106 protein-coding genes, 2 tRNA genes, 1 pseudogene and 1 riboswitch (1 of these 110 running past the window's edge) are annotated in these 115,343 nt (G+C 63.0%); of the genes and pseudogenes, 34 read left to right on the top strand and 75 right to left on the bottom strand.

From position 1 onward, the window contains the following. The 6 genes in view from O3656_RS01625 to cmk are tightly spaced (at most 25 nt apart) and all read left to right on the top strand, a layout consistent with a single transcriptional unit that may run on beyond the window. On the top strand, positions 1 to 608 hold the 3' portion of the coding sequence (locus O3656_RS01625; RefSeq protein WP_500062316.1) for a ParA family protein. It extends 256 nt beyond the left edge of the window; 608 of the gene's 864 nt are visible here — the last part of the coding sequence; the start codon falls outside the window, past its left edge; its stop codon occupies positions 606 to 608. Next, positions 592 to 1,470 carry a segregation and condensation protein A gene (locus tag O3656_RS01620; protein ID WP_500062315.1) on the top strand — a complete coding sequence of 293 codons (879 nt, stop codon included), beginning with the start codon at positions 592 to 594 and terminating at the stop codon, positions 1,468 to 1,470. Before O3656_RS01625 ends, O3656_RS01620 begins: the two co-directional genes overlap by 17 nt. Further along, positions 1,463 to 2,023, top strand: a complete 561-nt coding sequence (scpB, locus tag O3656_RS01615) for an SMC-Scp complex subunit ScpB (protein ID WP_500062314.1) — start codon at positions 1,463 to 1,465, stop codon at positions 2,021 to 2,023. Before O3656_RS01620 ends, scpB begins: the two co-directional genes overlap by 8 nt. Continuing rightward, a complete protein-coding gene (locus tag O3656_RS01610) occupies positions 2,020 to 2,769 on the top strand; it encodes a pseudouridine synthase (protein ID WP_500062313.1) in 750 nt (249 codons plus the stop codon). The genes scpB and O3656_RS01610 overlap by 4 nt, the downstream gene beginning before the upstream one ends. Further along, positions 2,766 to 3,968, top strand: coding sequence for a prephenate dehydrogenase (locus O3656_RS01605; protein ID WP_500062312.1), 1,203 nt, complete (start codon positions 2,766 to 2,768; stop codon positions 3,966 to 3,968). The genes O3656_RS01610 and O3656_RS01605 overlap by 4 nt, the downstream gene beginning before the upstream one ends. A gap of 25 nt (positions 3,969 to 3,993) precedes the next feature. Continuing rightward, positions 3,994 to 4,725 carry a (d)CMP kinase gene (gene cmk, locus O3656_RS01600; protein WP_500062311.1) on the top strand — a complete coding sequence of 244 codons (732 nt, stop codon included), beginning with the start codon at positions 3,994 to 3,996 and terminating at the stop codon, positions 4,723 to 4,725. 60 nt (positions 4,726 to 4,785) lie between these two features. On the opposite strand, the gene O3656_RS01595 is transcribed toward cmk, so the two are convergent. Next, complete coding sequence (locus tag O3656_RS01595) at positions 4,786 to 5,403, bottom strand: hypothetical protein (RefSeq protein WP_500062310.1); 618 nt, start codon at positions 5,401 to 5,403, stop codon at positions 4,786 to 4,788. A 178-nt stretch (positions 5,404 to 5,581) separates the two neighbouring features. Continuing rightward, positions 5,582 to 5,713 carry a hypothetical protein gene (locus tag O3656_RS01590; protein WP_500062309.1) on the bottom strand — a complete coding sequence of 44 codons (132 nt, stop codon included), beginning with the start codon at positions 5,711 to 5,713 and terminating at the stop codon, positions 5,582 to 5,584. A 656-nt stretch (positions 5,714 to 6,369) separates the two neighbouring features. Here O3656_RS01590 and O3656_RS01585 point away from each other — a divergent pair. Further along, positions 6,370 to 6,443, top strand: a tRNA-Pro gene (locus O3656_RS01585). 483 nt (positions 6,444 to 6,926) lie between these two features. Here O3656_RS01585 and O3656_RS01580 read toward each other — a convergent pair. The 5 genes from O3656_RS01580 to O3656_RS01560 all read right to left on the bottom strand — a co-directional run bounded on the left by O3656_RS01580 (position 6,927) and on the right by O3656_RS01560 (position 12,408). Next, a complete protein-coding gene (locus O3656_RS01580; protein WP_500062308.1) occupies positions 6,927 to 7,718 on the bottom strand; it encodes a DUF421 domain-containing protein in 792 nt (263 codons plus the stop codon). 46 nt (positions 7,719 to 7,764) lie between these two features. After that, positions 7,765 to 8,277, bottom strand: coding sequence for a PH domain-containing protein (locus O3656_RS01575; RefSeq protein ID WP_500062307.1), 513 nt, complete (start codon positions 8,275 to 8,277; stop codon positions 7,765 to 7,767). Positions 8,278 to 8,349: 72 nt separating this feature from the next. Then, on the bottom strand, positions 8,350 to 8,982 hold the full coding sequence (locus O3656_RS01570; protein ID WP_500062306.1) for a DNA-3-methyladenine glycosylase I: 633 nt from the start codon (positions 8,980 to 8,982) through the stop codon (positions 8,350 to 8,352). Between the two features lie 212 nt (positions 8,983 to 9,194). After that, positions 9,195 to 10,748: a ribosome biogenesis GTPase Der gene (gene der / locus O3656_RS01565; protein WP_500062305.1), complete on the bottom strand. Its 1,554-nt coding sequence runs from the start codon at positions 10,746 to 10,748 to the stop codon at positions 9,195 to 9,197. 79 nt (positions 10,749 to 10,827) lie between these two features. Beyond that, positions 10,828 to 12,408 carry a UDP-N-acetylmuramoyl-L-alanyl-D-glutamate--2,6-diaminopimelate ligase gene (locus tag O3656_RS01560; RefSeq protein WP_500062304.1) on the bottom strand — a complete coding sequence of 527 codons (1,581 nt, stop codon included), beginning with the start codon at positions 12,406 to 12,408 and terminating at the stop codon, positions 10,828 to 10,830. Positions 12,409 to 12,480: 72 nt separating this feature from the next. Between O3656_RS01560 and pepN the strand changes: the two genes are divergently transcribed. The 7 genes from pepN (at position 12,481) to O3656_RS01525 (ending at position 19,011) form a co-directional block, all read left to right on the top strand. Beyond that, positions 12,481 to 15,060 (top strand): aminopeptidase N, encoded by a 2,580-nt coding sequence (gene pepN / locus O3656_RS01555; RefSeq protein ID WP_500062303.1) that lies wholly within the window; start codon positions 12,481 to 12,483, stop codon positions 15,058 to 15,060. Further along, positions 15,057 to 15,911: a DUF881 domain-containing protein gene (locus tag O3656_RS01550; protein WP_500062302.1), complete on the top strand. Its 855-nt coding sequence runs from the start codon at positions 15,057 to 15,059 to the stop codon at positions 15,909 to 15,911. The genes pepN and O3656_RS01550 overlap by 4 nt, the downstream gene beginning before the upstream one ends. Then, positions 15,908 to 16,240 (top strand): small basic family protein, encoded by a 333-nt coding sequence (locus O3656_RS01545; RefSeq protein WP_007589292.1) that lies wholly within the window; start codon positions 15,908 to 15,910, stop codon positions 16,238 to 16,240. The genes O3656_RS01550 and O3656_RS01545 overlap by 4 nt, the downstream gene beginning before the upstream one ends. Before the next feature lies 1 nt (position 16,241). Beyond that, positions 16,242 to 17,042, top strand: a complete 801-nt coding sequence (locus tag O3656_RS01540; protein ID WP_500062301.1) for a DUF881 domain-containing protein — start codon at positions 16,242 to 16,244, stop codon at positions 17,040 to 17,042. 101 nt (positions 17,043 to 17,143) lie between these two features. Continuing rightward, positions 17,144 to 17,578, top strand: coding sequence for an FHA domain-containing protein (locus O3656_RS01535; RefSeq protein WP_500062300.1), 435 nt, complete (start codon positions 17,144 to 17,146; stop codon positions 17,576 to 17,578). 1 nt (position 17,579) lies between these two features. Next, the gene (gene ftsR, locus O3656_RS01530) at positions 17,580 to 18,347 is read left to right on the top strand and encodes a transcriptional regulator FtsR (protein WP_500062299.1); all 768 of its coding nucleotides are present in this window, start codon (positions 17,580 to 17,582) and stop codon (positions 18,345 to 18,347) included. 112 nt (positions 18,348 to 18,459) lie between these two features. Next, the gene (locus O3656_RS01525; RefSeq protein ID WP_500062298.1) at positions 18,460 to 19,011 is read left to right on the top strand and encodes a MerR family transcriptional regulator; all 552 of its coding nucleotides are present in this window, start codon (positions 18,460 to 18,462) and stop codon (positions 19,009 to 19,011) included. A gap of 82 nt (positions 19,012 to 19,093) precedes the next feature. Here the strand turns inward: O3656_RS01525 and O3656_RS01520 are convergent, their stop codons facing one another. After that, complete coding sequence (locus tag O3656_RS01520) at positions 19,094 to 20,608, bottom strand: Hsp70 family protein (protein ID WP_500062297.1); 1,515 nt, start codon at positions 20,606 to 20,608, stop codon at positions 19,094 to 19,096. A 33-nt stretch (positions 20,609 to 20,641) separates the two neighbouring features. Next, a complete protein-coding gene (locus O3656_RS01515; RefSeq protein ID WP_500062296.1) occupies positions 20,642 to 21,385 on the bottom strand; it encodes a phosphatase PAP2 family protein in 744 nt (247 codons plus the stop codon). Positions 21,386 to 21,548: 163 nt separating this feature from the next. Between O3656_RS01515 and O3656_RS01510 the strand changes: the two genes are divergently transcribed. Further along, positions 21,549 to 21,914 carry an RNA polymerase-binding protein RbpA gene (locus O3656_RS01510; RefSeq protein WP_500062295.1) on the top strand — a complete coding sequence of 122 codons (366 nt, stop codon included), beginning with the start codon at positions 21,549 to 21,551 and terminating at the stop codon, positions 21,912 to 21,914. Here the strand turns inward: O3656_RS01510 and O3656_RS01505 are convergent, their stop codons facing one another. The 23 genes from O3656_RS01505 to pyrR form a co-directional block, all read right to left on the bottom strand. Then, positions 21,915 to 22,697 (bottom strand): polyprenol monophosphomannose synthase, encoded by a 783-nt coding sequence (locus tag O3656_RS01505; RefSeq protein ID WP_500062294.1) that lies wholly within the window; start codon positions 22,695 to 22,697, stop codon positions 21,915 to 21,917. A 19-nt stretch (positions 22,698 to 22,716) separates the two neighbouring features. Beyond that, positions 22,717 to 24,336 carry an apolipoprotein N-acyltransferase gene (gene lnt, locus O3656_RS01500; RefSeq protein ID WP_500062293.1) on the bottom strand — a complete coding sequence of 540 codons (1,620 nt, stop codon included), beginning with the start codon at positions 24,334 to 24,336 and terminating at the stop codon, positions 22,717 to 22,719. A gap of 15 nt (positions 24,337 to 24,351) precedes the next feature. Next, a complete protein-coding gene (locus tag O3656_RS01495; protein WP_500062292.1) occupies positions 24,352 to 27,117 on the bottom strand; it encodes a DEAD/DEAH box helicase in 2,766 nt (921 codons plus the stop codon). Beyond that, a complete protein-coding gene (locus O3656_RS01490; RefSeq protein WP_500062291.1) occupies positions 27,114 to 28,052 on the bottom strand; it encodes a helix-turn-helix transcriptional regulator in 939 nt (312 codons plus the stop codon). The genes O3656_RS01495 and O3656_RS01490 overlap by 4 nt, the downstream gene beginning before the upstream one ends. Continuing rightward, the gene (locus O3656_RS01485; protein ID WP_500062290.1) at positions 28,045 to 28,977 is read right to left on the bottom strand and encodes a helix-turn-helix transcriptional regulator; all 933 of its coding nucleotides are present in this window, start codon (positions 28,975 to 28,977) and stop codon (positions 28,045 to 28,047) included. Before O3656_RS01485 ends, O3656_RS01490 begins: the two co-directional genes overlap by 8 nt. A gap of 48 nt (positions 28,978 to 29,025) precedes the next feature. Next, positions 29,026 to 30,075, bottom strand: coding sequence for an ABC transporter substrate-binding protein (locus tag O3656_RS01480; RefSeq protein ID WP_500062289.1), 1,050 nt, complete (start codon positions 30,073 to 30,075; stop codon positions 29,026 to 29,028). A 12-nt stretch (positions 30,076 to 30,087) separates the two neighbouring features. Further along, positions 30,088 to 30,861: an ABC transporter permease gene (locus tag O3656_RS01475; RefSeq protein WP_500062288.1), complete on the bottom strand. Its 774-nt coding sequence runs from the start codon at positions 30,859 to 30,861 to the stop codon at positions 30,088 to 30,090. A 56-nt stretch (positions 30,862 to 30,917) separates the two neighbouring features. Then, positions 30,918 to 31,047: riboswitch (FMN riboswitch) on the bottom strand. Between the two features lie 110 nt (positions 31,048 to 31,157). After that, complete coding sequence (gene rpe / locus O3656_RS01470; RefSeq protein ID WP_500062287.1) at positions 31,158 to 31,820, bottom strand: ribulose-phosphate 3-epimerase; 663 nt, start codon at positions 31,818 to 31,820, stop codon at positions 31,158 to 31,160. A gap of 10 nt (positions 31,821 to 31,830) precedes the next feature. Continuing rightward, a complete protein-coding gene (locus tag O3656_RS01465) occupies positions 31,831 to 33,303 on the bottom strand; it encodes a transcription antitermination factor NusB (protein WP_500062286.1) in 1,473 nt (490 codons plus the stop codon). Beyond that, on the bottom strand, positions 33,300 to 34,244 hold the full coding sequence (locus O3656_RS01460) for a methionyl-tRNA formyltransferase (RefSeq protein ID WP_500062285.1): 945 nt from the start codon (positions 34,242 to 34,244) through the stop codon (positions 33,300 to 33,302). The genes O3656_RS01465 and O3656_RS01460 overlap by 4 nt, the downstream gene beginning before the upstream one ends. Positions 34,245 to 34,278: 34 nt before the next feature. After that, positions 34,279 to 36,261 carry a primosomal protein N' family DNA-binding protein gene (locus O3656_RS01455; protein ID WP_500062284.1) on the bottom strand — a complete coding sequence of 661 codons (1,983 nt, stop codon included), beginning with the start codon at positions 36,259 to 36,261 and terminating at the stop codon, positions 34,279 to 34,281. 42 nt (positions 36,262 to 36,303) lie between these two features. Beyond that, positions 36,304 to 36,939 carry a vitamin K epoxide reductase family protein gene (locus O3656_RS01450; protein WP_500062283.1) on the bottom strand — a complete coding sequence of 212 codons (636 nt, stop codon included), beginning with the start codon at positions 36,937 to 36,939 and terminating at the stop codon, positions 36,304 to 36,306. After that, the gene (gene metK, locus O3656_RS01445; RefSeq protein WP_500062282.1) at positions 36,936 to 38,123 is read right to left on the bottom strand and encodes a methionine adenosyltransferase; all 1,188 of its coding nucleotides are present in this window, start codon (positions 38,121 to 38,123) and stop codon (positions 36,936 to 36,938) included. The genes O3656_RS01450 and metK overlap by 4 nt, the downstream gene beginning before the upstream one ends. Continuing rightward, on the bottom strand, positions 38,120 to 39,349 hold the full coding sequence (gene coaBC / locus O3656_RS01440; RefSeq protein WP_500062281.1) for a bifunctional phosphopantothenoylcysteine decarboxylase/phosphopantothenate--cysteine ligase CoaBC: 1,230 nt from the start codon (positions 39,347 to 39,349) through the stop codon (positions 38,120 to 38,122). Before coaBC ends, metK begins: the two co-directional genes overlap by 4 nt. Position 39,350: 1 nt before the next feature. Further along, complete coding sequence (rpoZ, locus tag O3656_RS01435) at positions 39,351 to 39,617, bottom strand: DNA-directed RNA polymerase subunit omega (RefSeq protein WP_500062280.1); 267 nt, start codon at positions 39,615 to 39,617, stop codon at positions 39,351 to 39,353. Between the two features lie 36 nt (positions 39,618 to 39,653). Then, positions 39,654 to 40,211 (bottom strand): guanylate kinase, encoded by a 558-nt coding sequence (gene gmk, locus O3656_RS01430; protein ID WP_500062279.1) that lies wholly within the window; start codon positions 40,209 to 40,211, stop codon positions 39,654 to 39,656. Positions 40,212 to 40,238: 27 nt separating this feature from the next. After that, on the bottom strand, positions 40,239 to 40,550 hold the full coding sequence (gene mihF, locus O3656_RS01425) for an integration host factor, actinobacterial type (RefSeq protein ID WP_500062278.1): 312 nt from the start codon (positions 40,548 to 40,550) through the stop codon (positions 40,239 to 40,241). Between the two features lie 101 nt (positions 40,551 to 40,651). Continuing rightward, the gene (gene pyrF, locus O3656_RS01420) at positions 40,652 to 41,518 is read right to left on the bottom strand and encodes an orotidine-5'-phosphate decarboxylase (RefSeq protein WP_500062277.1); all 867 of its coding nucleotides are present in this window, start codon (positions 41,516 to 41,518) and stop codon (positions 40,652 to 40,654) included. Next, a complete protein-coding gene (gene carB / locus O3656_RS01415) occupies positions 41,515 to 44,814 on the bottom strand; it encodes a carbamoyl-phosphate synthase large subunit (protein WP_500062276.1) in 3,300 nt (1,099 codons plus the stop codon). The genes pyrF and carB overlap by 4 nt, the downstream gene beginning before the upstream one ends. Then, positions 44,814 to 46,001 (bottom strand): glutamine-hydrolyzing carbamoyl-phosphate synthase small subunit, encoded by a 1,188-nt coding sequence (gene carA, locus O3656_RS01410; RefSeq protein WP_500062275.1) that lies wholly within the window; start codon positions 45,999 to 46,001, stop codon positions 44,814 to 44,816. Before carA ends, carB begins: the two co-directional genes overlap by 1 nt. Beyond that, the gene (locus O3656_RS01405; RefSeq protein ID WP_500062274.1) at positions 45,998 to 47,317 is read right to left on the bottom strand and encodes a dihydroorotase; all 1,320 of its coding nucleotides are present in this window, start codon (positions 47,315 to 47,317) and stop codon (positions 45,998 to 46,000) included. Before O3656_RS01405 ends, carA begins: the two co-directional genes overlap by 4 nt. After that, positions 47,310 to 48,296 carry an aspartate carbamoyltransferase catalytic subunit gene (locus tag O3656_RS01400; RefSeq protein WP_500062273.1) on the bottom strand — a complete coding sequence of 329 codons (987 nt, stop codon included), beginning with the start codon at positions 48,294 to 48,296 and terminating at the stop codon, positions 47,310 to 47,312. The genes O3656_RS01405 and O3656_RS01400 overlap by 8 nt, the downstream gene beginning before the upstream one ends. A gap of 3 nt (positions 48,297 to 48,299) precedes the next feature. Continuing rightward, complete coding sequence (gene pyrR, locus O3656_RS01395; protein ID WP_500062272.1) at positions 48,300 to 48,863, bottom strand: bifunctional pyr operon transcriptional regulator/uracil phosphoribosyltransferase PyrR; 564 nt, start codon at positions 48,861 to 48,863, stop codon at positions 48,300 to 48,302. A 356-nt stretch (positions 48,864 to 49,219) separates the two neighbouring features. Here pyrR and O3656_RS01390 point away from each other — a divergent pair, with 356 nt between their 5' ends. Continuing rightward, positions 49,220 to 49,516, top strand: coding sequence for a DUF2249 domain-containing protein (locus O3656_RS01390; RefSeq protein ID WP_500062271.1), 297 nt, complete (start codon positions 49,220 to 49,222; stop codon positions 49,514 to 49,516). Between the two features lie 173 nt (positions 49,517 to 49,689). Here the strand turns inward: O3656_RS01390 and nusB are convergent, their stop codons facing one another. The 12 genes from nusB to O3656_RS01330 are packed head-to-tail and all read right to left on the bottom strand — an operon-like array spanning position 49,690 to position 61,005. Continuing rightward, positions 49,690 to 50,310 (bottom strand): transcription antitermination factor NusB, encoded by a 621-nt coding sequence (gene nusB / locus O3656_RS01385; protein WP_500062270.1) that lies wholly within the window; start codon positions 50,308 to 50,310, stop codon positions 49,690 to 49,692. Beyond that, positions 50,310 to 50,873 (bottom strand): elongation factor P, encoded by a 564-nt coding sequence (gene efp, locus O3656_RS01380; protein WP_009055954.1) that lies wholly within the window; start codon positions 50,871 to 50,873, stop codon positions 50,310 to 50,312. Before efp ends, nusB begins: the two co-directional genes overlap by 1 nt. Positions 50,874 to 50,897: 24 nt before the next feature. Next, positions 50,898 to 51,422 carry a shikimate kinase gene (locus tag O3656_RS01375; protein WP_500062269.1) on the bottom strand — a complete coding sequence of 175 codons (525 nt, stop codon included), beginning with the start codon at positions 51,420 to 51,422 and terminating at the stop codon, positions 50,898 to 50,900. Further along, complete coding sequence (aroB, locus tag O3656_RS01370) at positions 51,419 to 52,501, bottom strand: 3-dehydroquinate synthase (protein ID WP_500062268.1); 1,083 nt, start codon at positions 52,499 to 52,501, stop codon at positions 51,419 to 51,421. Before aroB ends, O3656_RS01375 begins: the two co-directional genes overlap by 4 nt. Continuing rightward, complete coding sequence (locus O3656_RS01365; RefSeq protein ID WP_500062267.1) at positions 52,498 to 53,007, bottom strand: shikimate kinase; 510 nt, start codon at positions 53,005 to 53,007, stop codon at positions 52,498 to 52,500. Before O3656_RS01365 ends, aroB begins: the two co-directional genes overlap by 4 nt. Next, entirely contained in the window at positions 53,004 to 54,215 is a 1,212-nt protein-coding gene (gene aroC, locus O3656_RS01360; RefSeq protein ID WP_500062266.1) for a chorismate synthase, read from the bottom strand. Before aroC ends, O3656_RS01365 begins: the two co-directional genes overlap by 4 nt. 60 nt (positions 54,216 to 54,275) lie before the next feature. Beyond that, positions 54,276 to 55,316 carry an FKBP-type peptidyl-prolyl cis-trans isomerase gene (locus tag O3656_RS01355; RefSeq protein ID WP_500062265.1) on the bottom strand — a complete coding sequence of 347 codons (1,041 nt, stop codon included), beginning with the start codon at positions 55,314 to 55,316 and terminating at the stop codon, positions 54,276 to 54,278. Next, entirely contained in the window at positions 55,313 to 56,698 is a 1,386-nt protein-coding gene (pafA, locus tag O3656_RS01350; RefSeq protein WP_500062264.1) for a Pup--protein ligase, read from the bottom strand. The genes O3656_RS01355 and pafA overlap by 4 nt, the downstream gene beginning before the upstream one ends. A gap of 1 nt (position 56,699) precedes the next feature. After that, positions 56,700 to 56,876 carry a ubiquitin-like protein Pup gene (locus O3656_RS01345; RefSeq protein WP_500062263.1) on the bottom strand — a complete coding sequence of 59 codons (177 nt, stop codon included), beginning with the start codon at positions 56,874 to 56,876 and terminating at the stop codon, positions 56,700 to 56,702. Between the two features lie 25 nt (positions 56,877 to 56,901). Continuing rightward, positions 56,902 to 58,422 carry a depupylase/deamidase Dop gene (dop, locus tag O3656_RS01340; protein ID WP_500062262.1) on the bottom strand — a complete coding sequence of 507 codons (1,521 nt, stop codon included), beginning with the start codon at positions 58,420 to 58,422 and terminating at the stop codon, positions 56,902 to 56,904. Then, complete coding sequence (arc, locus tag O3656_RS01335; RefSeq protein WP_500062261.1) at positions 58,419 to 59,963, bottom strand: proteasome ATPase; 1,545 nt, start codon at positions 59,961 to 59,963, stop codon at positions 58,419 to 58,421. The genes dop and arc overlap by 4 nt, the downstream gene beginning before the upstream one ends. After that, a complete protein-coding gene (locus O3656_RS01330; RefSeq protein WP_500062260.1) occupies positions 59,956 to 61,005 on the bottom strand; it encodes a tRNA (adenine-N1)-methyltransferase in 1,050 nt (349 codons plus the stop codon). Before O3656_RS01330 ends, arc begins: the two co-directional genes overlap by 8 nt. Before the next feature lie 79 nt (positions 61,006 to 61,084). Between O3656_RS01330 and O3656_RS01325 the strand changes: the two genes are divergently transcribed. Beyond that, a complete protein-coding gene (locus tag O3656_RS01325; protein WP_500062259.1) occupies positions 61,085 to 61,939 on the top strand; it encodes a RecB family exonuclease in 855 nt (284 codons plus the stop codon). 4 nt (positions 61,940 to 61,943) lie between these two features. Next, on the top strand, positions 61,944 to 62,879 hold the full coding sequence (locus O3656_RS01320; RefSeq protein WP_500062258.1) for an aldo/keto reductase: 936 nt from the start codon (positions 61,944 to 61,946) through the stop codon (positions 62,877 to 62,879). Positions 62,880 to 63,025: 146 nt separating this feature from the next. Here the strand turns inward: O3656_RS01320 and O3656_RS01315 are convergent, their stop codons facing one another. The 6 genes from O3656_RS01315 to O3656_RS01290 all read right to left on the bottom strand — a co-directional run bounded on the left by O3656_RS01315 (position 63,026) and on the right by O3656_RS01290 (position 66,448). After that, complete coding sequence (locus tag O3656_RS01315) at positions 63,026 to 63,337, bottom strand: DNA primase (RefSeq protein WP_500062257.1); 312 nt, start codon at positions 63,335 to 63,337, stop codon at positions 63,026 to 63,028. Between the two features lie 33 nt (positions 63,338 to 63,370). Beyond that, on the bottom strand, positions 63,371 to 64,468 hold the full coding sequence (locus O3656_RS01310) for an NAD(P)/FAD-dependent oxidoreductase (protein WP_500062256.1): 1,098 nt from the start codon (positions 64,466 to 64,468) through the stop codon (positions 63,371 to 63,373). A gap of 95 nt (positions 64,469 to 64,563) precedes the next feature. Beyond that, entirely contained in the window at positions 64,564 to 65,055 is a 492-nt protein-coding gene (locus tag O3656_RS01305; protein WP_500062255.1) for a pyrophosphohydrolase domain-containing protein, read from the bottom strand. Then, entirely contained in the window at positions 65,052 to 65,723 is a 672-nt protein-coding gene (locus O3656_RS01300; RefSeq protein WP_500062386.1) for a DsbA family oxidoreductase, read from the bottom strand. The genes O3656_RS01305 and O3656_RS01300 overlap by 4 nt, the downstream gene beginning before the upstream one ends. 71 nt (positions 65,724 to 65,794) lie before the next feature. Continuing rightward, positions 65,795 to 65,881: transfer RNA gene (locus O3656_RS01295), tRNA-Leu, on the bottom strand. A 78-nt stretch (positions 65,882 to 65,959) separates the two neighbouring features. Further along, positions 65,960 to 66,448 carry a MarR family winged helix-turn-helix transcriptional regulator gene (locus tag O3656_RS01290; RefSeq protein WP_500062254.1) on the bottom strand — a complete coding sequence of 163 codons (489 nt, stop codon included), beginning with the start codon at positions 66,446 to 66,448 and terminating at the stop codon, positions 65,960 to 65,962. A gap of 88 nt (positions 66,449 to 66,536) precedes the next feature. Here O3656_RS01290 and O3656_RS01285 point away from each other — a divergent pair, with 88 nt between their 5' ends. Next, complete coding sequence (locus O3656_RS01285; protein WP_500062253.1) at positions 66,537 to 67,217, top strand: HAD family hydrolase; 681 nt, start codon at positions 66,537 to 66,539, stop codon at positions 67,215 to 67,217. Here the strand turns inward: O3656_RS01285 and O3656_RS01280 are convergent. After that, positions 67,214 to 70,498, bottom strand: coding sequence for an error-prone DNA polymerase (locus tag O3656_RS01280; RefSeq protein ID WP_500062252.1), 3,285 nt, complete (start codon positions 70,496 to 70,498; stop codon positions 67,214 to 67,216). The two genes, O3656_RS01285 and O3656_RS01280, sit on opposite strands and share 4 nt — an antisense overlap. Positions 70,499 to 70,621: 123 nt before the next feature. On the opposite strand from O3656_RS01280, the gene O3656_RS01275 reads away from it, so the two are divergent. Then, complete coding sequence (locus O3656_RS01275; RefSeq protein ID WP_500062385.1) at positions 70,622 to 71,677, top strand: zinc-binding dehydrogenase; 1,056 nt, start codon at positions 70,622 to 70,624, stop codon at positions 71,675 to 71,677. Here O3656_RS01275 and O3656_RS01270 read toward each other — a convergent pair. Both O3656_RS01270 and O3656_RS01265 read right to left on the bottom strand, forming a co-directional pair. Then, positions 71,674 to 74,811 (bottom strand): DEAD/DEAH box helicase, encoded by a 3,138-nt coding sequence (locus O3656_RS01270; RefSeq protein ID WP_500062251.1) that lies wholly within the window; start codon positions 74,809 to 74,811, stop codon positions 71,674 to 71,676. The two genes, O3656_RS01275 and O3656_RS01270, sit on opposite strands and share 4 nt — an antisense overlap. Positions 74,812 to 74,850: 39 nt before the next feature. Then, positions 74,851 to 75,651 carry a hypothetical protein gene (locus O3656_RS01265; protein WP_500062392.1) on the bottom strand — a complete coding sequence of 267 codons (801 nt, stop codon included), beginning with the start codon at positions 75,649 to 75,651 and terminating at the stop codon, positions 74,851 to 74,853. Positions 75,652 to 75,705: 54 nt separating this feature from the next. Between O3656_RS01265 and O3656_RS01260 the strand changes: the two genes are divergently transcribed. Continuing rightward, entirely contained in the window at positions 75,706 to 75,843 is a 138-nt protein-coding gene (locus O3656_RS01260) for a hypothetical protein (RefSeq protein ID WP_500062391.1), read from the top strand. Between the two features lie 204 nt (positions 75,844 to 76,047). On the opposite strand, the pseudogene O3656_RS01255 reads toward O3656_RS01260, so the two are convergent. Together O3656_RS01255 and O3656_RS01250 are read right to left on the bottom strand one after the other, a co-directional pair. Then, positions 76,048 to 76,266: pseudogene (locus tag O3656_RS01255) on the bottom strand (DNA polymerase Y family protein); the annotation flags it as partial. A gap of 147 nt (positions 76,267 to 76,413) precedes the next feature. Next, positions 76,414 to 76,899, bottom strand: a complete 486-nt coding sequence (locus tag O3656_RS01250) for an ImuA'/RecA-like NTPase (protein WP_500062250.1) — start codon at positions 76,897 to 76,899, stop codon at positions 76,414 to 76,416. Positions 76,900 to 77,028: 129 nt separating this feature from the next. Here O3656_RS01250 and O3656_RS01245 point away from each other — a divergent pair, with 129 nt between their 5' ends. Further along, positions 77,029 to 77,556 (top strand): YbhB/YbcL family Raf kinase inhibitor-like protein, encoded by a 528-nt coding sequence (locus tag O3656_RS01245; RefSeq protein WP_500062249.1) that lies wholly within the window; start codon positions 77,029 to 77,031, stop codon positions 77,554 to 77,556. Between the two features lie 5 nt (positions 77,557 to 77,561). After that, a complete protein-coding gene (locus O3656_RS01240) occupies positions 77,562 to 78,023 on the top strand; it encodes a tRNA (cytidine(34)-2'-O)-methyltransferase (protein WP_500062248.1) in 462 nt (153 codons plus the stop codon). A gap of 88 nt (positions 78,024 to 78,111) precedes the next feature. Here O3656_RS01240 and O3656_RS01235 read toward each other — a convergent pair whose 3' ends face one another. After that, positions 78,112 to 78,603, bottom strand: a complete 492-nt coding sequence (locus O3656_RS01235; RefSeq protein WP_500062247.1) for a hypothetical protein — start codon at positions 78,601 to 78,603, stop codon at positions 78,112 to 78,114. Between the two features lie 212 nt (positions 78,604 to 78,815). Here O3656_RS01235 and lpdA point away from each other — a divergent pair, with 212 nt between their 5' ends. Both lpdA and sucB read left to right on the top strand, forming a co-directional pair. After that, on the top strand, positions 78,816 to 80,189 hold the full coding sequence (gene lpdA, locus O3656_RS01230; protein WP_500062246.1) for a dihydrolipoyl dehydrogenase: 1,374 nt from the start codon (positions 78,816 to 78,818) through the stop codon (positions 80,187 to 80,189). A gap of 27 nt (positions 80,190 to 80,216) precedes the next feature. Then, positions 80,217 to 81,935: a 2-oxoglutarate dehydrogenase, E2 component, dihydrolipoamide succinyltransferase gene (gene sucB, locus O3656_RS01225; RefSeq protein ID WP_500062245.1), complete on the top strand. Its 1,719-nt coding sequence runs from the start codon at positions 80,217 to 80,219 to the stop codon at positions 81,933 to 81,935. A 64-nt stretch (positions 81,936 to 81,999) separates the two neighbouring features. Here the strand turns inward: sucB and O3656_RS01220 are convergent, their stop codons facing one another. Further along, positions 82,000 to 83,340, bottom strand: coding sequence for a protein kinase domain-containing protein (locus O3656_RS01220; protein WP_500062244.1), 1,341 nt, complete (start codon positions 83,338 to 83,340; stop codon positions 82,000 to 82,002). 105 nt (positions 83,341 to 83,445) lie between these two features. Between O3656_RS01220 and O3656_RS01215 the strand changes: the two genes are divergently transcribed. From O3656_RS01215 to O3656_RS01195, 5 genes are all read left to right on the top strand, one after another. Continuing rightward, entirely contained in the window at positions 83,446 to 84,138 is a 693-nt protein-coding gene (locus O3656_RS01215) for a DUF4191 domain-containing protein (protein WP_500062243.1), read from the top strand. 143 nt (positions 84,139 to 84,281) lie between these two features. Beyond that, positions 84,282 to 85,217 (top strand): ABC transporter substrate-binding protein, encoded by a 936-nt coding sequence (locus O3656_RS01210; RefSeq protein WP_500062242.1) that lies wholly within the window; start codon positions 84,282 to 84,284, stop codon positions 85,215 to 85,217. A gap of 96 nt (positions 85,218 to 85,313) precedes the next feature. Beyond that, on the top strand, positions 85,314 to 86,258 hold the full coding sequence (locus O3656_RS01205; RefSeq protein ID WP_500062241.1) for an ABC transporter substrate-binding protein: 945 nt from the start codon (positions 85,314 to 85,316) through the stop codon (positions 86,256 to 86,258). 7 nt (positions 86,259 to 86,265) lie between these two features. Further along, positions 86,266 to 87,228, top strand: coding sequence for an amino acid ABC transporter permease (locus O3656_RS01200; RefSeq protein WP_500062240.1), 963 nt, complete (start codon positions 86,266 to 86,268; stop codon positions 87,226 to 87,228). Beyond that, on the top strand, positions 87,225 to 87,998 hold the full coding sequence (locus O3656_RS01195) for an amino acid ABC transporter ATP-binding protein (protein WP_500062239.1): 774 nt from the start codon (positions 87,225 to 87,227) through the stop codon (positions 87,996 to 87,998). The genes O3656_RS01200 and O3656_RS01195 overlap by 4 nt, the downstream gene beginning before the upstream one ends. A gap of 88 nt (positions 87,999 to 88,086) precedes the next feature. Here the strand turns inward: O3656_RS01195 and O3656_RS01190 are convergent, their stop codons facing one another. Beyond that, entirely contained in the window at positions 88,087 to 89,700 is a 1,614-nt protein-coding gene (locus tag O3656_RS01190) for an ABC-F family ATP-binding cassette domain-containing protein (protein ID WP_500062238.1), read from the bottom strand. 145 nt (positions 89,701 to 89,845) lie between these two features. Here O3656_RS01190 and O3656_RS01185 point away from each other — a divergent pair, with 145 nt between their 5' ends. The 4 genes from O3656_RS01185 to O3656_RS01170 are packed head-to-tail and all read left to right on the top strand — an operon-like array spanning position 89,846 to position 94,515. Further along, on the top strand, positions 89,846 to 90,535 hold the full coding sequence (locus O3656_RS01185; protein WP_500062237.1) for a queuosine precursor transporter: 690 nt from the start codon (positions 89,846 to 89,848) through the stop codon (positions 90,533 to 90,535). After that, entirely contained in the window at positions 90,532 to 91,857 is a 1,326-nt protein-coding gene (gene tgt / locus O3656_RS01180; RefSeq protein ID WP_500062236.1) for a tRNA guanosine(34) transglycosylase Tgt, read from the top strand. The genes O3656_RS01185 and tgt overlap by 4 nt, the downstream gene beginning before the upstream one ends. Before the next feature lie 15 nt (positions 91,858 to 91,872). Continuing rightward, positions 91,873 to 92,778 (top strand): KPN_02809 family neutral zinc metallopeptidase, encoded by a 906-nt coding sequence (ypfJ, locus tag O3656_RS01175; RefSeq protein WP_500062235.1) that lies wholly within the window; start codon positions 91,873 to 91,875, stop codon positions 92,776 to 92,778. Between the two features lie 51 nt (positions 92,779 to 92,829). After that, positions 92,830 to 94,515, top strand: a complete 1,686-nt coding sequence (locus O3656_RS01170; RefSeq protein WP_500062234.1) for an AMP-binding protein — start codon at positions 92,830 to 92,832, stop codon at positions 94,513 to 94,515. 5 nt (positions 94,516 to 94,520) lie between these two features. Here the strand turns inward: O3656_RS01170 and O3656_RS01165 are convergent, their stop codons facing one another. From O3656_RS01165 to O3656_RS01085, 17 genes are all read right to left on the bottom strand, one after another. After that, positions 94,521 to 95,297, bottom strand: coding sequence for a DUF4391 domain-containing protein (locus tag O3656_RS01165; protein WP_500062233.1), 777 nt, complete (start codon positions 95,295 to 95,297; stop codon positions 94,521 to 94,523). Beyond that, positions 95,294 to 98,575: a helicase-related protein gene (locus O3656_RS01160; protein WP_500062232.1), complete on the bottom strand. Its 3,282-nt coding sequence runs from the start codon at positions 98,573 to 98,575 to the stop codon at positions 95,294 to 95,296. The genes O3656_RS01165 and O3656_RS01160 overlap by 4 nt, the downstream gene beginning before the upstream one ends. Before the next feature lie 184 nt (positions 98,576 to 98,759). Further along, on the bottom strand, positions 98,760 to 99,194 hold the full coding sequence (locus O3656_RS01155) for a metal-sulfur cluster assembly factor (RefSeq protein ID WP_500062231.1): 435 nt from the start codon (positions 99,192 to 99,194) through the stop codon (positions 98,760 to 98,762). A gap of 10 nt (positions 99,195 to 99,204) precedes the next feature. Continuing rightward, a complete protein-coding gene (gene sufU / locus O3656_RS01150; protein ID WP_048676825.1) occupies positions 99,205 to 99,681 on the bottom strand; it encodes a Fe-S cluster assembly sulfur transfer protein SufU in 477 nt (158 codons plus the stop codon). Between the two features lie 34 nt (positions 99,682 to 99,715). Then, on the bottom strand, positions 99,716 to 100,993 hold the full coding sequence (locus O3656_RS01145) for a SufS family cysteine desulfurase (protein ID WP_500062230.1): 1,278 nt from the start codon (positions 100,991 to 100,993) through the stop codon (positions 99,716 to 99,718). A 5-nt stretch (positions 100,994 to 100,998) separates the two neighbouring features. Next, complete coding sequence (sufC, locus tag O3656_RS01140) at positions 100,999 to 101,751, bottom strand: Fe-S cluster assembly ATPase SufC (RefSeq protein ID WP_016461603.1); 753 nt, start codon at positions 101,749 to 101,751, stop codon at positions 100,999 to 101,001. A gap of 16 nt (positions 101,752 to 101,767) precedes the next feature. Further along, entirely contained in the window at positions 101,768 to 102,958 is a 1,191-nt protein-coding gene (sufD, locus tag O3656_RS01135; RefSeq protein ID WP_500062229.1) for a Fe-S cluster assembly protein SufD, read from the bottom strand. Then, positions 102,958 to 104,403, bottom strand: coding sequence for a Fe-S cluster assembly protein SufB (sufB, locus tag O3656_RS01130; protein WP_500062228.1), 1,446 nt, complete (start codon positions 104,401 to 104,403; stop codon positions 102,958 to 102,960). The genes sufD and sufB overlap by 1 nt, the downstream gene beginning before the upstream one ends. Before the next feature lie 32 nt (positions 104,404 to 104,435). Next, positions 104,436 to 105,131: a helix-turn-helix transcriptional regulator gene (locus tag O3656_RS01125; protein ID WP_034475649.1), complete on the bottom strand. Its 696-nt coding sequence runs from the start codon at positions 105,129 to 105,131 to the stop codon at positions 104,436 to 104,438. A 153-nt stretch (positions 105,132 to 105,284) separates the two neighbouring features. Then, on the bottom strand, positions 105,285 to 105,929 hold the full coding sequence (locus O3656_RS01120; RefSeq protein ID WP_500062227.1) for an NUDIX domain-containing protein: 645 nt from the start codon (positions 105,927 to 105,929) through the stop codon (positions 105,285 to 105,287). Positions 105,930 to 105,937: 8 nt separating this feature from the next. Then, a complete protein-coding gene (gene pyrG / locus O3656_RS01115) occupies positions 105,938 to 107,605 on the bottom strand; it encodes a CTP synthase (protein ID WP_500062226.1) in 1,668 nt (555 codons plus the stop codon). Positions 107,606 to 107,741: 136 nt separating this feature from the next. Further along, complete coding sequence (locus tag O3656_RS01110) at positions 107,742 to 108,635, bottom strand: copper transporter (protein WP_500062225.1); 894 nt, start codon at positions 108,633 to 108,635, stop codon at positions 107,742 to 107,744. Next, positions 108,632 to 109,777 (bottom strand): putative cytokinetic ring protein SteA, encoded by a 1,146-nt coding sequence (steA, locus tag O3656_RS01105; protein ID WP_500062224.1) that lies wholly within the window; start codon positions 109,775 to 109,777, stop codon positions 108,632 to 108,634. The genes O3656_RS01110 and steA overlap by 4 nt, the downstream gene beginning before the upstream one ends. Then, positions 109,774 to 111,450, bottom strand: coding sequence for a DNA repair protein RecN (recN, locus tag O3656_RS01100; RefSeq protein WP_500062223.1), 1,677 nt, complete (start codon positions 111,448 to 111,450; stop codon positions 109,774 to 109,776). Before recN ends, steA begins: the two co-directional genes overlap by 4 nt. Next, positions 111,447 to 112,277, bottom strand: a complete 831-nt coding sequence (locus O3656_RS01095; protein ID WP_500062222.1) for an NAD(+)/NADH kinase — start codon at positions 112,275 to 112,277, stop codon at positions 111,447 to 111,449. The genes recN and O3656_RS01095 overlap by 4 nt, the downstream gene beginning before the upstream one ends. After that, positions 112,274 to 113,101, bottom strand: coding sequence for a TlyA family RNA methyltransferase (locus O3656_RS01090; RefSeq protein ID WP_500062221.1), 828 nt, complete (start codon positions 113,099 to 113,101; stop codon positions 112,274 to 112,276). The genes O3656_RS01095 and O3656_RS01090 overlap by 4 nt, the downstream gene beginning before the upstream one ends. A gap of 184 nt (positions 113,102 to 113,285) precedes the next feature. Then, on the bottom strand, positions 113,286 to 115,343 hold a 2,058-nt coding region (locus O3656_RS01085; RefSeq protein WP_500062220.1), incomplete at its 5' end, for an HAD-IIA family hydrolase.

Genomic DNA, 115,343 nt, shown 5'->3' with positions numbered 1-115,343 from the left:
TGGAGCAGACGATCTACACGCTGCTCATGAACCCCAAAGCGGATGTGAAGGCGACTATCTGTCACACGGCGACGGAAAACCTCGATATCATCCCTGCGAACATCGACCTGTCCGCGGCGGAGGTTCAGCTCGTCAATGAGGTTGCCCGCGAGAGTGCCCTGGCCCGCGTTCTCCGACACGTTGAAGCTGACTATGACGTGGTCCTGATCGACTGCCAGCCGTCCCTCGGCTTGCTCGCAGTCAACGCCCTCACCGCAGCTCACGGTGTTATCGTCCCGGTCGAGGCAGAGTTCTTCGCGCTGCGTGGCGTCGCGCTGCTCGTCGAGACCATCGAGACGGTGCGTGATCGCATTAACCCGCGTCTCAAGATTGACGGCATTGTCGCCACGATGGTTGACTCGCGCACGCTGCACTCGCGCGAGGTCCTCCAGCGTCTACAGGAGGCATTCGGCGACCTCGTGTTCGATACGCGCATCGGCCGTACCATCAAGTTCCCAGACGCGTCTGTGGCGACCGAGCCGATTACTTCTTACGCTCCCAACCATGCGGGCGCGCACGCCTACCGTCGACTCGCGCGGGAAGTCATAGCCCGTGGCGACGCGGCCTGACAGTCTTGAGGTCCAGGGGGAGTTTGACCTCTTCGCTGTGTCACTCCCCGTTTTCGAAGGCCCGTTCGATCTTCTCCTGTCCCTGATCGCCCGCAAAAAACTCGACATCACCGAGGTTGCACTCGCCCAGGTGACCGATGAGTTCATCGCTTTTATGCAGGCTTCACCGGACCTGTCTCGTACGACGGAATTCCTGGTCGTGGCGGCGACCCTGCTCGACATGAAGGCGGTTCACCTACTACCCGCCATTGACGAGGAGGACAACGCCTCGCAGGCCGATCTGGAGGCCCGTGATCTGCTGTTTTCCCGGCTTCTGCAGTATCGCGCGTTCAAGGAAGCAGCGAAGTATGTTGATCAGCGGATGGGGGAGTACGGCTCATACGTCGCCAGGGACGTGCCCCTGGAGCCGCATTTTGCGACGCTTCTTCCCGAGCTGCGCTGGCTCACGACCCCCCAAGACCTCGCGCGCCTCGCGGCCAATGCGCTGTCTGCCTCGGCGCCGACGGTGCAGGTCACTCACCTGCATGACCCTGTCGTGCCCGTGCGCGAGCAGGCGCTTCTCGTCAGTGCGATGCTGACTGAGGCGGGTTCCATGACCTTCCATCAACTCGTTGAGGATGCCCAGACGCGTGCTGTCGTTGTCTCCCGCTTCCTTGCCCTCCTCGAGCTGTACCGGCGAGGCGTGGTCGAGTTCGAGCAGGAGGGGGCGCTCGGAACGCTCACAATTCACTGGACCGGCAGCGGGGAGAGCATCGATATTGACGTGGATGACTACGCGGGTGTGGGCGACGCGGATGCTGCCCCGGCCTCGTCCCGCAGTGGTGCACGATCCGAGAACGAAGGAGACAGCGGTGATGAGTGAACACACACTGCGTGGCCCTATCGAGGCGATCCTCATGGTGGCCTCCGAACCAGTTGGCGCGTTCGAGCTCGCCGACGTTCTGGGAGTCAGTTCTGAAGAGGTTGACGCCGAACTGCACGCGCTTGCTGCCGAGTACCTGGGCGAGGGACAGGAACACCCGCGGGGCTTTGAGCTACGCGAGGTGGCGGGTGGCTGGCGCATCTATTCCGCTCGCGCATACGCGGACGTCGTCGGCCGTTTCGTCGTCGGATCGTCTCACGCCCGCCTCTCGCAGGCGGCCCTGGAAACGTTGGCCGTCATCGCCTACCGTCAGCCGATTTCACGGACTCGAATCTCCCGTATTCGTGGGGTCAACGTGGATGGTGTCGTGCGTACCCTCATGGCCCGAGGCCTCGTGGAAGAGACGGGACTGACACCCTCTGGTGCGCGCCTGTACGGGACGACAGGGGAGTTTCTTGAGAAAATGGGGCTAACGAGCCTGTCGGAGCTGGTACCGTTGGCACCCTACCTGCCAGACGCCGACGCGCTGGATGAATTGGAGGAAGAACTATGAGGGCTAACCCCTACACCGAGGGTGGAGTGCGCCTGCAGAAGGTGCTCGCCCAGGCCGGCGTCGCATCCAGGCGTGCGTCCGAACAGATGATCGCCGACGGCCGGGTGAGTGTTGACGGCACCGTCGTGCGCAGCCAGGGCATCCGCGTTGACCCCGCGAAGCAGGTCATTCACGTGGATGGAGAGCGCCTGATCCTCGACGAGACCAAGCACATCGTCTTGGCCGTCAACAAGCCGATTGGTACCGTGTCCACGATGAGCGACCCGGAGGGTCGCCCCACGATCGCTGACCTCATCGCCGACTATCCGGAGCGCCTCTACCACGTTGGGCGCCTGGACATTGACACGTCCGGCCTGTTGCTGCTGACGAACGACGGTGAGCTCGCGAACCGTTTGACCCACCCGTCGTACGAGATTCGCAAGACCTACGTGGCGCGTCTGCACGGCGAGGTCAAGCCGGGCGTGAAGCGCACGCTCATGAACGGAATCGAGCTGGAGGACGGCCCTATCAAGGTTGATTCCTTCCGCATCGTCGATACCTACGGCGACATCACGACCGTCGAAATCGTCGTGCATGAGGGTCGTAACCGCCTGGTGCGCCGCATGATGGAGGCTGTCGGGTACCCGGTGCGCGAGCTCGTGCGCACGGGCTTTGGACCTATCACGCTCGACCATCTCAAGCAGGGGACGACCCGACGCGTCAAGGGCAACGCACTGACTGCGCTGTACGGAGCCGTCGGCCTGTGAGCGGCGAGAGCGGGGTGCTCGGGTGCCGAGTCGTATCGACTGTCGGTCCGGTTCTCATCGTCGGGTCGGGACTGCTTGGTGCGTCGCTTGGCCTCGCGCTGCGTGCCGGGGGAGTGCGCGTCTATCTTGAGGATGCCTCTCCCACATCGCTGCGTTTGGCCTGTGACGTGGGCGCAGGAGAGGCTTTTACCGACGTCCTCGCCGAGGCCGGGGTGCGCCGCTCCGGGTGTGGCTCGGATCGGCCAGGCTACGAATCCCCGCGTCTCGTTGTCGTGGCAACACCCCCGGATGTCGCCGACCGCATCATCGTCGAGTCGCTGCAGCGCTTCCCCGATGCGATTGTCACCGACGTTGCGTCGGTGAAGGACGCCGTCGTCGCTGACGTCCTTGATGGATTGCGCTCTGAGGGGTGCCTTGACGCGGCGTCGCGCTACGTCGGTTCGCATCCGATGGCTGGCCGCGAGCGCAGCGGAGCCGGCGCAGCCGATGCGGACCTCTTCTACGGGCGCCCATGGGTGATCGTTGCTCACGAGCTGACGTGGCCGCGCGCCGTTCTGGTTGCGCGAGCCTTGGCAACTGACGTTGGTGCCGTGCCGCTCGAGATGAATGCTGGAACGCACGATCACGCGGTTGCGCTCGTGTCGCATGTTCCGCAGCTTGTGTCGTCGATGCTCGCCGCGCGCCTTGTCGATGCCCCCGCTCAGGCTCTCGGCTTAGCCGGTCAGGGATTACGCGATACCGCGCGTATCGCGGGTTCTGACCCTCGCCTCTGGACTGCCATCCTGGCGGGGAATGCTGGGCCCGTGGCATCGATTCTGCGCGATCTTCGAGGCGATCTCGATGATCTCCTTGCGCACCTGGATGCCGCCGCCGAGTTGGGGCCGCTGCGCGGTGGGAGCGTCGGAGCCATTAATCGCGTCATGACCGCAGGTAACCAGGGTGTCTCCCGCATTCCCGGCAAGCATGGCGGTGCCCCGTCGCGCTACGCCGAGATTGAGGTTCTCATTCCTGACGAACCCGGTGCGCTTGGGCGACTCTTTAGCGAGCTCGGCGAGTCTGGAATCAACATTGAGGACCTCGTTCTCGAGCACTCAGCGGGTGCACAGGCTGGTGTTGCTCGTGTCATGATCGACCCCGCGGTGTCCGACCGCTGTGTCGCAGACCTGCAGGAGCGGGGCTGGCGACTCATCACTCACTAGATACCTCGATGAGGAGAATGCAGCTATGAACGACTCGATGCGTCAGGACGCCATTTCGCGCGTCGGTATCACGATCGCTATTGACGGTCCCGCCGGCTCTGGGAAGTCGACGGTCTCGAAGGCCCTGGCGACGAGGCTCCGCATCGGCTACCTCGACACGGGCGCGATGTACCGTGCGCTCACGTGGTACTGCTTGGATCGGGACATTGATCTGACCGACAACGCTGCAGTTGCAGCGGCGGCAAACGAGATGCCGCTGCGTCTGGTTTCTGACCCGTCAGATCCGCACGTGTGGGTGGGGGAGCGTGAGATCACCGAGGAGATCCGTGAACCGCGCATCGCCCTGGAGATCAAGCACGTGTCGACGAATCTTGATGTGCGCGCGTGGATGGCGGCGGAGCAGCGCAGGCGCATGATGGAGGCCCGAGAAGAAGGTTCCGGAATGATTGCAGAGGGGCGCGATATTACGACCGTGGTCTGCCCCGACGCTGATGTCCGTATTCTTCTGCTCGCCGATCAGGAGGCACGCCTGCGTCGACGTACGCTCGAGCTGTACGGCGACGCGACCGAGGAGCACATGGAGATCGTGCGCGCCCAGGTAGAGGGGCGAGACAAAGCAGACTCCGCGGTATCAGAGTTCATGGTCGCCGCACCCGGCGTTGCGACCGTTGATTCCACGGGCCTCGACATCGAGGGAGTGTGCGAGGCCGTTCTCGCCTACGTGGACGCGGACCTGGCACGCCGTGACGTTCAGTAATACGCGCAAGTGCGTGAGTGTGCCCCGCACCTGTCGGTGCGGGGCACACCCATGTTCGCGTCAGTAACCCGGGTTGTTCTGTCCTTTCGAGGCTCCGCCGGGGGGTTGCGTGCCGTAGCCGTAGGCTGGCCCCTGATCGGGTGCGGTGCCGTAGCCGTTCGCGGGGAAAGACCCGGGTGTGCCCTGCCGTCCGGTGCAGGGATGCTTGTATGACCACGGCGGGCTAAAGCCCGTATACCACGAGCGCCCGGGTGGCTCGGTACCTTGCGGATAGCCCGTTACTCCGTACTGGGGGCCGTTGGCGCTGGTGTAGTTCGGCATGTCGTGGATATTCTTGCGCGCTCGTCGGTAGACGATCGCCTGGATGATGCAGGCCGGTAACAAGATGACGAAGAAGACCCCGATCATGATGAGGACTGCCAGAGCAGTCGCCCCTGATTCTGAACTCGTCGAGGTGGTGCGGCGCGCGGGAGCAGTGGTGCTTGACGTGCCGCTTACCTGGGGGTGAAGGGATGATATGACGCTGCGGGTGCTCGTGGCACCGGATGCAGACATGTGGCAGGTGCTTGCGATGGGCGACACGGCCGGTTCGGCAGGCGCGTGCGGCGCAAGACCAACGAGAGTGGTCGTCGCGCAGGCGAGGGTAGCTCCGCAGATGAGGAGCCGATGAGACAGCATGTGTGTTCCCTCCAGGCACGATCTGGTAGTCTAGCGCAGCGGTATTGGGACCTCGCCGAATGTACTCGGTGATGGGTGAATTGACGTGGTCTCTGTCATGTGGTGGATTCAGACAATGTGAGGTTTACGTGTGCACTCGCGTTGCGGATTGTCGAGCCGTGCACGCGGTTGCGCGACGTCAGTAGCCGGTTCCGTAAGGACCGTACGGGCCATTTGCGCCGGACGAGGGGGAACCGCCCTGCTGATTGCCGTAGCGGTAGCCATAGTCGCCCGCCGGGTAGCCGCCTCCTGCTTGCATGGGAGTGTTCATGGGAGCTCCGTTCTGTGGATACTGGGCGCCACCATAGTTTCCGGCTGTCACTCCATACTGCGGTCCGCTGGGGCCGTTGTAATTCATCATCCGCGATTGACGGCCCCCGTTTTGGGAAGAAATGTATCGGTAGAGGAAATAGCCGCCGGCGAGCAAGGCGAAAATAATTAGGGAGATGAGGACAGATACCGGGTCATGGGAGGTCCTGCGTGACCGGAAACGTCGACGCGTCGGTGCTGGTACCGATGAGCTTGCCTGCACAGTGTGCCCGGTAGTAACAACGCTTGAGGGGGTGCTCTCTGTGCTGGCGATGACCGAGCGTGCCTGCGCTGATGATGCGGCCCAGGTCCCAGCAGATGGCGCTGCGATACCCGTGAGGGCAAGGGCGAGTGACGCTGAGATTGTCAGAAGACGACGGGTAGCCATAAGCGGTACTCCCACGATGCGTGTTGGCGGTAGATAAGTATCAGTGTAATTGCGTAGACACGTCAGGACCGCTTGTTCCGCGTGACGATACGTGCACCCAGACGGTGGAGATGGAGTGTGTCGTGTGTTGTCGGCAGGTGGTGGTGTGTTGTGGCGCACGCCTGTCGGCTTGCTTCTCAATCATTGGGTGCGCTATAGTTCTACAGGTCGCGACGGCGACGAACTGAATACGGGCTGTGGCGCAGTTTGGTAGCGCACTTGACTGGGGGTCAAGGGGTCGTGGGTTCAAATCCCGCCAGCCCGACGAAAAAGCCGTGAGGGAATTTTCCTCACGGTTTTTTGTATGCCTCGCCCCCTGGTCTGCGGTGTTCTTCGTGGAAGGGACCTCCGTCCTGACGGGTGTGACCACCCACATTTTGTAACCGAAATGTGATCCGGATTTAGTCGTCTTTATTTCGCCCGGTAAAACGTGATTTTTCGGAAAAGATCAGCCGATTTCCACAGGTGGAGGATGGTCTTACGATGCGTGTTGGGGGCCATAAGCACGTCAGGGCCTGGAGTAAACTGTTTCACAGGTCGAAGTCGTCAACGGGGATGGTTTCGACCTGCTTGCTATCACCGGGGCGGCCGCTAATACGAGGTCGCGGAAGGTGCCCCGTGCACGTACACAAAGCCTGCCGCGAACCTGTGCGATCGTAAGTCCGTTCCTTCGCGCACAAGTTACCCCGGCCTCGTTCGGAGTGGAACGAGGCCGGGGTGAGAACGTTCCGTCGCTCACGTGTGGTAGTCAGAGCGTTGGTGCGTCGCCCTGCTTGTCGTGCGCTTCGAAATCCTCGAGCGATGGCGACTGCATGTCGGGATTCTTGAATTCAGTCACCGTCGTCACCTCATGAACGGCGGGATCCGAAACCGTCATCCCAGTTGTGTTCCCCGCTTGATCGACGATGTTGAGGCGGTTATCGGCGTCGAGCTCAACGATGAACAGGTCTTCGAGCTCACCAGCACCAGCTGAGGAGAGTTCACCGCGCAGCCATTCCTCATCGCGATGAGCCAGCTCGAGGTTGTCGGCCACCGCCTGACCGTTAGAGACCAGAACGTAGTTAACACCGCCCTCACCCTTGCGGCGAACAGTCAGGGAGCCGTTGGCTTCGCGCTGGACGAGGGCTAGCTCACTGAGAGAAAAAACGCCCATGCCACGTAGCTCAGCGAGGAACTCGACTGGGTCGAGCTTGTGATCCGTGCCGTCGAGCGCGTCCTGAGTAAATCGCCCGCCCTCGATGATCGTGTACGCCTTTCCCATCACGAGCGAGCGCGTCGACATGAATTTCGACGTCAGGTAATTGAGGCCGGAGACGATCGCGAGGGTGACGATCAGGACGCTGATGTACTCCGCGAACGAGATTGTGTGGTTGTAGATCACGCCGCCGATAGTGCCACCGAGGATAAAGTTCCCGATAAAGTCGATCGGCGTCATCTGGACCGTCTGCTGCTTGCCCGTGAGGCGCAGGTGGAGGACGATCAGGATGATACCGATCAGGAGCTTAAAGACCGTCATTTCGAAACCGTGCAAATCGAACATGACGCCACTGTATTCGCTGCTGCGCAGTGAGTGTCCCGTAGAGTGACTAGCTACTCGGATCCGCGTCGATCGCGCCCTGGATATCGTGGAAGATCAAGTTCGAGATCTCGACCTGCACCTTCTCAACCTTTGGCACGTCACGCAGGAGCAACGGATCGTCTGCCGAGGTCTGGAGAGCGAGCGTCCCGCAGCCGAAGATGCGGTCGTCGAAGTCCTTTTCGATTTGGATGTCGGAAATGCGCGTGAGGGGCAGATCGTGGCCGGTGCGCTTGATGACGCCCGTGCGCGTAATGACGCGCTTCGTGGTCACCGTGTAGGTAGTCGTAATCCACTTGATCCAGGGGACGAGAATGAGCGGGATCGATAGGAGAAGAACCGCAATCCAGATGGTTGCGAGCGCCCAGTAGCGCGCGTTCTCGGGGACGTAGAAGGAGCCAACTGCGGCGGCGATCACGAGGATGGACTCGACGATGATCGCGGGCAGCAGCTTCTTGATGTGAGTATGCATGTGGCGGACGACGATCTCGTCCTGGCTGAGAAGCTTCTGTGACAGTGCCATGGGACCATCATGCCAGATAGAGCCAGCCAGTGAGTATGTGCGAGTGATAGGTGTGCCTGCCGTGTTTCGATGCTAGGCCGGGCGCCGATGCGTTCCAATGATGTCCGTGTTGACGATGCCAATCGCGGCCATGAGCGCGAGCATTGTTGTGGGTCCCACGAATCGAAAGCCCCTGCGCTTGAGGTCGGTGGCCAGAGCCAGCGACTCCGGCAACTGCGTGGGCACTTCCTCCTGCGAGCGGGGACGCGGATCCTGCGCAGGGCGGTATGACCAGACGAGTTCGCCGAGGTGCGACGCAGCGGTCGGATCGGCCTCGCTGCGCAAGGCGACCGTCGCACGCGCGTTCGTGATCGCCGCCTCTATCTTTCGTCGATTACGAATAATGCCGGGTGTGCCCACGAGGCGATCGATATCCGCGGTCGTGAAAGCCGCGACACGGTCGGGGACGAATCCTTCGAATGCCTCCCGGAAGGCCTCGCGCTTGTCCAGTACCGTACGCCAGGAGAGTCCGGCCTGGAAGCCTTCCAAGACGAGGCACTCAAACACGCCGACCTCGTCGTGAACGGGGAGTCCCCATTCACGATCGTAATAGTCACGGATAAGTTCGTCGTGGGAGGCCCAGGTAGGGCGGATGAGGCCATCGTTGCACCGTACGAGCCCATTGGGAATGGAAAGGGGAAGAGGGGAGTGGTGTGAAGTAGTCATAACGCGATCCTGCTCCTCGGCGAGGGTTGCGTCAACGCGTCAGGGGAGACCTGTGGATACTCGCACGAATCCGTCGTGGCCTGTGGATACTCGCACGGATCAGTCATGGCCTGTGGATAACAGCGTAGACGGGCACAAGTGGGCGCGACAGATAGCGGGGCGGGATACCACCGATGTGGTATCCCGCCCTTACTTGTGACCTGTCGTGAAGACTACTTGCGACGCCTCTCGCGCACGCGCACCGAAATCTGGATCGGTGTCCCTGCGAAACCGAAGGTCTCACGCAGACGACGCTCGATGAAACGACGGTATCCAGGGTCGAGGAATCCGGTTGTGAAGAGGACGAAGCGCGGAGGTTTGCTCGACGCCTGTGTGCCAAAGAGGATACGAGGCTGCTTGCCGCCGCGAAGCGGGTGCGGATGAGCGGCGACGAGCTGACCGAGGAATGCATTGAGCTGCCCCGTGGGGATACGGGTCTCCCAGCCTTCGAGCGCGGTCTCCAGAGCCCGCACGATGCGATTCGTGTGCCATCCCGTCTTAGCGGCGAGGTTGATGCGCGGCGCCCACTGGATCTGCACGAGCTCACGCTCAAGCTCGTTCTTAATCTCCTTTTGTCGCTCCTCATCGACGAGATCCCACTTATTCGTGACGATAACGAGGGCCCGTCCTGCATCGATCACCTGCTGAACGACGCGCACATCCTGCTCGGTGAGAGGGGCTGAACCATCGATAAGGACCAGCGCGACCTCCGCTTTTTCGATAGCGGCCTGAGTGCGGATCGACGCGTAGTAGTCGGCACCCGTCGTCCGGTGCATCTTTCGGCGGATACCAGCGGTATCGATGAACCACCACGAGCGGCCATCCAGCTCGATGAGCTCGTCAACGGGGTCGCGAGTTGTACCTGCAAGCTCGTTGACGACGACGCGCTCGCCGCCGGCAAGGGCGTTGAGGAGAGACGACTTGCCGACGTTCGGACGCCCCACCAGGGCAACGCGCCGCGGGCCGCCAGAGGGCAGCGCCGTGGCGACGGCAGATTCGGTGGGCAAGACCTCCATGATGGCATCGAGGAGGTCGCCGGTACCGCGTCCGTGCAGGGCTGAAATGGGGTGGGGCTCGCCGAGGCCGAGACTCCACAGGTACGCCGCGTCTGCTTCCTGCAGCGGGGAGTCGACCTTATTCGCGGCGAGGATGATCGGCTTCTTCTTCGACCGAAGCATCTCGACGATACGTTCATCGGAGGCTGTCACGCCGACGGTTGCGTCGAGCACGAGGACGACGGCGTCGGCCAGGTCAACCGCAATCTCTGCCTGCTCAGCAACGGAACGGTCCAGGCCCTTGACGTCAATTTCCCAGCCACCCGTATCAACGAGCGTGAAGTCGCGGCCCGCCCACTCGGCCGGGTAGGAGACGCGATCTCGAGTCACGCCGGGCGTATCCTGCACAACGGCCTCGCGCCGCCCCAGAATACGGTTGACGAGCGTGGACTTTCCGACGTTCGGGCGACCGACGACAGCGAGAACGGGCAGACCCGCGGCAACATCGCCTGCTTCCGCGAGCGCGGCTTCGCCGGCCAGAAGCGCCAGGTCTTCCTCGTCGAGGTCGAACTGGTCGAGGTTGGCGCGCATGACGCGAGCGCGCGCCTCCGACTCTTTGTCGCTCATTTCGAGGGCGAGGGACGAGCCCGCGGCCTCGTCGGCGCTGTAGTTGTCGAGAGTGTCGGCCTCGAATTCGGCGGACGCGTCGGGCTGATTGTCAAAGTCATTCACCCGCTCAGTCTACGGCGTGGCGCGCCGCAAAGGCCCGATGGGAGCCCCGGCGGCGCGCCAGTTCACAGATAACGGTGCGTTACTCGTGCGCGCGCACGTCGCCTTCGAGGACCTCGGCGGCGACGGGAACGTCGTTGTAGCGGTGGTGGATTCCCTGGATCTCCTGATACCACTCGGCGCCCTTGCCCGTAATGATGACGGTGTCACCGGGCTGGGCCGCGAGGATTGCCCGGCGCACGGCATCGCGTCGGCAGGTCGTGACCTCGGTGACGTCGGCCATGTCAGGGCGTACGGAGGCGATACCTCGGAGCAGATAGTCGCGAATCGACTGGGGGTCCTCGGTACGCGGGTTCTCATCTGTCACCCACAGGATGTCTGCTTCGCGGGCGGCGATTGCGGCGAGTTCCTCACGCTTGGTGGCATCGCGGTCACCATCGGTGCCGAAGACGATGACGACGTTGCCCTCCGTCAGTTCGCGGGTCGAACGCAATGTCCACTCGAGAGCCTCTGGAGTGTGCGCGTAGTCGACGATGACGAGCGGCTGGCCGCCCGGCGTAGGGTTGACCTTTTCCATGCGGCCGGGGATCTGGGGAGCATCCTCAATCGCACCGATGACCTCAGCGAGTTCAATACCCAAGCTGACGGCACTGACGATCGCGACCGCGGTGTTTTGGATATTGACCTCGCCGAGGATGGGCATCGCGACGCGGTGGCCAGCGCCCGAGGGATCGACGAGGGTGAAGACGGTGCGACCGATCGTCTTGTCAGGCGTCACATCGCGGACTTGCCAGTCGGCGTCGTTGTCAGTCAGCGCGGACACCGTCGTCACAGGGACCGTCGCCTGCTGGGCGAGGCGACGGCCCCACTCATCATCGACGCATACGACGGCGCGGCGGGAGTGCTCAGGCGTAAACAGCAGGGCCTTGGCCTGGAAGTAGTTCTCCATGTCGCCGTAGTAGTCGAGGTGGTCGTGCTGCAGGTTTGTGAAAGCCGCAACGTCAAAGATGATTCCGTCGACGCGGTGCAGCGAGAGAGCGTGAGCGGACAACTCAATGACACCGGCTCCGCAACCATACTCCTCGGTGGCTGCCAGGAAGCGGGCGATGACGGGTGCCTCAGCGGTCGTGCGTACGGCCTCGAACGAAATCGGGCCGACGTGCGTTTCCACGGTGCCGCACAGCGAGGCATTGGGGAAACGTGACGCGATGGCCGCGCGCATCAGATACGAGGTCGTGGTCTTACCGTTCGTGCCGGTGACAGCCATCGTGGTCAAACGCGTGGCGGGGGAGGCGTAAACGTTGGCGCACAGGCACGGAACGACACCACGCGGGTCGGCGACCTGAACGACGGGGACCCCCAGGCCTCGTTCAAATGCCTGCGTGCGACCCTCCTCGTCGGTGAGAACAACGCTCGCCCCGGCCTCGATCGCTGCGTGAGCGAAACGAATTCCGTGCTGCTTCAGGCCGGGAATCGCCACGAAAAGCCACTCCGGCTCGCAGTCGTCGGAAGAAACGGTGATGCCGCGCAGGGATAACGTCGAGTCGGCAATCGATGCGGGGGTACCGTCGGGGGCAAAAAATCCCTGGATCTCCAGGCCCGACAGCGCGGTCGCGAGTGACACTGGGGCAACCGTGGGGCGAATATCAATCACTGAAGTCATGTCCCTACTGTAGTTCGTCGCTGCGGCGGCGCGCGCCACACAGACGGGCTGTGACACAGTAGGATGGGTGTCATGCAGATTTTGACACGCAACGAAGCAACAGATCGCGCTGCCCATCTACACGTCTCCGCCATCGACGTCGTGGTCGATATCCGAGGCGCCCAGGACACCACGATCCCCACCTATCCCGTGACGTCGACGCTCACGATGACGTCGGACGAGGAGCGCACCTTCATCGACATCGTGGGTGATGTCACCGAGGTCCTCCTCAATGGTGCCCCTCACCCGTTCGAGGACGATGAAGACCGAGTGTGGGTTGGCGGACTGCCGGTAGGGGAGCCCATCACCCTTCAGGTCCGCGCTCTCGCGCGCTATTCGCGAAGCGGTGAAGGCCTGCACCGCTACACCGATCCCGAGGACGGCGAGGTTTACCTCTACACCCAATTCGAGCCCAACGATGCCCACCGCGCGTGGCCGTGCATCGATCAGCCGGACGTGAAGCCGGAATGGACATTCCACGTCATCGCACCGGCGGGTTGGGTTGTCTCCTCCAACGGGATTGAGACAGGCGTCGAGGCTGTAGACGAGAGGGGCGCGCTCCGCCATGACTTCACGCCGACCCGTCCGCTCTCTAGCTACATCACGGCGATCGTTGCCGGCCCGTGGGCGGTCATCGAGGGAGGCACCTGGAGCGGTGGTGCGTCGGATGGCGGGCACGCCGAGCTGGCGCTGCGACTCCTGTGCCGTCGTACCCTCGCGCGCTACCTCGATTCCGATGATGTTTTCGAGGTGACCCGCGCCGGACTCGACTTCTACCATGCACGCTACGGCGTCACGTTCCCGTGGGGCTCCTACGACCAGGTATACGTGCCCGAATACAACCTGGGTGCCATGGAAAACCCTGGCTGCATCACCTTCAACGAAAACTACATTTCCCGCTCGGCACCGACGTTCTCCGAGCGCCAGCGCCGCGCGAACACAACGCTGCACGAAATGTGCCACATGTGGTTCGGAGACCTCGCCACGCCCTCGTGGTGGGATGACCTGTGGCTGAAGGAATCCTTTGCCGAGAACCAGGGTGCCAGCGCGATTGCAACCGCCACGCGTTACGTCGGAGAATGGGCGAACTTCGCGATGAACCGCAAGATCTGGGCCTACACGCAGGACCAGATGCCGACCACGCACCCGATCGCCGCCGACATTCCGGATGTTGCAGCTGCAAAGACCAACTTCGACGGCATCACCTACGCCAAGGGTGCGTCCGTCCTCAAGCAGCTGGTTGCCTGGGTCGGTGAGGACGCCTTCTATGAGGGCGCACGCCGCTACTTCGCCGAGCACAAGTTCGGCGCGACCAACCTGCAGGATCTGCTTGTTGCGCTTGAGGGTGCTTCGCGCCAGGAGCTCTCTTCGTGGAAGAACGCGTGGCTGGAGACCTCCGGTCCGTCGACGTTGTCCGCTTCATGGGTGACGGATGCAGTTGGTGCGATCACAGACTTCACGCTGCATCAGAGCGGCGAGGCCTGCGGGGGAGTTCTGCGTCCCCACCGTGTCACCGTGTCTACGTGGCGGGTCGCCGCCGGTGCGCTCGAACGTACGCACAGCTTCGACGTGCGCATCGAAGGCGAACAGGCTCCCATTGATCCCGATGGGCTCCTCGCGGTTCCCGGCGGAGCCGCCTCCGCTGACCTTGTCGTCGTTAACGACGACGACCTGACCTACGCGATTTCGCGCCTGGATGAGCGTTCGACCGACGTCGCGCTCACCTACGTGGGGTCGATCGACGTCGCGCTGACGCGCGCAGTTATCTGGGCGTCTTTGTGGAACGCGGTGCGCGACGGCTTGCTGGATCCGCGCCGCTTCATCGTCGCCGTCCTCACGGCCGTGCCCTCGGAGACTGAGCCAGCCATCCGTGATCGTCTGCTTCTCTTCGTCGCTGAAGCGATTTCGTCATTCCTGCCGGGTGACCTGCGCGCAGACGTGCACGATCAGGTCCTGGCCACCACGATCCGCTTGTCTCGTGAGACGCAAGACGCCGATGCCTGGCGCTCTTACACGCGCGCCTTTATCGCCGAGTTCGCGGCACGCGGTGGAGACGAGTACGAGGCGACCGTGCGCAGTTTTGCAGCGAGCGATAACCCTGACATTGCCTGGCGCGCGCGCCGAGCGCTGGCGGCGCGAGGCCTCGTCGATGCGGGTGCCATTGAAGCGTGGCGCAGCGCCGACGGTTCGGGCGAAGCAGCGCGCATGAGCGTCGAGGCGCTCGCTTCTCTGCCAATCGAGGAAGCGCGCCGCCACGCGTGGGAGTCGGTGTATTCGGAGACTCTGTCGAACGACTTCCTCACCGCGACGCTTGCCGGTTTGCAGGCCTCGTCATGGGAAGGTGAACCGGGCATTGAGGCCGCCGTCGATCGTCTTCGTTCCTACTGGGAGTCCCACACGATTGGTATGGCACTGCGCTATGCCAATGGGGTGCTCGCGTACGGGCTCGATATCGATCGTGACGGTAGCGTGTCCCGCTCGGTAGGCCTGCTGCGCTCCTGGCTCGACACCAATAGTGATGCACCCGCGCAGCTGCGCCGCATCGTCATCGAGCATCTCGACGCGTTTGAGCGTGACGAGCGCGTGCAGCGCCGTTGGAAGCAGGACCAGTGACACACGGGGGACATCGAGGTAACGCGGCAGGGCAGGCGGAGCAGGCCACCCATGCCGTCCCTGTCGACCCTGCGGCCTCGATGTCCCTCTTGAACTCCCTGCTCGCCAATCCCCTGGATGCGGGCTATGAACACTATCGTACCGATCACGGTTCGAGGCCAGCGAGTCTCATCGGAAAAATTGGCGTCTTCGCAGTTGCAGTCGCACTCGGTTTCGGGTCTATCGTTGCAACCTCCTCGCTCCGCGCACCTTCGGGGGACGTGAAATCTGATCTCAAGACTCAGGCGTCCGAGCGCTCGGCGACCGTCGAAGCCCTGAATGATGACGTGCAGTCGCTGGGCCGCGCCATCGATCAGTATTCCGAATCGGGCGCGAGCGCAGCCGCCGATCCGGCACAGGACATGGTGACTGCAACGACTCCGGTACGAGGCCCCGGCATCACCGTTACGCTCGCGGATCGTAGCGGTCCCGGAAAGGGGAGTGGGGCGGTACGTGACCAGGATCTTGCGATGGTCGTCAATGCACTGTGGGCTGCTGGCGCCGACGCAATCTCTGTCAACGGTCAACGGATTGGCCCTGACACCTTCGTGCGCACGGCCGGTTCCGTCATCCTCGTCAATGTCACGCCCGTGTCTTCGCCCTACGAAGTTTCTGCGATCGGCGACTCTAACGCCCTGTCTGTCTCTCTTGTGCGAGGGGCTACGGGAGACTACCTGTCGGCGGCGCAGTCAGTGACCGGTATGACCGTCTCCTCGAAAGTCTCTGACAACATCACGATGGAAGCGCTCACGCTTACGGACTCCCACTACGCAACGCCGGTGGGAGCATCCAACGAAGGAGGTTCTTCATGATTGCCGTTATCGGCTTAATCATCGGCATTGTTCTCGGTGTGCTCCTCGACCCGACGGTGCCAGCGTGGCTCACCCCGTTCCTGCCCGTGGCCGTTGTGGCGGGCCTCGATGCTCTCTTTGGAGCCGGGCGAGCGTGGCTTGAGGGCCGCTTCGCTGACCGAGTCTTCGTCACGTCCTTCTTCTGGAACGTTGTCGTGGCCTGCCTCCTCGTCTTCCTGGGGACGCAGCTCGGTGTCGGCTCGGCAATGACGACGGCGGTTGTCGTCGTTCTTGGCATCCGTATCTTCTCCAATACGGCATCGATTCGCCGCCTACTGCTGAAGGCTTGAGATGAACGAAGAATCCTCGACAGCTCGCGCCAGCGACGAGACACCCGAGAAGCTCACGCGCGCGCACGGCACCCACCGTGAAGAACGCGTCCACCCCCGTTTGTGGACGCGCGCTCGCCAAGCATTCTTCGCGCTGCCCCGCGGGCTCCACGTCGTGATGCTCGTGATCTTTATGATTCTTGGATTTGCCTTGGCGACTCAGGTGCGCGCACAACGCTCGGATCCGCTTGAGGGGCTCTCGGAACAGGACCTCGTGACTGTTCTCGATGAGCTCAGTACGCAGGAACAAAACCTGCGCAATCGCCGCGGCGAACTCTCCAGCGAACTCGACGACCTGCGCAGCGCAGCCAGTGAGGCCGACGCTCGCGAGCAGGCCACACGTAAAGCGCAGACTCAGGCGCAAATTGCAGCGGGCACTGTCGCGGTGCACGGCCCCGGTGTGACGGTGGGTGTGACGGACCCCAGCGCGAATCTGACGCCTACGCAGTTTGTTCAGACCCTGGGGGAGCTTCGTAACGCCGGTGCCGAGGCCATCGAACTCAACGGCGTGCGTCTGTCCACGCGTTCGGCGTTCACTGGCCAGGCTGGTTCGATCGTCGTCGATGGCACCCCGATCTCCTCTCCGTATACGTGGAAGGTGATCGGCGAAGGACAGACGATTGCGACAGCCCTCGACATTCAAGCTGGTTCAGCGGCGCAAATGCGAGCCAAGGGGGCGACGGTGACGATCACGCCGGTTAATGATCTATCGATTTCGTCGATCGCTACTCCGAAGCCACCTCAGTTTGCGACCTACGGGTGATGTCGTGTGCTGCAGGCGTTTCGCACCGGCGTTCTCGCGCCTGATACAAGGCGAACGTTTACACTTATCAGAGTCCATCTTCTTACTTATTGGAGCGCACAATGTCTGACAACCAGCCGTTCGATCCGACTGCAACCTCAGTTTTCGGCTTGGCGCCTGTGGTTGATGAGGTCGAAGAGGCACCCGTTGCGCTGTCTGCTCGTGATCGCGAAGCAGTGGAGGCCCTGCCTGCGGGCTCTGCGCTGCTCATTGTTCAGCGCGGGCCGAACACGGGTGCGCGTTTCCTCCTTGATCCGGAGGTGACCAACGCCGGTCGCTCTCCCAAGGCCGACATTTTCCTTGATGACGTCACCGTGTCGCGTAAGCATTGCCAGTTCATCGCGTCCGAGGGCGGGCACATCGTCCGCGATTCGGGTTCTCTGAACGGTACGTACGTCAACCGTGAGCGCGTTGATTCCATCCAGCTGCATGCCGGTGACGAAGTGCAGATTGGAAAGTATCGCCTGACCTATCAGCCGTCGACCAAGCAGGCCTGACGTGTCCGCAGCCGTTGCGCATGCACGGGGGGCGGCTTCGTCCCATGAGGCGCGCTCGTGGCCGCACGACGTCGATCACAGCCCCGAGCTGTCGATCGGCCGTGTTGTTGATGCCCTGAAGGAAGAGTTCCCTGCGATCTCGCTGTCCAAGGTGCGCTACCTGGAGAGCGAGGGGCTTGTCGCGCCCGCACGCACGGGATCGGGCTACCGCAAGTACTCGGCCGCTGACGTGGAGCGGCTACGCTACGTACTGACCGAGCAGCGTGACTCGTTCACTCCGCTCAGCGTCATCCGTGCGCAGCTCGATGCTCTCGATGCCGGGCATACGCCGACGCGACGCAGGGTGGCCCAAGTCGTCTCCTCTGAGGGGCAGACGGTCTCGCTGGGGGGACGGCGGGCTATCCCTGCTGCGGACTTGGCCGACTTGACGGGCGTCGATATGGAGACGTTGGAACGCTACACGCGTCTGGGACTCATTACGCCAGACCTGGCGGGGTACTTTCCCGCTCGCTGCGTTCAGACGGTGTCTGCAATCGCGCGCTTGGAGTGCGCCGGCGTCGATGTGCGCGTGTTGCGTGCCGTCCGTCAGGGGGCCGAGCGGAGTGCCGATATTATCGATCAGACCGTGTCCTCACAGAGGGGACGAGGCCGTGGCGCGGATCGCGAACGTGCGCGTGCTCGGGCGGTTGAGCTGGGGGAGTTGTTCGCCGAGCTGCATCGTGAGATGCTGACGGTTGCTGTATCTGCTCTCGCGGACGATGGAGACTAAGTCTCATGTTGAACATGAAGGTTAGACTCGCCGCTTCAGTCGTTGACCACCGTGCGTCGGTGCTCTACCGTAGTCCTGTTCTCATCAAGTACCACCTGCAAGGAGCCCGACAGTGAGCGCACAAGCGAACGTCGCTAGCCGGCAAGGCATGCTTTTCGGCGACCCGCTCGAAGGCCTTGACACCGACGAGATGGGCTACCGTGGCCCGGTTGCATGCAGCGCCGCTGGTATCACGTATCGCCAGCTCGACTACTGGGCTCGTACCGGCCTCCTCCAGCCGTCGATCCGCGCCGCGCGCGGTTCTGGTTCTCAGCGCCTCTACTCCTTCCGTGACATCCTCGTTCTAAAGGTCGTGAAGAAGCTCCTCGATGCGGGTGTGTCGCTGCAGCAGGTTCGTGTCGCCGTCTCCTCGCTGCAGAACAGGGGAGTGGACGACCTCGCCTCGATCACCCTGATGAGCGATGGGGCCTCCGTGTACGAATGCACGTCGACAGATGAGGTGATTGATCTCCTTCAGGGCGGCCAGGGTGTTTTCGGTATTGCCGTTGGCCGCGTCTGGCGCGAGGTCGAAGGTTCTCTCGCTGAGCTGCCGCTCGAGCGTTCCGAGCCGGCATTCGTCGACGAGCTCGCCGAGCGTCGCCGGTCGAAGCTTTCCGCTTCCTGACACGCGTCTTCAACGTTGGTGTGGGGTCCAGGCATCGTGCCTGGGCCCCACACTTATTGATAGGTGAGCACCGCCCGCGCGATTAACGCCGTCCGAGAGGGCGTGTCACGGTGTAGTCGGTCTCCAGGTCCGTGATTTCCACGGTGACCATGCCGTTTTCGTCGACGATGTAGGACTCTTCGATAAGGGGGCCATCCTCGGTACGAACGACGGGAACGGTCGAGAGGTCAATATCGGAGTGGCGCAGGGCGTGATCGAAGGGAAAGATAACCTCGCCGTAGGGCTGCAGGTCGCCGCGGGGCACCCCGGCCTCGTCGAATGACGAATACTCGACGAAGCGGAAGTAGCCGATGTTGTGTGCCGCCCGGTAGCGGCGCTTGATGGTCAGGGTCTCACCTGGAGCAAGCTCAGTGTTCGGCTCAAGGAGCGTGTCGAATGAGATGAACGAGCCAGCCTCGCGCTCACGGAAGACGCCGACGCCGCGAGAGAGCTGTTCGCGCACTGTGTACGCGGCCTCGGGATCGGCACCGATGGCCAGACCGATCGCGGTCGAGGCTGCCGTGTGTGGGGAGCGGTGCACGCGGCGGCCGAAGCGCGAACGGAGGATGCGGGCGACCAGCGGCAGCTGCGAGCCACCGCCCACGACGTAGAGACCGGCGATATCGCCGCCCAGCTGACCAACGCCTGACGCGTCGGGCACCAAGAGGGGTTCCATGGCGGCGACAGTCGAGTCAACCAGGGGAGTGGCTGCCTCGTAGAAGTCAGCAACGGGGATCGTCACGGGCTCGCCGTCAACGGGCACGGTAATGAACTTCGTCGAGGGGGAGAGGGTCTCCTTCGCGTCGCGCGCATCTTCGACGAGGCGCTGCCACGCTGCGTCGCCGAGTTTGCCCGAGTCCGTACCAGCCGCTGCGGCCAATCGGTTCGCGAGCACGACGTCGAAGTCGTCCCCGCCGACCATGTTGAGGCCACGCGATCCCATGACCTCGTGGAGTGTGCCTGTAGCCGACACGATCGAAGCGTCGAACGTGCCACCACCCAGGTCGTAGACGAGGATCGCTGTGCGCTTCGAATTGAGCGTCCCCGCGTGACGGTGGGTGTACTCGAAGCCTGCAGCGGAGGGCTCGTTCACCATCGCAAGGACATCCCAGCCGGCTCGGCGGAAGGCCTCAAGGGTGAGGAAGCGCTGCGCAGACCACGCGTGCGCAGGGACGCCCACGAGAGCCTCGAGCGGCTCAGATGCGGGGAGGGAGGCGACGGAGGAATTGGTGCGCAGCTGGTGCTCAACGTAGCTGAGGAAGCCAGTCAGTGCGTCGAGAATTGAGATGCTGTGGTTACCTAGGCGCAGAGTGGACGTGTCAGTGACTGATGGATCGGAGAGTAGACGCTTGAAGGAACGCAGATGAGGTGCACCTTCGTGGGCAGCTTCTTCCGCGTCGAAGCCGTACACCAGGTGGTCCCCGTCAAGAGCGATGATCGACGGGACGAAATCAACCGTATCGTCATTATTGTTGACGAAGGAGACGATGGGATAGTTCCCTCGGTCAACGATAGCGATCGCGGTGGTTGTGGTACCAAAATCAACTCCGAGTCTCATGACACCCACACTAGCGTTTATTGACGGGAGCTCCTAGGACGTCTCGCCGGTCGTTCGCACATTTCCCAGTAAGGCTCTGTTTGCAATGGTGATAAAGAGCCACGCGAGCAGGAAGTACACACATCCGGCAATGGCGTCAACCACATAATGATTAGCCGTTGCGACGATTGTCACGATGGTTACAACGGGGTGGGCGGCGAGAATCAGTCGCGCCCACCACGAGCGCCACACGTACGTGCCAAGCATGAATGCGACCCATATGGACCAACCCGTGTGCATCGATGGCATGGCTCCGTAGGGGTTCGCAAGCGTGCCAAACAGCTGGGAATATGCGGACGTGTGCTCGGCGACCGCATCGACAAAGCCGAGATCTGGGACCAGGCGTGGGGGAGCCAGCGGGTAGGTCCAGTAGGTGATGAGCGCGCCGATCGTCATGATAACGAGTGTCCATCGTGCCCGGCGGTAGTGGGTCGGGGCCTTGCGCCAGAGGGCGACCAACGCGAAGCCGGTCATCGCGAGGAAAGAGACGGCATACTGTGCGGACGCGAGGGAGGCGAGGAGCGGGTGGGCGGTCAGCCATGTGTTTGCTGAGCCTTCGATAAAGATGCCAATGCGCGACTCGAATGCGGCGACGTCGTGTGCATGCGCCACAGCGACAGACTCGGGGGCCTTGGCCAAGAATGACAGGACCGAGTATGCGAGGCATGCCAATGAGAGCGCGATGATCTCGCGAAGGGCAGGAGGCCGCTGGGAGCGTACGTGTAGGTCCGACGTCATGACAGCAACTGTAGCGCGTGGTCGGAGAGGGATCGATAAAGAAAAACGGACATAATGTACATTATCGGATCGAGGGCTTGGGTGGAGACGAGGCCGTGGAAGCGTTCCGCTTGACGTGTCAGATAGAATGGTCCCGTTTCGTTCTTTTGTTCAGGAGGCTGTTATGGCTGACCGCGCACTGCGTGGCATGCAGATCGGTGCGAAGTCCCTCGAATCCGAGGACGGCGTTGTTTTCGCCGACCGTTTCATCGCTCGTTACGTGTGCCCCAACGGTCACGAGTTCGAGGTGACGCTCTCCAGCGAGGCGACGGCTCCCGCAACCTGGGAATGCAAGTGTGGCCAGCAGGCTGATCTGATCGGTGAGACCGTCGAGGACGAGGACAACAAGCCCGTCAAGCCCCAGCGTACGCACTGGGACATGCTGCTTGAACGTCGCTCCATCGAAGAGCTCGAGGTCGTACTTTCCGAGCAGCTCACCGCTTACCGCGAGGGTCGTCTGCGTCCTGAGGGTTCGTACCGCAAGGGCTGATTACTGCGAGAACGCTCGACGGGCGGCTTGGGTCAGGCGACCCAGGCCGCCTTTCGTTACCATGACGAGTTCCTCGACGAAGATCGACGAATCAAGCTTCGATTCGCCGGCGATGCGTTCGTCAAAGGTGATGGGTACTTCGGCGATCACCGCTCCCAGAGATCGTTCGAGTTCGGTCATTTCGACCTGGAATCCAAAGCCGGTCGTCGCTACCCGATCGAGTACGTCGTTGTCTCGCAGGAAGGCTGCGCGGTGTAGGCGCAGGCCCGCAGTTGCATCCTTCACCGGTGTTCCCAGGCAGAATCGGACATAATAATTCCCCGCCTTTGAGAGCGCGACGCGCTTGTGAGACCAACCGTTAATGCGTCCGCCCGGCACCCAGCGCGACCCAATGACGAGGTCGGGTCGGTCGGGTCCAGCCATGCGCGTCAGTAGCTTCGGCAGATCCACTGGACGGTGCGATCCGTCGGCGTCCATCTGGAGTATGAACGGATATTCGTGCTCGATACCCCAGCCCATGCCGTCAACGTAGGCGGTGGCGAGCCCGGATTTTGCGGGTCGATGAAGGACATGGAGACGATCCTCGTGCGTGCAGCGAGAGTCAACCCACTCCCCTGTTCCATCCGGTGAGGAATCATCGACGATGAGGATGTGTGCGCGGGGTACATGGGACCAGATCTGCGTGAGGATCCCTGGAAGTGTCTCCATCTCGTTGTACGTCGGGATCACGATCAGGGTGTGGTCTCCCTGAGGAGACGGAACAAGGCGCTCAGGAATGGTCATGGGTCACATTTTGCCGAAATTAGTCGTTCGATGCACGCCTGGCGCGCGCTCGTGCCCTTATTCCCTGCCCGATAACAGTCACGAGGGCGAAGAAGCTGGTGATGAGCGTTGCAACCATGACGGCATGTGGAATCTTCTCCCCCGCCTGCGCGGTCAGCGTCAGAGAGGAACGAAGCGGAATATCGGCGGTGAGCGTTGCGGCCTGCTCGGTATCTGTTTGCTCCAGGATGGAACCATCGGGACGAATAACGTAGGAATGGCCCGTCGTCGAGGCCTGGACGGCACTGCGCGAGTACTCCATCGCGCGCATGCGTAGGAGCTGCCCCTGCTGCGCGGATTCCCCAGAAGATTGGAAGTGATAGTTGTTTGATGGGACGACAATGGCTTGACCGCCACGAGCAACGCCGTCGCCAATCACCATGGGGTAGGCGGCCTCGAAACAGATGCCTACCGCGAGAGGAACAGCGCGTCCATCGCGCGCCTGCACCGTCATGACGGGCGGCTCCTCCCCCGCCTCCATGTCTCGGCTTGATTGTGCGACTTCGGTCGCGAAGGACGCGATGAACTCACGCAGCGGGATGAATTCGCCGAAGGGAACAGGGACGTGTTTTGAGTAGCGGGCCGATTCTTCCAACCCCTGGCCCGGCTCCCAGATCGCGAGCCAGTTCTTGACGCGATCGCGTTCATTAAGGTTCGTGTAGCCGATCAGCACGGGCGCGTCGAGCGCGGAGGCAGCATGATCAACCGCCTGCCCGATTGCAGGGAACGCGACGGGATCACGGTCGACGGACCCCTCGCCCCAGATCGCCAGATCAAGCGGGTGATCAACCACGTCCGGTGAGCTCGCGAGCTCGAGGGAAGTGCGCACGTTGTTGCCGGTCACCTCGCCCTCATGCTCGTAAGCCTGTGCGCCCGGCAGAGCGATGTCGCCTTGGACAACACCGATACGTAGCATTCCGTTCTCTGCCTGGTTCGGCAGCGTGAGGGCGAGAGGCGCAACGTATGCGGCCGCGACGATGACGGCGAGTGTCGGCCGTGAAAACCAGTGCTCGCGAATCACCGATGCATCCCGAGCCGCGAATGCGCGGCGAACAAGGACGGCGAGGGCGACGACCACCGCGGTGATCACTGTCTTGCCGCCGTACGGGGCGAGGTGCCCGAGCGGAGAATCCACCTGAGGCAACGCCACGGAACCCCACGGAAAACCTGACCACGGCCACCGGGAACGCACCGCGTCGACTCCAGCCCACGTGAGACCGAACAGCAGCGCCTGCATGATCGGGCCGCGCGCCCACGCCCATAGCTGTGTCCACCTCGCGAACAGCACCCAGGCCACCAGGAAAAGCGTCTGTACGAATGCAAGCACGAACCACGGAGGCGTCGTACCGACGGCTAAAGGAATCCAGTCGATGAGCGGAAGCCAGAAGCTCATGCCGAACACAAACGTGACAGTTAACGCCCGCGGTGCCCTGGCCTCGTCGATGCGCGAGATGTATAGCGCCAGCGCGGGCACCGACAGCCACCACCATCCGACCGGCTGAAATGACGCGTACAGCGCGAGGCCTGCGATCGCCGCGATGAGCGAGTCACCGCATACGTGCGCAAACGAGGTGCGCTGCAAAATCTCCTGATGGCCCACAAGCCCTCCAGCTTTCTAAATGGTCGACCAAGCCACGATACCGCGACCGATGCGGTCCTTCGCGGCCTCGGCTTTGCGCGTCAACTCACTGCTTGACGCAGCCGAGGCAATCTGGCCGAGGCAATCCATGACCTGGCGCATCCAGCGGACAAAGTCACCCGCTTGGATCGGCGTCGCATCGATAGCTGTCGCTAGCGTTGATCCGTGTGCCCAGGCGAGTGTCGCTGCCATGAGGCCCGCATCCAGGTTCGGGGTGGGCTCACATCCGCATGCCTTCTCGACGCGATGCACGCGCTGGAGGATCGCCAGGCTTTCGTGCCAGGCCTCCTGAAGGCGAATACCTACCCCCGAGGGAGCGAGCTGCTGGGCATCGTCGTCGGAGCGAGAATCGTAGACAAGCGCGGACACCATGGACGCCAGTTCCGCTTCGTCAAGCTCGTTCCAGGTGCCCTCATTCATCGACATGGCCACCACCAGGTCGCGCTCGCCAAAGATTCGCCGCAAACGCTGACCGGCATCGGTGACCTCGTCACCGACCAGGAAACCGAGGCGCTCGAGGACCGTGCAGACGCGGTCGAACTGGGCGGCAACGGATCCCGTCTGGGAGTCAATCGAAGAGCGCAGACGGTCGATCTCACGTCCCAGGCGAGCCCACTGGGTGCCTGCACGCGCATGCTCCTCACGGTGGGGGCAGCGGTGGACCGGGTGCTGACGCATCGCAACGCGTAGCGCGGATACCGGGTCGGAGGCATCCGAATGCTCGGAGGGGACCTCATAGATACCCTGAGCGGCACCGGAACGCAGCTGACCGGCGATACGCGTCCGCTCCTTCGTGCGGCGCAGCGCAGAGCCTCCCGGGATGGACATGTGACCGACCACAGCAATCGCACCACGTACGTCTTCGGGAGCAAGGGCGCGCCACGTTGCGTCCTCGCCAATGATCGATACCTCGACCCTGCCCGAGGCACTGGTGGCCTTTGCTCCAACGACGCACAGGCGCGACTTGCGGCCTCGCACGAGGGCGAGAACGTCTCCGGTGCGCACCTCGGACAGCACGCGTCGAGACTTCTCGCGTGCTTCGTGCTTGCGCGCCCGTGCCCCCGACTTCTCCGCCTGACCGAGCTGGTCGCGCAGAGTCAGATACTCGCGCACATCACCGTGAGAACACGACAGGTCTTCCATCGTTGCCTCCCGCTGCACCTCGAGCTCGTTCAGCCGCGATGCCTGCGCGACGACGGCAGAGTCCGCCTGGTACTGCGCGAATGACGACTCTAAAACCTTGCGCGTCTGGGCGCGCGTCGAGCGTGCGAGCAGGTTGACAACCATGTTGTACGTCGGTGTGAAAGCGGAAATCAGAGGATAGGTGCGCTTCGAAGCGAGAGCAGCGACCTCCTCGGGCGCCACTCCCCCACGGTGCGAGACGACCGCGTGCCCTTCGGTGTCGATGCCGCGGCGCCCTGCTCGTCCCGAGAGCTGGGTATATTCACCAGCCGAGAGGGACACGTGCGCTGAACCGTTCCACTTCGTCAGAGATTCGATGACGACTGTACGCGCCGGCATATTGATGCCCAGAGCGAGCGTCTCGGTTGCGTACACCATTTTGACCAGGCCGCGCGAAAACAAATGTTCGACGGTCTCCTTCATGAGGGGCAGCATGCCCGCGTGGTGGGCGGCAATGCCGCGCATGAGGCCGCGTTTCCACGCCTCGGCGCCGAGAACGATCGCGTCCTCGGGCGGTAGTAGCGCAATGACCTCATCGACGTAGCTCTCGATCTCGGTGGCCTCCGAACGCGTCGTCAACGTGATACGCGTGGAGAGGATCTGGCGAACCGCATCCTCGCAGCCGGCGCGCGAGAAAATGAACGTAATTGCGGGCAGTAGCCCGGCGCGATCGAGTGAAATGAGCGTCGACGGGCGCGACTCGCGGCGACAGTGAACCTCGCGATTCCACGAGCGTGAGCCCCGACCACCTCGCATTCCAGAATCGCGCGTTGCAGCGACCAGCTCGGGGTTGAGCTTTCCTCTCCCCGTCGGGGCGTAGAGGTCGAAGATGTCCTCGCCGACGATCATGTGCTGGTAGAGCGGCACGGGACGCTTTTCGGAGACGACGATCTCGCACGAGGACCGTACCTCGCGGATCCACGCGCCGAACTCCTCGGCATTCGACACCGTCGCGGACAGAGCAATGATCGCGACGTGCGCCGGTAGGTGAATGATCACTTCCTCCCACACCGGGCCGCGCATCTTGTCCGCCAGGTAGTGCACCTCGTCAAGAATAACCACGCCCAGGTCGTCAAGGGGTGTGCCCGCATAGATCATGTTGCGCAGCACTTCGGTCGTCATAACGACGACGGGTGCGCCGGGATTGACCGACGTGTCACCGGTTGCGAGACCGACGTTGTCCGCTCCGAACAGGTCGCACAACTCCAGGTATTTCTGGTTGGAAAGAGCCTTGATGGGAGTCGTGTAGAACGCGCGCATTCCCTGCTCGAGAGCGACATATGCGCCGAACTGCCCAACGATCGTCTTGCCCGCACCGGTGGGTGCAGCGACGAGGACGGAACTGCCGGCCTCGACGGCATCGAGTGCTTGAATCTGGAATGGATCAGGGGTGAAGCTGAGCGTTGAGACCCAACGGGCACGCAGCGAGGCGGCCGCCTGTGCTTCCGCTTTGTAGGCGGCGTAGCGCTGTGCGGCGCTGCCCACCCCCAGGCCGACCTCCTCCTCATGAGTGTGAGCGTGCGTCTCACGGGTGCGATGTCGACGTCGTTTTGGGCTCACGATGCATCCTCTCGGTTCCACTGCGACAAAACGGTAAGCGCACGGCGCGCGGCAGCCCGGCGCATGTCCGGCGAAACAGCACGCAGGTGCGGGGCAATGTCAATCAGGAGACTCAGGCCCCACTGTTCATTCCAGACGGGCAGGGTAATCCGCGCTCCCCCATCGGCGAGCTCAGCGGCGATGTGACCGTCGTATTCGTCGGCGATCCATCGAGCATCGCGATCAACCTCGAGCGTCCAGGTCGGTGCGTCCTGGCGCACGCGGCGGGGCTCCTCAACGCGCCGGCCTTCGCCGCGCACGTCACTGATTGACGCGACCGCGAAACTGCGAGCCTGCTCCGCACGCGTACACCAGCCGCGCAGGAGCCAGCCGGTTGCGGTCGCTTCGAGCGACCACGGGTCGACAACGCGGCGCGTCTGGATACCCGAGGCGGACACGTAGGTGAAAGAGACACGCTCTTCGCGCACGAGCGCATCACGCAGGGCCTCCAGGCTCGCGCTCGACGAGGCCGGGGAAGCAATCGCTTCCACGTACTGCTCCCCGTCCGATTCCTTCAAGCCTCCCAGAGCACAGACAACGAGGGCAGCATGAGGGACGTGGGCGGCAAGATCGCTGCCCAACAAAGGCGTTATCGCAGACAGACCGATGAGAAGCGCCTGCGCCTCGAGTGCGGACAACCGCAGTGGCGCGGATGCGCCGAGTGTCGAGCGCAGCGTGACGCGTTGTTCTCGCTCGTAGAGCTCCCAATCGACCTCAAACGAGGCACCGGGTAGTGAGTCTCCGACGGACGCGAGATATTCAACGTCGCGGCGCACCTGCCGACGCGTGCGGTGGAAGTGAGCGGCAATATCGTCGACGGTTGAGCCAGGATGCTCACTCATCCACGTCACCATCGACGCAAGACGGACAACTGCTAGCTGAACGTTCTCAGGCATCGTCATCTCCCCACGTGGCGGCTGCCTGCAGGCGCGTCAATATGGCGTCGCGCAGAGTGTGCGGAGACACGACCACCACGTCGGCGGCCAGCGGGAGAAGACGACCGATCCATGTTCCTAGCTCAGCGTCTTCAAGGCCGACGCGTTCCCAGCCTCGCCGAGGCACGCCGCCCTCCTCGGGGACTCCCCCGGCCTCGTAGCCGTGAAGAATCATTCGTGCGGGAGATCCTGCGCGTACATCGACGACGGGAGAGACGAAGGAGGAGACCCGAGGAGGAATGCGTCCCTCGGGAGGAACCGATGCGTCCCCCGGCTCCCCGATGAAAGATACCTGTGAGCGTATGCGCGAGATACGGAACGTTCGCTCGGCACTGCGGTCAAGGTCCCAGCCCCACAGGTACAGAGCACGGCCCTGAACCGACAGAGCCCACGGCTCCACGGAACGCTCCGTCAACTGCCCGGATCCCGGGTATTCGAAACACACCACTCGGCGTTCACGGATGGCCTGAGACAAGGCGGTTGCAGCTCCGAGGCCGGTGAGCCCAAGACGAATTGTGGGAGCGGAGACATCATCACGGGACGCAGCAGCGGCTTTTGCGTCGATCGCATCGGCGAAAAACTCGCTGCTATCCCACGCGCGCGCGGCCAGCGACATCAGCGCACGATCGGCGCTCGTCACCTCAATACCTGGCGCGAAAGAATCCCAGGAAATGCTGTAGCGCTCCCCCGAACGAATCGTCATGTGAGCGCCCGCGTCACGCAGCGCATCCTTATCGCGCTGGAACTGGGTCTCAAAGGCATCATCTGCAAGCCCCTGATAGCCCGGAAGCTCCCGCAGCTGCGCCTTGGTGCGCCCGGGACGCGCGCCCAGGAGCTCCACAAAAAGCTCAAGGACGCGCACGTTAGCGTTGACGGCGGTACTCACCCGCCTACCCTACGCGAAGCGTGCGCGTCCCGAGCATGCGGCGCACCGTCAGGACTGAGAAGACGCGGTATCGGCGGTACTCGCGTACTCGTTGCTCACGATGGCGCTTGGATCGACGTCTCCTTCGAGGACACCGATGGAGTTCAGGAACGACACCATCGAGGACCACGTAGCGAGATCCTGCACCCCGTCAGCGTGCGCGTCGTCTCCGAGCCACAGCGGAACAGTCGCGGCGAGCACCGCATTCGCTGCGGCCAGCGTCGCCTCATCACTCAGCGTCGTGTCCCACTTCGCGGTCGCGTCAATCGCGATCTGGGGATCGGCGGCGATCGCATTCATCGCGTCGGTGGTTGCGGACACGACCGCACGCGCCGCATCGGGGTGAGCCTGCGCCCACTGACGCGTCGTGATGATCGACGCCGCAACCAGAGGCGTCGAGGCACCGTCCAAAGGAATCTCGCGAATGTCAATACCCGCAAGACGCATCTGCACCGCGTCGTTGTTGGTGAAGCCGACAACCGCGTCCACCTGTCCGGCAGCGAGGGCTGCCTGCTGCGTGTAACCGATCGACGAAATCGTCACGTCGGATGTCTGCAGGCCACCGGCCTTGATAGCGGCGAGAGTCGCGTAGTAGCTCGAACCGTACTCACCGGGGATACCGATGTTCTTTCCGGCCAGGTCAGCCAGGCTCGTGATCGACGACGAGGCTGGCACGATGACGGTTCCCGGGTAGGTTGCGTAATACTGGCCGATCGACACGAGATCCAGGCCCTGTGAGGCCGCCACGGCGGCCTCGTCGCCGGATGCAATGACGACGTCCTCTTGACCGGCGAGGAGCGCCGTGAACAGACCCTCATCCGAACCATGATGACGGACCGTTGCGGTGACACCGGCGTCGTTGTAGAGGCCCTGGGAATCAGCGACATATACCGGGGCAAACTGCACGTTAGGAATGTAGGTCAGGCCGATCGTGACGTTCGAGCCGCCTCGCTCGGACGCGCCTGACTGCGTTGCGCCGGGGCCCGCTGCACATGCGGCCAGCGCAAGCGAGGCGCTGGCGCCGATAACGGTCGCGCGGACGATAGTGGAAAGCTTCAAGGGATGTCTCCTTCACTGCGTGATGGCGTAGCGCTTCGACCGCTCGATCCGGTACACGATGACGTACAAAATTGTTGCCATGACGCACAGGATCGCGATGATGACGAACATGCCGGCGGTGTCCACGTTGCTTCTCATTTGAGTGAGTACCTGCCCGAGTCCGGACCCTCCCATGACCATCTCCCCAACGACTGCGCCCGTGACAGACAGAGCAAACCCGTTACGCAGGCCACCCAGAATTGCGGGTGCAGCGAGTGGTAGTTCCATCTGTACGGCCATCGTCCAGCCCGTCGCACCGTCGAGTGCGGCAGCCTCGAGCAGCTCGTGGTCGATATGGCGCAAGCCGACGACGCTGGAAACTAGGATCGGGAAAAATACCATCAGTGCGCACAGCACGATGACCGGCGTGATGCCGTACCCGACCCACAGCACGAGGATGGGGGCGATGGCGATGGCGGGCAACGCCTGGGTTGCTCCAAGGAAGGGTTCCACCGCAGCAGCCAGCAGCCGCGAGCGGTAGATCGCATACGCTAACGGCAGCGCAACGACCGTTCCGAGCGCACACCCTGCAATTGCCTCTCCTCCCGTCACCGCGATCTGACGCCAGGTGGCGGGGCGCTGAAGAAGCGCTACCCCTTTGCGGGCGACAGCAAGCGGATCCGGCAGGCGCCATGCTTCGATGCCGGTGAGCGAGGTCGTCAGCCACCATCCCACCAGCACAAGGGCGAGAAAAATGATCGGCGCCGCGACGGTGAGAGCACCGCGGGGCTTATTCCGAGTTGCCACGACTTGCTTTCCGACACCGGGGGTACGCGCAGCACAGCAGACGCACGAATGCGCCTCATGCACTCCTCCCATCCGGACTTTCACCGTCGGTGCCGGAATTTCACCGGCTCAACCGTCCTCGTTCTGTGAGGGCGGGTCGCGGACTATCACCGCCGGTTCGGACTTTCACCGACCCCGGAGTACTCGTGTGCCATTGTGCCACCGCCGGGCGCGCCGCGCGAGGCGTATCCGATAGAGAAGAAAAGAGGCAGCCGGATGGGACCTCATCCCATCCGGCCGCGAAGAATCCTATGCGATCAGTGTGTGTGGGCGTTGGCGAGCTCGCGCAGCGCCTCGACCTCGCGGTGTGCGTCTTGGGCTCGGAACACCGCGGAACCTGCGACGAAGTTGTCTGCCCCGGCCTCAGCCGCTCGCTCGATGGTCGCGCGGGAAATGCCGCCGTCGACCTGAATCGACACCTGCAGCCCCGCGGCGTTGATCGCCGCGCGCGTGCGCTCGATCTTCGGAATCATCTGTTCGATGAAGGACTGCCCGCCGAAGCCGGGCTCGACCGTCATGATGAGGATCATGTCGAACTCGTTGAGGATGTCCACGAACGGCGCGATATCAGTCGCGGGCTTGAGCGCGAGGCCGGCTCGCGCACCGATGCGGTGCAGTTCGCGTGCCAGACGCAGCGGTGCTGCGGCTGCCTCAGCATGGAAGGTGACGGACTCGCAGCCGACCTCGGCGTACTGCGGCGCCCAGCGATCCGGGTCCTCGATCATCAGGTGCGCGTCAACCGGCAGGATGCCGGACTTCACGACTGCTTCCGCGACGGGCAGACCCCACGAGAGGTTCGGGACGAAATGGTTATCCATGACGTCAACGTGAGCGATATCCGCTCCTGCGATCTTGGTGAGCTCACCGCGCAGGTCAGCGATGTCGCAGTTGAGGATCGACGGGCTAATTGTGGCGTTCATAACGCATATGCTAGCGCCTGCGTAGGCAGGCCACAAACATAAGATCCGTACCGAAACGGTGGTCCCACAGCTGCAGCGTACGACCGTCGTAGCCCTTGATGATGCCCGCAGACGCGGGGACGTCCAGAGCCTCGGGTGCGCATTCGTTGGCGAGTGCGACGGTGTCAAGCAGCTCAACCTCACCGCTTTCCAGCAGACGCGCGACCTGATCACGCGTCTCCGCCGCATGCGGTGAACACGTGATATAGGTGAGAACGCCTCCGGGGCGCGTCAGAGCGAGCGCACGATCAAGTAGCTCGCGCTGAAGGACGGTGAGTTCCTCGACGTCTGCGGGGGTGCGATTCCATCGGGACTCGGGGCGACGGCGCATGGACCCCATGCCCGAGCAGGGAGCGTCGACGATGACACGGTCGAAGGACGCCAGTGGCCAAGCGCTGCGTCCCCCACCGAAAGTACGGCCGTCACCGCTCACGACCTCGATCGAGTCGAACTGACGCGTGGTGCGCTCGACGAGGCGGGCGCGGTGCGGGTGCACCTCATTGGCGGTCAGGCGTGCTCCGACGCCTGCGGCGAGGCCGGCCAGGAGTGCGGCCTTACCGCCGGGGCCCGCGCACAGGTCGAGCCAACGTTCGTCAGACCCGCCCTCCAGCGGTGCGGATGCAGCGATCAGCGTCGCGAGCTGCGAGCCTTCATCCTGGGCGCCAGCGCGTCCATCACGAATCGAGGGCAGACGCGCGGGGTCGCCGGATTCGAGGAGGACCGCGTACGGAGACACGGCACCCAGGGCAACGCGGGTGTCGAGGATATCCTCGGCCTCGTCGGCGAGCTCGTCAACGCTCATCAGCGACGGGCGGGCCACCAACGTGACCGTGGGAACCTCGTTATCAGCCGCCAGCACATCGACAAGTTCATCCTCGGGATAACCGTGGGCCTTGAGGGCGTCGCGGAAAGCAGCGACCATCCACGCCGGGTGTGAGTAGCGCACGCCAAGAGCCTCGTCCTCGTCGGCAATGGCATCCATGGCCGCCTCGCGCTCGCCAGGATCCTCGCGGGTGATCGAGCGCAGGACAGCATTCACGAAACGGACAGGACCGTCCGTGAGATGTTCGCGTGCGAGATCCACGGTTGCCGACACGGCCGCGTGGTCGGGCACGCGCATATCGAGAAGCTGGTGTGCCCCCATGCGCAGGATGACGAGGGCACGCGGGTCGAGGTCGGCCAGGGGACGATCGACGTGACGGGAAATCACCCAGTCGAGGCGCCCAATCGCGCGCAGTGTGCCGTGGACGAGCTCGGAGGTGAAGGCAGCGTCACGGTCAGAAAAATGGCCGTCGCGCCGGGCCTGGCGCAGCGCCTTCGGCAGGATGATGTTCGCGAACGCGCCCTGCGTGGCGACCTCGTGAAGAACCTCGTAGGCAATGCGACGGGGCTCGTCGGCTTTGCGCAGCTTGCGGTAGCCGTCCGCGTATCGCCTCTCGCTCATCGCGCCCCCTCCAGGTCTCCACCGAAGCGCAGGTCGTCAGAAGGCCGCGCTCCCCTGGCCCATGCGGCCGCGTCCATCCACGACTTGCCGGCCGGTGCGACCTTACCGAGCACGAGAGCGCCGCGCGCGCATCCGACGGTCACCTGCTTCTTCGTGACCTCAAGCTGGCCGGGTTCGAGATCGTCCCGGTCCACGGGTGTTGCCTTGTCGAGCTTCATGCGCACGCCACCCGGCAAGAGCGTGTAGGCACCGGGATTGGGCGTCACGGAACGGATAATGCGGTCTTCGTGGGCTGCATCGTGCGTGAACGACACGTAACCGTCAACATGTTCGAGACGCCGCGCATGCGTCACGCCCTCCGACGACTGCGCGATAGCTGTCGCGCTGCCGTCAGCGAGCGCATCGACGACACTGAGCACCTGGGGTGCCCCAGCCTCGGCCATCGACGCGAGCAGCTCACCAGCACTCTCATGGCGGATCGGGACCTCGACGCGCGAATAGACATCGCCCGTATCCAGACCTTCCTCGAGATTGAACACGCAGGACGCGGTCGTCGCGTCGCCTGCACGAATAGCCCACTGGACTGGGGCAGCGCCGCGCCACCTGGGCAAATCCGAGAAATGCAGGTTCACCCACCCATGCGTAGGCATCGCGAGCACGTTCGGCGGAACCAAACCTCCGTAGGCTACGACGACGCCAAGGTCCGCATGAACGTCCTCAATACGCTGCGCAATCTCGGGACTCTTGAGAGTTGTGGTTTCCAGGAGCTCCACACCGGCCTGGGCAGCGACGTCCGCGACCGGGGAGGGGTACATGGTCTTGCCGCGACCGCGTCGAGCAGGTGGACGCGTCATGACGAGAGCAACCTCGTGGGATGACGATAACAGTGCCTTCAGCGTGGGGACTGCGGCTTCGGGGGTACCAGCAAAAATAATGCGCACGGCCGTCAGTTTACGGCACTGGGCAGGCGCTGACTCAGAAGAGCTCGGGTGGGTTCACGCTCATTTTGACGAGTGGTGCCTTGCGCGCGCTGCGCGAACGCCGAATATCGGCAAGGACCGCCAGCATTGCGGCAGCGCCCGCCAACGGGGTTCGCACCAGTGTGCGCACCTCGTTCTCCTCGCCTTCGCGAGTCGCCGGACGCACGACCGTACCCACCAGCTCCGCGCCGCCCTCACGAATGACCTGCTCGGCAACTTGGCGTACCTGAGCCGAAGGACCGTCCAGGGCGACCATCGTCGTGGCCGGGAAGAAGCCAAGTGCCTCACGCTCATCGAGGAGCCGATCGGCGTAGTCAGTGGGAGCCCAGCGCACAAGCGTCTGACCCAACGCGTCCGGAATCATCCCCACGACGAGGCCGGGGTGACCTGGGCGGACGAGCGACAGTGCGTTGAGCCAGCGCCTGGCGGCTTCCTCCGGTGCCCACAGCTCGGCACGACCGGCGAGGGCATGGGCATCAAGGATGATGGCTCCGGCGTATCCTCCATCAACGTCCGGCTCAGCACCCGGCGTGGCCACAACGACCGTCGGGCGCGCCGGCAGCTGCCGGTTGATCCGATGTGCAGCTGAGGATTCGAGCACGGATGCATCCGGAAGGTTGCGAGCGATCTCCTCCGCTGTGCGCGTGGAACCGACGCGGGCTGCCCTTAGGTCAGTACCCGAACAGTGGGGGCAACGCCACGAGACGGAGGTGCGCGCACACCACGAACACGTCATCTCTCCCCCGCTGCCCAGCGCGAGCGGGCCGGAGCAATGGCGGCAGCGTGCGCGCTCGCCGCAGCGGCGGCACACGACCGTCGGCCAATAGCCAGATGCGCCGACCTGAATAAGAACAGCACCTTCGCGTAGGCCCTGGCGGATCATACGCAGAGCCGCCTGAGGGATGCGCATATGGCCGCTGGCCCCCTCGCGCTGCGCCTCCGTGACCCCGTGCAGATGGACGCGCGGCGTTGCGTCGCGCAACGCACCCGGGAACGGATCGAGGCTCGCCGCCCAGCCGGAACGAACGAGAGCCTGAGCCTTGACGGAACGCGCGTACGAGGCGACGAGAAGTCCAGCGCCCTCCACGGCGCATCGCTGAACAGCGACATCAAGACTGTCACACCGTGGGAAACGCCGCTCACGGTGTCGATCATCCCCGTCGTCGCAGATGATGATAAGGCCGAGCGACGCGCATGGGACCCACACTGCAGAGCGCGTACCGACAACGATCGGAACACGACCAAGTGTTGCGGCTGCGTGGATACGGTACCGCTCTTCGGGTGCCACCTCACCGCCCGTCACCGCGACGGGGAGGCCGAGATCCTCCTCGAGAGAGCGCGCATATCGCGTCGCGTCCTCGCCGGTGGGCGTAACGACGATGACGCTGCGACCTGATGCAACTGTCGCCGCAACGGCATCTGATAGACAGCAGCGCATGAGGGGGCGCAGAGCGGTCACGACCGCGCGAGGGGATTCGCCGGACGAGAGTCTGCTCAGCAGTGCCTCACCAGCCGAGTATGCTCCCCACCCCGCCGATGCTGACGGAGCCTCCAGACGCGGCCACGGCAGGGGTGCCTGCTCCAACACGCGCGTTTCACCCCGTGCGTGCCGGGGAGGAATAGCGAGAGAAAGGACCTGCGATGTTGTCGCAAGAAAACGCCCGGCAATGCGCCGAGCAGTCTCATAGAGCGCGGGAGTCAACACCGGAATCGACGAGGAGACCGACTCAATATGAGCGGCATCGTCGAGTACATCACGGCGCGTGCGCTCAATGATCCATCCATCGACGCGCGCGCCCGAAAAACGCACGCGAACCAGATTCCCAACCGTGGCCTGGTCGATCAGCTTGTCTGGAACAACGTAGTCGAGAGGCCGATCAATGTGTGGCAGGTCGATATCAACGAGCACGCGGGCGATCTCCGCGCTGCGAGAGCGCGGCGGATCGAAGCCGTCAAGCATGCCCTGTTGGGAAGTCATGATTCCAGTGAATCACGGCCCGTGCTCATCTGCGTCCCGTACTCAGCTCAGGAGCTTCAGACCGTACTTCGCGACCACCATGGCGAGGACACCGAACACGATGAGACCCCACAGCGCCCAGTCAAGTCCCTGGGCGACGACACGACGCAGACCCTCGGGCGCCTGGATGACGCCGTCACGAATGTTGATACGGGTGATGCCGCCGAACACGAGTGTCGTCGTCAGCGTGATGAGCAGACACCACGGGCACAGCACCTGAATGATGAAATACGACTGCCCGAAGAGCCAGAACGCGAAGAACAATGCGATCGTGTAGAGCAGGTTCGTCCCCAGCATGTACCAACGCGGAAACTTCACGCCGGAGAAAATAGCCACCGAGATGGCTAGGACAACGGCCTCGAAAAAGATACCGAGGAAGGCGTTAGGGAAGCCGAGGATGCGAGCCTGCCAGGTCTGAGCAACCGTCGAACACGAGAGCACAGACGAAATGTCGCAACCGAAGCGCGTGGACGAATCGGCAGCGAGCTGCCACGCCTCAATCGACAGAACGAAAGACGTGACGAGGCCAATGCAACCGGAGATGATCATCTCCAGGCTCGTGCGACGACGCCAGGCGCGACGCGCAGCCTCGGTCTCGTACGAGGGCAGGTAGTCTTCGGCTTCGGGCACCTGACTCATGCGAGAGCAGCCTTGAGCTGGTCAACGCGGTTGGTGGCCTCCCACGGGAACTGTTCGCGACCGAAGTGACCGTAGGCGGCGGTCTCACGGTAGATCGGACGCAGCAGATCAAGGTCCTCGATCATGCCGAGTGGGCGCAGGTCGAAGACCTCGCGGATCGCGTCAGCAATGCGTTCCTCGGGCACCGACGCTGTCCCGAAGGTGTCGACGTACAGGCCAATCGGGCGAGCGCGGCCGATCGCGTATGCAAGCTGAATCTCGCAACGCTGGGCAATACCCGCGGCCACGACGTTCTTGGCGACCCAACGGGCAGCATACGTCGCGGAACGGTCAACCTTCGAAGGATCTTTTCCGGAGAATGCGCCGCCTCCGTGGCGGGCCATGCCACCGTAGGTATCGACGATAATCTTGCGACCGGTGAGGCCAGCGTCAGCGGCGGGACCACCCAGGACGAAGCGTCCTGAGGGGTTAATGAGAGTCTTCATCGAACCCGTCGCCAGAGCGAGGCCGGACTCGTCAATGACGGGCGTGATGACGTAGTCGCGCACGGCGTCGCTGATCGCGCACTGAGACAGAGCCTCGTCGTGCTGAGTGGACACGACAATCGTATCGATGCCTACCGGGCGGCCGTTCTCATAGGCAAGAGTCACCTGAGTCTTACCGTCGGGACGCAGCCCCTCAACAATGCCCTGCTTGCGCACGTCAGCCAGGCGCTTTGCGAGGCGGTGAGCGAGCCAGATGGGGGCAGGCATGAGATCGGGGGTGTCGGAGGAGGCGTAGCCGAACATGATGCCCTGGTCGCCAGCGCCGAGGCGGTCGCGTGGATCGCCACCCTGGGTGCCGCGCACCTCAAGGGCCTCGTCGACGCCGCCGGCGATGTCGGGGCTCTGGCCATCAAGCGACACAGAGACGCCACAGGACGCGCCATCAAAGCCAACGCGCGACGAGTCGTATCCGATCGAGAGGATCTCGCGGCGCACGATCTCCGGGATCTCAACGTACGCCTCGGTCGTCACCTCACCGGCGACGTGAATGAGGCCGGTTGCCGCCATCGTCTCGACGGCGACACGCGAGCGAGGATCGGCGGCGAGCAGCGCGTCAAGGATCGCATCGGAAATGCGGTCACAGACCTTGTCGGGGTGGCCTTCGGTAACGGACTCAGAAGAAAAAAGCTGTTGACTCACCACTTTAGATTATCAAGGAATGAGGCCATATGGCCGACGAGACCTGCGGCTACTTCACCCTTCGAGCCGACGTAACGGCCGACGATGTGACCGCTGGCATCGAGGACGCGGACGTCGTTAGCAACGTCGCCGAACCCGATGCCGCTGCCCACCCGGTTCAGGCAGATGAAATCTGCTCCCTTACGCACCGCCTTATCGGCACCGTAGGCGAGGATCTCCTCCTCTGTGCCGGTTTCAGCGGCGAAGCCAACGACGAGGGGCGGGCGCTTCTCACTGTGCCCGATCTCAGCGAGGATATCGGGGTTGCGCACGAGACGAATGGTAGGCGCCTCCTCGTTTGTGGGGTCTTTCTTCATCTTTGACTGTGAGACGGCCTCGGGACGGAAGTCAGCGACGGCGGCCGCCATGACGAGAGCATCGGCGTCAATGACCTGGCTGACCGTGGCTTCTCGCATCTGAAGGGCACTGCCCACGCGGGTGACCTGTACGGTTGAAGGGAGCCCTGCGAGGAGAGCCGATTCAATATTGGCCGCGATGACCCTGACCGCCGCTCCAGCTCGTGCTGCCGCCGATGCGATTGCCAGCCCCTGCCGACCAGACGACTGATTACCCAAAAAACGGACCGGATCGATCGGCTCGCGAGTACCCCCGGCCGTGACGACGACCGTGCGGTCGGCGAGCACGTGGGAAACCCGCTCATGGTGAGAAAGTACCTCAAGTGCCTTTCGCGCGATTTCCTCTGGGTCCGGCAGACGACCGATCCCATTGTCACCCGAACCGAGTGCACCGGACGTCGGATCAATGATGTGCACTCCGCGCTCACGTAGTGTGCGGACATTGGCTTGAGTGGCGGGAGCCAGCCACATGTTGGAATGCATCGCCGGGGCAACGACGACAGGGGCGTTCGAGGCAAGAACCGTCAGCGACACCATGTCGTTCGCGAAACCGGCCGCAAGATGCGCCAAGGAGTTCGCAGTCGCAGGTACAACAATAATGAGGTCGGCAATTCGGGCGAGCTCCACGTGCTCGGCACGCCCCTCCCCCGCGATATCCACGGCGACAGGGCGGGACGTGATGCCCTCCCAGGTCGAACGGCCGACAAACTCCAACGACGCGCGCGTGGCAGCAACATACACGTCGTGGCCCGCGCGTTGACACTCGCGGACCACGATGGGTGCTTTGAAGGCTGCAACGCCGCCGGTCACTGCGACGACGATGGTTGCCACGTCAGGCCTCGGGGTTAGCTTCGAGAGACAGGAGGCCTTCGTTGATTTCACGCAGGGAAACCGCCAGAGGCTTCTCATCCGGCTGTACGTCAACGACCGGCCCCACGAACTGGATCATGTTCTGCTGAAGCTGCAGATTGTACGAGTTAATCTGGCGCGCACGCTTCGCAGCGAAGATCACCAGCGCGTACTTGGAATCGACGTGCTTCAGCAGATCGTCAATGGGCGGGGAGGTGATGCCCACGGGCTGGGCAACAATTCCGGACATGCGTATTTTCCTCTCAGTGGCGGATTCAGATAGATATTACTCCAGGCCAATGAGCCGAGCCAGCTCATCCACCGCGCGCTCCACATCGTCGTTGATCACAACGTGATCAAACTCCGAAGCCGCCTCAAGCTCGACACGGGCAGTGGCAAGGCGCCGAGCCTGCTCTTCGGGGCCTTCGGTACCGCGGCCGATGAGGCGGCGCTGAAGCTCCTCCCACGAGGGAGGTGCAAGGAAGATGAACTGTGCGTCGGGCCTGTTGGCGCGCACCTGGCGTGCACCGGCTAAATCGATCTCGAGGAGCACGGGATTGCCGACATTGAGAGCTTCATCGACCGGACCACGGGGGGTCCCATACTTGTTTTTCCCATGAACAAGCGCCCACTCCAACATGTCTCCCCGTTCGATCATTGCATCGAACTCTTGGGGGGAAACAAAGTAGTAGTGGACGCCGTTCAGTTCACCGGGTCGAGGATCGCGGGTTGTTGCCGAGACCGACACCTTCAGTGCCGGGTAGCGCTTTGTGAGCGCAGCGACAACAGTTCCCTTTCCAACGGCCGTAGGGCCAGCGAGGACGGTCAGTTGAGCCTTAGTCATGGCTCAAGTGTGCCACGCTTTACCGCGTCAGCCGAAACGCTCGACGAGCGCCTTCCGCTGGACGGGGCCAAGGCCACGCACGCGCCTGCTTTGGGCAATCTTGTACTCGTCCATCAACACGGCGGCCGTGTTCGTGCCGACGCGCGGCAGCGACTCCAGTAGCGAAACGACCTTCATCTTCGCCACGGCCTCGTCTGTATCAGCGAGTTCCAAAACCTCCGACAGGTTCATCGAGCGCGCCTTGAGCGCGTTCTTCACTTCGGCGCGACGCCTCCGTGCCTGCGTTGCCTTCTCAAGAGCCTGTGCCCTCTGTTCTGGCGTGAGATCAGGTAGTGCCATTCTGATCATCTCCTCCGTTGGGATCTTCGGTAAATAAACTATGTCACCTTCCCGACCACTAGTGCCAGACCAAAACGCTGCTTCTTTAGTAACACAGCAGATTATTGCAGCGAATCAACCGTCGCACGGTAGGCGTCTCGAAGGCCGGTAATGGCCGGGCCGGAACGCAGGATTGCACGCGAAGACGAAGCGAGGACAGCATCCGTCGCTCCGGCGAAAACCTCCCTGACCTGCGCTGGACCGGCGCCTTGTGCGCCTACTCCTGGTGCCAAAAAAGCGCCATTGAGAGCCGCAAGATCAATGCCCAATCGCTTGACAGCGTCGCCGACGGTAGCGCCTACGACGATGCCAGCAGGACCAAGGTGTTGTTGCTCACACTGACTGTTAAAGTCCGCCAGTTGGGACACGACATGACCAGCAACGCTGATTCCATCTGCGGTGCGGGCGTGCTGGACGGACGCGCCCTCAGGGTTCGAGGTGAGGGCGAGGACGAACACTCCCCTGCCGGTCTGACGTGCAAGCTCGAGTGCCGGAGTCAGTGATCCGACGCCGAGATAAGGCGACAGAGTCACGGCGTCTCCCGCAAGCGGCGACGAATCAGAGAGGAACGCATGTGCGTAACCATCCATCGTCGAGCCGATGTCACCCCGCTTGGCATCCACGATGCACAGAGTGCCGACCTCGCGACATGCGGCGATAACCTCTTCGAGGACGGCAACACCATGCGAGCCATGCCGTTCGAAGAAAGCGGCCTGAGGCTTGAAAGCGGCCACGCGTCCACCGAGTGCCTCGATGACACGGAGGGAGAACTCTCGCACACCATTCGCGTCGTCGTCAAGTCCCCATTCTTTGAGGAGGCTGGCATGAGGATCGATACCGACGCATACCGGCCCATACGTGCGCATGGCGGTGTAGAGGCGGTCTCCAAAGCCGACGGAAGACGTCGGCTTGACAACAGATGCGGTCATCGTGTTTCCTCCGATCGGATAATGTCCCATTCCTGCAAGCTACGCACGGAGTATGCCCCGCGCATACGAACTTCGATGGCCTGCACCATCGCATTGAACGCCTGGAGTGTTGTGACAGCGGGTCGGTCTTGCGAGGCGGCAGCCGCGCGGATCTGGTACCCGTCGTTACGCGGAGCGCTGCGCTGAGGTGTATTGACGACCATGTCGATCGCCCCCTCGTTGATGAGGTCGACGACGGTCGGCTCTCCCCCGTCGCCGCGGCCCTCAGACGATTTGCGGACTGCCTGAGCTTCGATGCCGTTGCGGCGCAAAACGGACGCGGTGCCCGAGGTTGCCAGGATGGTGAAGCCCATCTCGTGCATGCGAGCCGCCGGCAGGACGATTGCGCGTTTGTCGGTGTCAGCGATCGAGATGAAGACCGTACCGGAGGTTGGCATATCGGTCGAGGCACCGAGCTGCGACTTGGCGAAAGCCGTCGGGAAATCGCGGTCGATGCCCATGACCTCACCCGTGGAGCGCATCTCAGGACCGAGCACGGTATCGACGATTTCGCCGCCTGCGGTGCGGAAGCGCTTGAAAGGCAGGACCGCAGCCTTGACGGCGATCGAGCCACCGTCGTGAATCTCGCGGGCATCGTGGGCGGGCAACATTCCCCGCTCGCGCAGCGAAGCGATCGTCGCGCCGACCTGGATGAGCGCTGCGGCCTTCGCCAGCTGAACGCCGGTTGCCTTTGAGGCGAAGGGGACGGTACGCGACGCGCGCGGGTTTGCCTCGATGACGTACAGGGTGTCGGAGAGCAGCGCGAACTGGATGTTAATGAGGCCGCGCACGCCGACGCCGCGTGCGATCGCTTCCGTCGAGGCCGTGATGCGCTCGAGCTCGCGTGCGGACAGCGTCATAGGAGGCAAGACGCAGGAGGAGTCACCCGAGTGAATACCGGCTTCCTCAATGTGCTCCATAATCGCGCCCATGAAGAGTTCTTCACCGTCGTACAGGGCATCGACGTCGATCTCGATCGCCGCATCGAGGAAGCGGTCAATGAGGAGCGGACCGCGGGAGAAGAGCAGCTCGGAGTCGTGGCTTGCGAGGTAGTCGCGAAGCGCTGGCTCGTCGTTGATAATCGCCATGCCACGTCCGCCCAGCACGAAGGAGGGACGCACGAGGACTGGGTAGCCGACCTTTTCGGCGACGGAGATGACCTGCTCAGGCGTGTGCGCCGTATCGTGCGCGGGCGCCGGGCAGTGAGCAGCTTCGAGAACCTTGCCGAACTCCTCGCGGTCTTCGGCCAGGTCAATGGCACGCGGGCTCGTGCCCAGGATCGGCACGCCGGCGCGCTCGAGATCAGCAGCTAGCGAGAGCGGGGTCTGTCCGCCCAGCTGGACGATCATGCCTTTGACGGGTCCCGCCTCGCACTCGGCGCGGTAAATTTCCAGCACGTCCTCGAGCGTGAGCGGCTCGAAGTACAGGCGGTCGGAGATGTCATAGTCGGTCGAGACCGTCTCTGGGTTGCAGTTGACCATGATGGTCTCGTAGTGATCGCGCAGCGACATGGCCGCGTGCACGCACGAGTAGTCGAATTCGATGCCCTGACCGATGCGGTTGGGGCCTGCACCCAGGATGATGACGGCTTCGCGCTCACGCGGACGAACTTCGTTCTCCTGGTCGTAGGTCGAGTAGTGGTAGGGCGTGCGAGCAGCGAATTCGGCAGCGCAGGTGTCGACGGTCTTAAAGACCGGGTGAATGCCGAACGCGCCGCGTACTTCGCGCACCGTGTCCTCCGATAGGCCACGCATGGCTGCGATCTGGCGGTCGGAGAAGCCGTGGCGCTTCGCCTCGGCGAGGACGTCACCCGTGAGCGCCTCAGCCTCGCGGATGCGAGTCGCGACCTCATCGAGGAGGAACATCTGGTCGAGGAACCACGGATCGATCTTGGTGGATTCAAAGAGCTCCTCCAGCGTCGCACCACCTCGGATCGCTTGCTGAACCTGGACGAGACGCCCCTCGGTGCCAACCGACGCCGCCTCGACGAGTGCGCGGGTCTCCTCGGGGCTGGGCGCTTCGCCATCCCAGTGGAACTGCACGCCGCTCTTGTCGATCGAGCGCAGGGCCTTCTGCAGGGCCTCGGTGTAGGAACGTCCGATTGCCATGGCCTCGCCCACGGCCTTCATCGAGGTGGTGAGCGTCGGGTCGGCGGCGGGGAACTTCTCGAAGGTGAAACGCGGAACCTTGACAACGACATAGTCGAGTGTCGGCTCGAACGAGGCCGGGGTCGAGCCCGTGATGTCGTTCGGAATCTCATCGAGCGTGTAGCCGGTGGCCAAACGAGCGGCGATCTTCGCAATCGGGAAGCCTGTTGCCTTCGAAGCCAGAGCAGAGGAACGCGAGACACGGGGGTTCATCTCGATGACGATGATGCGGCCGGTCTCAGGGTGGATCGCGAACTGGATGTTACAGCCGCCGGTGTCGACGCCGACGGCGCGGATGACGGCGATGCCGATGTCGCGCAGGCGCTGCATCTCGCGGTCGGTGAGGGTCAGCGCCGGGGCGACCGTGATCGAGTCACCCGTGTGTACGCCGACCGGGTCGACGTTTTCAATCGAGCACACGACGACGACGTTGTCCGCCTTGTCACGCATGAGCTCAAGCTCGTATTCCTTCCAGCCGAGGATCGACTCTTCCAGCAGGACCTCGGTCGTGATCGACGCCGCAAGACCCTGGCCCGCGATGCGCTCGAGGTCCTCGGGGGTGTAAGCGAAACCGGAGCCGAGGCCGCCCATGGTGAAGGAGGGGCGCACGACGAGGGGGTAACCGAGTTGAGCGGCCGCGGCGTGGCACTCTTCCATCGTGTGGGCGATGAAGGAACGCGCGACCTCGGCGCCTGAACGCTCGACGATCTCCTTGAACTCTTCGCGGTCCTCGCCCGCGCGGATCGCATCGATCGACGCGCCGATAAGCTCGACGTTGAAGCGCTCGAGAACACCCATCTCGGACAGGGCGACGGCCGTGTTGAGAGCCGTCTGGCCACCGAGCGTGGGCAGGAGCGCGTCGGGACGCTCTTTCTCGATAATCGAGGCCACAACCTCCGGGGTGATCGGCTCGACGTACGTGGCGTCCGCGATCCCCGGGTCGGTCATGATGGTGGCCGGGTTGGAGTTAACGAGGATGACGCGCAGGCCCTCCTCCTTCAGGACGCGGCATGCCTGCGTGCCCGAGTAGTCGAACTCGCATGCCTGACCGATGACAATGGGGCCCGATCCGATGACGAGAACGGACGACAGATCGTTCCTGCGGGGCATCAGTGGGTCTCCTTAGCGGCGGTCATCAGGGTAATGAAGCGATCGAACAGCAGTTCGCCGTCGTGCGGGCCGGCAGCTGCCTCGGGGTGGTACTGGACGGAGAAAGCGGGGATGTCCAGGGCTCGAAGGCCCTCGACGACGCCGTCGTTGAGGCCGATGTGAGAGACCTCGACGCGGCCGTATCGACCCGAATCGAAGGGCGCGACGGACGGTTCGCCCACCGGAGCATCCACCGCGAAACCGTGGTTATGGGCGGTGATTTCGACGCGGCCCGTGGCCACGTCCTTCACCGGCTGGTTGATGCCGCGGTGACCGTAGTTGAGCTTATAGGTGCCGTACCCGAGGGCGCGGCCGAACAGCTGGTGCCCGAAGCAGATACCAAAGTATGGGATACCCGCGTCTAGGACAGCGCGTAGCACACCGATCTCGTGGTCGGCCGTCGACGGGTCACCCGGGCCGTTGGAGAAGAAGACGCCGTCCGGCTTCAGCGCCTCAATATCGGCGAAAGACGCTGTGGAAGGAACGACGTACACGCGAACGCCGCGCGCAGCCAGATGGTAGGGCGTGCGCGACTTGATGCCGAGGTCGACGGCCACCACGCGCGCGATGGGTTCCTTGCCTTCGAAGTCACCGAGCGGCTCGACCACGTAGGTCTCGTCAGTCGACACTTCGGCGGCCAGTGCCGCCCCGCTCATCGCGGGCGACTCAGCGACGATGCGCACGAGCGAGGCCACGGCCTCCTCGCCCAGGTACTGTGCACCCACGGGCAGCGCGTCACCCGAGAAGATGCCGGCGCGCATGGCACCGCGCTCGCGGATGTGGCGTGTGATCGCACGCGTGTCGACGTCGGCGATGCCAACGATCCCCTGAGAGACGAGCTCGTCTTCCAGTTCGCGGCGTGCTCGCCAGTTCGAGGCGCGGCGTGCAGCGTCGCGCACGACGAAGCCAGCGACCCAGATGCGCGAGGACTCGGGGTCCTCGTCATTCACACCGGTGTTGCCGATGTGCGGAGCCGTCATGACGACAATCTGGCGATGGTACGAGGGGTCAGTGAGCGTCTCCTGGTAGCCGGTCATGCCGGTGGAGAAAACGATTTCGCCGAGCGTGCGGCCGGACGCGCCCCATGCACGTCCCTTGAAAACGGTGCCGTCCTCCAGGACGAGCAAGGCGATATCGGACGTGGTCATCGGTCCTCCTTGGCAATCGGGGTGGCGTCGACGACCGTCGGGACGCCGCCATAGATCGTGTAGCGCACCTGTCCGGGCAGTTCCATACCGCGGAAGGGGCAGTTTGTGGAGCGGGTCCACTGCTTGGCGGGATCGACCGTGACGCGCACGGTCGCATCCACGAGGGTCACGTGTGCGGGTGCTCCGACGACGAGGCCCTGGCCCTGCGATTCAACGCGGCCGATCCGCGCGGGAACCGTCGACATGACGCGAGCGATGTCCGTCCAGTCCATGCGTCCCGTGTTCACCATCGTCTCGATAAGGATCGGCAGTGCCGTTTCCAGGCCGGTCATGCCAAAGGCACCCGCCTGCCACTCGCAGTCCTTCATTTCGAGCGGATGGGGTGCGTGGTCGGTGCCGATGCAGTCGATGGTGCCGTCGGCCAGGCCTTCGCGCACGGCCTCCACGTCTTCAGCTCGGCGCAGCGGTGGGTTCACCTTGTAGAGCGGGTCGTAGGTGGCCGCCAGCTGCTCGGTGAGGAGCAGGTGATGGGGCGTTGCTTCAGCTGTGATGTCCACGCCTTGGGCCTTGCCCCAACGCACGAGGTCAACCGAACCCGCGGTGGACAGGTGGCACACATGCAGGCGTGAACCTACGTGCTTGGCAAGCAGGATGTCGCGCGCGATGATTGCTTCTTCGGCGACGGCAGGCCAGCCTGCTAGACCGAGCTCACCCGACAGCGTCGACTCATTCATCTGAGCGCCTTCGGTGAGGGCAGGATCCTGACTGTGCTGGGCGATGACGCCGCCAAAACCCTTGACGTACTCCAACGCACGACGCATGAGGACGGGATCGGATACACACTTGCCATCGTCGGAGAAAACGCGCACCTTGGAACGCGAACGGGCCATTGAGCCGATCGATGCCAGATGTTTTCCTTCCAGACCCTTGGTGACCGCACCAACGGGGCGTACCTCCACCCAGTCGGCCTCCTCTCCCAGGCGCAGTACCTGATCGACGATGGCGGCCGTATCCTGTGTGGGCGTGGTGTTCGCCATTGCATGAACGGCCGTGTAGCCGCCGACCGCAGCAGCGCGGGTGCCGGTGAAAACGGTCTCGGCGTCTTCACCGCCGGGCTGGCGCAGGTGGGTGTGGATGTCAACGAGGCCCGGCAGGGCGATGAGTCCCTCGGCGTCGATGACGCGGGGGTCGCGCACACTGTTGCGGGCATCCGCGCCGATGGCGACGATCGTGCCGCCCGACAGCGCAACGTCGGTCGGCTCCCCGCCCAGGAGCGAAGCCCCGGTGATGAGGATGTCACGGGTCTGTTCAGTCATTGCTGTGTCCTTCCGAAGCGAGGAGCAGGTAGAGGGCAGCCATGCGGATGCAGACGCCGTTGGACACCTGTTCGACGATGACAGATTGGTCTGAGTCGGCTGCCTCAGCGCAGATTTCGAGGCCCCTGTTCATGGGACCCGGATGCATGACGACAGCGTTAGGACGCAGCGTCGCAAAGCGGGCGGGTGTGAGACCGTATTCAGCGTGGTAGGCACCAGGCGAAGGGAAGAAACCGCCGCCTGCGCTCGACATACGCTCGCGCTGCACGCGCAGCATCATGACCGCATCAGGGCCGCTCGCTAGGGCTTCATCGAAGTTGTAGGAAGTCTCGCAGTTCCACGTCTCGACGCCAATGGGCAGCAGCGTCGGAGGGGCAACGAGGGTGACGCGCGCGCCGAGGAGTGTTAGCAGATCGACGTTCGAGCGCGCCACGCGCGAGTGGAGCACATCGCCGACGATGACGACGTGCGCGCCGTCGAGGCCCGACCCCTGGATCGGTGCACCGTCCTCGCCAAGCGAGGGAGCGTAGTGGCGCCGCAGCGTCATGGCGTCGAGGAGTGCCTGCGTCGGGTGTTGGTGGGTGCCGTCACCGGCATTGAGGACCGGGAGGTTCATCCAGCCGGCGTGCGCAAGACGGTGAGCCGCACCCGAGGACGAATGACGCACGATGACTGCGTCCGCGCCCATGGCCTCGAGCGTCAGCGCGGTGTCCTTGAGCGATTCGCCCTTCGACACAGACGATCCGCGCGACTGGAAGTTGATGACGTCAGCGCTCAGGCGCTTGGCTGCAGTCTCGAAAGAGATGCGAGTGCGGGTGGAATCCTCGAAAAACAGGTTGACGACGGTCTTGCCCTGAAGCGTAGGAAGTTTCTTCACACCGTGACGTTGCGTCGAGGCCATCTGCTCCGCCGTATCGAGGATTAGAATCGCCTCCTCGCGCGTCAGGTCGCGGATCGAAATGAGATGATTCAAGCTCATCGTTTACAGGCCTTTCCCGAGAAGGACGCCGTCGCGCCCGTCTGTTTCGTCGAGCAGAATAGTGACGGTTTCGTCGCGGGAGGTCGGCAGGTTTTTACCGACGTAATCCGGGCGAATGGGGAGCTCACGGTGTCCTCGATCAATGAGAACGGCGAGCTGAACGGCCGCGGGGCGGCCGATACGGGTGAGAGCATCGAGGGCAGCCTTAATGGTGCGGCCCGTGTACAGGACGTCGTCGACGAGGACGACGGTCTTGCCGTTAATACCGGTGCGAGGCACCAGGGTCTCTTTCGGAGCCCTCAGCGGCTGCGAGGCGAGGTCGTCGCGGTACATCGTGGTGTCGATGATTGCGAGTTCGGCATAGGTGCCGGAAACCTCTTTGATTCGATTGACAAGCCGTCGCGCGAGAGTCGCACCCCGCGTCGGGATACCTGCGATGACGAGGTTATCGCTGCCGCCATTGCGTTCAACGATCTCATAGGCGATGCGTGTCAGGGAGCGTGCGACGTCGCCAACTCCCAATACTTCTTTGCCGCGCGATGCGCGATCTGCGTGCACTTCGGCCACGCGCACTCCTTCCCCGCCTCACGGGACGGTCATTAAAGGATCTGTCGTAGTTCCATCCTACGCCCGTCATCAGGTAAGGGTGTGATGCCTCCACGTGTGAAACCCCACGTGGCTAGCGCGAATAGGCGTGCATCCGGTGAAGTCGCGGACCTGTGTGGGCCGGTGGGGTGAGCATACAAGCGCCGATCCGAGATTCGGGTAATACCCGGTAGGGGTATTGGCATATACCCCTACCGGGTATTACGTCTCCCATGACAACACGCGTACCGTTAGCACTGCAATGAAAGGGGTTATCCCGGTAAAATTCGATATGCGCCAACGGTACCTATGAAACTTTCCGACAGAAAGGCCACCCCATGACCATCGAACAACTGCCCCAGCCCGGGGTTCGCGGCGGCGGCTGTGGCTGCGGCGAGCACGATCTCCCCGAGCCGACCATTGATGCGACCGCTATCCCCCACCGCCTGCGTCACGCTGCCGTTCTCGGAGCTGCGCAGTCGATGAACGCGGGAGAAGCCTTCATCATCCGCGCCCCCCACCTCCCCCGTCCGCTGCTCGCTCAGATCGCGCAGCTGCCCGGCGAGTGGACCTTTGAGGTCGTCGTTGACGGCCCTGAATTCTGGGATGTCCGCACCACTAGGCTCTCGCTCTAAACGCGAAGACAATCGGGGCAGGATCATAGTGATCCTGCCCCGACACGTATCTGCAACAGTTTCCCACGATGGCGCACAACCGGGCACCGTGGGGAACGTGCCGCGAAGGCATAACAAATGGGGCCGACTCCCTAAACGAGAGTCGGCCCCACGGTCTTATCTGAGGCGAATGCTCAGTACTCCTCAAGGAGCTCATCGAGCTCGTCGTCGACGTTGACACCATCGAGTGGCTGTGCACCGGCAGGCAGCGAACGCGCAGGTGCCTCCTGCGCGGGGACTGCCTCGTCGGGAGAAACGCCATGCCCATCGGACTGACGGATCTCTTCCTCTTCGGAGGTGCGGCGCGACCACGCGGGAGACTCGAGGTCCTTACGGATCGCGTCGAGAACTGCATTGACGAATGACGGTGAGGTGTCGGTCGAGATCGAGCGGACGATCGAAATGGCCTCGTCGATAACGATGATCGGCGACACCTCGTCGTTCTCGAGCATCTCCCACACCGCCACGCGCATGACCGCGAGGTCAACGGCGGCGATCCGATCCAGGCCGGGCACGCGGGCGTGCGCGGAAATCAGCGAGTCGATGCGGCGCAGATTATCCGCGACACCGGCGATGATCTGGATCGAGAACTCCGGGAGCGGAGTCTGAGCCGCGGTGATGACGCGGCGCTCGCGCAGAAGGTCGCGCAGCACGTCGGGGTTGGACCCCATGCCGCGCTGGTCGGCCTCGTAAACAACGTCGGCCGCGCGCTTGCGGGCCTTGGTGCGCGAGGTGAAGCGGTGCTGCTTCGACATTACTCGGTCACGCGACCCGAGTATGAGCCGTCGCGGGTGTCAACCTTGACGCGGGTGCCTTCCTCCATGAAGAGGGGAACCTGAATCTCGTAGCCGGTCTCGAGGGTCGCAGGCTTGGTGCCGGCGGAGGAGCGATCGCCCTGCAGGCCGGGCTCGGTGTGCGTAATCGTCAGGACGACGGTCGCGGGCAGCTCGACGAAGAGGACGGTGCCGTCGTGCTGGGAGACGATGACGTCCTGGTTCTCGACCATGAAGTTGCGGGCATCGCCCACGGTCTCGGCGGGAACGTTGATCTGCTCGTAGGTGGACTGGTCCATGAAGACGTAGTCGGTGCCGTCCTGGTACAGGTACGTCATGTCGCGACGGTCGACGGTCGCGGTCTCGATCTTCAGGCCCGCGTTGAAGGTCTTGTCGACGGTCTTGCCGGACAGGACGTTCTTGATCTTGGTGCGCACGAAGGCCGGGCCCTTGCCGGGCTTGACGTGCTGGAATTCGACAACCTGCCAGAGCTGGCCGTCGATCACCATAACCAGGCCGTTCTTCAGATCATTGGTCGTTGCCACAGGGGTACCTCACTTGAGAAGGAATCAGTAATCAGGGGTCAGTTTACACGCGCGTGCGACCAAATCCGCGACTTCTTGCGGGGTGCGGTCACTCGTATCCACTGTTGTGTCGGCCACGGAGGCGTATGCCTCGCGGGCTTGTTTCATGAGCTGGGTCAGCACGGCGCGGGGTGCACCCAGGCCGACCGAGCGCGGAGCGCCGAGGCCTTCTCGGCGTGATACCGCCGAAAGGTCGGCGCTGAGCTCGATGACGAACGCGCCGTTTGCGCGCGCCCGCTCGATCGACGAGGCAGTGGCTGGGTCGAGTGGCTGAGAGGCACCGAGCGTGACAATGCCCTCGTCGAGACCAAGGAGCCGGTCGGCTTCTTCGCGTGCTGTGGTGGCCAGGCGCGGATCGCGTCCGACCACGAGGGTGCGCATCGACGCACCCAGGCGTGCCTCGACGGCCTCGTCGACCTCGTACAGCGGCAATTCGTAGCGGCGGGAGAGCTCGCGTCCAACGGTGGTTTTGCCGGAGCCAGTCACTCCGATCAACACGATAAGGCTCATGCGCGAATGCCGATCTGAGACGCGGGGGCCTGCAGCTCCTGCGGATCGACGGAGACCGTCCCGGGATTTGCGATGCCGTCGAGGAGGACGAAACGCAGGATTCCGCGTCGTACCTTCTTATCGGAGAGCATGATGTGGGTGAGCTCGTCGAGAGTGCTTCCCTCGTAGCGAGTCGGCAGCCCGACGCGTGAGAAAAGCCAGTCGTGGCGAGAAACGTCGTCAGCGCTGAGCAGCCCTCGGGCTTGGGCCAGGCGCGCCGCGAAGCAGCAGCCGACCGCCACCGCATCGCCGTGGCGCCAGGTGTAGTCGTTCGCGCGCTCGATGGCGTGCGCGAGGGTGTGTCCGTAGTTGAGGATTTCGCGCAGGCCGCCCTCGGTGAGGTCTGCGGACACGACGCGGGCCTTAACTGCGATCGCGCGGGTGGTGATCTCAGCAAGCTGCGGGCTGTTCGATCGCAGAAGCTCGCTCGGTTCCGTATCCTCGACGATGCGCAAAATCTCCGGGTCGGCGATGAAGCCGCACTTAATGACCTCGGCGGCACCGGCCGCCAGATCGGGTGTGGGCAGGCTCTCGAGGAGATCCATATCGGCAACCACGGAGGTTGCCGGATAGAACGAACCAACGAGGTTCTTGCCGATCGATGTGTTGATGCCGGTTTTTCCGCCGACCGCGGCATCCACCATGGCAAGAAGCGTGGTCGGTACGTTGATGAGGGTGATACCTCGCAGCCACGTAGCAGCGACGAAACCGGCCATGTCAGTGGTCGCTCCCCCGCCCATGGCGACGATCGCGTCTTTACGTCCGAGCTGGAGACGACCGCACTCGTCCCACAGGGACGCAACAACCTCGAATGACTTGCCAGCCTCGGCATCGGGGTGGTCGGCAGTTGAGGCCTCGATCCCCTGGTCACGCAGGTACTGCGCCAGGGCCTCGGCTCGGTGAGCGAGAGGACGCGCGTGAATGATGAGCGCCTTCGTCGCGGCCTCGTCGAGGGCCTCGTAGATCGGCTCGAAGCCGAGCCCGTGTCCGACAGTAATAGTCGAGGGGCGTTCTCCAGTGACGCGGATAATCGTGCTCATGCATGCTCCAACTGCTGGGCTATGGCGGTGACGACGTCGTCGACGGGACCAGGCCCTGACTCGACGACGATGGTGGCGACGGATCGGTAGTGAGGCTCGCGCTCGGTGCGCAGGCGCGCAAGCGTCCCGGACGGGTCCTTCGCCAGCAGCGGCCGATGCGTCTTCGAGGCGGTGCGACGAACGAGCTCCTCGTGGGGAGCGTCAATGTAGACGACCGTGTGCCCGGATAGGAGCTCCCGAACGGCGGGAGTCGCTGCCGCTCCCCCGCCCAGGGACACGACGGCATCGTGCGTGAGCGCATCGGCGACCGCTTCGGTCTCCATCACGCGAAAAGCCGCTTCTCCGTCGGTGGCGAAGATGTCAGCGATCGGACGGCCTTCGCGCTCAACGACGAGGGCGTCTGTATCGATGTGGTCAACGCCCATCCGCTCGGCAAGCAGGCGCCCAACCTTGGATTTACCCGCGCCGGGCAGCCCCACGAGGACGACGGGGCCCTGAGCACTCATGCGCGCTCCCCCACGACGCTCAGGTAAGCCTCCAGATTGCGTCGCATCTCTTTCACAGAGCGCCCACCAGCATGTTCGAAGAGCGCGTCAGCGAGAACGAGCGCAACCTCGGCTTCAGCGATCACGGCACCGGGAACGACTTGGCACGTATCGGAACGCTGGTGCAAGCCAACGGCCTCTTCGCCGGTTGCCAGATCCACGCTGCGCAGGGCACGAGGCACGGTTGAAATGGGCTTGAACGCGGCTCGCGCGATGATCGGCGAACCGTTGGAGGTCCCGCCCTCGATCCCACCCGCGTGGTTAGACGTACGAGTCAGGTGGCCGTCGGGTCCGTGCACGATCTCGTCATGGGCCTGCGATCCGAGCAGCGCCGCCTGCGCGAAACCATCGCCGATCTCGACGCCCTTGACGGACTGGATCGACATGAGGGCCGCCGCCAGGCGCGCGTCGAGGCGTTCACGAGCACTCACGTGAGTACCCAGGCCAACGGGAACACCGTAGGCGATAACCTCGGCAACGCCACCGATCGTGTCACCCGCGTGTTTGGCAGCATCGACGGCTGCCTCGAAACGGGCGTTATCGGCCGGGTCGAGCGCGCGCATCGATGCCTCGCAGAGGGCCGCCTCATCGGCGGGCGTAGGAAGAACGCTTGCCGTGGCGCGTTGGCCACCAACGGAGACCACATGGGAGACGAGGCCCACGCCCGCAACCTGATCCAGGAGCGCCTCGGCAAGAACGCCGAGGGCGACACGTGCTGCTGTCTCACGCGCACTCGCACGCTCAAGGACCGGACGGGCCTCGGCCAGATCGTAGGAGAGCATGCCCGGAAGATCCGCATGACCGGGACGAGGCCTCGTCAACGGTCGGTTTCGAGCAATCTCGCGCTCGTCGCCTGTTCCTGCGTCAATCAGCAGGGCGGAAGGATCCACGGGATCCGCGCTCATCACCGTCTCCCACTTCGGCCATTCGGAATTACCGATACGAAGAGCGACAGGAGCGCCGGTGGTGACACCGTGGCGGACACCAGCCAGGATGGACACCTCGTCCGCCTCGAACTTTTGGCGGGCACCACGCCCGTATCCGAGGCGACGGCGTGCCAATGCGCGTCGTAGATCATCCGTCGTCACATGCAACCCTGAAGGAAGCCCCTCAATCGTGGCGATCAGTGCGGGTCCGTGCGATTCTCCGGCGGTCATCCATCTCAGCATGTCTCCCAGTGTCCCACACGCTGCGAGGCTCCTGCCCGGTGGCTCTCACGGGATGAGCGATCAGGACTGAGGCGCGTTATCCCCTGCCGTGGCCGAACCCGGCTCAGTGCCGAGAATATCGATAACAACGCACAGGGTGTCATCGCCCGCGGCGAGGTCCGGCGGGATCGTGATCGCTAGGCGCGAGCCGACTTTTTGATCAACGAGCGCATTCGCAAGGCCCTTCATCGCGGTGTTGAGATTCACCACGGCTGGCACACCCGTTTCCCAGGTGTTGACGCGGACGACGCCGTCGGTCCAACCGAGAACGGTGAACTGAGCGACAACCCGGTCACCCTCGTGAACCTGAACGCCATCGCCCTTCATGAGGGTCTGTGTCGTCACGCCGCCGGGGAGCGTCGCAATATGACTGATGAGTGGCCCCTCCGGGCTCATTTCGACACTCATCGGGCCGACGGTAGCATCGACTGACGTACCGGTGGCGATGGAGGGAAGAATATCGACGACGTCGATTTCCATGGTGTTAGGAGAGCCATCCCCCATGGCGACGGTGCGGAAGGCAAGGATACGCGACCCCTCACGCTTGCCGGTCACCAGCATGGCGAGGTCTGAGCTAATCTGATCCGATCCAACGATCCCGAGGCTCATCTGTGGACGACCGGACTCGGAGAGCATACGTCCGTTTGTCCCATCAAAGGCTGTGATCGAGACGAGGACGGGAGAGCCTTCCGTGATCTCGCGACCGCTGCCTTCTTCGATGACGCGAGCCTTGAAGCCATCGACTTCCAGCGGTGCCTTGATGTCAATTGTCGGTGTGGCCCCCACGCGTCCCGAGACCGCCACACGATCGAACAAGGGAAGCGTCGTCGACTGGGCGCTCGCTTCTGCGCCCGGTACCGTCTCCGTACGCGAAGAGGGGGCAAACACCCACCACGTGAGGCCGCCACCCACGAGGATCAATGTGAGGGCCAGGCCGATACGTAGAAACAACCCACCGCGCGAGGCCCCTTGCGAGCGAGAAGCACGCGCGGCGGCGCGCTGCGATGAGCCTCTCACGCGGCGCGTGGAAGGCGAATCGGGCGATGACGACTCGGTGCTCATGCGGGAATCGTAGGAGACGACGCGTCAATCTGCGCGATGAGGGCATCGACGCGTGGGTCCGTCGTAGCCAGCGGGTCCTGCAGTGACAGCGGAATCGTCTGGGATTCGTCGAGGCGCACGTGCACCCAGTCGACGCTCAGATCGGCTCGCGCGTCCTCGGCGGCGGCGATAATACGTCCGCGCAGGGTTGCTCGTGTCGTCGCCGGTGCAACTGTCTGTGCACGGCGAACACCCTCGGCGGTTGTCAGGCGTCGCATGAGCCCCGCACTCTCCATCCGGTCGCGTAGGCCATCCGCCGTGATCTCGGCGTAGGAGAGCTCGAGTCGAGCGACGCGCGGATCTGCGAGCGTGGCACCGCTGCGTGCGCAGTAAGAGGCGAGCAGCTTGTGCTTGATCGCAATGTCGAGCTCGGTGTCGATGCCACTCCAGTCCCCGCTCGCAATCGCGTCGAGGCCCCTGCCCCACAGATCGACGACGTAGGCGCGCAACGGGTCAAGCTCGGAGACAGGAATGCGTGACAAGACACGGTCTCGGATCTCGCGCTGCATGGTGACGGCGGTCGTCATCCTGCCGTTGGCTAGCTCAATGGCTGCCGATCCGCTCAGATCAGCGTTCACCTCGCGAATGGCGCGCATCGGATCGGCGAGCGCCAGATCTTCAATGCGAAGGCCGTCCTCAATTGCGTGGATAAGCAGTTCGGTCATGCCGACCTTGAGGGCTGTAGTGGGCTCTGCGACGTTCGTGTCGCCGACGATCACGTGCATCCGGCGGTATGCACCGGAATCAGCCAATGCCTCGTCACGGGTGTTGATGATCGGGCGCGAGCGCGTCGTCGCGGATGAGACGGCATCCCACATCTGATCGGCACGCTGGGAGAACTGAAGCCGTGGGGTCGCCGTGGCGGTATTGATCCACCCGTTTCCAACCAGGATCTGACGCGTCACGAAGAAGGCGACGAGTGCATCGGCGACCTGGCGGAAGTCGCGGCGACGGTGCAGGAGGTAGTTCTCGTGACAGCCGTAAGAGTTGCCCTGCGAGTCGAGGTTGTTGCGGAAGAGATGCAGACGCAGATCCGTACCAAGCTCGGATAGTGCATTGTCAGCCTGCGTCGCAAGGTCGGCGAGCATGGTAGAACCCGCGCGATCCTGCTCGAGGAGGTCCTCAAGCCGATCACATTCGGCGGTCGCATACTCCGGGTGCGCACCAACATCGAGGTACAGGCGCCCGCCGTTGCGCAGGAAGAGATTCGAGGAACGGCCCTGGTGCAGGAGTGGCTCGAACAGCTGGCGTGCGGCGTGCTCGGCGTCCATCGGCTTGGTGCCGCTGGGCGATGCTGCGGTGAGTCCGTACTCGGTTTCGATGCCGAAAACTCGACGCCTCACCTCACTGGCCACCCTTCTGGACGAAGCCCTGAACGAATGCTTCCGCGTTGGTTTCCAGAACGGAGTCGATTTCGTCGAGGAGAGAGTCGATCGACGAAGTACGGGCCTGGATCTGGCCGCCGACCTCGGTGACGTCGTCCTCGGGGGTGGGGCCGCCTGCGAAAATCTGATTCGACATAGTTCGTTCTTCTTTCTTTCGTCAATTATCGGGTGGACGTGTCGCGTGCATCTGCAATCGGGAAACGGACCAAGTCTCCTTCACCGGGATCGAAGACAAGCGAGGTCCACGAGGCCTTCACAAGATCGCGGCGGTTGGCGACTGCCCATCCTCGCACGTGGGCACGTGTGTTGGTTGGTGCAACGTCGGCAGCGCGTTCGACCTCCGCGTCTGTGACCAGGCGCGTCACCATGCCGGCCTTCGCCAGACGATAGACGAGGCCGTGGCTGGGACGCAGGTCTGACCACTGCAGGTCAATCGCAGCGAGACGAGGATCGCTCCAGTCGAGGTTCGCGCGTTCCTTCTGACGTTTGATGAGCTGGTATTTACCGACCCACTCGACCTCGGTGGCCACGGAGAAGAGATCGGCCCTCATGCGATCCACAACCGACTGCCACAGGGTGAGGATTTCCTGGTCGGCGGCTGTGGGCGTCGTTCCCGTTTCCTCGAAGGTGTCCAGCACGAGGTCCAGGTATACCTGCTGAAGTTCGGCTGCCGTGTAGGCGCCGCCAGCCGTTCCAACCTTGTAGTCGAGATCGGGGTGGTGGGACACGTTCCAGGTCTCTTGGACAGGATCGTCCATGACGAGCGAATCCCAGCGCAGGTCGGTGCCCTGCTCGATCGCCCACAGGACGAGGGAAGTCGTACCAAAACGGAGGAAGGCTGACACATCGAACATGTTGCCATCGCCGCCGATCACGTGGAGGCGACGGAATTGCGCGGGGTTCGCGTGGGGCTCATCGCGCGTATTGACGATCGGGCGGTTGAAGGTCGTCTCGAGGCCGACCTCGTTTTCGACGAAGTCCGCGCGCTGCGACATCTGAAAACCGGGCACCTCGCTCTTCTGCCCGCGTCCCACGCGGCCCGCTCCGCAGATCACCGGGCGGGTCACCATGAAGGGCGTCAGCCCACGGACGATCGCGTCGAGATCGGTGATGCGAGGCATCTGGTAGTTCTCGTGCGTTCCGTAGGCGGCTCCCTTGCCGTCGGTGTTGTTCTTGACGAGGACGATCGGTTCCTCACCCTGTTGCTCCAGGCGTGCCATCACGCGCTGCGCGATCACTTCGCCTGCGCGATCCCACAGCAGAGCATCGCGTGCACCGATCGTCTCCGGGGCGGAGTACTCGGGGTGGGCGTGATCGACGTAGAGCCGTGCGCCGTTCGTCAAGACGGCTGTCGTGGCGGCGGGAAGTGCCAGCTCCTCCGCCGTGGGGCGAGCAACGCGCTCAGAGCCTCCCGATGGTGCGAGGTGGTACGGATCGTCGGTGAGAAGCGAGGGATCAACGGCCGCACGCGACATACGCATGCCGCGCAGATCGTTCAGCGGATCCTCACCCGTATAGTCCCACCGCACGACACCAGCCCCCTGCGCGGGAGTACCCGTGCGGCTGATCTCACCGTAGGTGGTCACGACTGTCGTCGACAGAGCAATCGGATTTGCCCACGCGTCGCCAGGACGGTAGACGCCATACTCGGTCTCGGTACCGATAATGCGTTCGCTGCTCATTTCACTGTTCCAATCGGCTTCACATTCACGATTTCGGGGGCGAGGCCACTCGTGCGGGCCCAATCTTCCGGCGATGACGTGGCGGCAAGCTCCAATGACTCGTTCATCTCTTCATGGACGCCACGCAGAAGGTGCTCCATGCTCAGACCACACGAAGCTCCCGTCAGCGCGTCCTTGATCGCATACTTCTTGGCGCGCTCAACGATCCCGGCAATGAGCGCACCGGACACGAGGTCGGACAGGTAGATGCGCTTGTGGTCGCCATTCACGAGTGTTGCGAGGAAGAGTGCGGTCGTCTCATTGCGTGCGTAGAGCGCATCGACAGCGCGCTGGCTCATCCCCGCCACGGCCTCGTTGATGCCACCGAAACGCTCGATTTCCGAGGCGTGGATGGGCACCTGCGGGGTCAGGTACTTGGAGAAGATGTCGAGTGCTCCCGCGCGGTCAGGACGATCCACACGGATACGCACGTCGAGGCGCCCAGGTCGCAACACCGCGGGATCGATCATGTCCGCGCGGTTGGATGCTCCGATGATCACGACGTTATCGAGCGATTCAACGCCATCCATCTCTGCGAGTAGCTGCGGGACAATCATCGTTTCGACGTCCGAGGATACGCCCGTCCCACGCGTGCGGAACAGTGCCTCCATCTCATCGAAGAAGATAACGACGGGGGTATCGCCAGCCGCAAGGGTGCGCGCGCGAGCGAAGATCGCGCGAATCTGGCGCTCCGTCTCACCGACGAACTTGTTGAGCAGTTCGGGACCCTTGATGGACAGGAAGAACGTCGAGGCTCCCCCTCGCTTGGAGAGCGAGTTAGCAACCGCCTTCGCGATCAGGGTCTTGCCCGATCCCGGAGGACCGTACAGGAGAATACCCTTGGGCGGGCGAAGCCCAAACTGGCGATAGAGCTCGGGGTGGTTGAAAGGCATCTCAATCGAGTCGCGTACCTGCGCGATCTGATCGTCGAGACCGCCGATGTCCTCATACGTGACATCGGGGACCTCGGGGGTCAGCAGCTGCTCGACGTCCTCGCGCACGATGCGTTCAAACGCGATCCCGGCACGTGCATCAACGACGAGGGAGTCGCCAGGTCGAAGATTGCCGTGACGCAGCGGACCGGCAAGCTCGAGGAGAGTCTCAGCACCGCCTTCAGTGGCCACAAGAACACGATCTGTGCCGACCAGTTCGAGGACGGAGACCACCTGTCCACTACGCGGAAAATCATCGGCAGCGACAGCTATCGACGTATCGTCGAGGCGCACCCACTGCCCGTAGGACAGATCCGTCACGTCGAGCTTTGGCGACGCGGCAACGCGCATTCGCTTGCCAGCGCTCACGACCTCGATCTGACGCGACGAAGGGAAAGCACGCACAAAAGTAGCCAGCGTCTGCGGGGGACGCGACACGTCGGCCAGCTCCCCCTGCAGGCGGATCAGCTCGGTGCGCGCCGTTGTCAGCGCACTCGTCAGGCGGCCGTTCTTCTCCTCCAGGGAGATCAGACGCCGCTGCAGGGACTCGCGATCAGTAGCCTCACTCATCGGTCGCGCCCTCGCGTCCTTCCGATGCCCATGTGTCCGCCTGAGCGACGACGTCGCGACGCACCTTGCGCACCTTCTTCTCCGAGTTGACGCGCTGACCGACCTTTTCGAGGCTCCAGTCCTGCTCGTCATCCCACGCGCCTCCCTGGCCCTCGGCGGCCTTCGCCGGCCGCGTCGAACGCTCCTGTGGCGTGACGCCGGGCGCAAGAAGGCGGGTAATAACAAGGAAACCGGTGTGGGCAACCATGCGGTGCTCGGGGCGCACAGCGAGACCATCGAGGTGCCACTCGCGGCGCATATCCTCCCACGCGATCGGATCGGTGAAACGCGCAGACGCACGCAGATCCTCGACGAGGCGAGACATCTGCGTCACGGTTGCGACGTAGCACACGAGGACGCCGCCCGGAATCAGGGCATGCGTGATGGCTTCGATGTTCTCCCAGGGAGCCAGCATGTCGAGGACGATGCGGTCAACGCTGCCAGCCTCAGCCGACCACAGGATCTCGTCAACGTCTCCAACGCGCAAGTCCCACGCAGGATGGCGACGGCCGAACCACAGGTCGACGTTAGCAGCCGCGATGTCGGCGAAGTCCTGGCGACGTTCCACCGAAATGAGATGCCCCTGCGGGCCGACTGCATCGAGAAGTGCCATCGAGAGGGCACCGGAGCCCGCACCAGCCTCGACGACGGTTGCACCTGGGAAAATGTCACCCATGTGGGTGATCACGCCGGCATCCTTCGGGTAGACGACGGCTGCGCCGCGGGGCATTGACATCACATAGTCGACCTGAAGGGGGCGCAGAATCTGGAACTGGCGGCCTTCTTCAGTGACAATCACCTGACCGTCAGGACGGCCAATAACGTCGTTATGGTTAAAGCCACCGCGGTTGGATTGGAAACGACCACCGCTGACGAGGATGACTTGGTGGAAGCGCCCCTTGGGGTCACGAACCTGAACGCGGTCACCCTCGGCAAGCGGGCCTCGGCGGGTGGGCTGACCGAAATCAGTGGCCGATATCGAAGTATTACGTTGAATAGACATTACGTAAAGGATACCGCTAACCACCACCTGCGCCCATGGCAGGACACAGATGACGGTGCCAGGGGTTAGCGTGGTATTCATGACAGACCTGATCGCTCCCTCTCCTGAACCTCGCACGTGGGATCCTGCGCTTTCCGCGTCGCGCGCAAAAGAATACGAGCGCTGCCCGCTGCAGTACCGGCTCCATGTCCTAGACGGGTATCGGGAGCCGGAGACTCGCGCGAAGGCCCTGGGTACGGTCGTCCACGCGGTGCTCGAGGAGCTCTTCGCCCTCGATCCATCCGATCGGACACCGCAGAATGCCCGCGCGCAGGTGGAGCCTCAATACCAGGCATTCGCAGCCAAGAACCCCGAGGTTGCCGCGCTCTTTACAGACGATGCCGACCGACAGGCGTGGCTTGATGATGCCCGCGCGCTCATCGACAGCTATTTCGCGATCGAGCAGCCCCAGTGGATCGCCCCAGCAGCGCGCGAGCAGAGGGTCACCACGACGACCGAGCGCGGTGTGCGTCTGCTCGGCTTTATCGACCGCGTTGATCAAGCTCCGGACGGACGGCTGCGCGTCGTCGACTACAAGACAGGAAAGGCCCCCGGAGCGCGTTACGTAGGAGAGGCGCTCTATCAGATGCGCTTCTATGCTCTTCTGCTCGCACGTACGCAGGTTCTCCCCTCGCGTATGCAGCTCGTGTACCTGCGTGCGGGGCAGGTGATCACGCTGGATCCCACGGCAGACGAGATCCACGATTTCGAGCGCCAGATCGACCGCCTCTGGGACCGTATCGAACACGACATTGAGCATGACTCGTTCACACCACGCAAGAATCCTTTGTGCAACTGGTGTGGCGTGCGCTCGCTGTGTCCGCTGTTTGGTGGAACCACTCCCCCGATGCCGCGCCAACACGCGCAGTGGCTGGCGCGGACTCGGCTAGGCTAGAGGCATGGAACTGAAGCAATGCGGACGCAGCGGGCTCTACCTGTCCGCACTCGGATTGGGCACCCTCACATGGGGACGCGACACCGATGGGCCCGAGGCCCACGACATGCTCAAGGCGTTCGTCGACGCTGGCGGCAACCTCGTCGAGTGCTCCCCAGCACACGGTGATGGCACGGCCGTTGACGTCCTATCGGAAGGATTGTCGAGCATCGGCCGACACCGCGTCGCACTCGTTTGGCGGGGCGCGGTTCGACGCGCCGGAGAAGGCGCGTGGGTCAGCGCCGCAGGCCGCGGCGATCTGCTGCGGAGCCTCGACGACGCCCTCGCGAGGCTCGACACGGATTACGTCGATGTGTGGCTCGTCGAGCCGCGCCCCGAAGTCCCGCTTGAGGAGACTCTCGAAGCCGCGACGCTTGCGCACCGCTCCGGCCGAGCCCGCTATATTGGCTTATCACGTGCATCCCACTGGGAGCTTGCAGAGGCTGTCACGCGCGGGATGTTGGGTGCGTGTGCTCCGATGGCTGTTGTCGAGGCCCCCTTTTCGTTGGCGAATGCGTCTGCGTCCCAGACAATCGTCGAGCTGTCGAGCCGAGGCGTCGGCGTCATCGCCGCTTCGGCGTTGGCCGGCGGCGCCCTGACGGGTAAGTATCGTCACACGACTCCCGCTGATTCGCGCGCGGCGTCGCCACATCTGCGTCATATGGTCGAGCCCTACCTGGAGGGTCATCCGAGGACAGTCATCGAGGCGGCCGCTCGCGCTGCGGCAGGGCTGGAACGTTCAACTGGCGATGTCGCACTGGCATGGGTACGCGACTTCCCCGGAGTGAGTTCCGCGCTGGTTGGGCCGCGTACCCTCCGTCAGCTCGATACGCTCCTCGACTATTCGGAGCCGCTGCCAGCACCAATTCGTCAGGTGCTCACCGAGGTCGCCGCGCAGTAGCCTATCCGTCAATGCTGATCCCTGCTGGGCGCGCGGCATCGGTGTCGTAGACGAGAACACGCCGTCATGTGAACTGCAATATGCGGGTGGGGCCCGAACCGCATGGTTCGGGCCCCACCCGTCTATTTGAGCATCCGGGACGCTACTCAGTCGTCAACTTCGATGAAATCGTCATCATCCTCATCGTCGTCGTCATTCCCGAAGTCGGAGTCGTCGTCCTCGTAATCCGAGTCGTCGTCCTCGTCATCCTCATCGGAATCATCGAGGATGTCGAACGGCAACTCGACCCCGAGCTGAGTGAACAGAATGTCGTCGTAGGTGAAGAACGCGTCGCGCAGCGCCAACTCGGCTGCTTCGAGCGCGGCGTCGTCGGCCTCGTCTCCATCGCGGGCGATGTCGAAGTGGTTCTCGAAGGCGTTCAGCAAGCGCGTCAGCGCGCGGCGAGGATCTCCAGTCATGGCACTCATTCTACCGTGAGACGCCGCACTTTATCAGGGAAGGTTGAGCTGCGAACGGATAACGGACACCATGAGATCGGTTCCCTTGATCTCGGCGGTCTGATCGGCACCCAGGATACGGGTCTGGCCGTCTGCGTCGAGCAGCTGGGAAGCTCCCATGTTCGGTCCGAGAGGCAGGATCACCCATTCCTTGGTCGGCTCATACAGGGCGTCAGGTGTCTCGCCCTCGATCTGGGCGGTGATGTTGGCGATGACGACGCGCGCCTGCTGGCGTGCTGCATCAGCGCGCTTAGATTCGCGCACGTCGGTCAGGTCACCCACGGCGTAGACGTTCGGGTGGTCGACGACCTGCATGGTGGCATCCACGCGGATGGTGCCGTTCGGGTTCATGACGGACTCGTAGTCGGAGCCGATTAGGAAGCCCGTGTTAGCGCGTGCGCCGTAGCATTGGAACCACAGGTCCGCCTCGATGACCTCGCCGTTCTTGGTCTGCACCATGAAGTGGCCCAGGTCGCCGACGTTCTGCGGCGGCAGGTAGGCAAGTTCAGAGCCGGTGACGACACGCACGCCGAGCGTGGCCAGCTGCTCGCTGATCTCTTCGCGCAGCGCGTCCGTGTAGCCGGGGGTGCCCAGAATCTGGTCCGAAGACTCGACGATGGTGATGTCGAGGCCCGGGAAGGCGTTGGCGAGCTCGCCGGTCAACTCGATGCCGACGGTGCCGCCGCCAACGATCATGACGGAGCGAGCGCGGCTCAGATTCTCGTGCAGCTGCTCGAGGCGCGCCTTGGCAACGGAGGAGCGGTACGAGGAGTACTTAGCCGGGAAGGGGTAGGTGGATCCGGTGGCGAAGACAACGTAGTCGGCTTCGATCGGGTCGTGTCCGAAGACGTGGACTGTCGTGCCGTCGACGCGCGAAACCGTGCCACGCACAACCTCGCCGCGGCTCAGGAGATTCGTGTAGGGCATGAAGATAGCGTTTTCCCAGACGGTATCAACCGCCGCACGCAGCGCGGCCGCGTGGTGGACGAACTGGTCCTTCTGTTCGATGAGAACAACGTCCGCGAGGGGATCGAGCCCCTTAGCGACTGTGACGCCTCCGTAACCTCCGCCGATGACTGCGACGCGTGCCATGTCTTTCCTCCTTATGAGTGGACCGCGTCTATTGTGTCACCTGACGGGCACGAACGCGCGTGGTAGGGACTTTAGTCCGCGTTGAACGGGTCCTCCTAGTCGTCGATCCTGAGTCCACGTGCGATATTCGGCGGGAAGAAGTTGGGGCCCTTGAGGACTTTCCCGTCCTCACGGAGCTTGACAGATCCGTCGGGCATCAGCTTCGACAGGTTCGAGGCCTGCACCTCGGCCAGCACCGAATCCAGATCCATTCCTGATTCAATCGCCATCCCGAAAATAACGTAGACGAGGTCCGCGAGGGCGTCCGCAGCCTCGATAACATCGCGCTGCCCGTCATCAGCGCCAGCGGCCTCGGCGGTTGCCGCCTCGATAATGGCGCGGGCACGCTTGCCGTACACGGCCCCAACGAGTTCAGCGAATTCTTCGGCAATGAGGCTCATGCGCAGGTCAAGGCGATCGTAGGACAGCGTCGGATCGTCGAAGGAACGAATCGGCACGGAGTAGGTGCGGTGGAACTCCATGACGAGATCCATCGGGCTGGGCGCTCCCCCAGTCGTGTTCGAGGCGGTGGCGCTCTGCTCGCTCATGCGTGATCCTTTCGAGATTGTTCCCAGGCGGTGGCCAGGATGTTTGTGAATGCGGTCGTGGTCTGATGTCCATCGACGAGGAACTGGGCATCGAAGACGTAGGTTGGGACGGTGGCGACACCCATGTGCATCGCCATTTGGAAGTCCGAATAGACACGAGAGGCCCACTCTTCGTCTTCAACGGCGAGGGCTGCAAGGTCTGCGGGCATGCCGACGTCCTGGGCACACCCGATAAGGACCTCCGGGTGGGAGATGTCGAGACCCATTTCGAAGTGTGCGCGCATGATTGCCTCAGCGACCTTGAGCTGTAGCGAGGCAGGTCCCGCCACCGTATCCTCGTCAATATCCGCGTCGTGGGCGGCCGCAATGACGCGGTGCGCACGAGATGTCGGCGCGATGATCAGGTCGTCGAAGTCAAAACGAATGCCCTCGCGTGCACCAAGTGCGCGCATGCGTTCGTCGGACTCGCGCACCTCTTCGAGTGTTGTGGCACCTGATTCAACAAGGGCCACCACGCGCGGCTTATCGACGGGGGTGTCGAGTTCGGGATCCAGCAGAAAAGCGTGCAGGTAGACCCCAACCTCGTCACGGCGGCCGAATTGCTCGAGAGCCGCGCGAAGGTGTCGCAGCCCCAAGTAACTCCAGGGATCGCAGGTGTCGAGCCACATATCAATACGCACGGCGCCTCCTCGTCGGTGATATGGAAAACCCCGGAGCCTTTCGGCCCCGGGGCATCTCGTGCGCGGAGGGGGACTTGAACCCCCACCCTCGTAAAATGAGGACTAGCACCTCAAGCTAGCGCGTCTGCCTATTCCGCCACCCGCGCAGGTGAGCGATGCGAACCGTTGCGATCCGCAAGCGAGTAGAAGCTTAACACGATGTGGTCGACATGCGCCAATCGAAACTAGGATTCGTTTTCGCTGTCCCGCAGACGCGAGTCGAGAGTCGCGAAAACCTTTGCAATTGCGTCGATATCGTCGTCCGTCATGCCATCAAGGAGGTACTCGCTGACGGTCTGCTGATGCAGCTCTGTGGCAGCAAGCACAGTTTCAATGCCCTGTGTCGTCAGGCACGCGTCATACCCGCGTCGGTCCGTCTGCGACGGAATGCGCTCTACCCAACCGTCGCGCGAGAGGTTCGAGACGAGGTAGGTGACACGAGACGGAGAATAAACGACCCGCTCCGCGAGCTCCCCCATACGCAGACGGTGGCCGGGGGCCTCCCACAGCGCCAGCAGAATGTTGTAGTCCGGCATAGAGACGCCGTACGTGCGCTTCAGGCGCGTCTCGAGAATGCCTTGCAGGCGCCCGGACGCCTCGAAGAAGACTCGCCAAGCGGCAGCGCGCGCACTATTGGCCTGAACGATCGGCGTGAGTCGTGCTCGTGACTCCATGTCTCCCTCCTCGTGGTCGTGTCGGATGCTTCTCTCGGGATAATAAGGCATAGTGACTAAGAAAGCACCAACAACGCGAGGGAATCACGTGTCTTTATCCATTTCTGTTGTCCTTTTTGACGTCGATGGAACGCTTGTTGATTCCGCTCCGGCCGTCATGAGCGCATTCTGTGACACTCTGTTAGACTATGGCCTGCCTATTCCCGATGAGCAGCGTCTTCGCACCTATGTCGGCCCGCCGCTGTGGTATTCGTTCGCAGACCTGGGGTATGAGGGAGAGCTTCTGGCTGGCCTCGTGACTCGCTACCGCACTCGATACCAGGCTCACTATCTCGATCCTGAGCCCTTCCCGGGGGTCATCGACCTGCTGCATGATCTCCACGACGCGGGTATCCCCTTGGCCACCGCGACGTCGAAGCAGACGCCGATGGCTTTGGCGCAGATGGAACAGCTGGGACTGACCAGCGTCTTCGACGTGGTCGCGGGAGCCACTCCCGATCCGTCTTCGAATAAGGCGAGGGTCATTCGTGAGGCCCTAACGCGTCTGGAGGCCCTGGGAGCTGATATCTCCCACCCCGTCATCGTGGGAGACTCCATCTGGGATGTCCGTGGCGCCCAGGAGGCCGGCATCCCGGTCATCGGCGTTGGCTGGGGGTATGCGACCGAGGATGGTCTCGACGAGGCGGACGCTGTGTGCGAGACGGTCGAAGACCTGCGCGCATTCATCCTCGATGGGGTAGCGAGGGCAGTGTCCCAGGCCGGACGCTAACGAAAGTCTCGGGACTTTACCTCGATGGGGAGTTCGACCGGTGTGATCCTGAAGGCTTGTACGCTGATCGCGCCGTCTCCCCACTCGAGCGTTCCGCGCACGAGCAGTGCGCTCGACTCGAGGCACACGCGCCGGAACTTTTTCCACGCTCCCACCGACACAGAGACGTTGACGAGGCCGGTCTCGTCTTCGAGGGAGAGGAACGTGACCCCGCCGCCTGTGTGAGGGCGCTGCCGGTGGGTGATGACTCCCGCAACATCGACGATGCGTCCGGCCAAGTGCTGCCCGAGATCGCCCATCCGCAGGATCCCCTCAGGTAACGCGGAACGCATGTACGCGAAAGGGTGCGTCCCAGGAGTCAGGCCCGTCGAGTCGACATCCGATCGCATGCGTTCCACTTCCGAGAGGGAGGGGAGCGTGGGGACGATGGAGCCCACTTCCGTGCCGGGAAGAAACGGCTGCCACTGGCCGGCGTGTGCGTAAGGCTGTGCGAGCGCCCCAGCTGCCCACGCCCCTTCGCGCCTGCCTACTCCCAGGCATTCGAATGCTCCCGCCATCGCAAGTTTTTCCATGTCGGAGGCGCTCACGTGCGCACGCTGGGCCACATCCGCCTGGCTGGTGAACGCTCCCTTGCTCCTCGCTTCAACGATGCGTGCGGCAGCCGCGCCTAGGCCTCGTATCTGAGAGAGACCAATGCGCACCGCGAGGGCTGAATCAACATCGAGGGGGACGAGGCCCCGAGAGGGAAGGCGCTCCGATCGTCCCGCATGGTAATCCTCCCCCGCTTGCTTGCCCACGCGCTGCACGCTGGCGTCGACGAGCGAATCATTCACCGATGGGCCAGCCACGCGCACTCCATGTCTACGAGCATCCTGCACAAGTGTCGCAGGAGAATAGAAACCCATCGGCTGGGACGCCAGAATCGCGGCATAAAAGTGCTCCGGCGCGTGCACCTTCAGCCAGGATGAGGCGTATACAATGTGCGCGAACGAAAAAGAATGCGATTCTGGGAATCCAAAGTCCGCGAACCCCTTGAGCTGCTCGAAGATACGCTCGCGCGTCGGGGCATCAATCCCTCGTTCTTCCATCCCAGCCATGAGGTCTCCTTTGAGGGCTTCCATGCGCTCCGGACTGCGTTTGGCCCCCATCGCACGACGTAGCTGATCAGCTCGGGCACCCGAAAAACCTGCTGCATCCGTCGCGATGCGCATGAGCTGCTCCTGGAAGAGCGGCACGCCGAGCGTCTGACGCAGAGCCGGTTCGAGGAGTGGGTGCAGGTAGGTGACCTCCTCGCGTCCCGCTCGCCGCCGCAGGTAGGGGTTGACCGAGCGCCCCTGGATCGGGCCGGGGCGTATGAGGGCAACCTCCACGACGATGTCGTAGAAGCACCGCGGTTTGAGACGGGGAAGCGTGTTCATCTGCGCGCGCGACTCCACCTGAAAGACGCCGACCGTGTCGGCTGCGCACAGCAGGTCGTAGACCCTCGGGTCCTCCTCCGGAAGGGTGTGCAGTCCCAGGGGCTTATTCCCTCGCCCATGCACCGCTCGCGACGCCCAGCCACGCAGATGCTGATGTGCGGGATTTCCCGGATGCACGTCGCCAGCCTGGAGCTCGTCGAAAGCGACGCGCAACGCCGTGAGCATGCCGAGCGAGAGCAGGTCGAACTTGACGAGGCCCGCATCCGCACAGTCCTCTTTATCCCACTGGAGGACGGTACGCCCCGGCATTGCGGCCCACCCCACCGGGCAGATGCGTGAGACCGGTTGATCGGTGAGCACCATGCCTCCCGAATGGATCCCCATGTGCCGAGGCAGACGCGCGAGCGCTGCGGCAGCATTACTCACAAGGGCTGGCGGCTCTCCCCTGCCCTGGGACCAGGCCGTAGCCGTGCCGACGGGGTACCCGAGAGCACGGGCGACGTCGCGGATCGCCGAGCGCGGGCGATACGTGATAACGTTGGCAACCTGGGCCGCGCGATCCCTCCCAAAGGTGTCGTAGACGTATTGGATGACCTCTTCGCGGCGGCACGCCTCGATGTCGACGTCGATATCGGGAGGCCCCGAACGGGCGTCCGACAAAAACCGCTCGAAGAGCAGGTTGTGGCGCACTGCGTCTACTGCCGTGATCCCGAGGCAGTAGCACACCGCTGAATTGGCGGCGCTCCCTCGTCCCTGGCACAGGATGCCGTTGCGGCCGCAAAAGTCGACGATCTCTTTGACGATCAGAAAGTAACCGGCAAAGCCGAGTCGTTCGATAATGCCCAGTTCGTGATCGATCGTTTCCCACGCCCGAGGGTGTTGTGCGCGCGTCCCATAGCGCTCGCGGGCACCCTCGTACGCGCAGTGTGCGAGCCAGCTGTCCGGTGTATGCCCGTCGGGAACTCGGGTGCGGGGCAATCGCGGAGCGACGAGGCGCAGGTCGAAAGCACAGGAGGCTGCGACGTCGCAGGCGTTATCAAGGGCTTGCGGGTGAGCGCCGTGCAGCCTCGCCATCTCGGAGGGCGAGCGCAGGAAGGAACGATGAGCGCCCAGGTGTGCTTGCGCCTCGTCGAGGGAGGCACCCAGTCGGGTAGCCGCAAGGATGTCGCCGAGCGCTTGCTTCGAGGGAGTAGACATGCGCGCGCCGGTCGTGGCGACGAGCCGTGTTCCACTTGCGCGCGCAAGCTCCGCAAGCGTGTCTCCAACCTCACCCTCGTCCCCGCGCGCGGCCTGCCATTCAACGAGAATCTGGTCGCGCCCAAACGTGTCCGCGAGTTCATCGAGGACTCGGCGTGCTGACATCCTTCCTCCAGCTCGCAGAGCACGCATGAGCGGACCGCGTCTGCCTCCCGTGAGGACGATGAGATCCCCTCCGGCCACGCTCAGATCGACGAGGCTGTGGCAGGGGTTTCGCTCCCCCGGCGCAGATAGCGCCCGCTCACTCATGGCCCCCACTAGGTTGGCGTACCCGCCAGGGCTCTGCGCCAATACGGGCAGACGTATCCCCGGATCGTCAGCGCCGGGGGCAAGTCCCCATCCCGGGGCCTGCGCGCCCGGAATGATTCCTCTGAGCGAGTCTGGCGTGAGCGTCAGCTCGGCCCCATACGCGATCGGCAGGCCAACGTCGCGAGCTGCCATGGTCGTCTGAACCGTCGAATACATGCCATCAACATCGAGAATCGCCAGGGCATCAAGGCCCAGACGCGCAGCTTCGGCCACCATCTGCGCGGGTTCGTCGGTCCCGTCCAGGAAGGTGAAAGCGCTGTGCGCGTGCAGTTCTGCGTAGCGTTGCTCCATGGTCACACACCCATCATATCGAACAGGTGTTCGACTGTGTCGGAGGCTCCCTGCATGCACGCATACGCATGCGTATCGAAGAGGGGCCACGTTTATGGTTACAAACCGTATGCTGGGACCATGGAATCCATGCTCGCAGCGTCGCTTCGCTCCCCTGGCGCACTCACTCTCGAGAAACGTCCTATCCCTGCGCTTGGTCCCCAAGACGCTCTTCTCGCCGTGGAAGCAACGACCCTGTGCGGCACCGACCTGCGCATCGCAACGGGACAAAAGACGAACGGCGTGACCCCGGGCGTCGTTCTCGGGCATGAAATCGCCGCGCGCGTATGGTGCATCGGAGACGAACTGACCGCAGGGGTTGACGTTCCCGCTCCGGGCACGCAGGTCGGCCTCGCACCCGAGATCGCATGCGGACACTGCGACGCGTGTGTCAGTGGCCGGTCCAACGTGTGTGCGCGCATGCGCCTCTTCGGAACGGGCGTGGACGGAGGGCTCGCAGACTTCATCCTTGTTCCCCAGGAGGCCCTTGGGTGCATTACTCCCGTCGCTCGCGAGATCACCCCGCCCCTCCTGGCGCTGGCGGAGCCACTCTCATGCTGCCTGCGCGCCACCAGGCGTCTGCCAATCGGCCCCGACTCCCGCGTTCTCGTGCTGGGAACCGGCCCGATCGGCCTCATCCACTGCGCGCTCGCGGCCTTCGCCGGTGCTCGCGTCATGGCGTGCGGCCGAGCGGCGCGCCTCGAACCGGCCCGTACGATGGGCGCCGAGACCACGACGACGTCTCAAGGCGACGGCCTCGTGGCCAACGTCCAGGAATGGACGGGCGGCGTGGGAGCAGACGTCGTGATCATCGCCGTCGGCGACCCCGGCCTCGTCCCCGTTGCCATCCAGTGCGCGCGCATCGGCGGCCATATTTCATTCTTCGCCGGCTTCCCCGCCGGGGCCACGGCACAGGTCGATCCGAACCTCGTGCACTATCGCGAACTGACTCTCAGCGGCAGCGCCAACGCGACCCTTGACGACTACGCGAGTGCCGTCGACATGCTCTCAACCGGGAGCATCGACCTCTCACAGCTCCTCACGCACGAGTTTGCACTGTCCGACGTGAGTTCGGCCCTCGACGCAGTGCGTACACGCGCCGGGCTGAAGATCGCCGTGCGCCCGGACGGCATGGTCGGCCGTTAATCAAGAAGGCCGCGAAGGTCCGCCTCGCTCAGGCGAGCGCCCGTACCCGTCCCGTTCATCACCGAGGAAATCAACTGACGTTTGCGATCCTGAAGCTCCACGACCTTCGCCTCAATCGTGTCCGTCGCAACCATCCGATAGACGTTCACTTTCTTCGTCTGGCCAATGCGGTGCGCACGATCAATCGCCTGCTCCTCGGCGGCTGGGTTCCACCACGGATCCATGACGTACACATAGTCGGCTTCGGTGAGGGTCAAGCCCGAGCCGCCAGCCTTGAGTGAGATCAGGAAGACCTGGGCGCGCCCCGAGCGGAACTGCTCGATGACCTCAGCGCGACCACGCGTCGATCCATCAAGCTGTACGACGGAGATTCCACGACGCTCCAGCACGTGGCGAATACGTTCCAGGAATGAGGTGAACTGGCTAAACACGAGCGCCTGATGGCCCAACGGCACGATCTCGTCCAGGCGATCAGCCAGGTATTCAATTTTCGCCGACCCAACGTGCGCGTACGAGGACTCAACGAGGGCCGGGTCGAGCGCAAGCTGACGCAGCCTCGTAATCGAGGACAACACGCTCATCCTGTTCGCATCCACATCGCGCAAGAGATCGAGGATCCGCGCGCGCTCGCGGGCCAGGTATTGGTCGTAGATATGACGGTGTTCCTTACCCAGGTCAACGCGCACGATGTCGACGATCTTGTCGGGCAGATCGGGTGCAACTTCCTCCTTCGTACGGCGCAGAACAAAGGGGGAAACATAGGCCGTCAAACGCGCGAGCAGTGCCGGATCCGCACCATTTTCAATGGGCTTACGCACCCGCTGCTGGAATGTCTCCCACGGGGGCAAGAGCCCCGGGCACGTCAAAGAGAGCAACGACCAGAGATCTCCGAGCGAATTTTCGATCGGGGTGCCAGATACCGCCAGCTTCCACGGGGCCTCGAGGTCAAGAAGCGCGCGGTACGTCGCTGTTCGGGGGTTCTTCACTGCCTGCGCCTCGTCGATGATGACTCCACGAAGACGCACCTGCTTCCACTGGTCCGCCTCCAGGCGCGCCAACGTATAGGAAGTGACGACGATATCGGCATCCTCGATCTCCTCCGCAATCGTCGTTCCTCGGCGCGCGGCCGTCTCATTCACGGCGCGCACGCGCAGCTGCGGCGTGAAGGTGCGGGCCTGATCAATCCACACGCCAATAACGGACGTCGGCGCGACGACGAGAACTGGAAACCTCTCACCCGCCGGGGCCTGCGCATGAAGCGCAGCCACAGCCGACAGGATCTGAACGGTTTTACCCAGGCCCATATCATCGGCCAAGATCCCACCGATTCCCCGCGCCAGCCGAGCCGTCAACCACGCGTGTCCACGACGCTGGTACGGGCGCAGGATCTTGCTCAGGGACGGCACAGGGGGCAAACCTTCATCCCCCGAGCCGCCGCGCAGCGGGGCGATGCGCGTTCTCCAGGCGTCGCTCAACCTCACGTGGTCGGATGCGGCGGCAACCAGATCGACCATTCCGACTTGCATGGGAGTGAGCCTCATTTCCTCACCATCCCAGCCCGACAGCGTACGAGCCTCCTCCAAGAGGGTGGCCAAAGAACGAATGCGTTCCCCGTCCAGGCGCACCCACACGCCCTCCACCTCGACATAGTCCTGACCGCTGGCTAGTGCCTCAAGTGCCTCGCGCACACTGATCGTGACGGTGCCCAAGCGCAACCGCACATTCAGGTCGAACCAGTCGCGCTGGGCAGGATCGATGCTTAGCTCGACGTCACAGCCGTCTTCTCGCACATCAATCGCGCGTACATCCTCCGCAACATCCCACACGAGGCCATCTGGCCCCTCGGCGCTAACGATCTGTTCCAAGAAAGCAGGGACTTGCCACGGCGACAGGTGCCCCGTACGCGGTGGGGGCGTCCACAGATCCGCATCCGGTACACTCCCCCACGACTCGACGCGGCGCACAATCTGCGCCACGGCCTCATCCTTCATACAGTGGGCCACAGGAGTGCGCGAGCGCGACGCGCCCTGCTCATACTCCGCCCACCAACGCACAGCAACAGACTCTCCATCGCGGCGCACCGTGCCAACGAGGGAGACATCCGGCCGCGCCTGCGCGTCGAAACTCCCGTCGGAGGACGCCATCGAAAAACGCCGCAGAAGCGCCGGCAGCCACGATCCTCGAAACTCAGCGACGTCCGCCGAGGGAATATGCACAGCGCGATCGAGAGGAAAGCCATCGAGGGTCGCCAGCCCCTCGATGCGCGCAATCGTCCGCCCTCCATCGAGCAGTAGAACACCCGCATCGCGGTCGATGCGAGGCCTGGTCACCACGTCATCTCCGTTACGCGCAACAACTCTGACGTCAAGGCCGCCATCGTCAGCGCGCACATCGATGTCCGCATCCCACGTCGTATGAGACAGCACCACCCGGTCGCGCGCCTCGGGCGACGCATACAGCTCCACCCCAGCTCGCACCAAGCGCGCCAGCCACGCGTATGCATGCTCTCCCAGCGAGCTGAGCGTCACTTCCGTACGCGAATGCCACGAACGTGACTCTCGAGACAGGCGGTAACCCTCGCGCATCAGCGAGACATGCGTCGGATCAAGACCATCGGTCACCGACGCCCACTGGGTTGCCGTCAGATCGAGCCACGAGGCGCGCTTCGTCGTCCATGCCGACGAGGAGCCACGGCGAAGAGGAACGAGAGACGGCTCGACGCCGGGATCATGGGCATCAACAACGAGGGCCAAGGGATCGCCCAGATGGTCGCGATCTGCTCCCAGTATCTGCTCAAGAATCCGGCTCCACTCGGGCACGACGCGACGCTTCTCGCGGGCATCCTCACGTCCGACGATAAGCGTGGCAACCGCATGCGGACAGTCACCGTGCAGCGGGCATGCGCATGAGAGCGATGGGCGCAGCGCACCCTGCTCGACACGCACGCGATACGTGAGTCCCCCCTCTTTCACGCGCGCCTCAGCTCGTTCGCCGACCTCGTCCCAGGAGAATTCGCGCACCGCACCGCTGCGCGCCAAACGCAGACCGTTTGCCCACGTCGCCGGGCCGACGAGGGCCATCACATCGTCATCCGACAGCGAGGCCAGCGTTTCACTCAGCGACAGAGATACCATCCTTTCAGTCTACGGCACGCACCAGCGCCCGTCACCGGCTCACTGGGTCACCCCCTCCATCGCCCACTCCCCTCCCTGCCAAACAAGGAGCGCATCCCGGCCATCCTCAAGCAACACCCTCATGTAGGCGCGCGGGCGCTCCTCGGCCCACCAACGTCCCCACACCGGCCAGGGACCCTCCACGCGCACGACCGCGACGCGCCTCCCCCTCCCGGACGTGGATCGCTTTGTGTCATGGGGGTCGATGAAATAGGCGGGCACTGCACTCAAGGCTCCTCGATGGTCGACACGCACATCATCGAAGACGCCCGACTCGCCCACGATCCTCACCCGCACTGGCTCGTCAAAAAGCGTCGCTGGAGGCTGAGCAATACGCCCCTCCCACGCCCCCTCACACGAACGCAGGCGAGGCTCGCTGCCCCATCTGGCCATCACCACGCGACTACGCGGATCATAACCACCCTGCACCCGCGGAACAAGGAGCGCATCCGGCCCCGCCATACCCTGGATGCGCACGACACTGCGCGACACATCGCGCTCGCGGTCTCCTCGTCCCCACAGTGCAGTCGCTCCCTGCCCCTCCCGGGGATCGCATGCGGTGACGCGGATGCTGGCTACGGCACCACTGGGACCATCGACGCCAGACGTCCATCCCGTCAGCGTCCATCGAACGCGCAGCGCGACGTCATCGGGAGCCCACAGATCGCATCCGCTCCACGTGCGAGTGCGTTGCCCGCCCCCTGCGTCTTCTACGTCAATGCGCAGCGTCTGCGAGACGAGCCCACCCTGTGCCAACTTCAGCGCCAGATCTCGAGCAAGGCGCACAATGGGAACCATCATTGTGTCGATGGATTCTCCACCGGCGTCGATACTGCACTCCACCGCAATGTCAGGTTGGATACGATCAGTCGGAGCAACGTTGCCATCTCCACCGGATGCGAGGATCCAGAGCGCGTCACCGACATCCCCGAAACGCTCGCACACGCGACCGCGACCAAGGCCAAGAAAATCCGCGCAGGTATGGACCCCTAGGCCTTGCAAGAGCTCGACAGTATTCGATGCTCTGTCGGCCATTGCGGGAGGAACAGAGCGAAGAACCTCGCATAACGGTATGTGTCCCAGGAATGATTGGGTTTCCTCGGGAGGAACGATACGTCCCTCACGCGCCGCTTTCAGGGACGCAACCGGACCGTCTGCAATGCCGACGAAGCATTCGACTCCGACAGCCTCCTCGATCGCCGACACCAGAGCCGAGGCGGCGGCCTCTTCGCTTCCGTACCAACGAGCCGGGCCCCGCACCCGACACCTGGCCAGGCCCGGACGCATGCACTGAACCCCAGCCGCTACTGAGTCGAAGGCGTCAATAACCGCGCTAAATGCCCTGGCCTCGCGATCGGGATCGCGAGGCAGACAGAGGAGGTCGGGGCATAAAAAAGTCGCCTCCCGTACGCTCATGCCGCTCCTGACGCCTGCGCGCCGAGCCGCCGCGCTGGCTACCTGGATGCGGTCAGCATGCACGACGGCCCCGGCCCCACCCGGCGGCAGGTCAACCACGAGGCAGTGGACCGGCCAGTCGGGCACCCACACCACCATGTCACGCACCTAGACCACCAGCCGCATTCGCGGACGTGGCGCGGGGGTGCGAGAAAGCCCCTGCCAGGGGGAAAGCGTCACGATTGTGCGTCCCATTGAGCGGGCACGCGCCGCCAGGTTTCGCTGGTGCGGTCGGGATAATTCAGGTATATCGAGGCAGATGACATCGCAGGCATCCACCAGAAGAGCGCACAGATCGCCCAGCGGGGAATCTTTCTCAGCGTTTAAAACGAGAACACGGTCGAGGTTCATCCCCTGCTGAGCCGCCCACTCCCAACCGATATCACCAACTCCACACACACCGATCCACCCACCGGTGGGGCACACATCAATGAGTAGACGGATGAGTTCGGACCTGCTCGTTGGCCCTAGGAGGACGGGAGAGGTACCAGCAGGCACATGCTCAATATCGTCGCGTGCTCGTAGTCCAACAGCCTGTTCGGCGCGGTTTAGTACGTCGCGTGCCGCGAGCAGCCGTGCGTGCGCGTTGGTCATCACTCCCCCTTCCAACAATAGAACACGTGTTCGATACGGGAAGTGTAGAACCGCGCTCACACATCTGCGTCCCGAACGCCGATCGAGCGCGAATAGTTCACAATGGAGACACCGCGAAAAGGAGAAGGCATGAACATCGACCAGCGCCCACCTGCCCCCAGCCCCTACGAAGGCCTGGACGTCCCCACATTCACACTGACATCGAGCGTTCTCACCGATGGTGCGCCGATGCCGAAGTCAGCGACAGCCGACGCAGGTTCCCTTTCTCCGGATCTCGCGTGGCATGGCTTCCCGGAGGAAACAGCAAGCTTCATGCTGACCTGCTTCGACCCGGACGCCCCGATCCCCTCGGGATGGTGGCACTGGGCAATCCTCGACATCCCCGCATCGATGACTCACCTGGAGGCGGGGGCGGGAGCCTCCGACCTCATGCTGGACGGCCCCGCTTTCCACTTGCGCGGCGACGCGGGCGAGGCCTCCTACTTCGGGGCCGCTCCCCCGGTTGGCGACCGCCCGCATCGCTACGTATTCGCGGTGCACGCCCTTGATACGGATTCGCTCGGGCTCGATGACGATGCGACTCCAGCCATGGCCTCGTTTGTGGCGCTTGAGCACATCATCGCGCGCGCGACCCTGACCGTTACTCACCAGGCCTGAGGATTATGCTGCACATTATTTTTTGGGAGCCGGAAATCCCCGGGAATACGGGTGCTGCGATCCGTCTGTCGGCATGTACCGGATCAATGCTGCACCTGGTCAAGCCGCTGGGCTTTGACATGGACGACGCGAAGCTTCGTCGCGCCGGCTTGGATTACCACGATCTCGCGCACGTCATGGTGCACGAGAGCCTGGACGAGGCTCTCGCTCAGGTGCCGGGACGCATCTGGGCGCTCACAGGACACGCCACCACCATGTATGCCGACATCTCCTATGCCGATGGCGACGGCCTCCTCTTTGGTCGGGAGTCAGTCGGTCTCTCCGAGGAAGCGATGAATCATCCCCGCGTCGCAGACCGCGTGCGTATCCAGATGGTTGACGGCGTCCGTTCCCTCAATCTGGCGAACTCCGCGTCGATCGTCCTGTACGAGGCGTGGCGTCAGCTCGGCTTCCCAGGAGGCATCTAGCCCTCAATGGACATAAAAGAAGCGAGGCCCAGGTCGGATGAACCCGCCGGGCCTCGCTTGCTGCGGGCAACCCCTGCGAGGCGATGGCTCAGTTTGTCCTCCACGGAGCAGAAGGACGCTCCACCTGCTCCGCGAGGGAGACAATCCTGCGCGGATTCGAACGCCACATCCACACCAGGCCGACAACTGAGACGACAAGAGGTAAGTAATAGAAGTCCACGCCAAAACCGGTCCATGCGGAGCGTGCGGAATTGAGTTCATCGAGACCGAGCGACGCAACCCACAAAATAATCGGGATAGCGATCGATAGTGCAATCGTCACCCAGCCGACCAGACGCATGCGTCGTCCGTTGTGCGTCAAAGCCGTCGCAGCAATGAGGTAGTCGACGCCAGCAAGGAGTGCAACGATTCGTGGCCCCCAGGGCTGGCCCTGGGCATGAAAGAGATCGAGAATAGCCATCACAAAAATCCAGGCTCCCAGGAGCCAAAACAAAGCGATGATAATGCGGCCGAGTCCAAGCGACGGCGGGCGCTGATCGCGCGCACCGACAGCCTCGTTCGTTGCGTCATGTCCATGCACGTTATCGATCCTACCGAGGCCGCGCACACCCCGCATCGCATCAACAAAGCGCCCTCAACAAGAGGGTGTCATGTGGCCTGATACACCGGGATGAAACACTGAGCTTCAAGACAGTATTGCCCAAACGTGGGACAATAGGCCTATAAGGACCGTGAGGCCCGCCATGAAAACAACCATCTGAGCTCCGGCTCATCAACGAGGAGTTTTAAACCTTGAGCGAATCGACCTACGACATCGTCATTCTGGGTGCGGGTTCCGGTGGCTACGCGACCGCCCTGCGCGCTGCACAGCTCGGAATGAAGGTCGCCCTCATCGACGGCGACAAGGTGGGCGGCACCTGCCTGCATCGCGGCTGCATTCCCACGAAGGCGTACCTGCACGCCGCAGAGACCGCCGACGCCGTTCGCGAGTCTGCCAAGTTCGGCGTGGCCTCCACCTTTAACGGTATCGACATGGCTCAGGTCGGCAAGTACCGCGACTCTGTCATCTCCGGCCTCTACAAGGGTCTGCAGGGTCTGCTCAAGTCCCGTGACGTCGAGGTCATCTCCGGCTGGGGTCGCCTCGCTGATGCGAACACCATCGAAGTAGGCGGCCAGCGCATCACCGGCCGCAACATCGTTCTGGCCACCGGCTCCTACTCGCGTTCGATTCCCGGCCTCGAGATCGGCGGCCGCGTCATTTCCTCCGATCAGGCGCTCCAGATGGATTGGGTTCCCTCCTCCGTCGTGATTCTCGGCGGCGGCGTCATCGGCCTCGAGTTTGCCTCCGTGTGGCGTAGCTTCGGCGCTGAGGTCACGATCATCGAAGCCCTGCCCCACCTCGCCAACAACGAGGACGAGGCCATCTCCAAGCAGCTCGAGCGCGCCTACCGCAAGCGCGGCATCAAGTTCCACACGAACACCCGCTTCGCCTCGGCTACGCAGAATGAGCAGGGTGTTCACGTTCAAACCGAAGACGGCAAGGCTTTCGACGCTGACGTCCTCCTGGTCGCCGTCGGCCGCGGCCCCGTCACCGAGGGCCTGGGCTACGAGCAGGCTGGAATCACGCTGGACCGCGGCTTCGTGATCACCAACGACCGCCTGCACACTGGCGTTGGCAACATTTACGCAGTCGGCGACATCGTCCCCGGTCTCCAGCTCGCTCACCGCGGCTTCATGCAGGGCATCTTCGTCGCCGAGGAAATCGCCGGCCTGAACCCGACGATGCAGGCGGATATCAACATCCCGCGCGTGACCTTCTGCGAGCCGGAGATCGCCTCTGTCGGCATGACCGAAAAGCAGGCACGCGAAAAGTTTGGCGATCAGGTGCGTACGGTCGAGTACAACCTCGCTGGAAACGGAAAGTCGTCTATCCTGGCCACGTCGGGCATCATCAAGCTGGTCTCGGTTGAGGGCGGTCCGATCGTGGGCTTCCACGGCATCGGTGCGCGCATCGGCGAACAGATTGGTGAGGGCGAACTCATGGTGAACTGGGAGGCGTACCCCTCTGACGTCGCTTCCCTCATCCACGCGCACCCCAGCCAGAATGAGTCGATTGGCGAAGCGGCTATGGCACTGGCCGGTAAGCCGCTCCACGTCCACAACTGACCGAAATTTTTTATAGGAGAACACACAATGGCAACTTCAGTGACCATGCCCGCTCTGGGCGAATCCGTCACCGAGGGCACCGTCACCACGTGGCTGAAGCAGGTCGGCGACACCGTCGAGCTCGACGAGCCCATCGTTGAGGTGTCCACGGACAAGGTCGACTCTGAGGTCCCCTCCCCCGTCGCCGGCGTTCTGCTGGAGATCCTGGTCCCCGAGGATGAGACCGTCGAGGTCGGCACCGAAATCGCGCGCATCGGCGACGCTTCCGAGGCCTCGGCTGCCCCCGCCGCCCCTGCTGCCGCCACCGTCGAGGCTCCGGTTGCCCCGGCTGCGTCGGCACCCGCTGCCGCTCCTGCTCCCACACCCGCTGCGGCTCCCGCGCAGGGCACCGAGGTGCGTATGCCTGCTCTGGGCGAATCCGTCACCGAGGGCACCGTCACCACGTGGCTGAAGTCCGTGGGCGACGCAGTTGACGCCGACGAGCCGCTGCTCGAGGTGTCGACGGACAAGGTTGACTCTGAGGTTCCTTCCCCCGTCGCCGGTTTCCTCGCGGAGATTCGCGTTCCCGAGGATGAGACCGTCGAGGTCGGCACGGTCGTTGCGATTATCTCGTCGTCGGCCCCGACCGCCGCGTCGGCAGCACAGGCTGCGGCTCCTGCGGCACCCGCAGCACCGGCAGCTCCCGCGGCACCCGCAGCACCGGCAGCTCCCGCAGCCCCGGCTGCGCCGGTGGATCCGTTCCCGAATGCCTCGACTCTGGCGCAGACGGCTTCTGCTGCCCCGGTCGTCGAGGCCCCCGCCGCCGTGACCGGCTCCGCGTACGTCACGCCCATCGTGCGCAAGCTTGCTCGCGAGCTCGGCGTCGATCTGACAACAGTATCGGGCACCGGTGTCGGTGGCCGCATCCGTCGCGAAGACATCGAGGCTGCCGCTGCTGCTGCCCGCGCCGCAGTTGCAGCGCCCGCGGCTCCCGCCGCGCCGTCAGCTCCGGCCGCCACGCAGCCTGCAGTCGTCCGTGAGCCCTCGCCGCTGCGCGGCACGACCGAGAAGATGTCGCGTCTGCGTCAGACGATCGCCCGCCGCATGGTCGAGTCGCTGCAGACTGCCGCTCAGCTGACCACGGTCATTGAGGTTGACGTCACCAAGGTCGCCGCTCTTCGTGCGCACTCCAAGGACGCCTTCCTGGCCAAGCACGGCACGAAGCTGACGTTCCTGCCCTTCTTCGTCAAGGCTGCAACGGAAGCTCTCGCCTATCACCCGAAGATCAACGCGACCATCAACGACAAGGAGGTCACGTACTTCGATCACGAGCACGTGGGTATTGCCGTTGACACGCCGCGAGGTCTGCTGGTTCCCGTCATCAAGAACGCCGGTGACAAGGACATCGCTGGTATCGCAGCATCGATCAACGACCTGGCTGCTCGCACCCGCGACTCGAAGGTCGGCCCTGACGAGCTGTCCGGTTCCACGTTCACCGTGACGAACACCGGTTCGGGCGGTGCCCTCTTCGACACCCCGGTCCTCAACATGCCGGAGACTGCGATCATGGGTGTTGGCACTATCGTGAAGCGCCCCGTGGTCATGAAGGGTGCCGATGGCGCTGACGTGATCGCGATTCGCTCGATGGTGTACCTGTCGCTGTCCTACGACCACCGCCTGGTGGACGGTGCGGACGCCTCTCGCTTCCTGATGGATGTGAAGAAGCGTCTCGAGGAAGGCGCGTTCGAGGCCGACCTGGGTCTCTGATCACCGCTTATCACCCGTGATGGGGTGGGTCTGCGTAGCAGGCCCACCCCATCAGTATGTGACGCTACCCGGCAGAACCCGGCGCCGTATCGCTCTGTCCATCGTCTGCAGTGACCGGCTGCGCTTTGACAACTTTGCCAGACACGGGATCAACGCGGATAACGAGATCTGTCACTTCTGGCGTATCGCGGTTTTCGCATTCATCCGCGCGGCACACCTGAGATGACTGGACGGTGAGTGTTGCACCCACATCGATTGCTCCCTGCTCACAGGAGAGCACAGCGACATTGTCAATCGTCGAAGAGAGGGCCGCGACGCGAACACCTTGCGAGCGCATCGTGTCGATTCGGCTCGTATCCTGCTCGAGCAGTTCGCCCCCGAGTACCGAGTCGAGAGCAGAGGCGTCACCGTCCACGACGGCATGATCACGCGTCGCGATTGCACGACTAATGAGATCGGTGAGGGCAGCCGGTTCACACATGCTGGATGGGGCGGGCGAGGAAGTCTCCGGGCCCGACGATTGTGTGCTGGGAGCGCCGCCTCTGGCCTGTGACGTGCCGCGCCACGTCCCATACGCCATGATGGCCAGACCTGCCATGATCACAACGAGGCCTCCGGCGAGAATACTCACCCGCCACCGTCTCCCAATTCGCCTCGCGCCTCTGCGGTGACGCATATCCTGCGAGAAGTCACCCTCGTCATATTCAGTTACTGTGTCTTCGCGCAGTGCGGCAGCCCGCAGTTGAGCGATGATGCGTTCGGGATCGACGGGCTCGCGCAAGATGACGTGCTCATCCGCTTCGGTAACCGTCGGGGTCGCATCTGCGTGCCCTGACGACGAGTCAGAGAAACCTAAAAGCTCCAGCTCTTCGTCCATGTTCAGGAGTGTGGCGATCTGACGGAGACACTGTCGGTCTCCCGCCATCCCTGATGTCTCGAGACTCCACCCGGGGGTCCCTTCGCCGTCACCGATTTCGTCGATGAGGTCGATGATGACGGCTCGACCTTCGGGGGTGATGATGATGTTCGTTGGCGTCAGGTCCCCGTGCGCGATTCCGGCGGCGTGTAACGCGCTGAGGCCAGCCGCGATCCCGTGGACGATCTGACGCCGCGTTGCAATCGGGCGGAGGTCAGCCGAACCGAGTTCAGAATCGAGAGTTCGTCCGCGCACATAGTCTTCGACGATTGCCCACCGGCCGTCATCCGAGCGCACGACATCGCGCAGGGTAACGACATGGCGCGAGCTGATGGATGCCCACGCTTTCCAACGCGCAAGGTTGTGCTCCCCCTCTCGAGGGGAGCGTAGCGCGACCAATGCATCGCCTGCGTCGGTGCGCGTCCTCCACAATGGACCATTGCTCCCAATGTGAAAGACCTGTCCAATGTCATATCCGCCGATTTTCATGTTCCCATTGTCCAAATCCGCATAATGTGATGCAACTCATTTTATAAAGTACCTGGTCGGACGCGAGCGCTTTTACTTATCTTCTCCGCGTAGAATAATGACGCTATGAGTGAATCGAATCCCCCCGCTAAGAGGCGCTTCTATCAGAACATCCTCGATGCGTACCGCCTGACCGCACGCACATACCCTGCGCTCCCGTGGATGCTTCTCGGAACAGCCGCTGTGGTGATCACTATCTTCATGCTGGTGGCCTGGCTGTCCAACACCTCGTGGATTGGCTGGCTTGTCGTTGGCCTCATGGGCTCGCTCACCGCAGCTCTTGCCCTTCTGAGCTTCCTAGCGCGCCGGGCTCTGTTCTCACAGGTCGAAGATACTGCGGGAGCCGTCAAGGTCGCCCTGTCCCAAATCCAGCGGGGCTGGGTCATCCCCGAGCAGCCTATTGCGTTTACCCGCGAGCGGGATCTTGTTTGGCGCATCGTTGGACGCGCCGGAGTTGTTCTCATCTCCGAAGGTCCCGCCTCGCGCGTTCGTCCGCTTCTGCAAGCGGAAGCAAAGCGAGTGACCAAGGTGATGCGCAACGTTCCGGTTCATCAGATTCAGGTGGGCCGCGAGGATGGGCAGATCGCCCTCAAGGATCTCCAGCGCGAGCTGCGTAAACTTAAGAACGTCCTGACCCCCGAAGAGGTCCCCCAGGTTTCCGCACGCATCAACGCTCTGCGCTCGGGCGAGCCGCCGATCCCGAAGGGGATCGATCCACTCCGCGCCAAGCCGTCGCGCCGTGCACTGCGGGGCAACTGAGCAACTGTTCCAAGTGGGCAAGCACTGAGTGCTTGCCCACTTGTGTATCCACTATCCGAGACGACCACATAATGCATACTATGCATGTGGTTGCATATTGAGCACACAGTTTCGCTGACACACGGATACCGAGGAACATAATCATGCATACGAAGACAATTTTCGCCACATTCGCCATAGCCAGTGCCGCAACAGCCCTGACGGCGTGCGCGGACCCAACAACGAGCACAGGCTCGGGAGGTGCGACAACGACGGCGACCGCATCGAGCACGACGTCATACGATGTTTCCTCGATCCCCACAGTCGACGAGATCGCAGCGCTTGTCCCAGACGATGTCAAAAAGCGGGGCACCCTGCGCAATGGAGCCTCGACCGGTTACGCCCCTGCAGAGTTCATGGACACCGACGGGCAGACGCCGATCGGCTACGACATCGATATTAATAAGGCGCTCGCGAAGGTCATGGGCCTCAGTAGCGGGGAAACTAAGCACTCTGAGTTCCCAACGATCATCCCCGCCCTCGGGACCAAGTTTGATGTCGGCATTTCGTCTTTCACCATCACAACCGATCGGGAACAGCAGGTCAACATGGTGTCCTACCTCAACGTTGGATCCGCATGGGGCGTCGCTGCCGGCAACCCGAAGAACTTCAACCCCAGCGATCCGTGCGGGACGACGATTGCCGTTCAGACTGGAACAGCCCAGGAGGAATACGCCGCCACCCTCTCTGACGAATGCGTCGCAGCAGGAAAGAGCAAGATCACTGTCATGCCCCACGAGCTTCAGACTGACATTGCCACCAAGCTCATTGGTGGACAGTATGACGCGACGCTCGCCGACTCTACCGTCATTGGCTACACGAGCGCCCAGTCGGGCGGCAAGATCGAACAGATCGGCGAGACCTTCGAATCTGCACCTCAGGGCATTGCGGTCGCAAAGGATGATGCCCAGCTCACCGAAGCAGTCCAGAAGGCCATGCAGTACCTGATGGACAACGGCTACCTGACAGACATCCTGGCCACCTACGGTGCCGATAATGCGGCTCTCACAACCGCAGACCTGAACCCCAGCGTCAACTGACTCGTGACGCACCACGCATAATATGCATTTATGTGCATATGGGTGCATAATGGTAGCAATCACGGGCTTTGACCCACTCCCATCGGAAGGCACATCATGACCATCTCGAAGGCTCACGCCCTCATCGCACTCGCAGCTGCCGCTGCTCTCCCGCTCACCGCTTGCGCGGACCCGACGTCGACCAGCTCGTCGACCAGCGGCTCGGACACATCGGCGACCACCGCAGCCACGACCTCGTACGACGTGTCGAAGATTCCGACCGTTGACGAGATCGCTGCCCTGGTTCCAGACGAGGTGAAGGCGCGCGGCACGCTGCGAAATGGTGCATCTGCCGACTATGCCCCCGCCGAATTCCTCGGTGACGACTCACAGACTCCGCAGGGATACGACGTCGACATCAACAAGGCACTGGCCAAGGTCATGGGCCTCAGTGAGGGAACGACCAGCCACGCGGAGTTCCCGACGATCATCCCGGCACTGGGCACCAAGTTCGACGTCGGCATCTCGTCCTTCACGATCACCTCCGAGCGTGAGGAGCAGGCAAACCTGATTTCCTACGTGCAGGTGGGCTCCGCCTACGGCGTCGCTGCGGGCAACCCGAAGAACTTCGATCCGACCAACCCCTGCGGCAAGACGATCGGTGTGCAGACCGGTACCGCGCAGGAAGACTACGCAACCGAACTGTCGGACAAGTGCGTAGCCGACGGCAAGGACAAGATCACGATCATGCCGCACGACCTACAGACCGATATCACCACGAAGGTCATCGGCGGCCAGTACGACGCAACCTTTGCTGACTCGACGGTCATCGGCTACACCGCAAATCTCTCGAGCGGCAAGATCGAGCAGGTCGGCGACGTCATCGAATCCGCACCGCAGGGCGTGGCCCTGAGCAAGAACGACGAACAACTGACACAGGCCGTCCAGAAGGCCATGCAATACCTGATGGACAACGGCTACCTCAAGGATATCCTGTCCACCTATGGCGCTCAGGACGCAGCCCTGACCACCGCCGAGCTGAACCCGGCGACGAACGACTGAGGCTCTCATGGCAATCATCAAAGACGGCGTCGAGCTGATCGACGCAAAACCGGTCCCCCGCCCGGGGAGGTGGGCGAGCGCAATCGTCGCCGCGATTCTCGCAGCGATGGCCGCCCACGCTCTCATCACGAACGCAAACTTCCAGTGGCAGGTCGTCTTCCAGTGGCTGTTCTCGCGTTCGATCATGCAGGGCGTGCTCTTCACGATCATTCTGACGGTCCTCGCAATGGTGGTCGGCACCGTGCTCGCGATCACGATGGCGATTATGCGTCAGTCCGTGAACCCAGTCCTACGCTGGGTGGCGATGGCCTACATCTGGTTCTTCCGCGGAACACCTATCTACACGCAGCTAATTTTCTGGTCGCTGCTGCCCACGCTGTACCCGACGCTGTCTTTCGGCGTGCCGTTCCTCGGTTCGCTGTGGGGCTGGGAGCTGAGCTTCGATACGGCCACCTATTTCACCCCGTTCTGGATGGCCTTCATCGGCCTGGGCCTCAACGAGGGTGCCTACCTCGCTGAGATCATGCGCGCCGGTCTGTTGAGCGTCTCGAAGGGCCAGTGGGAGGCTGCGACCGCTCTGGGCATGCCGCGCGTAACGATCTTCCGCCGCATCATCCTGCCGCAGGCGATGCGCGTGATTGTCCCGCCGATCGGCAATGAGACGATTTCGATGCTCAAGACGACCTCTTTGGTGTCGGCGATTCCCTTCACCCTCGAGCTCACGTTCATTGCGCGTCAGCGTGGCCAGGCGACGTTTGCGCCCGTGCCCCTCCTCATCGCTGCGGCAATCTGGTACCTCGTGATCACGAGCCTCCTGATGTGGATTCAGTCCTTTATCGAAAAGTACTATGGCAAGGGTTTCGAACGCCGCGATAATGCGGCTGCGGAATCCCCCACCGAGTCCTCGAAGGCCGACAACGAGGACGAGACGCACACCACTAAGCTCAAGTTTCTGGATGTGACACCATGACGACCACGACGCCCATGGTCTCCGTGCGCGGAGTCCACAAGTTCTTCGGCGACCTGCACGTCCTGCGGGGTATTGATTTGGATATCGCTCCCGGCGAGGTATGCGTGATCCTCGGTCCCTCGGGCTCCGGCAAGTCGACGCTCCTGCGTTGCCTGAACATGCTCGAGGACATCAGTGCCGGTCGCGTGTTCGTCGACGGCGAGTTGCTCGGCTACCGCGAAGACGACCACGGTGTGCTACATGAGCGTCACGATAAGGAGATCGCGGCCCAGCGTTCCCGTATCGGCATGGTGTTCCAGCGCTTCAATCTCTTCCCGCACAAGACGGCACTCGAAAACGTCATGGAGGCCCCGATTCAGGTTCTCAAGCGCTCGAAGAGTGAGGCGCGCACGCAGGCACTCGAGCTCCTCGATCGCGTGGGTCTGGCCGATCGTGCGGACCACTACCCGGCCGAGCTCTCGGGTGGCCAGCAGCAGCGTGTGGCGATTGCCCGCGCGCTGGCGATGGATCCGGAGATCATGCTCTTCGACGAGCCCACGTCCGCGCTTGATCCCGAACTCGTCGGCGAGGTTCTCCAGGTCATGCAGGATCTGGCCGCCTCCGGCATGACGATGGCGGTCGTTACCCACGAAATCGGGTTCGCCCGCGAGGTCGCCGATCAGGTCGTTTTTATGGACGGCGGAGTGATCGTCGAGGCCGGAGCTCCCGCCGAGGTCATCGACAACCCACAGTCGGAGCGTACCAAGGAGTTCTTCTCCAAGGTGCTCTGATCATCGTGACGAGGCCGGGGCTGGTTTTTCCAGTCCCGGCCTTTGTCGTCCCCGCGGCACCGAACGAGGGGATGGAGAAGTGTCGCTGTCAGGTGAGGGTGACGAGGTCGAGGTAGCTGTCGTCCCACAGATCCTCATCTGCGTCCGGAAGAAGCAGGACACGCTCAGGATTCAGGGCCGTGACCGCACCGGGATCGTGGGTGACGAGAATGACGGCCCCCTCATAGTCGCGCAGAGCGGCAAGGATCTCCTCGCGCGATGCTGGATCGAGGTTGTTGGTTGGCTCGTCGAGCAGCAGGACGTTGGCGCCCGAGACGACGAGGGTCGCCAGGGCGAGGCGTGTCTTCTCGCCGCCGGAGAGGACGGAGACGGGCTTCTCAACGTCGTCGCCTTGGAAGAGGAACTGTCCGAGAATGTTGCGCACGTGGGTGTCGTCGAGCGTGGGGGCGGCCTCAGCCATGTTCTCTCGAATCGTGCGGGTGTCGTCGAGGGTCTCGTGCTCCTGGGCGTAGTATCCGAGTTTGAGTCCGTGTCCGGGCACGACGCGTCCCGAGTCCGGCTCCTCGATGCCGGAGAGAAGGCGCAGCAGCGTCGTTTTTCCTGCGCCATTCAGGCCGAGCACAACCACCTTGGAGCCGCGGTCGATGGCGAGATCCACGCCTGTGAACACTTCGAGCGAGCCGTACGACTTGGAGAGTCCTTCGGCGGTCAGGGGAACTCGCCCGGAGGGAGCGGGATCTGGGAAACGCAGACGCGCCACCTTTTCCTGCGTGGCTTCCTGTCCGGCCTGGGCGAACAGCTCCTCAGCACGGCGCAGCATCTGCTGGGCGGCCACGGCCTTTGTTGCCTTGGCACGCATCTTTTCGCCCTGCGCCTTGAGATGCTCGGCCTTCTTCAGCGCATTGGCGCGCTCCTTGCGCCGACGACGTTCGTCTTCCTCGCGCTGCTTAAGGTACGCCGCCCACCCGAGGTGGTAGATGTCGATCTGGGCGCGGTTTGCATCGAGGTAGAACACCTGGTTGACCGTGTCGCCGAGGAGCTTGACGTCGTGGGAGATGATCATGACGCCGCCGGGGAACGTCTTAATCCAGTCACGCAACCACACGATCGAGTCGTGATCGAGGTGATTCGTGGGCTCATCCAGGAGGAGTACATCTGCATCGGAGAAGAGCACGCGTGCCAGCTCGACGCGGCGACGCTGGCCGCCGGAGAGGGTATCGAGGGTCTGGTCGAGGACGCGATCCTCGAGACCAAGGGAATGAGCGATCTGCGCCGCCTCGGCGTTGGCAGCCCACCCTCCGGAGTTCGTGAACTGCTGATCGAGCTTGACGTAGCGCTCCATGGCACGCTGCTGCCGCGCGCCCTCGGTCGTCGACATCTCGTGTTCGGCCTTGCGGATGCGCGCGATGATCGAGTCGATGCCGCGCACAGAGATAATGCGATCGCGGGCCTTCATCTGTGGGTCACCGACGTGAGTGTCCTGTGCGAGGTAGCCGACGGTGCCGTTGGACGTGATGGTTCCGGTGTGCTCGGCGGCGCCCCCGCGATCGGCCTCGCCTGCGAGGAAGCGCATCGTCGTGGTCTTACCGGCGCCGTTACGGCCGACCAGACCAATGCACATGCCTTTATCGACACGGAAACTTGCGTGGTTGACGAGCTCACGGGCACCGATACGCAATGAGAAATCCTGGACGTTAATCACCCTCCAAGAGTAGAGGGACGGGTGCCTGTGGGCGAATCAACCCACGCCGTGAGCCCTCCCGATGCGCGCAACGGCACGGTCAGCAGGCACAATGGATGCTGGGTATCACCCTTTTCTTTGAATCAATCTACGAGGTTTTCACACCATGTCCGACAGCCCCATTCCGTCTGGATCGGCGCGCCCTACGCGCGCCCTTGACATCATCTCCGTCGCCTTCGTGGCGCTGCTGCTCATTTCCAATATCGCCGCGACCAAGCCGTTTATGCTCGGCACGTCCACGCACTATCTCATTTTTGACGGAGGTGCGGTCCTCTTCCCGCTGACGTACATCATCGGCGATGTGCTCTCGGAAGTGTACGGATTTGCACGCGCGCGGCGCGTCATCATCATGGGTTTTGTCGCCTCGTTCCTCGCGTCCCTGACCTTCTTTATCGTCCAGTACCTGCCCCCCGCGCCCGATTACGAAAACCAGGAGGCGTTCGCTGCGGTTCTCGGCGTCGTGTGGCGCGCGGTCGTGGCATCTCTCGCCGGTTACCTGGCTGGCCAGCTCCTCAACTCCTACGTGCTCGTGTGGATCCGTCGTCGCTGGGGAACGAAGCACCTGTGGGCCCGACTCATCGGCTCGACGGTCGTCGGCGAGGCCGCGGATACCATTCTGTTCTGTACGATCCTGTTCTACGGTGAGATGACGCTGGGCAACTTCATCAACTACACGGTCACCGGATACTTCTACAAGGTGCTCCTCGAGGTTATTCTCCTCCCCGTCACTTATCCGGTGATCGCCGCCATCCGTCGTACCGAAGGGCTGAAGAAGGACGAGGTCTTTGATCGATGAAGGACAACTGGCTCTCCTCCCCCGCTGCTGAGCAGCTCACGCCGTTCGAAGCCCCGGCCTCGTCGGGCGGCCACTCCCCTGACCGCGGATTTACGATCGGCACACGTCTGGAAGCGCACGGAGGCCTGGGACGAACCGGCGTCGTTCATACCGCGCACGGTGATATTCGCACCCCCGCGTTCATCCCCGTCGGTACGAAGGCAAACGTTAAGGCACTGACCCCCGAGATGGTCCGCGGTCTGGGTGCCCAGGCAGTGCTGGCGAACGCCTACCATCTCTACCTGCAGCCCGGATCCGACATCGTCGACGAGGCGGGTGGTTTCGGCCAGTTCATGAACTGGTCGGGTCCGACGTACACCGATTCCGGCGGTTTTCAGGTGTTGTCGCTCGGCGCGGGCTTCAAAAAGGTGCTCTCACAGGAGTTTTCTGGGCAAGCCGACCCAACGGATCCCGCCGTCCAAATGCAGGCCATCAAGGCCTCGAACGCAGTCGTGGACGACGACGGCGTGATCTTCTCCAGCCACATCGACGGGTCGAAGCACCGTTTCAACCCCGAGGTATCGATGGGGATCCAGCATCAGCTCGGCAGCGACATCATGTTTGCGTTCGATGAGCTCACGAGCCTTCTTCACCCGCGCTCCTACCAGGAGGAATCACTCAAGCGAACGCACGCGTGGGCGGCGCGCTGCCTCGCCGAGCACAAGCGCCTCACCGAGGAACGCTCCCACAAGCCGTATCAGCAGCTGTGGGGCGTTATTCAGGGTGCCCAGTGGGAGGATCTACGCCGTCTGGCCGCTCGCACGATGGCCGATATGGACGTCGATGGTCAGCGCTTCGACGGCTTTGGCGTAGGAGGAGCCCTCGAGAAGGAAAACCTCGGCACGATTGTGTCGTGGGTGTGCGAGGAGCTCGGCGAGGATCGCCCTCGCCATCTCCTGGGGATCTCCGAACCGGAGGATCTTTTTGCGGGTGTCGCGGCGGGCGCGGATACCTTCGACTGCGTGAATCCTTCACGCGTCGCACGTAACGCTGCGATCTACACCCCCGACGGTCGTTTCAACATCACGAATGCGCGCTTCAAGCGTGACTTCTCGCCCCTCGTCGATGGCTGTGGGTGCTACACCTGCACCCACTACACGCGCGCATACATCCATCACCTCTTCAAGGCGAAGGAAATCCTGTCAGCGACGCTGGCCACCATTCACAACGAGTGGTTCACACTGCGCCTCGTGGATGGTATTCGCGCATCCATTGAGGACGGTTGTTTTGATGAGTTCCGTTCCGACATGCTCGGCCGCTACGAAGCCGGCCGACGCCGCTAACTCCCGGGAGCATTCATGAGCTTTAACGACAATATCCACTTGGATCCGTCCCGTGTCGGCACCTCGGGAGCGGGACGCAAGATTGCAGGGGCCGGCGGCGGATCGATTCTCGGTGTCCTGCTGATCCTCGGTTTTTCCTACTTCACGGGGATCGATCTCACCGCTCTCCTGTCATCGTCACCGCAGACCTCCTCCTCGTCCTCCTCGTCCTCCTCGTCGGTGGATGTCTCATCGTGTCAGACAGGAAAGGATGCAAACGAGCGCGTCGAGTGTCGAATGGTTGCGACCGCACAGTCTCTTGACGCCGTCTGGAAGACGCAGCTGGCCGATCAGGGGACCGGCGTGACCTACGAGCTTCCTGACTTTCAGATCTTCACGGATTCGGTATCGACCGCCTGTGGGAACGCGACGAGTGCCGTGGGGCCGTTCTATTGCCCCGGTGATTCGACCGTGTATCTGGATCTCGGTTTCTTCAACGACATGGTCTCTCAGTATGGCGCCTCCGATTCGGTGCTTGCGCAGGAGTACGTCGTTGCCCACGAGTGGGGCCACCACATCCAGAATCTACAGGGGGTCTTCCGCGCTCACGACACGCGCGAGACTGGCGCTCAGGGTGCGGGTGTGCGCTCGGAGCTTCAGGCGGACTGCTACGCGGGGGTGTGGATGCACTGGGCGTCAAATACTCCTGATCCGTCAACGGGTACGCCCTACCTGAAGACCCCGACCGCCGATCAGGTTCGGGGTGCCCTGCAGACCGCGCAGGCTATCGGCGATGACCGCCTGCAAACCAAGTACCAGGGCACGTCCAATCCCGAGACCTGGACCCATGGCAGTGCCGATCAACGCGCGACCTGGCTGCAGCGCGGCCTCGACTCCGGAGATATTTCCACGTGCGATACGTGGTCGGCATCGCAGGTGTAAGGAATTCTGCGTATCGGTACAATTGGATTCGCCGATTCCCAGGAGGAAGTCATGACACGCAGCATCGTCGAGCAAGCCCACGACATGTACGACGCGGTCCCCTACGAGGTACCCGTGCCGGACGAGTCGCTCTACAGCCTCTTGGATAATGCGGCGCGTCTGTATCCCAATCGAATTGCCCTCGATTACTTTGGTGCAACGACCACGTATGCTCAGGTGCGCGAGCAGGTGCTCAAGGCCGCGCAAGTCTTGCACGAGGCCGGGGTTCGCTCCGGCGACACGGTGGCCATCGCGCTTCCCAACTGTCCGCAGGCATTCGTTGCTTTCTACGCGTGCATGCGTATCGGAGCTGTCGCTGCACAGCACAATCCGCTGGCTCCGGCCTCGGAGATTGCGGGGCAGCTGGCACGCCACGGCGGCAGGGTTGCAATCGTGTGGGAAAAGTGTGTGGACGCCTACCCGCTCGATGTTCTCGACACGGTGTTTACGGTCGATATTTCGCACGGTATGCCGATGTCACAGCGTGTGCTTCTTCGTCTGCCCGTCGCCCGCGCACGGCAGACGCGCAATCAGTTGCGTGGTTCCGTCCCCGCGCAGACACGCTCCTGGGACCGCGCCACGGCCTCGTCCGCGCCGATTGATCCGAGCCACCCGCTACCAACCGGCGACGACCGCGCAGTCATCCTGCACACCTCGGGCACCAACGGCGTGCCGAAGTCCGCGCCGCTCACCCACCGCAATATCGGAGTCAACGTCAACCAGTGCATGTTCTGGGTGTGGAAGCTGCACGAGGGCGCCGAAACGTTCTTCTCCCTACTCCCCTACTTCCACGCCTTCGGCCTGACATTCTTCCTGTGCGCCTCGGTGCGTAAGGCTGCCACCCAGGTGCTGCTGCCGAAGTTCGATGCGCAGATGGCACTCGACGCGCACAAGCGACGTCCCATCACGTTCTTTGTGGGCGTGCCGCCGATGTTCGAGCGCATCCTGCGCCAGGCTCACAAGACAAATACCGACATCACCTCCATCCGATACGCGGTCGCCGGAGCTATGCCTCTATCAACCACGCTTGCAGATGACTGGGAGAAAACCACGGGTGGCATGATCGTCGAAGGCTATGGCCTTTCGGAAACCGCACCTGTCCTGACGGGCGCTCCCCTGTCGGACAAGCGCCGCCACGGCGTCCTTGGCGTACCGTTCCCGTCGACGCAGCTACGCCTTGTCTCTCTCGAGGACGACACGGTCGATGTTGAGGACGGGCAGCCCGGCGAGATCATCGTGCGCGGCCCGCAGGTATTCGATGGATACCTGGACGCACCCGAGGAGAGTGCGCGCGTCTTTACCTCCGAGGGGTGGTTCAAGACCGGTGACATCGGGGTCAACAGCGACGGCTTCATCTCGATGGCTGACCGCAAAAAGGAACTGATTCTATCGGGAGGCTTCAACGTCTACCCCTCCCAGGTCGAGGCAGCGATCCGATCCCATCCGGCGGTGTCCGACGTCGCCGTTGTCGGAGTTCCCGTGAACGATGCAACCGAAGAAGTTGCCGCCGCGATCATCATGGAAGACGGCAGTGCACCACTGACTCTTGAGGAAGTGCGTGCCTGGGCGGAAAAGACCATCGCCCACTACGCTCTCCCCCGCCAGCTGGTCGTCATCGCCGAACTGCCGCGCAACCAGATGGGTAAGATCCTTCGTCGTAAGGTCGCGCAGCTCGTGCGTGAGAGGCTCGGGCGCTGAGGGCGTTAAGGTCCACAACGCCTCGTTAACTCTTCGATAGCTGCTTTCGTCTGGCTCATCGCCTCGGCGAGAGGAATTCGTAACCGTAGACGCTCGCGCTGCGTGGTTCCGCGTGCCTTCCACTGCGCACGCAGCCGATCTTGCCTGCTCTGACGCTCAAGCAAGCACTCGATCAACGCCACCACATCCGGGCTACGGCACAGCTCCGGATCAGGATAGAAGCCAACGAGATGAGCGACGCGAGCCAAGCGAATTCTCGCCATCATGTCCGCGGTGAGATGAGCCAGCGAGCGCTGATCAAGGGTATCGAAAGCCAACGAGGACAAGAACGCCTTCCCCTGCTGCGTGCGTCGCCACAAACCGACACTGGTGTCCACCTCCATGGCATCGACGCTCAACCCTGCTGCACGCTTCCTGCGCGACGTGAGTGCAGCAGAAACACAGACGTCTCCGCGGGTGTTCTCCTGTATCAGGACTGAGGGATGCGGGAAACATCCGTGCACAATGGTGGCAGTCGATTCGAGCGCTCGCGTGTTACCGAGGGACGCCCACAAGAACAACACCGCATCGATACGGCGGCCCATCGCTGTTGCCGCGGGAATGCCAGTCGTGCCCTCCTGTACGACACCCAGGAGAGTCAGCCCGGTGATTTTGCCCAGGCCGTCGCACTGCGTGCGCGTCAGTTCGGCCTCGCGCTCCAGCGCATGCGTGGGAATCGTACGCTCGAAACGGCGTACACCGGGCGGCATGGCCAGCGTCGAAGCCCAGTCGATGGAGCTCATAGGAGCACCACAAAGCTCACCAGAGAAAAGTCTGCTTCTGACGCGGCTCCGCGGGAGATCACTCCCGGTGTCAACAGCGATTCGAGGGTCGTTGCTTCTCCCTGCGTGATCGCCGTTGCGACAGCCTGCGCCAGCAGAGCCGAGTACACACTCATGTCCTCACCATCACGTGTATCTCGATTGAATTGTGCACACAGGGCGTCCAGGGGCTCATGACGTCCCTCGCACAGCTGCCTGAGCAGGTCCAGGGAGTACGTTGGGTGGGACAACACCCGTGCGCCCGTTGCGTCCCTTGGCACGTAAATCAAAGAGAGCGGCGCGGTTACACGACTGCTATCACCGGTGTCTCCACGCTGTTCGAGACAGAACACCACTCCTGGACTCACCTGAGCGCGCAGGCTATCCGGAATATCGACGACCGCGTGCAAGCCTGTCGGTGCGCCTTCTAGAATGCCCGGATGAGCGTTCATGTAGCGCTCCAGCTCGATTCGGAAATCATCCAACGCAAAATCCGTAATCGACATTCCTCGCCGCATGTCTTCGAGATCGAGGGTTTCGCTACGCAAGGTGCGCAACTGATCCGAGCGATACTCCAAGTCGTTCATGTCCTCTGATGGGGTGAGAAGATTCTCCTCACCGGAGGCACTCGCATCGCCCAGAGCCATGCGCGCCTTGACGCGTGACTCAAGCTTGATGTAGGACTCCAGGTCGACGTCTGGCCAAAAGGTCACCATCTGAATGTACTTGTTCGGTGAACCCAGGCGGTCGACCCGGCCGAAGCGTTGCACGATGCGAACCGGGTTCCAGTGCACGTCGTAATTGACGACGCAATCGCAATCCTGTAAGTTCTGGCCCTCCGAGATGCAATCCGTTGCGAAAATAATATCGATCTGCCCTTCACGTTCCGCGAAAGCGATGCATTCCTTCGAATGGGGCGAGAAACGACCGAGGATATCCTCGAAGCTACCGCGCACGTATCGCTTCCCAGTGATGCGATTGCGAGTGCCCGTCACCTGCGCGCACGTCAGACCATGGCTGCGCTGTAGATCAGATGCCAACTGGTCATACAGGTAGGTAACGGTGTCAGCGAAGGCACTGAAGACGAGCACTTTCCTGTTACCCGAATTGATCTGACCGGTGCCGGTCTTCTCGATGATGAGTGTCCTCAACGCGCCGAGCTTGGCATCTCGATCCGGTGTCACTGCGGAGGAATAATCGATCAGTTCGTCGAGAATCTCGACGTCGTGCGTCAGGTCCATGGACAGAGTCTCGCGGTCCACATCGCGCAAGTCGACGCGAATCTGCGCCCCGACTTCGAACATCTCAGTTTCCCGATCATCGAGGCCGTCCTCGAGACCCTCAATTCCGTATCCGACCTCGACGGAACTGAGAGCATCGTCGATGCTTCGTGCTTCAAGTGCTGCAAGCCGATCCAGGATATCGGCGCAGGAACTGCGCACGCGCCTCAGAGTCGTACGGAAGGCACTCACGGAGGACTCCATGCGCTTGAGGAGGTTGACCCGCATCAGCACGGCGACAGCGTTCGTACGATGTAGTTCACTGCCGAAGTCATTGCCGAACCCCTCACGGTAATCGACCTCATAGCCAGGGCGAGCATCCTCACGCACATAGGAAAGAAGCTGATACTGGGCGAACGTCAGGTCGCTGATCATTGCGTAGAGCTCGCTGATAGGGGGCAGCTCGCCTCGCGAATCAATGGGCTCCTGGACATTGCGCGGGGCGAGGCGGCTGGGGAATGTGCCCGCCTCGGTGCCGTAGTATTTCGTCACGTGCTTGCGGCTACGCGCAATGGTCAGGGCATCAAGAAGCTTGAAATAGTCGGCGTTGACGTACTCGGCAAAGCTCTGCGTCGTGTGACGTCCATGTGCCTGCGAACTCCACAGGTTGAAGCGCTTTTGTGCCAACCTCATCACTGCATCGATGGAACCGATGCCGTCAGTCTTCTCGAGATAGTCATCGCGTCCCTCCGTGATGAGTTCAATCTGGTTGCGCAGGTCGGTGAGACGATTATTGATCGGGGTCGCCGATAGCATGAGCACCTTCGTGCGTCCGTTGGATCGTATGACCTCATTCATCAGGCGCGTGTAACGGTTCGAACTTGTTGCGGTCGAGGCCTTATTGCGAAAGTTATGACTCTCATCGATGACCAGCAAATCGAATGTGCCCCACTGTAGGTGTTCTAGGTCAGTGTCCCCGCTCTTGCCGCGCCGACGTGAGAGGTCCGTATGGTTCAACACCTTGTAATTGAAGCGGTCCGCGGCCAAGGGATTACGCTCATCACTCGCCTGCATCCAGAGAGTCCAGTTCTCTCGCAGGCGCTTCGGGCACAGCACCAGGACATTCTTGTTGAGCTGCTGGTAGTACTTGATGACGGCGAGTGCTTCAAATGTCTTCCCCAGGCCGACGCTGTCAGCAATAATGCAGCCGTTGTACTTTTCCAGCTTACGAATCGCCCCGATGACGGCGTCCTTCTGGAAATCGTAGAGCTTGCCCCATATCACCGAATCGAAAAAGCCGGTGTCTTCACGTGGATTGTGGTCCCGGGTCTCCTGAAGGAAACGCCGGAAGATGTGGTACAGGGTCAGGAAATAAATGAACTCGGGGGCGTTGTCTGCGTACATCGCCTCCACCTGCTCGACGACCTGCTCGGTGACGTCACACGTTGCCTCATCATTCGCCCATACGGACTCAAACTGCGCCATCAGGAACTCAACCTGTGCCTTGGCCTCATCCCCCGAAAAGTGAGTAATCATCGTCAGCGTGTCCGGACGGCGCGCGACTCCCAACCCCTCCAAGGTGAAAGTAGCACCCTGCCCCGCAAAAAGGTGAGGACTCACTGCAGCACCTTCGATGACATAACTCGGCGGATACTGGAGCACATTCTCACGCCGCACGGAGCGTAGCGTCACCTTCTTCCTCAACCACGATGCGCACGCCCGCGCGAGAGCACGTTGGTTCAGTTTGTTACGAAGTGTGAGCTCCAAGCTGGATTCCGCGAGTGCTTTCTCGCGCTGTCCCTGCGCGCGTTGGGCAATGTCAAACTCGAGAGTGCTCAGTCTCCGTTTCATGTCTCGAATAAAGGTCGGTTCATTGAACAGAACACGCACGGAGTCAAGGCGCTCAAGTTCCTCGCGTAACTCTCCATAGGCAAAAAGACTGAAGTGCGCGCTAATAATCGACAGCTTCGCGTCATCGTCAAGCGTGGCACGCAGGGAGTCTCCCAAGCGCTTGCCCTGGTTGTTGTCGAGCATCTCCATGGGTGTTGGTCCCTTCCTTCATGCCATGACTCACATTAGGTTACCGGAACAGTGTGAGGAGCGGAACGCACAACACCGAATCTACTGACACTGGAGAACGAGAGATGTCAGCACACCGATTGGGGGCCGTATACCAGTGTCCCCGGAACCGAGCGGTTCCGGGGACACTGTGCATCAAGGTGCCTCAGACGTTGAAGCCGATCGCTCGCAGCTGCTCACGGCCATCGGGCGTGATGCGATCCGGGCCCCACGGCGGCATCCAGACCCAGTTGATCTGCACCTCGTCGGTCACTGCCGACAGGATCGTCTGCGCCTGGCGCTCGATCACGTCGGTCAGCGGGCAGGCAGCCGACGTCAGCGTCATGTCGAGGCGAACCTGGTTTTCAGAGCCGATCACGACGCCGTACACCAGGCCGAGATCGACAATGTTGATACCCAGCTCGGGATCGATGACGTCCTTGAGGGCCTCGAGCACGTTTTCGGCTGCCAGCGTGCCCTGCTCGATGACGTCGGTGCCGTCGATCTGGCGGGTGGGCACCTCGGCGCTAGGAGCTTGCGCCGAAGCGGGTGCGCCGAAGCGCTGCTCGACCGGCTCAGACTGAGCCATCGGGTTACTCATTCCTGTTCCTTTACTGATCGGCGGGCTCGCCCGCGGTGGAGATATCGATGCCGGACTTGGCCATTGCGTCGCGCAACGCATACCACCCCAGGAGGGCACACTTGACGCGATTAGCGAATTGGGAGGTGGATTCCAGGGCGGCAGCGTCACCGAGGTCGTCGAGGATCTCATCATCGACGCCGAGATTACGCGAATGCATCATGACTTCCATGTCCCGGTAGAGACGACCGATTTCCTCGGCAGACTTACCCTGCGTCAGATCGGTCATCATGGACAGCGATGCGCGCGAGATCGAGCAGCCGTCGCCTTCCCACTGAAGGGAAGCGAGATGATCACCATCGAGCGACACGCCCAAGGTGACCTCGTCACCGCAGGTGGGATTGACCTGGTGGGACGATGCGTCCATGCCCGACGGGTCACCAGCGCCGTGCTTTTCACGAGCGTGATCCAAGATGACCTGCTGATACAACTGTTCAAGACTGCCCATGGTTTCCTTTCATACCCAACCGTCACGTGCAATTCTACTGACCGAAGAAGCTGCGTACCTTCGACAGCCCGTCGATGAGGCGTTCAATTTCCTCAGCGGTGGTCGTCGGGGCGACCGATGCGCGTGCAGAGGAACGCACCTGGAAGAACGTATGCAGCGGGATCGCACAGTGGTGTCCGACCCGCACGGCCACATCAACCGAGTCCATGAACTGACCCACGTCGTGGGGGTGCACGCCGTCCACGGCGAAAGCAACGACGCCGATGCGATCGACGTCCGAGTCTGGGCCGAGAACCCTGATGCCATCGATCGAGGAGATGCCGTCGAGCATCATGGACGTCAGCGCGTGCTCGTGCGCTTCCACGCGATCCATGCCGAGCGCCGACATGTAGCGCAGCGCCTGCGACCAGGCCGCGACCTGAGCGACGGGCTGCGATCCGGCTTCAAAACGCTCGGGTGGTGCCATGAAGGTCGATTCCTCCATGGTGACCCATTCGATCATCGAGCCGCCGGTGAGGACGGGCGGCATCGCCGCCAGGAGCGACCGACGTCCCCACAGTGCACCGGCACCCGTGGGGCCGAGCATCTTGTGCGAGGAGAACACCGCGAAGTCGACGTCGAGCTCTGAGAGGTTCAGCGCCATGTGTGCGCTGGACTGGCACGTATCGAGGAGGACAAGTGCGCCGACGGCGCGGGCCGCAGCGCTCACGGCCGCGACGGGTGAAACGGCGCCGGTCACGTTCGAGACGTGGGTGAACGCGACGAGGCGAGTATTCGGCGTGATGACGGAGAGAGTCTCCAAGTCAATGCGGCCGTCCGGCGTCAGGTCGAGCCAGGCGAGCTCAGCGCCCGTACGCTGGCATAGCTGCTGCCAGGGGACGATGTTCGCGTGGTGCTCGGCGCGCGTGCAGACGATACGATCGCCGGGTCCCACGCGCAGCGACGCCGATTCCGCACCGCCCATGCCCTGCGAGGCGTGACCGATTGACAAGGCAACCAGGTTAATCGCCTCGGTCGCGTTCTTCGTCCAGACGATTTCGTCAGCAGACACACCGACGAACGAGGCCAGAGCACCGCGCGCACTCTCAAATGCGTCGGTCGCTTCGTCGCCAAGCAGGTGTGTGCCCCGGTGGACCGCGCCATTACTGCGGCGATAGAAGTCGGCCTCGGCGTCGATGACGCATGCGGGCTTCTGGGATGTCGCGGAGGCATCCAGGTACGCAATGGGCGCGCCGCCGCGCCCGACGCGACTCAGAATCGGAAAATCCGAACGAATCGCGTCGAGCTCGGCGGCGGTAAAGTCTCGCGACACGGCGATCAGAGACCCAGGTACTTGTCGTAGCCGTTCTCTTCGAGCTCGTCAGCCAGCTCGGGACCACCCTGAGCGGCGACGTGGCCGTCGACGAAAACGTGAACGTGGCTGGGCTTGATGTAGCGCAGGATGCGGGTGTAGTGCGTGATGAGCATGACGCCGCAGCCGGTCTCGCCGTGGACGCGGTTGACGCCCTCGGACACGATGCGCAGTGCGTCGACGTCGAGGCCGGAGTCGGTCTCGTCGAGGACAGCGAACGAGGGCTTCAGGAGCTCCATCTGGAGGATCTCGAGGCGCTTCTTCTCGCCGCCGGAGAAGCCGACGTTGACATCGCGCTCGGCGAAGTCGGGGTCCATGCGCAGGTTCTCCATGGAGGTCTTCATTTCCTTGACCCACGAGCGCAGGGCGGGCGCCTGGCCGTCGATCGCGGTCTTCGCGGTGCGCAGGAAGTTGGAGACGGACACGCCGGCGACCTCGACGGGGTACTGCATGGCGAGGAACAGGCCCGCCTTGGCGCGCTCATCGACGCTCATCTCGGTGATGAGCTGATCGTCGAGCCAGGCCTCACCCGAGGTGATCTCGTAATCGGGGTGACCGGCCAGCGCATAGGCCATGGTGGACTTACCGGAGCCGTTGGGGCCCATGATGGCGTGAATTTCGCCGGAGTTGATCGTCAGGTTGACACCCTTGAGGATCTCCTTGGGGCCTTCGGCGGTCTCGACGGAGACGTGCAGATCCTTAATACGCAGAGTCGACATATGTATTCCTTACAGCTCAGTTGTTACGGGACTTGGCCAGCTCGGCCTCGACGGTTGCCATGAGGTGGTCGACCACCTCGGGGACGCCGATCTGGTTGATCAGTTCGGCGAAGAAGCCGCGCACGACCAGGCGGCGTGCCTCGTGCTCAGGAACACCACGGCTCATCAGGTAGAACAGCTGCTCGTCGTCGAAACGACCGGTCGCGGAGGCATGTCCGGCGCCTTCGATTTCGCCGTTTTCGATTTCGAGGTTGGGCACGGAATCGGCCTTGGCTCCCTCGGTGAGCACCAGGTTACGGTTCAACTCGTACGTGTCCGTACCGTCGGCTGCCTCGCGGATGAGGCAGTCACCGATCCACACCGAGTGCGCGTCCTTCCCTTGCAGGGCGCCCTTGTAGGTGACGCGCGAGAAGCACTTCGGCTGCGAGTGGTCTACGAAGACGCGGTGTTCGAGGTGCTGGCCGCCGTCCACGAAGTAGATGCCCAGCATGGTGAGCTCGGCGCCCGGACCTCGGAAGTCGGTGTCCGCGCACAGACGCACGAGGTCGCCGCCGAAGGTGACGACGATGTGGGTCAGCTTGGAGTCGCGTCCCAATGCCAGGCGCTGGTTCGAGGCGTGCAGGACGGTGTCGTCCCATTCCTGCAGCGACACGACGGTCAGGTTCGCGCTGTCGCCCGTTTCGACCTCGACGGTCTGGTTGAGCGCAGCCTGCGCGGAACCGCTGTGCGAGAGGATCACCGTCGCCTTGGAGAAAGCGCCTGCGCGAATCACGAGGTGCTGTGCACGGGTGCCTTCGACGTCTGCGACGTTGATGCGCACGGGGGCGTCGAGCTCGGCCTCGGCCGGGATCTCAACGACAGTCGCCTGCTCAAAACCATTCCACGCGACGACCGCAGTACGGTCGCCGGGTGCGAGCACGGTTCCGAGGCGCAAGTCATCGCGCGACACCGACTCGACGAGAACGGAATCAGGAGCGTCAACCGCAACGGGTGCATCGCCTGCGTCGTAGTTCGCCGGATCAAAGAGGCGCTCGATGCGGCGCATCGGGGTGAAACGCCAGTCTTCCTCGCGTCCGTGAGGGGTGGGAATGTCGTTCAGGTTGAACGAGGTGGGACGATCCGCGCGCGACGGGTGCGCCCTCTCAGCGTCAGCCCCGTGCGAGTGGGCCTTGTTCATGGTGTCGACAATAGTGTTGGGGGTCGTCATCAGCCGACGGATCCTTCCATCTGCAGTTCAATGAGGCGGTTGAGCTCGAGGGCATACTCCATCGGCAGCTCCTTAGCGATCGGCTCAACGAAGCCACGCACGATCGTCGCCATGGCCTCGTTCTCGTCGAGGCCTCGGCTCATCAGGTAGAACAGCTGATCGGCGCTCACCTTGGTCACGGTCGCCTCGTGTCCCATCTCGACATCGTCCGTACGCACGTCCACGTACGGGTACGTGTCGGTACGCGAGATCTTGTCGACGAGCAGGGCATCGCACAGCACGTTCGACTTGGAGTGGCGTGCACGGGCGTTGACCTGGACGAGGCCACGGTAGGACGTGCGGCCACCGCCACGCGAGACGGACTTCGACACGATCGACGACGAGGTGTGGGGTGCCATGTGCACCATCTTCGCGCCGGTGTCCTGCTGCTGGCCGGGGCCGGCAAAGCCGATGGACAGCGTTTCGCCGCGAGCGTGTTCGCCCATCAGGAAGCAGGCGGGGTACTTCATGGTGATCGCGGCACCCATGTTGCCGTCGACCCATTCCATGGTGCCGCCTTCTTCGACGATGGCACGCTGAGTCACCAGGTTGAGGACGTTCGTCGACCAGTTCTGGATGGTCGTATAACGCACGCGCGCGTCCTTCTTCACGAAGATCTCGATGACACCGGAGTGCAGCGAGTTCTCATCGTAAATCGGGGCGGTGCAGCCCTCCACGTAGTGCACGTAGGAGCCCTCGTCGGCAATGATGAGCGTGCGCTCGAACTGCCCCATCGCCGAGGTATTAATGCGGAAATACGCCTGCAACGGAATGGTCACATGCACGCCCTTGGGAACGTACACGAACGAGCCACCGGACCAGGCGGCCGTGTTCAGCGCGGAGAACTTATTGTCGCCCGCGGGCACACACTTGCCGAAGTACTCCTCGAAAATCTCGGGGTATTCGCGCAGGCCCGTGTCCGTGTCGGTAAAGATGACGCCCTGACGCTCCAGGTCCTCCTGGATCTGCTGGTAGACGACCTCGGACTCGTACTGCGCGGCAACGCCCGACACCAGACGCGACTTCTCGGCCTCGGGAATGCCGAGGCGATCGTAGGTGTCACGGATTTCTTCGGGGAGATCTTCCCAGTCATTGACCTGGCGATCAGTGGGGCGCACGTAGTACTTGAACGCATCGAAATCCACGTGGGACAGATCCGGCCCCCACGCGGGCATCGGCTTGCGCTCAAAGAGCTCAAGCGCCTTCAGTCGACGTTCACGCATCCACTGCGGCTCGTCCTTCACGTCCGAGATAAAGCGGACTATTTCTTCGTTAATGCCGGTGGGGACGTCCTTGGAGTAGTCGTCGGAGTCGTGCCAACCGTACTCGTAACCGCCGATCGACTCGATGATCTCGTCATCGGTCATACGACGGTCCTCAGCGCCCGAGGCGGGTGCCTGCGTCATTGTTGTATCAACCTCTCGTTCTTACCTATGTGCTACTTGCGTCGCACGTTCCGCGCTCCGGGGCGAATCACGGGCATCCCCACGGGAATGTGGGTCGTGCACACGTGTCCACCACCGGCGAGCGTGGAAAGTCTTTGCACATGGACGTCGAGGAGCTTGCCAAAAGCGATTGTCTCGGCGTCACACAACTGCGGGAAGTCGCCCGCAACGTTTTGGATGGGGCAATGGCCCTGGCAGAGTTGGACGGCAAGCGTGCCTCCGCCAATATCGCGCACGGTCGCGGCATAGCCGTCTTGCGTCAAGGCGTCAGCGAGGGCCTGCGCACGCACGCGAGGATCCGTCCCGGCATCGCGCACGATCGGGGCGTATCGCCGTTCGATCTCGCGCGAACGTGCCGCAGCGAACGATTCGACGGCTTCCTCTCCCCCGAGCTGCCCAAGATATCCCAGCGCTTTGGTAGCAAGGTCTGAGTAACCGTCAGCCAGGTGGACGTGAGCGCGTTCCGTTGCGACGTAATGCCGGGCGGGACGTCCCCGTCCTCGCTTGGACGGTGCGCCCGGCTCGTGTTCCGCGATCTCTTTGGATTCGAGCAACAACGTGATGTGGCGCCGAACGGCAGCGGTTGTCAGCCCTAAGACCTTCGCAATTGACGAGGCCGTGACCGGCCCCTTTTCGACGATGAGATCGAGCACCTGCTGTCGGGTTGTGGCGTCTGATTCCTCTGCCACCTGTCCTCCGCTCCGACGCTTCACGCGTGCGTCTCCGTGTGCTTTTCTCTGGAAACGAGTGTACGCCAATTTAGATAAATCGGCGTTGCGAAAAGCGGATCGGAGTGTCGGACAGCCCACAAGTCGAGGGACTTAGGGCCCATGGCTCGTTAGCTACCGCATCCACGGAGCATCGGCGGCCCTCAATCCCTCCCAATTGCGACCGCGAGCGGCATGCGCCGCGAGGATACCGATGACAGCAGAAGGGCTGTGCAGGCGACCCGACAGCACCATGTCCAGAGCCTGGTCGAGTGAGACCCACGCATACTGCATGGTTGCTTCCTCGTCCTCGCGCTCGAACACGGTACCGGTCTCGGCGAGCTCTCGAGCGAGAAAAACACGCAGAGGCTCGTTCGTACCACCGGGGGACGTCAGGAAGTCGACAAGCACCTCCCATCGGCCCGCCTTCATGTCGGTCTCTTCTGCTAGCTCACGTTCGGCGGCGATGAGCGGATCTTCCCCGGGAATATCGAGGAGGCCAGCGGGGATCTCCCACAGGTTCGCCTGAACCGGATGACGGTATTGGCGTTCCATCAGAATCTCCTCAGCGCCCGCCTCACCGCGCATCGCCACGACGGCAACTGCACCAGGATGACGGGTGTATTGACGCACCACGGGATCCTGTCCCTTCACGACGACGACATGATCTTCGACCATGTCGACGATGCGGCCGCTCCAGACGACCTCGCTCGCGGCAACCTCGTGAGGGCTCGGCTGGTCCGCGATCGTCTGGACCTGGTCGCTCGACAGAAAATGCATGTCGCCTCTCATTCCTTTTCGTCAGAGCGCGAAGAGTAACGTCCCACGTGACGCTTCAACGCAGCTTCAATCAGTCCCGCGAACAGCGGGTGCGGGCGCGTCGGGCGGCTCTTGAACTCCGGATGCGCCTGCGTTGCAACATAGTAGGGGTGCACAGCCGAATCAAGCTCGACGAACTCAACGAGGGAGCCGTCCGGCGAGGTTCCAGAAACCTTCAGGCCCGCCGCCTCGAGGCGGTCGCGGTAGGCGTTGTTGACCTCGTAACGGTGACGGTGCCGCTCGCTCACGTCGGTCGTGCCATAGGCAGTCGCAACAATAGAATTCGGCACGAGCTTTGCGGGATACGCACCCAGTCGCATCGTTCCGCCCATATCGCCGCTTCCATCGACGAATTCGTGCTGGTCCGCCATCGTGTGAATAACGGGTTCGGCGGTGTCGGGATCCATTTCGGTCGACGAAGCTCCCGGAATACCGGCGAGGTGACGGGCAGCCTCGATCACCATGCACTGCAAACCCAGGCACAGACCCAGGGTCGGCACACGATGCTCGCGCGCCCACCGTAGAGCGCCGAGCTTGCCTTCAATGCCACGAATGCCGAAGCCACCGGGAACGACGATTGCATCCACACCGGCGAGCTCACGCGCAGCCCCTTCGGGCGTCTCGCAGGTGTCCGATGCGACCCAACGGATATCGACCCGCGCGTTGTTGGCGAAGCCGCCGTGCTTAATCGCCTCTGATACCGACAGATAGGCGTCGTGCAGGTCGATGTACTTGCCAACAAGAGCAACTTCGAGGCGGTGCTTCGGGGAGTGCACGCGCTCCAGAAGTACCTTCCATTCCTTCCAGTCGACGTCCCGGAAGGACAATCCAAGGCGCTGGACGAGGTAGGCATCAAGTCCCTCGCGATGCAGCGTCAGCGGCACGTTGTAGATGGAGGGTACGTCAGCGCACTCGATGACGGCGTCGCGGTCGACGTCGCACATGAGCGCAACCTTCGACTTGATCCCTTCGGGCAGCGGACGATCGGTGCGCAGCACCAGAGCATCCGGCGCGATGCCAATCGACCGCAGTGCACTGACGGAGTGCTGCGTCGGCTTCGTTTTGAGTTCACCGGCAGCAGGCAAGAACGGAATGAGCGACACGTGGACAAAAGCGACGTTCGAGCGTCCGAGGTCGTGGCGCACCTGGCGAGCCGCCTCGAGGAACGGCTGCGATTCGATGTCGCCGACGGTACCGCCGATTTCAGTGATGATAACGTCAGGACGATTCCCGTTCTCATCAGGCTGAGCCTGACGACGCATCACATTCTTGATCTCATCCGTGATATGCGGAATAACCTGAACGGTATCGCCCAGATACTCACCACGACGTTCCTTGGCGATAACCGTGGAGTACACCTGGCCCGTCGTCGCATTTGCAGCGCCCGACAGGTTCACATCCAGGAAGCGTTCGTAGTGGCCGATATCGAGGTCGGTTTCCGCGCCGTCTTCAGTCACGAAAACTTCGCCGTGCTGGAACGGGTTCATCGTGCCGGGATCGACATTGATGTAGGGATCGAGCTTCTGCATGACCACATGCAGTCCCCGAGAACGAAGGAGTCTTCCCAAGCTGGAGGCGGTCAGGCCCTTGCCCAACGAGGACACAACACCACCCGTGACAAAAATATGCTTGGTCATGGAATTTTCCGCACGCGCCGTGCGCATTGAAGTACTCACCATGGAACTTCAGCCTAACACTCCTGGCATGAATCGGCCCCCGCGATCTGGGCAGATCAGCGGGGGGCCGACGAAGAAAATCGCGTATTGACGCGCTTTACTTGTTGCTCGGGATGACAGACTGTGCTCCGTTACCCACTCCGAAGGCGCGGGCACCGGTGGCAGGCGTGGACAGGGCGAGCGCCGTATCGACGGCAGCGAGGGTGGTACCGACCGAGTCAACGGTCGTCACGGCGGTGCCGCTGGCGCGCACAGAAGTGATCATCGCGTCGCGTGTCGACGCATCGCCCACGAGCACACCGGACGTCGAGCCGACGGCTTGGGCCAGACCAACCCAGGCATCGGAGCTGGCGGTTACTGCGGCAGGGGTCGCACCGTCCGAGGCCACGGCCTGCGCACGCGGCCCGACGGCGACCATAGTGGTCGCGGTGCCGGCAGGGTCCTCATCAATCGTCATGATCGGGGTGGATTCATCCGTCAGAATCTGACGCAGTAGGTCAGTCTCGGAGCCGGTCGAGGTGAGCACCTGAGCGATCGAGTAACCCACCACACCATCCGCACTAGCCGTCTTCGCCGCGCCGGAGGTCAGATGCGAGGCGAGCGTCGTCGACAGGGTCGTGCGGTACTGGCTCATGGACGTGGACTGCCAGTTGTCGCTCAGCGTCACGCGGCCGACGACGCTCGCTCCGGCGTCGGTGAGCGTCGAACGGAGGGCTGCGACATCATCATCCGACGCACCGGGGAGCACGACGAGCGCAACCTTGGCACCGGTCAGGGAACCCGCGAGGGTCGAGGAAGCGAGGGCTTTCAGGCCCGCAGCCTCGGCTTCCGCCTGTGCGCTCAGCTGGGGATCGGTCGCGCTCGAAGTCGACGACGCGTTCACTCCGGCGTGGATACGACCCTGAAGCGGACCGGCACCCAGGACGACTCCGACAGCGAGAGCGATGAAGATCCCGATGATCGAGACAACGTGATAGCGAAAGTTAATCATTGGGTTCCTCCAGCGGAATGCATCAGCGAGACAAAGAAAGAGGTAATCGGGTGCAACAGGTCGTTACCCCACGGGGTCGACCACAGCGCAACGCCCATCAGCCCAAGAGCGACAAGGGCGAGGAGCACGAGGGTCCAGCCGCGCGGACGGGGGCGGAACGTGGCCGCAACCGCCTGCGCGCCAATGAGTCGCGAGCCGACCGCAAGCCGAGAGAAAAACGCAGGGGCGACGAGCGCGCGTCCAGCATCAACAAGCTCAGCCTCCCCGTAGGAAACACCGGCCGTGATCACCGCGGTTGCGCTTGAATGAGCGGCAACGACGAGGGCCGCGTCGAGAGACGTACCGGCCATGGCCACACGCTCGTAGACGATACCCATACGATCGAGTCGCTGGGCACCGGGTGCGAGACCATCACCACCGACCCGCACGATGAAGGCGCGTGCACGACGAATGGCCTTCTCGCTCATCAGGTCTGCATCACCCACGACGAGGTCGAGCGTGAGGTGCGCTTTGAGGGCGACATCCGCTCCCCCATCGACAGCGATAACGAAAGGAGCAGCCTCGGAACGCCAGCGGGCGAGCGCGCGACAATCGCTCGCTGCCTCGCTCGCGGCGCTTACGAGCAGAATCGGACGCTTGCCAAGGCCATCAATAGGGGGCACTCCCTCACCACGTAGAACGGTCGCACCATCCTTGGCCAGGTAGTCTTCGACAGACCCCTCGAACCCGGCGAACAGCGTGGCCGAGTCAGCGACCTCAACATCCAGGTCCTCGGCTGACACAGCCCTACCGGTTGCAATGACACCGCCATCAACGAGGACCTTGCCGCCCGTGACGGCGACTTCCTGTCCCTCGCGCAGCGACATGATGTCTTGGCCGAGGTCATCAACGAGCGTAATACCGGCGTCGAGAATGAGGCGCGGACCGAGAGCTGCGGCTCGACCCGTCAGCGAAGGCTGCGCGTTGAGGACCGCGATAGGCGCGGCTTCAACCAGCGCAGCTGCGCTTTCGCGGTCCAAGTCCGCGACGTTGATAACGGCGATCTCTCCACGCTCGAGGCGCGTTGCCAGGTGCTTGGGACGGTCGTCGACGCGTACACGCCCCACCTGGCCCTTCGATTCCTTTGAAAGTGTTTCACTCATCCCTGCGATTGTGACACGGCGGAAGCCAAGACTTGCGAAGCGTGGCGGCGCGCCGCAGCCGAGTGCGGATCCCCACCCATCATGCGCGTCAGTTCGGCTTCGCGCGCCTGCCCGCGCACTTCACGAACCTGCGTCGTCCCGTCGCTTTTCTCGATGACGAGGTGCTGGTCCCCGAAAGCGGCGACCTGGGCCAAGTGCGTCACGACGATGACCTGGCGCGATGCGGCGAGTCTCTTCAGCCGTGCGCCTACCTCCGTCGCTGTCTGCCCGCCGATGCCAGCATCAATCTCGTCGAAAATAAACGTGGACGAGGCCTCGGTGCGTCCAAGCATCAGCTCGAGGGCGAGCATGACGCGCGAGAGCTCGCCGCCGGAGGCACCCTGTCCGAGGGGACGCGCAGGAGCATGCGGATGCGGCTGCAGGCGGAAGACAACGCTCTCACACCCGTGGGACGTCGGCTTCGTTGCCTCGAGGTCAATGTGGAGCGTGGCGTCGGGCATTGACAGAGCATGCAGCTCTTCGTTGACACCGCTGGCAAGTTCCGCGGCGAGCGTGGCGCGTGCGGCCGTCAGACGGGAGCCGCATGCGAGAACGTGTTCCTGCGCGGCACGGAGCTCCTCCTCAACGAGGGCGGGGTCCGAGGCCGGAGCTGACAGCTCGGCGAGCCGAACGCGCGCTTCCTGGACCCACGCGAGCAGGCCCTCGATATCCGCAGCTCTTCCGCGCAACGCATCTTTCAGGGCAGCCCGACGGGTATGAATCTGCGCCAGGCGCTGCGGATCCGCGTCGAGTCGACTCAGATAGGACGACACGTCATCGGCGAGAGCATCCAACTCGAGCGCCTGGTTACGGGCACGGGCGACGAAATCAGCCACGGCCTCGTCGAAGCGCGAGGCCTCGTCTAGCTGCGCGTACGCACTACGTGCGGCCTCCACCGCACCCGCGTAATCCCCGCGATCATCCCCCTTCAGAAAACCAAGGGAGGCACCCATGAGGCCGCGAAGGTCCTCGACGTTCGTCAGGCGCGCGGCCTCTCGCACCAGGTTTTCTTCTTCACCCGGCTGCGGATCAAGCGCCTCAATCTGATCGATCGCGGCACGCAGGTCCTCAATTTCCTCGGCACGTTCAGTCGCGTCGCCGCGCAAGGAATCAAGGCGGTGCTTGATATCGACGGCACCGCGAAAAGCTGCGCGATACTCTTCCACCACAGCCGCATGTGCACTGCCTCCAAATTGGTCCAGTGCACGTCGTTGAGCGGCCTCCCCCGTCAGCCGAATCTGATCCGACTGACCATGGATCGTCACCATCGACCCGACGATATCGGCCAATACGGAAGCAGGAACGGGACGGGAACCAAGGTGCGCACGCGAGCGCCCCGCCGCACGGACCGACCGACCAACGATCAGCTCATCGCCTTCAACGAGACCACCAGCATCCTCCACGCGCGACCCAATATCAGGCGTGATCGAAAAAATGCCATCGACCGACAGACGTTCCGTACCGCTACGCACGAGCGCTGCGTCAGCGCGAGCCCCGAGAAGAAGCTGCAGACTCGACAACACCATCGTTTTACCGGCACCAGTTTCACCGGTCACAACAACGAGCCCAGGGCCAAAGTCGACGTGCGCGTTGGCAATGACACCCAGATTGGAAATATCGAGAGATTCAATCACCGCGCAGCGTCCCTCCATCCACGTACCGGCAAATTGAACTTACGGACGAGACGCGCAGAAAACGGCGTATCGTCCACACGCACCAGCTGCACAGGAGACGATCCCACGCGTGCACGCACGACGCCACCGGCCGGGACAGTCATACGGCGCAGGCCATCACACCACATTTCCGGGGCAGTCCACATATCATCGAGCACCACGATCTCCACACACGCCGACGGGCCAACGACGAGCGGACGCGTGAACAACCCGTGCGCCGCCAACGGAGCGACAACGATTGCTTCCGTATCCGGCCACACGACGGGCCCGCCAGCGGAGAAAGAATAGGCAGTTGAGCCGGTCGGCGTCGACAAAATCATGCCATCGGCGCCGTACGTCGACACTTCCTGTCCATCGACGACGAGGGCAAAATGAACGGGATGAGCGACGTCCGTGTGCATAACGACCGCTTCGTTAAGCGCCCAGTCGTCAGCCTTGGAACCGTCGGGACGCTCCATCGTCACATCCAGGGTCATGCGACGTTCGACCGAAAAATCTCCGTCGGCGATCTTGCGTGCAAGGTCACCGGTCCCCTTATCACCCAGTTCCGTCAAGAAGCCCATGTGGCCAGCGTTGATACCCAGCAGGGGGACGTCGAGGGCACGCGCGCTTGACGCTGCCACCAAAAATGTTCCGTCACCGCCGATCGATAGCACCATGTCGATGCCGCCCCCGGAGGAGTCTTCGACAACCTCGATGTCGCGCGCCTTGAGGGCCTCCGCCAAACTCACAGCACTCGTCACCGCGTTCGGGCGGTGACGATGGCGCACCATCAACACACGGGTCATACGTGTCCTCCAGCGGGGCCGGCAGCGACCGCTGCACGGATGTAATCGGTCAATTGGGAAGGATCGATCGGCTCAGGATAATCTCGTCGCATATGCACGAAATACTCGACGTTACCGCTCGGGCCGGGAAGCGGTGACGCGGCAATAGCGGCGATGTCGAGCCCCAGGTCGATGGCACACCGCGCTACCTTTTCCACCGTCTCAACGTGATGCTCCGGGTTACGCACCACACCCCCGTGCCCGAGCCTGTCTTTTCCGATCTCAAACTGAGGCTTGACCATCAACAGGAAGTCAGCGTGAGGAGCCGCCGCTGCGACCAGTGCGGGCAGCACGAGGGTGAGCGAAATAAATGACATGTCCCCTACAACGAGTTCGGGGGCTGGTGCGACCGCGGCAGGATCGAGGGTGCGCACGTTCGTCCGATCGTGAACCTCGACGCGAGGATCGGACTGAAGCTTCCATGCCAGCTGACCGTACCCCACGTCTACGGCGACGACCGAAGAGGCACCGCGCCGCAGCAAAACATCGGTGAAACCACCCGTCGAGGCACCCGCATCCAACGCGCGGCGCCCTTCGATCACCGGTGCTTTCTCACCGAGCGAGTCGAGGGCGCCGGCAAGCTTGTGCGCGCCACGCGAGACGTACTCGGGGTCGTCGGATTCCTCAACGACGATCGCCTGAGCAGGATCCATCTGACGGGCCGGCTTGACGACAACCTGACCGTCGAGCTTGACGCGCCCATCCTCAATCATCTGTGCGGCCGCGGACCGCGATTTCGCGAGCCCACGTCGGACCAGCTCAGAATCAATACGGCGAAGCTTCACCCATCTCTCCGATCCTTATGAGCGACGCGAATATGTTCCGCAGGAACGGCCGCGCCGCCGGGAACGTCAGCAGACAGGGCCCGGCGCAAATCAGACTCAATGGCTTCCAGCGTCGTCATTTGCTCTGACACTGGAAGACCATCGAAACCGACGAGCCGGGCCTCAATCTGTTCGCGTAGGGCCATCAGGCCTCGTCGTCCAAATCGGCCGTGTCCTCAAGGAGGCGCTCAAGCTCCTCTTCCCCGGGCAGGAATGCAGGCGTCTGCGAATCCGGCTCCGGGAGGCTGTCGGCGTTCGCGGCGACGTCGAAGAAATCATCGTCGTCATCGATAGCTGCGGTCGGCTCCGGGGCAGTGACGATACCAGCCGGATCGTCATTGCTCACAACGGTAATCTCGGGGCACGAAGGGGCGGAACCAGCAGCATCCGCGTATTCCCACGCGGCTGCGGCAAGCGCACGGTAGGAGTCGATCGTGATCGTCACCGGCTCGGTCAGCTCGACGTCGTCAAGGGTCAACACACCAGAACGGTGCGCTTTTGCCACCTGGGACAGTCCGCACGTCCACGTCCCGTCACGATGATGCTTCGGGGCGGGGTGTGCCTCCAGCAGACCACGCATGTCGATCGCGAGGTAGCTGGGGCGCTGGCCGCGGGGCGCACGGATGACGTCCCTGGCCTGGTGGACACCCGTGAGAACGTGCATGGCGGGAACACCCGCGGCCACGGCTCCCATGATGTCGGTCTCGAGGCGGTCACCTACGGCGAGCGGGTTCTGCGCACCCACGAGCTCGCTCGCGCGACGATAGATGCCCGGCTCAGGCTTTCCGCCGGCAGTGGGACGCTTGTGGGTCGCGTGCTGGATCGCGCGCACGAGCGAACCGTTGCCAAGCGCCTGCCCACGCTCAACGGGCAGCGTCGCGTCGAGGTTGGACGCGTAGAAAGCAGCGCCCCGCTCGATTGCGAACGCGCCCTCGGACAGAAGCGCCCAATCCACCTGCTTATCGAGGCCCTGCACGACGGCGGCGGGCTCATCGTCAGCACTATCAACGAGAACGAAGCCACGCTCTTCCAGCGCGAGGCGCAGACCCGCACCACCAATCACAAAGACCTTCGAGCCTTCCTCAAGCTCCTCAGCCATGATCGCGGCAATATCCATCGCGGAGGTCATAATCATGTCAGCCGTCGCGTCAAAGTCCATGCTGTTGAGCTTCTCGGCCACTTGCGCAGGCGTACGCATTGCGTTGTTCGTGACGAAGGCAGAAGCCATACCAAGCTCACGCGCCTCAACGACGGACGCAGCCGCATGCTCGATGCGCTCGTCACCCGACCACGCGGTGCCATCAAGGTCAAGGAGAGCACAATCGTAGTCCTCGGCGAGGGCGTTGCCGGTACCACGCAGCGGCGAACGCTTCCCATCGACATCTGAATCCTGGTACAGGGCAACGTCGATGATCTCAGCATCTTCAGCAACGGCAGGCATAGCATCGAGAACCTCGCCGGCTTCCTCGTCGCGACCGAGCTCTGTCAGGCGCTGTGCCTTCACTTCCATCAGGCGACGACGCAGTTCGTCATCGGCAGAGGCAGGCAGTGCAGCGAGAGCATCGTCGACGATCACGAGGCCGACGTCAGCCTGGCCGAGGTCGGCGCGGGCACCGGAGGAGACGAGGACGAGCTCGACCTGCTCAGCGAGATCAAGGGACGAGGCATCGGTTGCGTCGATGATTTCGACGGCCTTCTCCGGATGGCCAAGACCGCGTTCGGCATCTGCCTCGACTGCACGCAGCGATGAATCGCCGCGCATACGACGGACCGCACGAACCTCGCGCAGAGCTTCCTCGTAGCGGCCGGACGCGTAAGCAGTGAGAGCAGCGGCCTCACGCACAACATCGACGCGACCGGCGCGGGAAACCGCCGCCTGAGCATGCTGATACGCAGCCTCCGGATCGAGATCAATCAGCTGCCCAGCCATCACGAGATGACGCGCAACGATGTCTCGGTTAGGACCGGAAAGGGTGGCAAGGGCACGCAGCGCATCACGGTCAAGCTCATCGGCGCTAACACCGGCCGGAATCGTCGGTTCGTTTCCGTTCGGCGACACGTATTCATCCGTCGACGAATAGTTCTTATACGAAGCATCCTTACGGCGGTCGTCGCGGAAACCACCCCGGCGATCGTCCCGACGCTGGTGACCGCCGCGTCGATCATCGCGACGCTGGAAACCACCACGATCCCCACGGCGCTC

The sequence above is a fragment of the Pauljensenia sp. 27098_8_83 genome, from assembly GCF_041432695.1.
GTDB lineage: Bacteria > Actinomycetota > Actinomycetes > Actinomycetales > Actinomycetaceae > Pauljensenia.
Note: the sequence above shows the minus strand (reverse complement) of the source record. Positions and strands in the feature narration are given on the sequence as shown.

What these genes read in the sequence shown, in the direction of transcription:
- scpB (WP_500062314.1), top strand. Translation starts at nt 1,463, where the DNA reads ATGAGTGAACACACACTGCGTGGCCCTATCGAGGCGATCCTCATGGTG.
- O3656_RS01610 (WP_500062313.1), top strand. Translation starts at nt 2,020, where the DNA reads ATGAGGGCTAACCCCTACACCGAGGGTGGAGTGCGCCTGCAGAAGGTG.
- cmk (WP_500062311.1), top strand. Translation starts at nt 3,994, where the DNA reads ATGAACGACTCGATGCGTCAGGACGCCATTTCGCGCGTCGGTATCACG.
- O3656_RS01595 (WP_500062310.1), bottom strand. Translation starts at nt 5,403, where the DNA reads ATGCTGTCTCATCGGCTCCTCATCTGCGGAGCTACCCTCGCCTGCGCG.
- O3656_RS01590 (WP_500062309.1), bottom strand. Translation starts at nt 5,713, where the DNA reads ATGAACACTCCCATGCAAGCAGGAGGCGGCTACCCGGCGGGCGACTAT.
- O3656_RS01580 (WP_500062308.1), bottom strand. Translation starts at nt 7,718, where the DNA reads ATGTTCGATTTGCACGGTTTCGAAATGACGGTCTTTAAGCTCCTGATC.
- O3656_RS01575 (WP_500062307.1), bottom strand. Translation starts at nt 8,277, where the DNA reads ATGGCACTGTCACAGAAGCTTCTCAGCCAGGACGAGATCGTCGTCCGC.
- O3656_RS01570 (WP_500062306.1), bottom strand. Translation starts at nt 8,982, where the DNA reads ATGACTACTTCACACCACTCCCCTCTTCCCCTTTCCATTCCCAATGGG.
- O3656_RS01560 (WP_500062304.1), bottom strand. Translation starts at nt 12,408, where the DNA reads ATGACTTCAGTGATTGATATTCGCCCCACGGTTGCCCCAGTGTCACTC.
- pepN (WP_500062303.1), top strand. Translation starts at nt 12,481, where the DNA reads ATGCAGATTTTGACACGCAACGAAGCAACAGATCGCGCTGCCCATCTA.
- O3656_RS01545 (WP_007589292.1), top strand. Translation starts at nt 15,908, where the DNA reads ATGATTGCCGTTATCGGCTTAATCATCGGCATTGTTCTCGGTGTGCTC.
- O3656_RS01540 (WP_500062301.1), top strand. Translation starts at nt 16,242, where the DNA reads ATGAACGAAGAATCCTCGACAGCTCGCGCCAGCGACGAGACACCCGAG.
- O3656_RS01535 (WP_500062300.1), top strand. Translation starts at nt 17,144, where the DNA reads ATGTCTGACAACCAGCCGTTCGATCCGACTGCAACCTCAGTTTTCGGC.
- O3656_RS01520 (WP_500062297.1), bottom strand. Translation starts at nt 20,608, where the DNA reads ATGAGACTCGGAGTTGATTTTGGTACCACAACCACCGCGATCGCTATC.
- O3656_RS01515 (WP_500062296.1), bottom strand. Translation starts at nt 21,385, where the DNA reads ATGACGTCGGACCTACACGTACGCTCCCAGCGGCCTCCTGCCCTTCGC.
- O3656_RS01510 (WP_500062295.1), top strand. Translation starts at nt 21,549, where the DNA reads ATGGCTGACCGCGCACTGCGTGGCATGCAGATCGGTGCGAAGTCCCTC.
- O3656_RS01505 (WP_500062294.1), bottom strand. Translation starts at nt 22,697, where the DNA reads ATGACCATTCCTGAGCGCCTTGTTCCGTCTCCTCAGGGAGACCACACC.
- O3656_RS01490 (WP_500062291.1), bottom strand. Translation starts at nt 28,052, where the DNA reads ATGCCTGAGAACGTTCAGCTAGCAGTTGTCCGTCTTGCGTCGATGGTG.
- rpe (WP_500062287.1), bottom strand. Translation starts at nt 31,820, where the DNA reads ATGAACGCCACAATTAGCCCGTCGATCCTCAACTGCGACATCGCTGAC.
- O3656_RS01465 (WP_500062286.1), bottom strand. Translation starts at nt 33,303, where the DNA reads ATGAGCGAGAGGCGATACGCGGACGGCTACCGCAAGCTGCGCAAAGCC.
- O3656_RS01455 (WP_500062284.1), bottom strand. Translation starts at nt 36,261, where the DNA reads ATGACTTCCCAACAGGGCATGCTTGACGGCTTCGATCCGCCGCGCTCT.
- O3656_RS01450 (WP_500062283.1), bottom strand. Translation starts at nt 36,939, where the DNA reads ATGAGTCAGGTGCCCGAAGCCGAAGACTACCTGCCCTCGTACGAGACC.
- rpoZ (WP_500062280.1), bottom strand. Translation starts at nt 39,617, where the DNA reads ATGTCCGGAATTGTTGCCCAGCCCGTGGGCATCACCTCCCCGCCCATT.
- gmk (WP_500062279.1), bottom strand. Translation starts at nt 40,211, where the DNA reads ATGACTAAGGCTCAACTGACCGTCCTCGCTGGCCCTACGGCCGTTGGA.
- mihF (WP_500062278.1), bottom strand. Translation starts at nt 40,550, where the DNA reads ATGGCACTACCTGATCTCACGCCAGAACAGAGGGCACAGGCTCTTGAG.
- pyrF (WP_500062277.1), bottom strand. Translation starts at nt 41,518, where the DNA reads ATGACCGCATCTGTTGTCAAGCCGACGTCTTCCGTCGGCTTTGGAGAC.
- carB (WP_500062276.1), bottom strand. Translation starts at nt 44,814, where the DNA reads ATGCCCCGCAGGAACGATCTGTCGTCCGTTCTCGTCATCGGATCGGGC.
- carA (WP_500062275.1), bottom strand. Translation starts at nt 46,001, where the DNA reads ATGACCACGTCCGATATCGCCTTGCTCGTCCTGGAGGACGGCACCGTT.
- O3656_RS01405 (WP_500062274.1), bottom strand. Translation starts at nt 47,317, where the DNA reads ATGACTGAACAGACCCGTGACATCCTCATCACCGGGGCTTCGCTCCTG.
- O3656_RS01400 (WP_500062273.1), bottom strand. Translation starts at nt 48,296, where the DNA reads ATGAGCTTGAATCATCTCATTTCGATCCGCGACCTGACGCGCGAGGAG.
- O3656_RS01390 (WP_500062271.1), top strand. Translation starts at nt 49,220, where the DNA reads ATGACCATCGAACAACTGCCCCAGCCCGGGGTTCGCGGCGGCGGCTGT.
- nusB (WP_500062270.1), bottom strand. Translation starts at nt 50,310, where the DNA reads ATGTCGAAGCAGCACCGCTTCACCTCGCGCACCAAGGCCCGCAAGCGC.
- O3656_RS01375 (WP_500062269.1), bottom strand. Translation starts at nt 51,422, where the DNA reads ATGAGCCTTATCGTGTTGATCGGAGTGACTGGCTCCGGCAAAACCACC.
- aroB (WP_500062268.1), bottom strand. Translation starts at nt 52,501, where the DNA reads ATGAGCACGATTATCCGCGTCACTGGAGAACGCCCCTCGACTATTACT.
- O3656_RS01365 (WP_500062267.1), bottom strand. Translation starts at nt 53,007, where the DNA reads ATGAGTGCTCAGGGCCCCGTCGTCCTCGTGGGGCTGCCCGGCGCGGGT.
- aroC (WP_500062266.1), bottom strand. Translation starts at nt 54,215, where the DNA reads ATGCTGAGATGGATGACCGCCGGAGAATCGCACGGACCCGCACTGATC.
- O3656_RS01355 (WP_500062265.1), bottom strand. Translation starts at nt 55,316, where the DNA reads ATGAGCACCGAGTCGTCATCGCCCGATTCGCCTTCCACGCGCCGCGTG.
- O3656_RS01345 (WP_500062263.1), bottom strand. Translation starts at nt 56,876, where the DNA reads ATGTCGAATCAGATTTTCGCAGGCGGCCCCACCCCCGAGGACGACGTC.
- dop (WP_500062262.1), bottom strand. Translation starts at nt 58,422, where the DNA reads ATGAGCAGCGAACGCATTATCGGTACCGAGACCGAGTATGGCGTCTAC.
- arc (WP_500062261.1), bottom strand. Translation starts at nt 59,963, where the DNA reads ATGAGTGAGGCTACTGATCGCGAGTCCCTGCAGCGGCGTCTGATCTCC.
- O3656_RS01330 (WP_500062260.1), bottom strand. Translation starts at nt 61,005, where the DNA reads ATGTCTATTCAACGTAATACTTCGATATCGGCCACTGATTTCGGTCAG.
- O3656_RS01325 (WP_500062259.1), top strand. Translation starts at nt 61,085, where the DNA reads ATGACAGACCTGATCGCTCCCTCTCCTGAACCTCGCACGTGGGATCCT.
- O3656_RS01320 (WP_500062258.1), top strand. Translation starts at nt 61,944, where the DNA reads ATGGAACTGAAGCAATGCGGACGCAGCGGGCTCTACCTGTCCGCACTC.
- O3656_RS01315 (WP_500062257.1), bottom strand. Translation starts at nt 63,337, where the DNA reads ATGACTGGAGATCCTCGCCGCGCGCTGACGCGCTTGCTGAACGCCTTC.
- O3656_RS01310 (WP_500062256.1), bottom strand. Translation starts at nt 64,468, where the DNA reads ATGGCACGCGTCGCAGTCATCGGCGGAGGTTACGGAGGCGTCACAGTC.
- O3656_RS01305 (WP_500062255.1), bottom strand. Translation starts at nt 65,055, where the DNA reads ATGAGCGAGCAGAGCGCCACCGCCTCGAACACGACTGGGGGAGCGCCC.
- O3656_RS01300 (WP_500062386.1), bottom strand. Translation starts at nt 65,723, where the DNA reads ATGTGGCTCGACACCTGCGATCCCTGGAGTTACTTGGGGCTGCGACAC.
- O3656_RS01290 (WP_500062254.1), bottom strand. Translation starts at nt 66,448, where the DNA reads ATGGAGTCACGAGCACGACTCACGCCGATCGTTCAGGCCAATAGTGCG.
- O3656_RS01275 (WP_500062385.1), top strand. Translation starts at nt 70,622, where the DNA reads ATGCTCGCAGCGTCGCTTCGCTCCCCTGGCGCACTCACTCTCGAGAAA.
- O3656_RS01270 (WP_500062251.1), bottom strand. Translation starts at nt 74,811, where the DNA reads ATGGTATCTCTGTCGCTGAGTGAAACGCTGGCCTCGCTGTCGGATGAC.
- O3656_RS01265 (WP_500062392.1), bottom strand. Translation starts at nt 75,651, where the DNA reads ATGATGGTTCCCATTGTGCGCCTTGCTCGAGATCTGGCGCTGAAGTTG.
- O3656_RS01250 (WP_500062250.1), bottom strand. Translation starts at nt 76,899, where the DNA reads ATGACCAACGCGCACGCACGGCTGCTCGCGGCACGCGACGTACTAAAC.
- O3656_RS01245 (WP_500062249.1), top strand. Translation starts at nt 77,029, where the DNA reads ATGAACATCGACCAGCGCCCACCTGCCCCCAGCCCCTACGAAGGCCTG.
- O3656_RS01240 (WP_500062248.1), top strand. Translation starts at nt 77,562, where the DNA reads ATGCTGCACATTATTTTTTGGGAGCCGGAAATCCCCGGGAATACGGGT.
- sucB (WP_500062245.1), top strand. Translation starts at nt 80,217, where the DNA reads ATGGCAACTTCAGTGACCATGCCCGCTCTGGGCGAATCCGTCACCGAG.
- O3656_RS01220 (WP_500062244.1), bottom strand. Translation starts at nt 83,340, where the DNA reads ATGAAAATCGGCGGATATGACATTGGACAGGTCTTTCACATTGGGAGC.
- O3656_RS01215 (WP_500062243.1), top strand. Translation starts at nt 83,446, where the DNA reads ATGAGTGAATCGAATCCCCCCGCTAAGAGGCGCTTCTATCAGAACATC.
- O3656_RS01210 (WP_500062242.1), top strand. Translation starts at nt 84,282, where the DNA reads ATGCATACGAAGACAATTTTCGCCACATTCGCCATAGCCAGTGCCGCA.
- O3656_RS01205 (WP_500062241.1), top strand. Translation starts at nt 85,314, where the DNA reads ATGACCATCTCGAAGGCTCACGCCCTCATCGCACTCGCAGCTGCCGCT.
- O3656_RS01200 (WP_500062240.1), top strand. Translation starts at nt 86,266, where the DNA reads ATGGCAATCATCAAAGACGGCGTCGAGCTGATCGACGCAAAACCGGTC.
- O3656_RS01195 (WP_500062239.1), top strand. Translation starts at nt 87,225, where the DNA reads ATGACGACCACGACGCCCATGGTCTCCGTGCGCGGAGTCCACAAGTTC.
- O3656_RS01185 (WP_500062237.1), top strand. Translation starts at nt 89,846, where the DNA reads ATGTCCGACAGCCCCATTCCGTCTGGATCGGCGCGCCCTACGCGCGCC.
- tgt (WP_500062236.1), top strand. Translation starts at nt 90,532, where the DNA reads ATGAAGGACAACTGGCTCTCCTCCCCCGCTGCTGAGCAGCTCACGCCG.
- ypfJ (WP_500062235.1), top strand. Translation starts at nt 91,873, where the DNA reads ATGAGCTTTAACGACAATATCCACTTGGATCCGTCCCGTGTCGGCACC.
- O3656_RS01170 (WP_500062234.1), top strand. Translation starts at nt 92,830, where the DNA reads ATGACACGCAGCATCGTCGAGCAAGCCCACGACATGTACGACGCGGTC.
- O3656_RS01165 (WP_500062233.1), bottom strand. Translation starts at nt 95,297, where the DNA reads ATGAGCTCCATCGACTGGGCTTCGACGCTGGCCATGCCGCCCGGTGTA.
- O3656_RS01160 (WP_500062232.1), bottom strand. Translation starts at nt 98,575, where the DNA reads ATGGAGATGCTCGACAACAACCAGGGCAAGCGCTTGGGAGACTCCCTG.
- O3656_RS01155 (WP_500062231.1), bottom strand. Translation starts at nt 99,194, where the DNA reads ATGAGTAACCCGATGGCTCAGTCTGAGCCGGTCGAGCAGCGCTTCGGC.
- sufU (WP_048676825.1), bottom strand. Translation starts at nt 99,681, where the DNA reads ATGGGCAGTCTTGAACAGTTGTATCAGCAGGTCATCTTGGATCACGCT.
- sufC (WP_016461603.1), bottom strand. Translation starts at nt 101,751, where the DNA reads ATGTCGACTCTGCGTATTAAGGATCTGCACGTCTCCGTCGAGACCGCC.
- sufD (WP_500062229.1), bottom strand. Translation starts at nt 102,958, where the DNA reads ATGACGACCCCCAACACTATTGTCGACACCATGAACAAGGCCCACTCG.
- sufB (WP_500062228.1), bottom strand. Translation starts at nt 104,403, where the DNA reads ATGACGCAGGCACCCGCCTCGGGCGCTGAGGACCGTCGTATGACCGAT.
- O3656_RS01120 (WP_500062227.1), bottom strand. Translation starts at nt 105,929, where the DNA reads ATGCATTTTCTGTCGAGCGACCAGGTCCAGACGATCGCGGACCAGCCG.
- pyrG (WP_500062226.1), bottom strand. Translation starts at nt 107,605, where the DNA reads ATGACCAAGCATATTTTTGTCACGGGTGGTGTTGTGTCCTCGTTGGGC.
- O3656_RS01110 (WP_500062225.1), bottom strand. Translation starts at nt 108,635, where the DNA reads ATGATTAACTTTCGCTATCACGTTGTCTCGATCATCGGGATCTTCATC.
- steA (WP_500062224.1), bottom strand. Translation starts at nt 109,777, where the DNA reads ATGAGTGAAACACTTTCAAAGGAATCGAAGGGCCAGGTGGGGCGTGTA.
- O3656_RS01095 (WP_500062222.1), bottom strand. Translation starts at nt 112,277, where the DNA reads ATGACCCGTGTGTTGATGGTGCGCCATCGTCACCGCCCGAACGCGGTG.